121 protein-coding genes, 1 tRNA gene and 3 pseudogenes (2 of these 125 cut by a window edge) are annotated in these 108,148 nt (G+C 61.9%); 59 read left to right on the top strand and 66 right to left on the bottom strand.

Annotated features, from left to right (window positions below; genetic code table 11):
* A protein-coding gene (locus ACZYHG_RS24865; RefSeq protein WP_464610790.1) for an aminotransferase-like domain-containing protein crosses the window boundary here: on the bottom strand, positions 1-622 show its 5' end (the start). 788 nt of this gene lie to the left of the window's left edge; 622 of the gene's 1,410 nt are visible here — the first part of the coding sequence; its start codon is at positions 620-622; the stop codon falls past the left edge of the window.
* Between the two features lie 93 nt (positions 623-715).
* Between ACZYHG_RS24865 and ACZYHG_RS24860 the strand changes: the two genes are divergently transcribed.
* A complete protein-coding gene (locus ACZYHG_RS24860; RefSeq protein WP_464610789.1) occupies positions 716-967 on the top strand; it encodes a DUF1127 domain-containing protein in 252 nt (83 codons plus the stop codon).
* A gap of 30 nt (positions 968-997) precedes the next feature.
* Here the strand turns inward: ACZYHG_RS24860 and ACZYHG_RS24855 are convergent, their stop codons facing one another.
* The 5 genes from ACZYHG_RS24855 to ACZYHG_RS24835 all read right to left on the bottom strand — a co-directional run bounded on the left by ACZYHG_RS24855 (position 998) and on the right by ACZYHG_RS24835 (position 3,997).
* Positions 998-1,639 carry a Pr6Pr family membrane protein gene (locus ACZYHG_RS24855; protein WP_464610788.1) on the bottom strand — a complete coding sequence of 214 codons (642 nt, stop codon included), beginning with the start codon at positions 1,637-1,639 and terminating at the stop codon, positions 998-1,000.
* A 2-nt stretch (positions 1,640-1,641) separates the two neighbouring features.
* Positions 1,642-2,049: a hypothetical protein gene (locus tag ACZYHG_RS24850; RefSeq protein WP_464610787.1), complete on the bottom strand. Its 408-nt coding sequence runs from the start codon at positions 2,047-2,049 to the stop codon at positions 1,642-1,644.
* A complete protein-coding gene (locus ACZYHG_RS24845; RefSeq protein ID WP_464610786.1) occupies positions 2,046-2,711 on the bottom strand; it encodes a glutathione S-transferase family protein in 666 nt (221 codons plus the stop codon). The genes ACZYHG_RS24850 and ACZYHG_RS24845 overlap by 4 nt, the downstream gene beginning before the upstream one ends.
* Positions 2,712-2,780: 69 nt before the next feature.
* Complete coding sequence (purQ, locus tag ACZYHG_RS24840; protein ID WP_464610785.1) at positions 2,781-3,449, bottom strand: phosphoribosylformylglycinamidine synthase subunit PurQ; 669 nt, start codon at positions 3,447-3,449, stop codon at positions 2,781-2,783.
* The gene (locus ACZYHG_RS24835; protein ID WP_464610784.1) at positions 3,446-3,997 is read right to left on the bottom strand and encodes an RNA 2'-phosphotransferase; all 552 of its coding nucleotides are present in this window, start codon (positions 3,995-3,997) and stop codon (positions 3,446-3,448) included. The genes purQ and ACZYHG_RS24835 overlap by 4 nt, the downstream gene beginning before the upstream one ends.
* Positions 3,998-4,264: 267 nt before the next feature.
* Here ACZYHG_RS24835 and ACZYHG_RS24830 point away from each other — a divergent pair, with 267 nt between their 5' ends.
* Positions 4,265-5,437 carry a hypothetical protein gene (locus tag ACZYHG_RS24830; protein WP_464610783.1) on the top strand — a complete coding sequence of 391 codons (1,173 nt, stop codon included), beginning with the start codon at positions 4,265-4,267 and terminating at the stop codon, positions 5,435-5,437.
* Here ACZYHG_RS24830 and purS read toward each other — a convergent pair whose 3' ends face one another.
* Together purS and purC are read right to left on the bottom strand one after the other, a co-directional pair.
* Complete coding sequence (gene purS, locus ACZYHG_RS24825) at positions 5,438-5,680, bottom strand: phosphoribosylformylglycinamidine synthase subunit PurS (protein ID WP_464610782.1); 243 nt, start codon at positions 5,678-5,680, stop codon at positions 5,438-5,440.
* 43 nt (positions 5,681-5,723) lie between these two features.
* Positions 5,724-6,518, bottom strand: coding sequence for a phosphoribosylaminoimidazolesuccinocarboxamide synthase (gene purC, locus ACZYHG_RS24820; RefSeq protein WP_027028673.1), 795 nt, complete (start codon positions 6,516-6,518; stop codon positions 5,724-5,726).
* A gap of 277 nt (positions 6,519-6,795) precedes the next feature.
* On the opposite strand from purC, the gene ACZYHG_RS24815 reads away from it, so the two are divergent.
* The gene (locus ACZYHG_RS24815) at positions 6,796-7,116 is read left to right on the top strand and encodes a DUF1476 domain-containing protein (RefSeq protein WP_027028674.1); all 321 of its coding nucleotides are present in this window, start codon (positions 6,796-6,798) and stop codon (positions 7,114-7,116) included.
* 229 nt (positions 7,117-7,345) lie between these two features.
* Complete coding sequence (locus ACZYHG_RS24810; RefSeq protein WP_464610781.1) at positions 7,346-8,119, top strand: HpcH/HpaI aldolase family protein; 774 nt, start codon at positions 7,346-7,348, stop codon at positions 8,117-8,119.
* 17 nt (positions 8,120-8,136) lie between these two features.
* Here ACZYHG_RS24810 and ACZYHG_RS24805 read toward each other — a convergent pair whose 3' ends face one another.
* Positions 8,137-8,691, bottom strand: coding sequence for an RBBP9/YdeN family alpha/beta hydrolase (locus ACZYHG_RS24805; protein ID WP_464610780.1), 555 nt, complete (start codon positions 8,689-8,691; stop codon positions 8,137-8,139).
* 245 nt (positions 8,692-8,936) lie between these two features.
* Between ACZYHG_RS24805 and ACZYHG_RS24800 the strand changes: the two genes are divergently transcribed.
* The gene (locus tag ACZYHG_RS24800; protein ID WP_464610779.1) at positions 8,937-9,749 is read left to right on the top strand and encodes a VOC family protein; all 813 of its coding nucleotides are present in this window, start codon (positions 8,937-8,939) and stop codon (positions 9,747-9,749) included.
* A 50-nt stretch (positions 9,750-9,799) separates the two neighbouring features.
* Here ACZYHG_RS24800 and purB read toward each other — a convergent pair whose 3' ends face one another.
* From purB to ACZYHG_RS24785, 3 genes are all read right to left on the bottom strand, one after another.
* The gene (gene purB / locus ACZYHG_RS24795; RefSeq protein ID WP_464610778.1) at positions 9,800-11,107 is read right to left on the bottom strand and encodes an adenylosuccinate lyase; all 1,308 of its coding nucleotides are present in this window, start codon (positions 11,105-11,107) and stop codon (positions 9,800-9,802) included.
* Positions 11,108-11,264: 157 nt separating this feature from the next.
* Positions 11,265-11,729: a hypothetical protein gene (locus tag ACZYHG_RS24790; protein ID WP_464614779.1), complete on the bottom strand. Its 465-nt coding sequence runs from the start codon at positions 11,727-11,729 to the stop codon at positions 11,265-11,267.
* Between the two features lie 56 nt (positions 11,730-11,785).
* Positions 11,786-12,511, bottom strand: a complete 726-nt coding sequence (locus ACZYHG_RS24785; protein ID WP_464610777.1) for a DUF2259 domain-containing protein — start codon at positions 12,509-12,511, stop codon at positions 11,786-11,788.
* A 133-nt stretch (positions 12,512-12,644) separates the two neighbouring features.
* Here ACZYHG_RS24785 and ACZYHG_RS24780 point away from each other — a divergent pair, with 133 nt between their 5' ends.
* Entirely contained in the window at positions 12,645-12,899 is a 255-nt protein-coding gene (locus ACZYHG_RS24780) for a DUF2171 domain-containing protein (protein ID WP_027028682.1), read from the top strand.
* A gap of 12 nt (positions 12,900-12,911) precedes the next feature.
* On the opposite strand, the gene ACZYHG_RS24775 is transcribed toward ACZYHG_RS24780, so the two are convergent.
* Together ACZYHG_RS24775 and ACZYHG_RS24770 are read right to left on the bottom strand one after the other, a co-directional pair.
* Positions 12,912-13,934: a P1 family peptidase gene (locus tag ACZYHG_RS24775; RefSeq protein ID WP_464610776.1), complete on the bottom strand. Its 1,023-nt coding sequence runs from the start codon at positions 13,932-13,934 to the stop codon at positions 12,912-12,914.
* Entirely contained in the window at positions 13,934-15,004 is a 1,071-nt protein-coding gene (locus ACZYHG_RS24770) for a branched-chain amino acid ABC transporter substrate-binding protein (protein ID WP_464610775.1), read from the bottom strand. Before ACZYHG_RS24770 ends, ACZYHG_RS24775 begins: the two co-directional genes overlap by 1 nt.
* Positions 15,005-15,183: 179 nt before the next feature.
* Here ACZYHG_RS24770 and ACZYHG_RS24765 point away from each other — a divergent pair, with 179 nt between their 5' ends.
* The 7 genes from ACZYHG_RS24765 to ACZYHG_RS24735 all read left to right on the top strand — a co-directional run bounded on the left by ACZYHG_RS24765 (position 15,184) and on the right by ACZYHG_RS24735 (position 21,713).
* Positions 15,184-15,711: a flavin reductase gene (locus ACZYHG_RS24765; protein ID WP_464610774.1), complete on the top strand. Its 528-nt coding sequence runs from the start codon at positions 15,184-15,186 to the stop codon at positions 15,709-15,711.
* Positions 15,708-16,637, top strand: a complete 930-nt coding sequence (locus tag ACZYHG_RS24760) for an AAA family ATPase (RefSeq protein ID WP_464610773.1) — start codon at positions 15,708-15,710, stop codon at positions 16,635-16,637. Before ACZYHG_RS24765 ends, ACZYHG_RS24760 begins: the two co-directional genes overlap by 4 nt.
* Before the next feature lie 5 nt (positions 16,638-16,642).
* Positions 16,643-17,908, top strand: coding sequence for a vWA domain-containing protein (locus ACZYHG_RS24755; protein WP_464610772.1), 1,266 nt, complete (start codon positions 16,643-16,645; stop codon positions 17,906-17,908).
* Positions 17,909-17,957: 49 nt separating this feature from the next.
* Positions 17,958-18,296 (top strand): XdhC family protein, encoded by a 339-nt coding sequence (locus ACZYHG_RS24750; protein ID WP_027028688.1) that lies wholly within the window; start codon positions 17,958-17,960, stop codon positions 18,294-18,296.
* Between the two features lie 4 nt (positions 18,297-18,300).
* Positions 18,301-19,005, top strand: coding sequence for an XdhC family protein (locus ACZYHG_RS24745; protein WP_464610771.1), 705 nt, complete (start codon positions 18,301-18,303; stop codon positions 19,003-19,005).
* Positions 19,002-20,612, top strand: coding sequence for an NTP transferase domain-containing protein (locus ACZYHG_RS24740; protein WP_464610770.1), 1,611 nt, complete (start codon positions 19,002-19,004; stop codon positions 20,610-20,612). Before ACZYHG_RS24745 ends, ACZYHG_RS24740 begins: the two co-directional genes overlap by 4 nt.
* Before the next feature lie 249 nt (positions 20,613-20,861).
* The gene (locus ACZYHG_RS24735; protein ID WP_464610769.1) at positions 20,862-21,713 is read left to right on the top strand and encodes an alpha/beta hydrolase family protein; all 852 of its coding nucleotides are present in this window, start codon (positions 20,862-20,864) and stop codon (positions 21,711-21,713) included.
* Positions 21,714-21,747: 34 nt separating this feature from the next.
* On the opposite strand, the gene ACZYHG_RS24730 is transcribed toward ACZYHG_RS24735, so the two are convergent.
* Positions 21,748-22,800 (bottom strand): DUF1176 domain-containing protein, encoded by a 1,053-nt coding sequence (locus tag ACZYHG_RS24730; RefSeq protein ID WP_464610768.1) that lies wholly within the window; start codon positions 22,798-22,800, stop codon positions 21,748-21,750.
* Between the two features lie 140 nt (positions 22,801-22,940).
* On the opposite strand from ACZYHG_RS24730, the gene ACZYHG_RS24725 reads away from it, so the two are divergent.
* Positions 22,941-23,447 (top strand): DUF1993 domain-containing protein, encoded by a 507-nt coding sequence (locus ACZYHG_RS24725; protein WP_464610767.1) that lies wholly within the window; start codon positions 22,941-22,943, stop codon positions 23,445-23,447.
* A gap of 51 nt (positions 23,448-23,498) precedes the next feature.
* On the opposite strand, the gene ACZYHG_RS24720 is transcribed toward ACZYHG_RS24725, so the two are convergent.
* Positions 23,499-23,663, bottom strand: coding sequence for a hypothetical protein (locus ACZYHG_RS24720; protein ID WP_464610766.1), 165 nt, complete (start codon positions 23,661-23,663; stop codon positions 23,499-23,501).
* A 395-nt stretch (positions 23,664-24,058) separates the two neighbouring features.
* Here ACZYHG_RS24720 and ACZYHG_RS24715 point away from each other — a divergent pair.
* From ACZYHG_RS24715 to ACZYHG_RS24705, 3 genes and pseudogenes are all read left to right on the top strand, one after another.
* A pseudogene (locus ACZYHG_RS24715) lies at positions 24,059-24,521 on the top strand (hypothetical protein).
* 121 nt (positions 24,522-24,642) lie between these two features.
* The gene (locus tag ACZYHG_RS24710) at positions 24,643-25,710 is read left to right on the top strand and encodes an aldo/keto reductase (RefSeq protein WP_464610765.1); all 1,068 of its coding nucleotides are present in this window, start codon (positions 24,643-24,645) and stop codon (positions 25,708-25,710) included.
* A gap of 47 nt (positions 25,711-25,757) precedes the next feature.
* Positions 25,758-27,026 carry a cysteine desulfurase-like protein gene (locus tag ACZYHG_RS24705; RefSeq protein ID WP_464610764.1) on the top strand — a complete coding sequence of 423 codons (1,269 nt, stop codon included), beginning with the start codon at positions 25,758-25,760 and terminating at the stop codon, positions 27,024-27,026.
* 15 nt (positions 27,027-27,041) lie between these two features.
* On the opposite strand, the gene ACZYHG_RS24700 is transcribed toward ACZYHG_RS24705, so the two are convergent.
* Genes ACZYHG_RS24700 through ACZYHG_RS24680 form a run of 5 tightly spaced genes read right to left on the bottom strand, consistent with a single transcriptional unit; the run spans position 27,042 to position 32,559 of the window.
* Entirely contained in the window at positions 27,042-28,070 is a 1,029-nt protein-coding gene (locus tag ACZYHG_RS24700; protein WP_464610763.1) for a histone deacetylase family protein, read from the bottom strand.
* Entirely contained in the window at positions 28,067-28,585 is a 519-nt protein-coding gene (locus ACZYHG_RS24695; protein ID WP_464610762.1) for an N-acetyltransferase family protein, read from the bottom strand. Before ACZYHG_RS24695 ends, ACZYHG_RS24700 begins: the two co-directional genes overlap by 4 nt.
* 9 nt (positions 28,586-28,594) lie before the next feature.
* Complete coding sequence (gene kce, locus ACZYHG_RS24690; RefSeq protein ID WP_464610761.1) at positions 28,595-29,524, bottom strand: 3,5-dioxohexanoate:acetyl-CoA acetone transferase; 930 nt, start codon at positions 29,522-29,524, stop codon at positions 28,595-28,597.
* Between the two features lie 4 nt (positions 29,525-29,528).
* On the bottom strand, positions 29,529-30,914 hold the full coding sequence (locus tag ACZYHG_RS24685) for an aminotransferase family protein (protein ID WP_464610760.1): 1,386 nt from the start codon (positions 30,912-30,914) through the stop codon (positions 29,529-29,531).
* 1 nt (position 30,915) lies between these two features.
* Positions 30,916-32,559 (bottom strand): N,N-dimethylformamidase beta subunit family domain-containing protein, encoded by a 1,644-nt coding sequence (locus ACZYHG_RS24680; RefSeq protein ID WP_464610759.1) that lies wholly within the window; start codon positions 32,557-32,559, stop codon positions 30,916-30,918.
* Positions 32,560-32,714: 155 nt separating this feature from the next.
* On the opposite strand from ACZYHG_RS24680, the gene ACZYHG_RS24675 reads away from it, so the two are divergent.
* Both ACZYHG_RS24675 and ACZYHG_RS24670 read left to right on the top strand, forming a co-directional pair.
* Positions 32,715-32,963: a ParB N-terminal domain-containing protein gene (locus tag ACZYHG_RS24675; protein WP_027028703.1), complete on the top strand. Its 249-nt coding sequence runs from the start codon at positions 32,715-32,717 to the stop codon at positions 32,961-32,963.
* 117 nt (positions 32,964-33,080) lie between these two features.
* On the top strand, positions 33,081-33,566 hold the full coding sequence (locus ACZYHG_RS24670) for an SRPBCC family protein (RefSeq protein ID WP_464610758.1): 486 nt from the start codon (positions 33,081-33,083) through the stop codon (positions 33,564-33,566).
* Between the two features lie 33 nt (positions 33,567-33,599).
* Here the strand turns inward: ACZYHG_RS24670 and ACZYHG_RS24665 are convergent, their stop codons facing one another.
* The gene (locus ACZYHG_RS24665) at positions 33,600-34,628 is read right to left on the bottom strand and encodes an isopenicillin N synthase family dioxygenase (RefSeq protein ID WP_464610757.1); all 1,029 of its coding nucleotides are present in this window, start codon (positions 34,626-34,628) and stop codon (positions 33,600-33,602) included.
* Positions 34,629-34,744: 116 nt separating this feature from the next.
* Here ACZYHG_RS24665 and ACZYHG_RS24660 point away from each other — a divergent pair, with 116 nt between their 5' ends.
* From ACZYHG_RS24660 to ACZYHG_RS24640, 5 genes are all read left to right on the top strand, one after another.
* The gene (locus ACZYHG_RS24660) at positions 34,745-35,143 is read left to right on the top strand and encodes a GFA family protein (RefSeq protein ID WP_464610756.1); all 399 of its coding nucleotides are present in this window, start codon (positions 34,745-34,747) and stop codon (positions 35,141-35,143) included.
* Between the two features lie 149 nt (positions 35,144-35,292).
* A complete protein-coding gene (locus ACZYHG_RS24655) occupies positions 35,293-35,490 on the top strand; it encodes a hypothetical protein (protein WP_027028707.1) in 198 nt (65 codons plus the stop codon).
* Between the two features lie 218 nt (positions 35,491-35,708).
* Positions 35,709-36,581 (top strand): undecaprenyl-diphosphate phosphatase, encoded by an 873-nt coding sequence (locus ACZYHG_RS24650; protein WP_464610755.1) that lies wholly within the window; start codon positions 35,709-35,711, stop codon positions 36,579-36,581.
* 135 nt (positions 36,582-36,716) lie between these two features.
* Positions 36,717-37,343 carry a transglutaminase-like cysteine peptidase gene (locus ACZYHG_RS24645; protein ID WP_464610754.1) on the top strand — a complete coding sequence of 209 codons (627 nt, stop codon included), beginning with the start codon at positions 36,717-36,719 and terminating at the stop codon, positions 37,341-37,343.
* Positions 37,344-37,460: 117 nt separating this feature from the next.
* A complete protein-coding gene (locus tag ACZYHG_RS24640) occupies positions 37,461-38,252 on the top strand; it encodes a phosphodiester glycosidase family protein (RefSeq protein ID WP_464610753.1) in 792 nt (263 codons plus the stop codon).
* A 98-nt stretch (positions 38,253-38,350) separates the two neighbouring features.
* Here the strand turns inward: ACZYHG_RS24640 and ACZYHG_RS24635 are convergent, their stop codons facing one another.
* On the bottom strand, positions 38,351-38,980 hold the full coding sequence (locus ACZYHG_RS24635) for a DedA family protein (protein ID WP_464610752.1): 630 nt from the start codon (positions 38,978-38,980) through the stop codon (positions 38,351-38,353).
* 25 nt (positions 38,981-39,005) lie between these two features.
* Positions 39,006-39,977 carry a DUF1402 family protein gene (locus ACZYHG_RS24630; RefSeq protein ID WP_464610751.1) on the bottom strand — a complete coding sequence of 324 codons (972 nt, stop codon included), beginning with the start codon at positions 39,975-39,977 and terminating at the stop codon, positions 39,006-39,008.
* 230 nt (positions 39,978-40,207) lie between these two features.
* Between ACZYHG_RS24630 and ACZYHG_RS24625 the strand changes: the two genes are divergently transcribed.
* Positions 40,208-41,278 (top strand): glycoside hydrolase family 25 protein, encoded by a 1,071-nt coding sequence (locus tag ACZYHG_RS24625; RefSeq protein WP_464610750.1) that lies wholly within the window; start codon positions 40,208-40,210, stop codon positions 41,276-41,278.
* 66 nt (positions 41,279-41,344) lie between these two features.
* On the opposite strand, the gene ACZYHG_RS24620 is transcribed toward ACZYHG_RS24625, so the two are convergent.
* From ACZYHG_RS24620 to ACZYHG_RS24610, 3 genes are all read right to left on the bottom strand, one after another.
* Positions 41,345-41,533, bottom strand: coding sequence for a hypothetical protein (locus tag ACZYHG_RS24620; RefSeq protein WP_464610749.1), 189 nt, complete (start codon positions 41,531-41,533; stop codon positions 41,345-41,347).
* A 414-nt stretch (positions 41,534-41,947) separates the two neighbouring features.
* The gene (locus tag ACZYHG_RS24615) at positions 41,948-42,325 is read right to left on the bottom strand and encodes a VOC family protein (protein WP_464610748.1); all 378 of its coding nucleotides are present in this window, start codon (positions 42,323-42,325) and stop codon (positions 41,948-41,950) included.
* Positions 42,322-43,269, bottom strand: a complete 948-nt coding sequence (locus ACZYHG_RS24610; protein WP_464610747.1) for a LysR substrate-binding domain-containing protein — start codon at positions 43,267-43,269, stop codon at positions 42,322-42,324. The genes ACZYHG_RS24615 and ACZYHG_RS24610 overlap by 4 nt, the downstream gene beginning before the upstream one ends.
* A gap of 104 nt (positions 43,270-43,373) precedes the next feature.
* On the opposite strand from ACZYHG_RS24610, the gene ACZYHG_RS24605 reads away from it, so the two are divergent.
* The 6 genes from ACZYHG_RS24605 to ACZYHG_RS24580 all read left to right on the top strand — a co-directional run bounded on the left by ACZYHG_RS24605 (position 43,374) and on the right by ACZYHG_RS24580 (position 46,992).
* A complete protein-coding gene (locus ACZYHG_RS24605; RefSeq protein ID WP_464610746.1) occupies positions 43,374-43,535 on the top strand; it encodes a hypothetical protein in 162 nt (53 codons plus the stop codon).
* Positions 43,536-43,566: 31 nt separating this feature from the next.
* Entirely contained in the window at positions 43,567-44,175 is a 609-nt protein-coding gene (locus ACZYHG_RS24600; RefSeq protein ID WP_464610745.1) for a class I SAM-dependent DNA methyltransferase, read from the top strand.
* A 104-nt stretch (positions 44,176-44,279) separates the two neighbouring features.
* Positions 44,280-44,723 (top strand): lysozyme inhibitor LprI family protein, encoded by a 444-nt coding sequence (locus ACZYHG_RS24595; RefSeq protein ID WP_464610744.1) that lies wholly within the window; start codon positions 44,280-44,282, stop codon positions 44,721-44,723.
* A gap of 127 nt (positions 44,724-44,850) precedes the next feature.
* Entirely contained in the window at positions 44,851-45,816 is a 966-nt protein-coding gene (locus ACZYHG_RS24590) for a DUF3592 domain-containing protein (RefSeq protein WP_464610743.1), read from the top strand.
* Positions 45,817-45,851: 35 nt separating this feature from the next.
* Positions 45,852-46,373 (top strand): hypothetical protein, encoded by a 522-nt coding sequence (locus tag ACZYHG_RS24585; RefSeq protein WP_464610742.1) that lies wholly within the window; start codon positions 45,852-45,854, stop codon positions 46,371-46,373.
* Positions 46,366-46,992, top strand: a complete 627-nt coding sequence (locus ACZYHG_RS24580) for a hypothetical protein (RefSeq protein WP_464610741.1) — start codon at positions 46,366-46,368, stop codon at positions 46,990-46,992. The genes ACZYHG_RS24585 and ACZYHG_RS24580 overlap by 8 nt, the downstream gene beginning before the upstream one ends.
* A gap of 152 nt (positions 46,993-47,144) precedes the next feature.
* On the opposite strand, the gene ACZYHG_RS24575 is transcribed toward ACZYHG_RS24580, so the two are convergent.
* The 8 genes from ACZYHG_RS24575 to ACZYHG_RS24540 all read right to left on the bottom strand — a co-directional run bounded on the left by ACZYHG_RS24575 (position 47,145) and on the right by ACZYHG_RS24540 (position 56,546).
* Entirely contained in the window at positions 47,145-48,203 is a 1,059-nt protein-coding gene (locus ACZYHG_RS24575) for a protein kinase domain-containing protein (RefSeq protein WP_464610740.1), read from the bottom strand.
* A 7-nt stretch (positions 48,204-48,210) separates the two neighbouring features.
* The gene (locus ACZYHG_RS24570; RefSeq protein WP_464610739.1) at positions 48,211-48,603 is read right to left on the bottom strand and encodes a DUF3010 family protein; all 393 of its coding nucleotides are present in this window, start codon (positions 48,601-48,603) and stop codon (positions 48,211-48,213) included.
* A gap of 105 nt (positions 48,604-48,708) precedes the next feature.
* A complete protein-coding gene (locus ACZYHG_RS24565) occupies positions 48,709-52,488 on the bottom strand; it encodes a vitamin B12-dependent ribonucleotide reductase (RefSeq protein ID WP_464610738.1) in 3,780 nt (1,259 codons plus the stop codon).
* Positions 52,489-53,146: 658 nt separating this feature from the next.
* Positions 53,147-53,458, bottom strand: a complete 312-nt coding sequence (locus ACZYHG_RS24560; protein WP_464610737.1) for a PilZ domain-containing protein — start codon at positions 53,456-53,458, stop codon at positions 53,147-53,149.
* A gap of 108 nt (positions 53,459-53,566) precedes the next feature.
* Positions 53,567-54,055, bottom strand: coding sequence for an NUDIX hydrolase (locus ACZYHG_RS24555; RefSeq protein ID WP_464610736.1), 489 nt, complete (start codon positions 54,053-54,055; stop codon positions 53,567-53,569).
* A 210-nt stretch (positions 54,056-54,265) separates the two neighbouring features.
* Positions 54,266-54,766 carry a xanthine phosphoribosyltransferase gene (gene gpt / locus ACZYHG_RS24550; protein ID WP_464610735.1) on the bottom strand — a complete coding sequence of 167 codons (501 nt, stop codon included), beginning with the start codon at positions 54,764-54,766 and terminating at the stop codon, positions 54,266-54,268.
* A gap of 116 nt (positions 54,767-54,882) precedes the next feature.
* Positions 54,883-55,716, bottom strand: a complete 834-nt coding sequence (locus ACZYHG_RS24545; RefSeq protein WP_464610734.1) for a universal stress protein — start codon at positions 55,714-55,716, stop codon at positions 54,883-54,885.
* 86 nt (positions 55,717-55,802) lie between these two features.
* Positions 55,803-56,546 carry a competence/damage-inducible protein A gene (locus ACZYHG_RS24540; RefSeq protein ID WP_464610733.1) on the bottom strand — a complete coding sequence of 248 codons (744 nt, stop codon included), beginning with the start codon at positions 56,544-56,546 and terminating at the stop codon, positions 55,803-55,805.
* Positions 56,547-56,722: 176 nt separating this feature from the next.
* Between ACZYHG_RS24540 and wrbA the strand changes: the two genes are divergently transcribed.
* The 3 genes from wrbA (at position 56,723) to ACZYHG_RS24525 (ending at position 58,816) form a co-directional block, all read left to right on the top strand.
* Positions 56,723-57,322, top strand: coding sequence for an NAD(P)H:quinone oxidoreductase type IV (wrbA, locus tag ACZYHG_RS24535; protein ID WP_464610732.1), 600 nt, complete (start codon positions 56,723-56,725; stop codon positions 57,320-57,322).
* A gap of 141 nt (positions 57,323-57,463) precedes the next feature.
* Positions 57,464-58,477, top strand: a complete 1,014-nt coding sequence (locus tag ACZYHG_RS24530) for an alpha/beta fold hydrolase (RefSeq protein ID WP_464610731.1) — start codon at positions 57,464-57,466, stop codon at positions 58,475-58,477.
* A gap of 54 nt (positions 58,478-58,531) precedes the next feature.
* Entirely contained in the window at positions 58,532-58,816 is a 285-nt protein-coding gene (locus ACZYHG_RS24525; protein WP_464610730.1) for a hypothetical protein, read from the top strand.
* A gap of 80 nt (positions 58,817-58,896) precedes the next feature.
* On the opposite strand, the gene ACZYHG_RS24520 is transcribed toward ACZYHG_RS24525, so the two are convergent.
* The 4 genes from ACZYHG_RS24520 to ACZYHG_RS24505 form a co-directional block, all read right to left on the bottom strand.
* Positions 58,897-59,136, bottom strand: a complete 240-nt coding sequence (locus ACZYHG_RS24520) for a DUF2188 domain-containing protein (protein ID WP_464610729.1) — start codon at positions 59,134-59,136, stop codon at positions 58,897-58,899.
* A gap of 28 nt (positions 59,137-59,164) precedes the next feature.
* Positions 59,165-59,443, bottom strand: a complete 279-nt coding sequence (locus ACZYHG_RS24515; RefSeq protein ID WP_033838251.1) for a DUF982 domain-containing protein — start codon at positions 59,441-59,443, stop codon at positions 59,165-59,167.
* A 146-nt stretch (positions 59,444-59,589) separates the two neighbouring features.
* Positions 59,590-59,907: an SH3 domain-containing protein gene (locus tag ACZYHG_RS24510; RefSeq protein WP_464610728.1), complete on the bottom strand. Its 318-nt coding sequence runs from the start codon at positions 59,905-59,907 to the stop codon at positions 59,590-59,592.
* 144 nt (positions 59,908-60,051) lie between these two features.
* The gene (locus ACZYHG_RS24505; protein ID WP_464610727.1) at positions 60,052-61,155 is read right to left on the bottom strand and encodes an NADH:flavin oxidoreductase/NADH oxidase; all 1,104 of its coding nucleotides are present in this window, start codon (positions 61,153-61,155) and stop codon (positions 60,052-60,054) included.
* 153 nt (positions 61,156-61,308) lie between these two features.
* On the opposite strand from ACZYHG_RS24505, the gene ACZYHG_RS24500 reads away from it, so the two are divergent.
* Positions 61,309-61,887, top strand: coding sequence for an NUDIX domain-containing protein (locus tag ACZYHG_RS24500; RefSeq protein WP_464610726.1), 579 nt, complete (start codon positions 61,309-61,311; stop codon positions 61,885-61,887).
* 159 nt (positions 61,888-62,046) lie between these two features.
* On the opposite strand, the gene ACZYHG_RS24495 is transcribed toward ACZYHG_RS24500, so the two are convergent.
* Positions 62,047-62,132: transfer RNA gene (locus ACZYHG_RS24495), tRNA-Leu, on the bottom strand.
* A gap of 330 nt (positions 62,133-62,462) precedes the next feature.
* Between ACZYHG_RS24495 and ACZYHG_RS24490 the strand changes: the two genes are divergently transcribed.
* Both ACZYHG_RS24490 and ade read left to right on the top strand, forming a co-directional pair.
* Positions 62,463-62,846 carry a SecDF P1 head subdomain-containing protein gene (locus ACZYHG_RS24490; protein ID WP_464610725.1) on the top strand — a complete coding sequence of 128 codons (384 nt, stop codon included), beginning with the start codon at positions 62,463-62,465 and terminating at the stop codon, positions 62,844-62,846.
* An 81-nt stretch (positions 62,847-62,927) separates the two neighbouring features.
* Positions 62,928-64,745, top strand: coding sequence for an adenine deaminase (gene ade / locus ACZYHG_RS24485; protein ID WP_464610724.1), 1,818 nt, complete (start codon positions 62,928-62,930; stop codon positions 64,743-64,745).
* 71 nt (positions 64,746-64,816) lie between these two features.
* Here the strand turns inward: ade and ACZYHG_RS24480 are convergent, their stop codons facing one another.
* From ACZYHG_RS24480 to ACZYHG_RS24470, 3 genes are all read right to left on the bottom strand, one after another.
* Positions 64,817-65,983 (bottom strand): alpha/beta hydrolase, encoded by a 1,167-nt coding sequence (locus tag ACZYHG_RS24480; RefSeq protein WP_464610723.1) that lies wholly within the window; start codon positions 65,981-65,983, stop codon positions 64,817-64,819.
* A 143-nt stretch (positions 65,984-66,126) separates the two neighbouring features.
* The gene (locus tag ACZYHG_RS24475) at positions 66,127-67,233 is read right to left on the bottom strand and encodes an alpha/beta hydrolase (RefSeq protein WP_464610722.1); all 1,107 of its coding nucleotides are present in this window, start codon (positions 67,231-67,233) and stop codon (positions 66,127-66,129) included.
* 68 nt (positions 67,234-67,301) lie between these two features.
* Positions 67,302-68,705 (bottom strand): aminopeptidase P family N-terminal domain-containing protein, encoded by a 1,404-nt coding sequence (locus ACZYHG_RS24470; RefSeq protein ID WP_464610721.1) that lies wholly within the window; start codon positions 68,703-68,705, stop codon positions 67,302-67,304.
* Between the two features lie 200 nt (positions 68,706-68,905).
* Between ACZYHG_RS24470 and ilvA the strand changes: the two genes are divergently transcribed.
* Positions 68,906-70,162 (top strand): threonine ammonia-lyase IlvA, encoded by a 1,257-nt coding sequence (gene ilvA, locus ACZYHG_RS24465; protein WP_464610720.1) that lies wholly within the window; start codon positions 68,906-68,908, stop codon positions 70,160-70,162.
* Positions 70,159-70,713: a DUF1697 domain-containing protein gene (locus tag ACZYHG_RS24460; RefSeq protein ID WP_464610719.1), complete on the top strand. Its 555-nt coding sequence runs from the start codon at positions 70,159-70,161 to the stop codon at positions 70,711-70,713. The genes ilvA and ACZYHG_RS24460 overlap by 4 nt, the downstream gene beginning before the upstream one ends.
* Positions 70,714-70,718: 5 nt before the next feature.
* On the opposite strand, the gene ACZYHG_RS24455 is transcribed toward ACZYHG_RS24460, so the two are convergent.
* Both ACZYHG_RS24455 and ACZYHG_RS24450 read right to left on the bottom strand, forming a co-directional pair.
* Positions 70,719-71,006, bottom strand: coding sequence for a DUF2218 domain-containing protein (locus ACZYHG_RS24455; RefSeq protein ID WP_464610718.1), 288 nt, complete (start codon positions 71,004-71,006; stop codon positions 70,719-70,721).
* Between the two features lie 132 nt (positions 71,007-71,138).
* Positions 71,139-71,579, bottom strand: a complete 441-nt coding sequence (locus ACZYHG_RS24450) for a VOC family protein (RefSeq protein WP_027057106.1) — start codon at positions 71,577-71,579, stop codon at positions 71,139-71,141.
* Between the two features lie 217 nt (positions 71,580-71,796).
* Between ACZYHG_RS24450 and ACZYHG_RS24445 the strand changes: the two genes are divergently transcribed.
* The 4 genes and pseudogenes from ACZYHG_RS24445 (at position 71,797) to ACZYHG_RS24430 (ending at position 74,187) form a co-directional block, all read left to right on the top strand.
* On the top strand, positions 71,797-72,390 hold the full coding sequence (locus ACZYHG_RS24445) for a cold-shock protein (protein WP_464614778.1): 594 nt from the start codon (positions 71,797-71,799) through the stop codon (positions 72,388-72,390).
* Between the two features lie 24 nt (positions 72,391-72,414).
* Positions 72,415-72,977: pseudogene (locus ACZYHG_RS24440) on the top strand (DUF192 domain-containing protein).
* Positions 72,978-72,996: 19 nt separating this feature from the next.
* Positions 72,997-73,770, top strand: a complete 774-nt coding sequence (locus tag ACZYHG_RS24435; RefSeq protein WP_464610717.1) for an alpha/beta fold hydrolase — start codon at positions 72,997-72,999, stop codon at positions 73,768-73,770.
* Positions 73,771-73,818: 48 nt separating this feature from the next.
* A complete protein-coding gene (locus ACZYHG_RS24430) occupies positions 73,819-74,187 on the top strand; it encodes a hypothetical protein (protein ID WP_464610716.1) in 369 nt (122 codons plus the stop codon).
* Here ACZYHG_RS24430 and speB read toward each other — a convergent pair.
* Positions 74,180-75,151 (bottom strand): agmatinase, encoded by a 972-nt coding sequence (gene speB / locus ACZYHG_RS24425; protein ID WP_464610715.1) that lies wholly within the window; start codon positions 75,149-75,151, stop codon positions 74,180-74,182. The genes ACZYHG_RS24430 and speB overlap by 8 nt on opposite strands.
* Positions 75,152-75,275: 124 nt before the next feature.
* On the bottom strand, positions 75,276-75,881 hold the full coding sequence (locus tag ACZYHG_RS24420) for an HD domain-containing protein (RefSeq protein ID WP_464610714.1): 606 nt from the start codon (positions 75,879-75,881) through the stop codon (positions 75,276-75,278).
* A gap of 133 nt (positions 75,882-76,014) precedes the next feature.
* Between ACZYHG_RS24420 and cysE the strand changes: the two genes are divergently transcribed.
* Both cysE and ACZYHG_RS24410 read left to right on the top strand, forming a co-directional pair.
* Positions 76,015-76,863 (top strand): serine O-acetyltransferase, encoded by an 849-nt coding sequence (cysE, locus tag ACZYHG_RS24415; RefSeq protein ID WP_027057099.1) that lies wholly within the window; start codon positions 76,015-76,017, stop codon positions 76,861-76,863.
* A gap of 153 nt (positions 76,864-77,016) precedes the next feature.
* On the top strand, positions 77,017-77,220 hold the full coding sequence (locus ACZYHG_RS24410) for a DUF3126 family protein (protein WP_006200852.1): 204 nt from the start codon (positions 77,017-77,019) through the stop codon (positions 77,218-77,220).
* Between the two features lie 159 nt (positions 77,221-77,379).
* Here the strand turns inward: ACZYHG_RS24410 and ACZYHG_RS24405 are convergent, their stop codons facing one another.
* Entirely contained in the window at positions 77,380-78,111 is a 732-nt protein-coding gene (locus ACZYHG_RS24405) for a hypothetical protein (RefSeq protein WP_464610713.1), read from the bottom strand.
* Between the two features lie 117 nt (positions 78,112-78,228).
* On the opposite strand from ACZYHG_RS24405, the gene ACZYHG_RS24400 reads away from it, so the two are divergent.
* Entirely contained in the window at positions 78,229-78,564 is a 336-nt protein-coding gene (locus ACZYHG_RS24400) for a DUF6949 family protein (RefSeq protein WP_464610712.1), read from the top strand.
* 20 nt (positions 78,565-78,584) lie between these two features.
* Entirely contained in the window at positions 78,585-79,112 is a 528-nt protein-coding gene (locus ACZYHG_RS24395; protein ID WP_464610711.1) for a gamma carbonic anhydrase family protein, read from the top strand.
* A 46-nt stretch (positions 79,113-79,158) separates the two neighbouring features.
* On the opposite strand, the gene ACZYHG_RS24390 is transcribed toward ACZYHG_RS24395, so the two are convergent.
* The 4 genes from ACZYHG_RS24390 to ACZYHG_RS24375 all read right to left on the bottom strand — a co-directional run bounded on the left by ACZYHG_RS24390 (position 79,159) and on the right by ACZYHG_RS24375 (position 82,378).
* Positions 79,159-79,911, bottom strand: coding sequence for an NYN domain-containing protein (locus ACZYHG_RS24390; RefSeq protein ID WP_464610710.1), 753 nt, complete (start codon positions 79,909-79,911; stop codon positions 79,159-79,161).
* A 188-nt stretch (positions 79,912-80,099) separates the two neighbouring features.
* Positions 80,100-80,708: a transglutaminase-like cysteine peptidase gene (locus ACZYHG_RS24385; RefSeq protein ID WP_464610709.1), complete on the bottom strand. Its 609-nt coding sequence runs from the start codon at positions 80,706-80,708 to the stop codon at positions 80,100-80,102.
* Positions 80,709-81,009: 301 nt separating this feature from the next.
* Positions 81,010-81,627 (bottom strand): PilZ domain-containing protein, encoded by a 618-nt coding sequence (locus ACZYHG_RS24380; RefSeq protein ID WP_027028754.1) that lies wholly within the window; start codon positions 81,625-81,627, stop codon positions 81,010-81,012.
* Positions 81,628-81,745: 118 nt separating this feature from the next.
* The gene (locus ACZYHG_RS24375) at positions 81,746-82,378 is read right to left on the bottom strand and encodes a PAS domain-containing protein (protein WP_464610708.1); all 633 of its coding nucleotides are present in this window, start codon (positions 82,376-82,378) and stop codon (positions 81,746-81,748) included.
* A gap of 583 nt (positions 82,379-82,961) precedes the next feature.
* Here ACZYHG_RS24375 and ACZYHG_RS24370 point away from each other — a divergent pair.
* Positions 82,962-84,005 (top strand): substrate-binding domain-containing protein, encoded by a 1,044-nt coding sequence (locus ACZYHG_RS24370; RefSeq protein ID WP_464610707.1) that lies wholly within the window; start codon positions 82,962-82,964, stop codon positions 84,003-84,005.
* 59 nt (positions 84,006-84,064) lie between these two features.
* Here ACZYHG_RS24370 and ACZYHG_RS24365 read toward each other — a convergent pair whose 3' ends face one another.
* Together ACZYHG_RS24365 and ACZYHG_RS24360 are read right to left on the bottom strand one after the other, a co-directional pair.
* Positions 84,065-85,081 carry an ABC transporter permease gene (locus ACZYHG_RS24365; RefSeq protein ID WP_464610706.1) on the bottom strand — a complete coding sequence of 339 codons (1,017 nt, stop codon included), beginning with the start codon at positions 85,079-85,081 and terminating at the stop codon, positions 84,065-84,067.
* The gene (locus ACZYHG_RS24360; protein WP_464610705.1) at positions 85,078-86,607 is read right to left on the bottom strand and encodes a sugar ABC transporter ATP-binding protein; all 1,530 of its coding nucleotides are present in this window, start codon (positions 86,605-86,607) and stop codon (positions 85,078-85,080) included. The genes ACZYHG_RS24365 and ACZYHG_RS24360 overlap by 4 nt, the downstream gene beginning before the upstream one ends.
* 281 nt (positions 86,608-86,888) lie before the next feature.
* Between ACZYHG_RS24360 and ACZYHG_RS24355 the strand changes: the two genes are divergently transcribed.
* The gene (locus ACZYHG_RS24355; protein WP_464610704.1) at positions 86,889-87,647 is read left to right on the top strand and encodes a rhomboid family intramembrane serine protease; all 759 of its coding nucleotides are present in this window, start codon (positions 86,889-86,891) and stop codon (positions 87,645-87,647) included.
* A gap of 86 nt (positions 87,648-87,733) precedes the next feature.
* Positions 87,734-88,165 carry a CBS domain-containing protein gene (locus ACZYHG_RS24350; RefSeq protein ID WP_027028760.1) on the top strand — a complete coding sequence of 144 codons (432 nt, stop codon included), beginning with the start codon at positions 87,734-87,736 and terminating at the stop codon, positions 88,163-88,165.
* A 48-nt stretch (positions 88,166-88,213) separates the two neighbouring features.
* Here ACZYHG_RS24350 and ACZYHG_RS24345 read toward each other — a convergent pair whose 3' ends face one another.
* Entirely contained in the window at positions 88,214-88,471 is a 258-nt protein-coding gene (locus ACZYHG_RS24345) for a YjhX family toxin (protein ID WP_464610703.1), read from the bottom strand.
* Between the two features lie 281 nt (positions 88,472-88,752).
* Between ACZYHG_RS24345 and gatB the strand changes: the two genes are divergently transcribed.
* From gatB to ACZYHG_RS24330, 3 genes are all read left to right on the top strand, one after another.
* Positions 88,753-90,252 carry an Asp-tRNA(Asn)/Glu-tRNA(Gln) amidotransferase subunit GatB gene (gatB, locus tag ACZYHG_RS24340; RefSeq protein WP_464610702.1) on the top strand — a complete coding sequence of 500 codons (1,500 nt, stop codon included), beginning with the start codon at positions 88,753-88,755 and terminating at the stop codon, positions 90,250-90,252.
* Positions 90,253-90,256: 4 nt separating this feature from the next.
* On the top strand, positions 90,257-90,748 hold the full coding sequence (locus tag ACZYHG_RS24335; protein ID WP_464610701.1) for a GNAT family N-acetyltransferase: 492 nt from the start codon (positions 90,257-90,259) through the stop codon (positions 90,746-90,748).
* Positions 90,749-90,813: 65 nt separating this feature from the next.
* Positions 90,814-91,602 carry an AIM24 family protein gene (locus ACZYHG_RS24330; RefSeq protein ID WP_464610700.1) on the top strand — a complete coding sequence of 263 codons (789 nt, stop codon included), beginning with the start codon at positions 90,814-90,816 and terminating at the stop codon, positions 91,600-91,602.
* A gap of 17 nt (positions 91,603-91,619) precedes the next feature.
* Here ACZYHG_RS24330 and ACZYHG_RS24325 read toward each other — a convergent pair whose 3' ends face one another.
* The 3 genes from ACZYHG_RS24325 to panB form a co-directional block, all read right to left on the bottom strand.
* The gene (locus tag ACZYHG_RS24325; protein ID WP_464610699.1) at positions 91,620-92,780 is read right to left on the bottom strand and encodes a PAS domain-containing protein; all 1,161 of its coding nucleotides are present in this window, start codon (positions 92,778-92,780) and stop codon (positions 91,620-91,622) included.
* Positions 92,781-93,014: 234 nt separating this feature from the next.
* Positions 93,015-93,866 (bottom strand): pantoate--beta-alanine ligase, encoded by an 852-nt coding sequence (panC, locus tag ACZYHG_RS24320; protein ID WP_464610698.1) that lies wholly within the window; start codon positions 93,864-93,866, stop codon positions 93,015-93,017.
* Complete coding sequence (panB, locus tag ACZYHG_RS24315) at positions 93,863-94,741, bottom strand: 3-methyl-2-oxobutanoate hydroxymethyltransferase (protein WP_464610697.1); 879 nt, start codon at positions 94,739-94,741, stop codon at positions 93,863-93,865. Before panB ends, panC begins: the two co-directional genes overlap by 4 nt.
* A 227-nt stretch (positions 94,742-94,968) precedes the next feature.
* Between panB and ACZYHG_RS24310 the strand changes: the two genes are divergently transcribed.
* From ACZYHG_RS24310 to ACZYHG_RS24300, 3 genes are all read left to right on the top strand, one after another.
* Positions 94,969-95,367, top strand: a complete 399-nt coding sequence (locus ACZYHG_RS24310) for an NADH:ubiquinone oxidoreductase subunit NDUFA12 (RefSeq protein WP_464610696.1) — start codon at positions 94,969-94,971, stop codon at positions 95,365-95,367.
* A gap of 140 nt (positions 95,368-95,507) precedes the next feature.
* Positions 95,508-96,113: a DUF2155 domain-containing protein gene (locus ACZYHG_RS24305; RefSeq protein ID WP_464610695.1), complete on the top strand. Its 606-nt coding sequence runs from the start codon at positions 95,508-95,510 to the stop codon at positions 96,111-96,113.
* 75 nt (positions 96,114-96,188) lie between these two features.
* On the top strand, positions 96,189-96,572 hold the full coding sequence (locus tag ACZYHG_RS24300; RefSeq protein ID WP_464610694.1) for a hypothetical protein: 384 nt from the start codon (positions 96,189-96,191) through the stop codon (positions 96,570-96,572).
* 11 nt (positions 96,573-96,583) lie between these two features.
* Here ACZYHG_RS24300 and aat read toward each other — a convergent pair whose 3' ends face one another.
* The 6 genes and pseudogenes from aat to ACZYHG_RS24270 form a co-directional block, all read right to left on the bottom strand.
* Positions 96,584-97,201: a leucyl/phenylalanyl-tRNA--protein transferase gene (gene aat, locus ACZYHG_RS24295; protein ID WP_464610693.1), complete on the bottom strand. Its 618-nt coding sequence runs from the start codon at positions 97,199-97,201 to the stop codon at positions 96,584-96,586.
* 12 nt (positions 97,202-97,213) lie between these two features.
* Positions 97,214-98,557, bottom strand: coding sequence for an acetyl-CoA carboxylase biotin carboxylase subunit (gene accC, locus ACZYHG_RS24290; RefSeq protein ID WP_464610692.1), 1,344 nt, complete (start codon positions 98,555-98,557; stop codon positions 97,214-97,216).
* Positions 98,558-98,567: 10 nt separating this feature from the next.
* On the bottom strand, positions 98,568-99,029 hold the full coding sequence (gene accB, locus ACZYHG_RS24285; RefSeq protein ID WP_464610691.1) for an acetyl-CoA carboxylase biotin carboxyl carrier protein: 462 nt from the start codon (positions 99,027-99,029) through the stop codon (positions 98,568-98,570).
* A gap of 26 nt (positions 99,030-99,055) precedes the next feature.
* Entirely contained in the window at positions 99,056-99,490 is a 435-nt protein-coding gene (gene aroQ / locus ACZYHG_RS24280; protein WP_019857903.1) for a type II 3-dehydroquinate dehydratase, read from the bottom strand.
* Positions 99,491-99,635: 145 nt separating this feature from the next.
* Positions 99,636-100,454 carry a DsbA family protein gene (locus ACZYHG_RS24275; RefSeq protein ID WP_464610690.1) on the bottom strand — a complete coding sequence of 273 codons (819 nt, stop codon included), beginning with the start codon at positions 100,452-100,454 and terminating at the stop codon, positions 99,636-99,638.
* Positions 100,455-100,527: 73 nt separating this feature from the next.
* Positions 100,528-101,920 (bottom strand): annotated as a pseudogene (locus ACZYHG_RS24270) (M48 family metalloprotease).
* A gap of 147 nt (positions 101,921-102,067) precedes the next feature.
* Between ACZYHG_RS24270 and ACZYHG_RS24265 the strand changes: the two are divergent.
* The gene (locus ACZYHG_RS24265) at positions 102,068-103,216 is read left to right on the top strand and encodes a pyridoxal phosphate-dependent aminotransferase (protein ID WP_464610689.1); all 1,149 of its coding nucleotides are present in this window, start codon (positions 102,068-102,070) and stop codon (positions 103,214-103,216) included.
* 4 nt (positions 103,217-103,220) lie between these two features.
* Positions 103,221-104,186: a glutaminase gene (locus tag ACZYHG_RS24260; protein ID WP_464610688.1), complete on the top strand. Its 966-nt coding sequence runs from the start codon at positions 103,221-103,223 to the stop codon at positions 104,184-104,186.
* Positions 104,187-104,282: 96 nt separating this feature from the next.
* On the opposite strand, the gene ACZYHG_RS24255 is transcribed toward ACZYHG_RS24260, so the two are convergent.
* Both ACZYHG_RS24255 and ACZYHG_RS24250 read right to left on the bottom strand, forming a co-directional pair.
* Complete coding sequence (locus ACZYHG_RS24255) at positions 104,283-104,819, bottom strand: hypothetical protein (protein ID WP_464610687.1); 537 nt, start codon at positions 104,817-104,819, stop codon at positions 104,283-104,285.
* A 7-nt stretch (positions 104,820-104,826) separates the two neighbouring features.
* Complete coding sequence (locus ACZYHG_RS24250) at positions 104,827-107,226, bottom strand: Rne/Rng family ribonuclease (protein ID WP_464610686.1); 2,400 nt, start codon at positions 107,224-107,226, stop codon at positions 104,827-104,829.
* Between the two features lie 651 nt (positions 107,227-107,877).
* Here ACZYHG_RS24250 and ACZYHG_RS24245 point away from each other — a divergent pair.
* Positions 107,878-108,148: the 5' portion of an N-acetylmuramoyl-L-alanine amidase gene (locus ACZYHG_RS24245; RefSeq protein ID WP_464610685.1), read on the top strand. It continues 992 nt past the right edge of the window; the window shows 271 of its 1,263 coding nt (coding positions 1-271); its start codon is at positions 107,878-107,880; its stop codon lies beyond the right edge, outside the window.

Genomic DNA, 108,148 nt, shown 5'->3' with positions numbered 1-108,148 from the left:
CGGCACTGCGCGAGATCTGTGAATAGGTGAGGTGCTCGAAGGCAACATAATCGCCGGGCGTGGTCAGTGCTGCGACCGCCGCCATCACCGCTGCATGAGTGCCGAGAGTAGGGACGATTGTATCGGCAGCAGGACGGAAGGAATTGCGCGACAGCCAGCGGGCGCCAGCCTCATACCAGCGGTCGGGGAAATCGCGCGTATAGCTTGAAATCTCGTGCGGATGGTCTTGTGCCACGCGCGACAGCGCATCCGCGACAATGGCGCCCTGGCCGATATCGGGTGCCGCAGTGCTGTCGAAACGCAATATGTCCTTGGGCGCATCGATATACCGCGTGCCTTCCACGCTGACGTCGGGAGCTTCCGTTTTCGTAACGCCGCCGCGCTGTCCCAGGACATAGGTTCCACGCCCGACTTCGCCGCTCACCAGCCCGCGCTCGCGCAGCAATTGATAGGCCCGGCCAACCGTGCCGACCGTGGCGCCGATATCGTAGGCGAGGTCCCGCTGCGGCGGCAGCTTTGCGCCGGCATCGATCACACCCCGATCGATATCCGTCTCAATGGAGTCAGCAAGGCGCTGATACAGCGGGCCGGAGCCGGTGAGGTCTGGAAGCCAATTTGTCATGGTGACAATTTTCTATATTGCACCGGATTGTGAGTCAATCCATATCAGTCGCGCACCAAAAAGGGTGCAATTGAGAGTTTTGGCAGAAAGAAAATGGATACAATCGCGACAATCAGTCATCCAAGAGCCGCGCTTCCCAGTCAAACACCCCGCCCGTCAGGTCGTCGCGGCTTTGTCAGCCGTCTGGTGTGGGTGGTGATCTCGCTGGCGAAATGGATCGACCATTTGCTTGATCGCCGGCGCAGTCGGCTGGCATTGCTTGAGATGACCGACGATCAACTGAAGGACATCGGCCTTTCCCGCTGCGACGCCCATCGCGAGGGCGTCAGGCCTTTCTGGGAATAGCGGCCAACCTAAGGCGGGTCGCGATATGCATTAGCGGACCCGTTTTGCCCCGCGATGGCCTATGCCGCGATCGATAAAAACGGCGACGACGCAGATCACCAGGAACAGCGCCGTGATGGACAATGCTGCCACGGCGACATTGGCTACACCGTTCTTGGCGACGTCGAGGAAGGGGTAGGGCACTTCGCCGGCAAACGGCGCCCGCGCCAGCGCATAGGCCAGATAGGCAATGGGGTAGAGCACCCACCAGGACACGTCCCGCAGACGTGTCCTGCCGTCGGCACCCGCGACCAGCCACCACAGCACGAACAGAACCGGCGTCACATAGTGCAGCAGCACATCGCAGAGCAGGAACAGGCCCCGCGGCTGCCAGAGCCGCGCCAGAACCGTGGCGTAGACGATGAATACCAGCGTGATCGAAACAGCGACCCCCGCGCGCATTCGCGGCCCGGCGAAGGCCGGCAGCCACGCATAGCCGCTGGATGATAGCAGCGAGGTGTAGACCAGCACGGCGCCGATGTTGGTCAGGATAGTGAAGAAACTGAAATAGAAGACAATCGAGCCGAGCAGGCTGCGGCCGGCTTCCATCGACGCTGGAATGCTGATGCAGAACTGCAGGACGAGCCCGGCCAGACCGATGACCAGACCCGCGACCTGCAGAAAGCGGCCCATGGCTATGCGGTTGCGGCGCAGGCCGGATTGCCGGCCTGCCAGCGGGCAATGTCGGAGCTGATGCGCGCGCCGATCGGATCGTTCATCAGAGGCCCGAACGCGTAGACGCGGTTCGAATTGCCTTGCGCCTGCACCACCAGCAACGGCTTGCCGCCATAATGCTTGGCCGGCACCAGCAGGAAGCGTGGCGTGCCGCTGAACGAGTTCAGTTCGTTGGCCATCTGATATTGCTTGAAGGCCGGGTCCTTGCTGGCGATCCAGCATTTGTGGGCGGATATCGCCACCTGTTCCATGGCCAGCAGCGACGCACTCTTGCCCGACGGGACAGGCGTGCTTTTCGGAGTCGATTGGCACGATGCCAGGGCAAAGCCTGCCGCGGCAACGAAGGCGATTGTCTTCACCTTGGTCAAGCGGCACCCATCTCAAGTTCGGACAGGAAGATCTTTTGGCCGTCGGTCATCTCGCCCCACACCCGCGACAGTGCCGGATGCTGCGAAGCGATCTGCTCATAGGCGTCGAATTTGGGATAGGCAGCGAGCAGGTCGTGATGTCCCGTCATGGCCCGGAAATTGTTGAAGATGAAGCGCGTCGGCGTCAGCCAGGCATCCGCGAAGCTGATGTCGTCGCCGAGCGCAAAGGGGCCTTGCGCCATGCGTGCCTCGATCGCCGCCAGCCCGTGATGCAAGCGGGCGAACTGGGCTTCGATCTCGGCATTGTTTCGCTTCTGGACGAAATGCAGCTCGAAAAGCTTCATTGTCGGCGTCAGCACGTCGAGGTCGGTGATGCGGGCGAACATGCGCACCAGCGCGCGGTCCTTGGAGTCAGGCGGCAGCAATGCCGGTTCCGGAAACCGCTCCTCGAGATATTCGGCGATGACTACCGATTCGACGATGGTTTCGCCAGAGCCGGTGATCAGCACCGGAATCCGGTTCATCGGCGAAATGGCGCGAAATTCTTCCGGGATCGGAAAACCCGGCGGCGGCGCAATGATCTTGAGCGGCACGTCCTTGATGTAGGCCAGCGCCCGCACGATCGATGAGTAGGGCGACAACGGCCGCGAATAGAGTTTCATGACCGTCTCTCTCCCATGTGACGCGGACTTGATGTCCAGCTGTTTTTCAAGGCATGCGCCTTGGTGATATCATGCGGCAATGCCGAGCGCACTTTCGAACAGTCCACGACCGTCGCTGCCGCCATGGGCGGCTTCGATCAGGTTTTCGGGATGAGGCATCAGGCCGAGCACATTGCCTTGTTCATTGATGATTCCGGCAATGTCGTTGATCGAGCCGTTGGGATTGGTACCCTCGGCATAACGGAACACCACCTGGCCTTCGCCTTCGAGGCGGGCAAGCGTGTCGGCGTCGGCAAAATAATTGCCGTCATGGTGCGCGACCGGCGTTCGGATGATCTGGCCGGGCTGATAGCGGCGGGTGAACATCGTGTTGGCATTGGTGATCTCAAGCTTCACCTGCCGGCAGACGAACTTTAGCGAAGTGTTGCGCATCAAGGCGCCGGGCAACAGGCCGGCCTCGACCAGGATCTGAAAACCGTTGCAGACGCCGATGACCGTGACGCCCTTGGCCGCCTTTTCGGCGACCGCCCGCATCACCGGCATGCGCGCGGCAATCGCGCCGCAGCGTAGGTAGTCGCCGAAGGAGAATCCGCCCGGAATGGCGATCAGGTCGACATCGGGGATTTCGGTGTCGGTCTGCCAGACCGTGATCGGCGGTTTTCCCGAAATCTTGGTCAGCGCCGCGATCATGTCGCGGTCGCGGTTGAGGCCAGGCAGGAGGACGACGGCGGATTTCATGGCAATTCCCGTTCGAGCATCTGAGTGAGATACCGGGGTGAAACGTGGTTGGTCAACCAGACACCGTTATCGGAGAGAAAGAATGACACCCCGTCTTTTGTCATGGATGCCGAGTTGATTTGCAGGATAGCACTTTTCCCGGCACGGCGCCGCGCCACGATCAGAGCCGTTTCCACATCCTTTGACAAGTGAACATGCTGGCGTGACTGGCTGGTCAGGCCTTCGCGCAGAATGCTGGGGAGAAATTCTTCCTTGGTGCCGTGATAGAGCAAATCAGGAGGCACCGACGGCGGCAGGCCGAGATCGACATCGACGCTGTGGCCCTGCACGGCACGGATGCGATTGCCATCGACGGCGAAGCGCTTTTTCGGATTCTCTTCGACGATGCGCAAAACGTCGGCGGCCGATGCGCCGAACTTCGTCCGGATGACCGCACAAAGCGCGCCAAAATCGGCCCAGCCGTTTTCGTCAAGCGACAATCCTGCCTCCTGCGGCGCGTGTCGCAGGACAAGGCTCATGAATTTGGAAATTTGCGTGTCGTTCGGCATTGCAAAGGTAGTTTCCAATGTCGGCTGTTGCGTAAAGTCCGGCCGATGCAGAGCGCAGGCCGTGTTTAGCGAGGTCGCACACATCGGTCAAACAGGCATGGGAGCCGGCGAACCCGCCGCACAGGTATGTCAATTCAGCTGCTTAGCAAACGGTTAGCCATACACTTGCTTCGGCCTTTTTCGTTGCCGGATATCCGCAATAGAAATCCACGTTGTTAACGACATTGCTGCACAAGAGAATACATCTTGTGGTAATATGAGGATTTCGTGGATTACGGCAAGAATAAAGAGCTGGAATACAGAACGCGGGCGATGTGGACGGCGACGACCATCGTGGCGGCGCTTGCCGCCTTCGCGGGAATATCGTTCTGGGACGCTCCCGCGTCCATGCGATCATCGTTTTCCACTTGGCTTTCGTTTAAGGTGGATCTGGCTGGCTGCGCCGCCTCTTTTGCAAACCTGCTATTGGCGGACACGGCTCTGTCGATCTGCCTGGGCATTGTTTCCGTAGGCTTGGTGGCGTCGAATGCGCTGGATATCTTCAGCTACAAGAGAAGCCTCCGGGTCTACCGGAAGCAACTGCTGATCGGAATGTTCCTTGCCGCGCTGCTGCTGTTCCCGCTCATCTCAGGAGATGGGGCCTGGTACACAGGTGGGCGCCGCGGTGTTTCGCGAATTGATCTCGCAAACGCCTGCGCGACCAGCTTTCACACTGTCTTCTATCGATTGCACTTACAGCTTCTGATTGCGCTCCTGCTGGGTTGGATGAACATCCTTGTTCTGCTGAATGTTCGATGGATGGTTGCCGAAAACCGCGACCCGAACCAGCTTTCTGACGATCCGCAGATGAGGGCAGTCCAACTGGCGGCAATGGAACGGTCGAAAAGGGGCCTGGGAGCCGGCCGTCTTGTGATCAAGATTGGCGTGACCGGGCTGGCGGCGTTTTTCTTTGTCCTCGGTGCATGGTCGATCGGCCCCGCAGTTACGCGGTTCGTCCATACCTTCACCTGGGAGCGACAAAAGGCAAATGTGGTCGACACCGGCCTGCAATGCGCGTTGGAGGTGAAAGTCAGGCGCAATTGGGTGGAGCGTTCCCGTGTCGACTGCTCTGCCGACTCAACCGAAATTCCGTCAGCTCCAGCGCCCGGCGGCGGTGCCTGGCGCATTACGAAAATTCCGACGGCGAAATTTGCCTACCGGGCTCCGGATGGCAACGAGTTCATGTTCGACGTGGATGACGATTTTTATGTGAGCATGCCGACATCGATCGGCACCGAGATCGAAGTGCTTCGCGACCCGACCAGATACGGATCGATCGACAAGATTTTCGATGCCGGTGACGTCGAGCGACTGACCTACAAGCTGCTTGTGACTCTGGCGGGTGCAGCGGTCATAGGTTTTCTCTGGCTGCGCAAGCCGCGGATCGCGCGCCCGACCTAGTCAGGCGATGGATACGCTGTAGTTCTCGATCACCGTGTTCGCTAGCAGCTTGTCGCACATGGCCTTGAGATCGGCCTCGGCCTTGGCCTTGTCGCTTTCCGCCAGTTCGACGTCGAACACCTTGCCCTGCCGCACCGCGCCGACACCATCAAAGCCCAGGCCTGACAATGCATGTTCGATCGCCTTGCCTTGGGGGTCGAGAACACCGTTCTTGAGGGTGACGGTAATGCGGGCCTTGATCACGCTGGACATGCTCCTGTTCTAAGTATCGGGTTGCAAGCCGCGATCAGTGCGGCTTGCCTTTGACGCCGTCAGTCGAGGCGACAAGCACCGGGCCGGTCGGGCGCGGCGGCTCGTTCTCGTTCATGATGCCGAGGCGACGGGCAACTTCCTGGTAGGCCTCGACGAGGCCGCCCATGTCGCGGCGGAAACGATCCTTGTCGAGCTTGTCCTGCGTTGCCACGTCCCACAGGCGGCAGGAATCCGGCGAAATCTCGTCGGCGACGACGATGCGCATCATGTCGCCCTCGAACAGGCGGCCGCACTCGATCTTGAAGTCGACGAGCTGGATGCCGACGCCCATGAACAGGCCGGAGAGGAAGTCGTTGACGCGAATGGCCAGCGCCATGACATCGTCGATTTCCTGCGGGCTCGCCCACCCGAACGCCGTGATGTGCTCTTCCGACACCATCGGATCGTCGAGCGCGTCGGCCTTGTAATAGAATTCGATGATCGAGCGCGGCAAAACGGTGCCTTCCTCGATGCCGAGGCGCTTGGACAGCGAGCCGGCGGCGACGTTGCGCACCACCACTTCAAGCGGGATGATCTCGACTTCCTTGATCAACTGCTCACGCATGTTGAGCCGGCGGATGAAGTGGGTCGGGATGCCCATGCGGTTCAAGTGGTTGAAGATGTACTCGGAAATGCGGTTGTTGAGCACACCCTTGCCGTCGATGACCTCGTGTTTCTTCTTGTTGAACGCGGTGGCGTCGTCCTTGAAGAACTGGATCAGCGTGCCGGGTTCCGGTCCCTCATAGAGGATCTTGGCCTTGCCTTCATAAATGCGGCGGCGATTTTTCATCTGAATTTTTCTCTGGATTTGCGGGCAGGCGGCAAGCGACCAGTTCCTGTCCGTCTGCCTATATTAGTGTGGCGACGGTTGGGTTCAATGCCGGGTCTATCCCAATCACATCGTTTGCTCAATCGGCAAATCCTTTCAACCAACCGCTTTCGGGACTGAAATGCCGCAGCGCAGCATGCGATGAAGCATATTGACCGGCCCGCGACCTTTTGGTTTGTGCTTTGGCAACACACATATCCTTTTTGCAAACGAATTGAATTTGACCCGGAGGGACGCCATGAGCAGCATGAAAGACCGCGAAGAAGGCTTCGAGCGCAAATTTGCTTTCGACGAGGAGCTTCGGTTCAAGGCCTCGGCGCGCCGCAACAAGGCGCTTGGCCTGTGGGCCGCCGAAAAGCTCGGAAAGTCGGGGGCGGATGCTGATGCCTATGCCAAGGAAGTTGTTGTTTCCGACATCGAGGAAGCTGGCGACCATGACGTGTTCCGCAAGATCCGCCGGGATTTCGATGCCGCTGGCGTCGAACAGTCGGACCACCAGATCCGCCGCACCATGGACGAACTGATGGCGCAGGCGATCGAGCAGATCAAGAACACCTGATCCGGGCCGGAGCAGGTTCCGCAAAAGTGTCCCACGGTTTTGCGACAGAACCAGCGACAGTTGGAAGGAAGCAGGTTCCGCAAAAGTGTCCCACGGTTTTGCGACAGAACCTGCGACAGACAAGAAATGACTGGACCAATCGACCGCTCGGCCAAGCCGGGCGGTTTTTCTTTGCCTTTGCCGCCGTTTCCGGCTGAAACTCCCGACAGTTAACGAGGAAAGAGATTTGATGTCCCTGAAGTCCCGCCTTGCCGCCGATGAAACGCTGATCACCGCCTGGTCGGGCGTGCCGGACGCCCTGACCGTCGAAATCCTCGCCAAGCAGGGCTTCGATGCGGTCACGCTCGACATGCAGCATGGCGGCCATCACGAAGACAGTGTGCTGCGCGGTCTCGTGCCGGTACTTGCGGCAAACAAGCCAGCGCTGGTGCGCATTCCCGTCGGCCGTTTCGACATGGCAAGCCGGGCACTCGATTTCGGCGCCGAAGCGGTCATCGCGCCGATGGTGAACTCGGTCGCCGATGCAAAGCTGTTTGCCGCGGCGATGAAATATCCGCCGCTCGGCGAGCGCTCCTGGGGCCCCACCTACGCCTTTCCACGCCATGGCAAGGGCGACTACGCCGAATGGCTGCGCGACACCAACCAGCGCACCATGGCCTTCGCCATGGTCGAGACGCGGGCCGCGCTTGACGCGCTCGACGGCATTCTCGACACGCCGGGCATTGACGGCATTTTCCTGGGACCGTCGGATTTCTCGATCGCCTGGAGCAACGGCACGACCGTCAATTCGACGCTGGAAAGCATGATGGAGACGATAGCATCGGTCGCCGAGCGCACCCGCAAGGCCGGAAAACATGCCGCCATCTATGTCGTCGAACCGGCAATTGCCGGCCGTGTCGTGTCGATGGGTTACCGCCTGCTGGCCACCGGGTCCGAGCATGCGGTGATTTCGCTGGGCGCAAAGACCCTGCTGAAGGGCATCAAGGATTCGATCGGCGGCTGACGAGGCGTCCGAAAAAACTACGCCTTCAGATCTGTGAGGAACTTGGCGAAGGTCATGGATCCTTCGGGCCACGGGCCGAAGCCTGAATCCGCATTGAGATGGCCGGTCTCGCCAGCGTCGATGAACAGTGAGCCCCAGGCTCCGGCAATGTCCTCGGCGACATCGAAAGTGCAGAACGGATCGTTACGGCTGGCGATCACGATCGACGGAAAAGGCAGCGGCTCGCGCGGATAGGGGCCAAAGGTCATCAGGTGCTTCGGCTTGATCGTGGGATTGGCGACATCCGGCGGTGCCACGAAGAAGGCTCCGGCAACCGGCTTCACGAATCGCGGAATGGCCTGCACCGCGGCGGCGACCCCCAGCGAATGCGCGACGATGACGACCGGTCTCTCGGCTTCGTTGACTGCCTTGGCCACGCTCGCCGTCCAGTCCTCGCGCACCGGTTTCGACCATTCCGCCTGTTCGACACGGCGCGCCGTCGACAGTTTCGACTGCCAGCGGCTCTGCCAATGCTCGGGTCCGGAATTGGTGTAGCCCGGAACGATCAGGATATCTGCGTCTTTGACTTTCATGGCGCTGAAATAGCGAGCCCCATTGCCTCATGCAACCGTTGAAGGGCGAGCTCCTGCTCGCAATGGTGAACACCATGTTCGCTTTTCGCTGTCTTGTGTGAACGATTGCGATAGACGATCTGTCGTCAGGAAAGAAACAGCCGTGGAGGACCGGGATTTTGGCGCTGACACGACGTACAATGATCGGCGGCGCAGGGCTCCTGGCTTTGGGAGCTTCATCACACGTTGCCGCAACGGAGACAATGATGAGCGAACTGCCATTTGCCGCCACCACGCCGGTGAGCGTTGCCCGCGTCGGGCTCAAGGCACGCGATGCGGAGAGCCTCGCCGCCTACTACCGCAAAGTCGTTGGGCTGCAGGAATTGAGCCGTGCCGATGGCGCCATCACGCTCGGCGCCGGCAGCCGCCCACTGCTGGTCATCGAGGCTGATCCTTCGGCCAAGCCGGACGATCCGCGCAGTGCTGGCCTTTTCCACACGGCCTTCCTGCTCCCCAGTCGCGCCGATCTCGGCCGCTGGATCAATCATGCCATATCAGACAAGATCGCCATCGAGGGTGCTTCGGACCATCTGGTCAGCGAAGCGCTGTACCTGACCGACCCCGAGGGCAATGGCATCGAAATCTATGCCGACCGCCGTCCGCAGGACTGGAAGTGGAACGGCGACAAGGTGGCGATGGCAACGGAACGCATGAACATTCCTGCGGTCGTTGGCAGCGTGCCTGCCGGCGATGCCGTTTGGCAAGGTGCGCCCGAAAACAGCATTGTCGGTCATGTCCATTTGCGCGTCGGCAGGCCGGAAGAGGCAGAGGCGTGGTGGAACAAGGAGTTCGGCTTCGACACGGTGGCCAAATATGGCAGCCAGGCGGTGTTCCTGTCGTCAGGCGGTTATCATCACCACATCGGCGCGAACGCCTGGCAGAGTCCCGGCGCCGGCCGCCGTGATCCGAGCCGGTCGGGGCTTGCCTGGGTCGAGATGCGTTCCGACAATGTGGCCAGCGAGAGCAGCCGTGAGGACCCGTGGGGCACGGTGATCAGGACGGTGCCTGGAAAGGCGTGATTGGACATCGGCGCAGCTTCTTTCTCCCGTAAACGGGGAGAAGGAAAAGCTCAGGCCTCTCCAAACACCCGCCTGAAAATCGTATCGACATGCTTGGTGTGGTAGCCCAGGTCGAATTTCTCGCGGATCTCCGCCTCAGGGAGCGCCGCAGTCACTTCCTTGTCAGCCAGAAGTTCCTCAAGAAAATCAGCACCTTGTTCCCACACCCTCATGGCGTTGCGCTGCACCAGCCGGTAGGAGTCCTCGCGCGACAGGCCGGCCTGCGTCAGCGCCAGCATCACGCGCTGTGAATGCACCAGGCCGCGGAACTTATTCATGTTCTTCAGCATGTTCTCGGGATAAACGACCAGCTTGTCGATGACGCCGGTCAGCCGCGACAGTGCGAAATCGAGCGTCACCGTGGCGTCCGGACCGATCATGCGCTCGACCGAGGAATGCGAGATATCGCGCTCGTGCCAGAGTGCGACATCCTCCATCGCGGGCAACGCCATGGAGCGCACCATGCGGGCAAGGCCGGTGAGGTTTTCCGTCAGCACCGGGTTGCGCTTGTGCGGCATTGCCGACGAGCCTTTCTGGCCCGGCGAAAAATACTCTTCCGCTTCCAGCACCTCGGTGCGCTGCAGATGGCGGATCTCGGTCGCCAGCCGCTCCATCGATGAGGCGATGACGCCGAGCGTGGCAAAGAACATGGCATGGCGATCGCGCGGGATGACCTGCGTCGACACCGGCTCCGGCTTCAGCCCTAGCTTTGCCGCGACGTGCTCTTCGACATAGGGCTCGATGTTGGCGAACGTGCCGACGGCGCCTGAAATCGCGCAGGTTGCGATGTCCTCGCGCGCGTGCACCAGCCGCTCGCGGCAGCGCGAGAACTCGGCATAGGCCTGTGCCAGCTTGATGCCGAAGGTTGTCGGCTCGGCATGGATGCCGTGGCTGCGGCCGATGGTGACGGTGTCCTTGTGTTCGAAGGCGCGGCGCTTGAGTGCGGCAAGCAGACCGTCGATATCAGCCAGCAGAATGTCGCTGGCGCGGGTGAGCTGGACGGCAAAACAGGTGTCCAGAACATCCGAAGACGTCATGCCCTGATGGATGAAGCGCGCGTCGGGTCCGACGAATTCGGCGAGATGCGTCAGGAAGGCGATGACGTCATGCTTCGTGACGCGCTCGATCTCGTCGATCTTCTCGACGTCGAATTTAGCCGCGCTGCCCTTTTCCCAGATGGTTTTCGCGGCCGCTTTAGGGATAACGCCGAGCTCGGCCAGCGCATCACAGGCATAGGCCTCGATTTCGAACCAGATGCGAAACCGGGTTTCGGGCGACCAGATGGCGACCATTTCCGGCCGGGAATAGCGAGGGATCATCGGTCAGTCCTGATGTGTCTAGAGCAATTCCAGGAAAAGTGTGCAGCGGTTTTCCGACGGGAATTGCCAGAATGAGGAAATAGAGCGGGTCGGCGGTTCTGCCGAACGCTGAACCACTCTGGGTTAGACCGCGTCCTAACAGAGGCGGACAAAATGCTCAACGATGCTGGTGCGCAAACCAGAGGCTCGCGGCAAACAAGGCGACGAAACCCAGTGGAAAATAAAGCCGGATACCCAGCACCACGAACTGGTAGAGCGCCACCGCCATCGTGAAGACGAGTTGGAACCCCCATTCGAGGGTGAGGGCGGGTGCATGCCATTCGGCGTAGTAGGACCGGTATTGCAGCGCATACAGACCTGAGGTCAGGCCGATCGTTGCGGCGGCGAGGCCCACCAATGTCGCCGCGAAGGCAACCTCCCAGCCCCTTCCGAGCGAAACCAGCCGTGCCGCGAACAGGCCAATCGGAAAGGCCAGGGCGCCGCCGCCCGCAAACAGCAGCGATACGATGCGGATTTTGTCCGGCGTCACCCAGTTGTCCAGCAACAGGTTGACGAACGCGCTGGCACCCATGGTGGCGGCCCACAGCACGGCACCGAGAAGCGCTTCGCGCAGCGTTGGCATCGCATGGCGCAGGCGGCGCAGGGCCCGATTGCGGCTGGCGGGTTGAACGAGCGATGTCACAGGCGGCCGGTCACGGCGATCCAACGATAGTCCGGCCCCTCGAAACCATATTGGCGCACCGTGATCAGCACCGCATAGGCGCTGAGGCTGTCCATGGAGAATATCTGGACCGCACCGATGCGATAGCCGTTCGGGCACCCCCGGCTCTTGGGGATCGACTTGTCCTCGTGCAGCAATTTGGTGGCACCGCCATCCTGCGCCTCGATGCGCAGCAACCGGAAGCCGTTGATCTCGCCCTGGCTCTCGCAGCCTTCGGTATTGTTCATGCCGATTTCGTCCAGCCGGAACTCGAGAGGCTGGTCGACAGGAGAAAAGATCGGCCGCGGATTGACCACCATGCGATGTGGATCGGCAGAAAGCTCGGTCACCGGGTTGAAGCCGGCGGTGATGCCACGGTTGGCGGTTAACGCGGCCTGGCTGACGATGGCCTCGCCTTTTTGTCGGGCCTGAAGGCGGGCAGCGTCCAGTTTGGCATTCTCGTCGTCGAGCCGGACCCTGATCGGCGTGCCCTTGAGAAAGCTGTCATTGCTCGTGTCAATGTAATAGCGGTTGGCATAGGGAAAACCCGACCCGTCCTGGACGCCATACTCCTCAAAGGCGAAGATGCCTCCGTCCTTGGTGAAGCCGAGGATTTCAAGCTCGGCGACATCGCCGGCCCGGGCGCCGATCGACGCCGCAAACTGTGCGGCCAGGGAAACGGCAAACAGGAAAAGCATTCGCATCGTTTTTCACTCCGGCAGCCGCAATCGTTCAATCCCTAGCACGGCCGAATCAAAACGTCGTGCGGGTCAAAAGCCGATGCATCCAATCGGCTCGTCATTTGTTATTGTCGGCAGTCCCCAATGGAGAACCACCATGACCGACACCAGCAAAATTCGTGAACATATGGAAGTCGTTGGCGCCGATGGCGTGCATGTCGGCACTGTCGACAAGGTTGACGGTGAGCGCATCAAGCTGACCAAGGCCGACAGCGGCGAGGGCGCCCACAAGGGTCATCACCACTACATTCCTCTGGCCCTGGTTGCCGAGGTCGATGGCAAGAAGGTGTGGCTGTCGGCGAATTCCGATGTCGCGGTGACGTTCGAAGAAGAAAAATCCGATCCGGTCTGATCGGCGGTTTGGCTAGCGACGCGACGACCAGACCGGAAACAGATCGTTGTCGGCTGGCGTCGCGGCAAACACGCCTCGACTGATAGCGCGCGCCATCGTGGCGCCAGCCGCGGCATAGAGGTCGATTGCCGCGTCGGCGGTGAGTTCGACACCACTCGTGCCAGTCGCCAGCGCAAACACCAAGTCGCCATCGGCCGGCGTGTGCGTTGGCCAGATGGCGCGCACGAAGCCGTCATGCGCCGATATCGCCAGGCGTTTGGCCGCAGCTTTGGTAAGAACCGCGTCCGTGGCGATGACGGCGATGGTTGTGTTGCCACCGGTCTCCGTCTTCGGGGTGACGCGCTTGTCGCGGTATTTCAACAGAATCCGCTTCGCGTCATCAGGCATTGGCGAGGGATAGCCGAGCCCGCCGAATTCGTCGCCGATTTCAAACGGCGCCGCCCAGAAATGGCGGGTTCGCCCCACGGTCACCGAGCCGGTCGGATTGACAGCTGCCAGCGCGCCGATGGTGACGCCACTGTCGAGCAGCGTCGAGGCCGAGCCGAGACCCCCTTTGAGCCCTGAGGTCAGTGCACCGGTGCCGGCGCCGATCGTGCCGAGCTGGAAATCGAGCCCGGCATCTTGCACTGCCTCATAGCCGAGGTCGCGGTAGGGCGGGTAGCGGCCCCATTCCTTGTCGCCACCATTGCGCAGGTCAAAGAGGATTGCTGTCGGCACGATCGGCACGCGAAAACCGCCCACCTCCAGCCCGATGCCGCGCTCGCGCAGCGCCGCCTGCACGCCGGATGCAGCATCGAGGCCGAAGGCCGAACCTCCCGAAAGCACTATGGCGTGCACCGCCTCGACGGAATTGTGCGGTTCGAGCAGGTCGGTCTCGCGGGTGCCGGGCGCGCCGCCCAGGATCTGGACCCCGGCTACAGCCGGCTCGTCGCACAGCACTGATGTCACGCCGGACTTCAGCCTGGCGTCGGAAGCATTGCCAACGCGCAGGCCGGCAACGTCAGTGATCAGGTTGCGCGGGCCGGTGCGGAACATCAATTGTTTTCTGCGGGCACGAAGCGCGTGCCGTCGAAGCGGAAGACGCGGTACGGGCTCTGGCTGAGGTCACCCTTGGCGTCGAAGCGGACCGGCCCGATCGCGGTGCTGAAATCCTGCCCGGTCAACGCCTCGGTCAACGGCTTGCCGGAACTCTCGGACAGCGCCGCCGCCTTGGCAATCTCGATCGCCGCATAGGCCGGCAGCGTGTAACCGTCCGGTGCGATCTTCTGCGCGGAGAAGCTTTCCAGCACTTTTGGATCGGCGATATCAGCCCATTCAGGCGGCGCGATCATCAGCGTGCCCAAGGCATAAGGTACGTCGCCGGGCGGCGTGCGCAGGTTCTCGCCGCCGGCAAAGACGATGCCGGCCTGGAGCTGCGCGGCATCACGGCCCATAATGGCGATGTCGTCGCCGTCGCCCCCGGCAAAGACATGTGTGGCGCCGGCCTTTTTCAGCCGACCGACCAGGCCGATCTGGTTGTCGAGCTGCGGCCTGAACGTGTCGACGAAAACGGGTTTCAGCGCTGCCTGCTCGGCCGCCGCGCGAAATGTCTCGGCCATCTCGCGGCCGTAGATGGTGCCGTCGTCGATGATGGCGAACAGTTCGTTCTGCCACAGGTGGGTGAGGCTGGCCGCCACTGCGTTGCGCTCGTCGTCGCCACGTGGCCCGAGCCGATAGATCGGCCAGCCTGTCTTGGCGCGGCGGTCGGTCAGGCTTTCGGTTCGCACGCCGACGGTGATGACCGGGATATTGGCGTCCTTGAGGATCGGCATCGCCGCCTCGATGGCGTCGGTGCAGAGGAAGCCGACCACGACATTGACCTTGGCTGCGGCAAAGTCCCTGGCTGCTGCCGCGCCGCCATCGGCGGTGCAGGCGTCGTCCACGGTCTTCAATTCGATGCCGTTGGCTTGCGCCGCCAGGCCGGTGCCAAGCTCGATCTGTTTGCCAAGGATGGCTGAAGGTCCAGACAAGGGCGCGGCGACGCCGACCAGCAGCGTCGCGGCATGCGCACCGCCGGCCGCAAACAGCCAGAACAGCGCCGTTATTGTTCTTGTCCCGGGTCGCATTCGAGCGATGGCGTCCTTTGTGCCGGTCTTATGCTCTTGGCACGATTTGCCGCCAAGACCTAAAGGCTGCCCGGCTTTGGCGCAACACGCGAATTTCGGGATACGCTTCAGCCACTTCGCTTGTGGCGTGTCATGTCTGGCCATATATGTCAGGAGATGCTGGCCATGGAATATTCCCGGTGCTGAAGAAGAACGATATTGGACCGCAGGCCTATCGCGACGCGATGAGCCATTTTGCCGGTCATGTACATGTGGTTACAACGGATGGGCCCGCCGGCAAGCGCGGCACGACGGTGATCGCCGCCTGTTCGGTGTCGGACACACCGCCGACCATTCTGGTCTGCCTCAACCGCGAAAATGCCAAGAACGAGCTGTTCGTGAAAAACGGCCGCTTTGCCCTCAACACGCTGGCTTCGCATCAACAGCCGCTGTCGGTTGGCTTTTCCGGCATCACCGGCCTGTCGGCGGATGAGCGTTTCGCGCTCGGCGAATGGGATGTGATTTCCACTGGCGCGCCGACGCTGAAGGGCGCGCTCGCTGTGTTCGACAGCGAATTGATCGACACCAAGGACCTGGCCACCCATCGTGTGCTTTTTGGCAAGGTGACAGGCCTGCGCATGGGCGATAATTTGCGGCCGCTGATCTACCACGCCCGCGACTACCATGTGCTGGAAAGCGGAGCGGCGGCGTCAACGGAGAAAGAATGACCGAGCTGAAACCGCGCCCCGTGCCGCGGACGATCGACGAGACGCTCGATCTCCTGACCGGCGCGGACTATGTGGCGGACCGGTCGCTGGCGACCGTGCTTTTCTTGTCGCTGCGCATGAACCGGCCATTGTTCCTTGAGGGCGAGGCCGGCGTCGGCAAGACCGAGATCGCCAAGGTGTTGGCGCAGGCGCTCGGCCGCCGGCTGATCCGCCTGCAATGCTATGAGGGGCTCGATGTCTCCTCGGCCGTCTATGAGTGGAATTACGCCGCGCAGATGATCGAAATCCGCATGGAGGAGGCCGCCGGCAAGGTCGACCGCTCCGCCATGGAGCGCAACGTCTTCTCCGAAAAATACCTGATCCGCCGCCCGGTGCTCGACGCGCTGACCGGAAAGGCGGGTGCGGCGCCTGTCTTCCTGATCGACGAGCTTGATCGCACGGACGAAGCCTTTGAGGCCTTCCTGCTTGAAATCCTGTCCGACTTTCAGGTGACGGTGCCCGAGCTCGGCACGATCAAGGCGGAAGAGCCGCCGATCGTCATCATCACCACCAACCGCACCCGCGAGATCCACGACGCGCTGAAGCGGCGCTGCCTCTATCACTGGGTCGACTATCCCAATGCCGAGCGCGAACTGGAGATCGTGCGCCGCAAGGTGCCGCGGGCCAACCAGCGGCTTTCGGCCGAAGTGGTCTCCTTCATCCAGAAGCTGCGCCAGATCGAGCTGTTCAAGGTGCCGGGCGTCGCCGAAACCATAGATTGGGCCGGTGCGTTGACCGAACTCGACAAGGTGGCGCTTGATCCGGAGACCGTGTCCGACACGATCGGCGTGCTGTTGAAATACCAGGACGACATTGCCCGCATCGGCGCGGGCGAGGGCCGGCGTATCCTCGACGAGGTCAAGGCCGAGCTCGCGGCGGCGGAGTAGCGGCCATGAACGCGCCGGGTGCTTACCCCAGAGAGGCCGACCCCAGAGAGGCGACGGCGGACGGGCGCATCGCCGACAACATCGTCTATTTTGCCCGCACCTTGCGCAAGGCCGGCATGCGGGTCGGGCCGGCCTCGGTCAAGGATGCGATCGAGGCGGTACTGGCCGCCGGCATCGGCTCGCGCGACGATTTCTACTGGACGCTGCACGCCGTGCTGGTGTCCAGGCACGAGGATCACCCGATCTTCGACGAAGCCTTCCGGCTGTTCTGGAAGTCGCACGAACTGATCGAGAAGATGCTGGCGATGTTTTCGCCGATGGCGCCTGACGTTAGGGAGAAGCAGAAGCCGCGCGCGGCCGAGAACCGCGTTAGCCAGGCGATGTTCGAAGGCCACCAGAAGAACCAGCCAGCGCAGGAAATCCCCGAGATCGAGGTCGATGCCCGTTTCACTTTTTCCGGCAATGAGGTGTTGAGGGCCAAGGATTTTGCCCAGATGAACGCCGCCGAGATCACTGACGCCAGGAAGGCGATCGCAGCGTTGCGGTTGCCTGTCGACATGGTGCGGACCCGGCGCTTCAAGGCCGATGCGCATGGCCGCCGCATCGACCCGCGCGCCATGATGCGCTCTGCCGCGCGCACCGGCGGTGAATTGATCCTGCCGAAATTCCGCTCGGCCCGCGAAGTCCACCCGCCGCTGGTGGTGCTGGCCGACATTTCAGGCTCGATGAGCCAGTACACGCGCATCTTCCTGCATTTCCTGCATGCGCTGACGGAAAAGCGCCGCCGCGTGCACACCTTCGTCTTCGGCACCCGGCTGACCAACCTGACCCGGCAGATGCGCCATCGTGATCCCGATGCCGCCCTTGCCGACTGTTCGGCGGCGGTCAAGGACTGGTCGGGCGGCACGCGCATCGGCGATACGCTGGCCGAGTTCAACAAGCTGTGGTCGCGGCGCGTGCTGGGGCAGGGCGCTGTCGTGCTTCTGATCACCGACGGGTTGGAGCGTGACGATGTCGCCGGCCTCTCGGAGGAAATGGAACGGCTGCACAAATCCTGCCGGCGGCTGATCTGGCTCAACCCGTTGCTACGCTTCGACGGTTTTCAGGCGCGCGCCCGCGGCGTCAAGGCGATGTTGCCGCATGTCGATGAATTCCGATCGGTGCACAATCTCGATGCGCTCGCCGACCTCTGCGCCTCGCTGGACAAGAAGTCGGCGCTTTCAGTCGATCCGCGGCGATGGATGGACGCTGGCGCGAGGCACGCCGCATAGCCATATGTTTCCCGGCTCCCTGGAAAAACAGACCCTGAGAGAAGCAACAATGAGCGACAACATTTATCTCGATGAAGCCCGTGATCCGCTGATCATCGCGGAAGGCTGGATGAAGGACGGCAAGGATGTCGCCATCGCGACCGTGGTCGAGACCTGGGGTTCGGCGCCACGCCCGGTGGGCAGCCACCTTGTCATCGACGCCGACGGCAATTTTCACGGTTCCGTTTCGGGCGGCTGCGTCGAAGGGGCTGTCGTGACCGAGGCGATCGACGTCATCGATACGGGCAAGGCGAAAATGTTGGAGTTCGGTGTCGCCGACGAGGCCGCCTGGCAGGTTGGCCTGTCCTGCGGCGGCCGCATCAAGGTTTATGTCGAGAGATTAGGCTGATCCAATGGATCCTTATGCGCTGAAAACGCTCAACGCCGAGCGCCGCGCCCGCCGCGCGGCGATCCTGGTCACCGACCTCGGTGACGGCCGTAATCGCATCGTGCGTGAGGGCGACCAGGTCGCCGGCGATCTCGGAGCCGCGATCGCCAGGGCGTTTCGATCAGGCAGTTCCGGCTCGGTCGAAGCCGAGGGGCGGACCTTCTTTCTCAACGCGCATCTGCCGCAGCCACGCCTCGTGGTGATCGGTGCCGTCCATATCAGCCAGGCGCTGGCGCCGATGGCGAAAATCGCCGGCTACCCCCTCGAAATCATCGATCCGCGCACTGCCTTTGCGACACCGGATCGCTTTCCCGATGTCGCGCTGCATGCCGAATGGCCGGAAGATGTGCTGAAGCGCCAGCCGCTCGACAGCTATACGGCGCTCGCCGCCGTCACCCATGACCCGAAGATCGACGATTTCGCGCTGAGGGCGGCGCTTGACGCCAATTGCTTCTATGTCGGGGCGCTTGGCAGCCGCAAGACGCACGCCAAGCGCGTCGAACGCCTGCTGGCGCTGGGCGCGAGTGCGGACCAGATCGCCCGTATTCACGCGCCGATCGGGCTCGACATCGGTGCCGCGAGCCCCGCCGAGATCGCTGTGGCGGTGCTGGCGCAAGTCATCCACGCCTTCCGCTCGCGCGGCCTCGATGCCAAGGGCGTAGCCGCGTGAAATTCGGCCCCATTCCGGTTGAAACGGCCGAAGGCGCGGTGCTGGCGCATGCTACGACCGCTGGCGAAAAGCGCTTTCGCAAGGCGCACCGACTGAGCGCCGAGGACGTCTCCATACTCAAGAGTGCCGGAATTTCGCAGGTCGTTGCAGCCGTGCTGGCCTCGGATGATCTCAGCGAGGATGCCGCGGCGCAAAAGATCGCGCAGAGCATGGTGTTTCGCGGCATCGAGGCCAGGCCGGCTGCGACCGGACGGGTCAATCTTCATGCTGGCGCGGCGGGCATCTTCACCGTCAACGCCGGGATGATCGACGCCATTAACGCCATCGATCCGGCCATCACCATCGCCACGCTGGCGCAACATGCGCCGGTCGAGAGAGGCCAAATGGTGGCGACGGTGAAGATCATTCCTTTCGCGGTCAGTTCCGAGCTGGTCGATGCCGCCATGAAAATCTGCGTCGGCGGCGAGATCTTTGCCGTCAACGCCTATCAACCGGTGCGCGTAGGCGTCATCCAGACGGTTCTGCCGGGCATCAAGCCCGGCGTGCTCGACAAGACCTTGCGCGTCACTGAAGCGCGGCTGGCGCGCTCGGGCGGCAGGCTGACGGCCGAGCGCCGCACGGCGCATGAGATCGCGCCGGTGGCGGAGGCTGCCGCCTCGCTGGCGCGCGACAACGACATGGTGGTGATTTTTGGCGCCTCGGCGATGAGCGATTTCGCCGATGTCGTTCCGGCGGCGATCGAAATGGCGGGGGGTACTGTCATCCGCGCGGGGATGCCGGTCGATCCCGGCAATCTGCTGGTGCTCGGCACACTTGCCGGCAAACGCATCATCGGTGCGCCCGGCTGTGCCCGTAGCCCCAAGGAAAACGGCTTTGACTGGGTGCTGGACCGGCTGGTCGCCGGGCTCGATGTCACCGCGAGCGACATCGCCGGCATGGGGGTCGGCGGGCTGTTGATGGAAATCCCGACGCGGCCGCAGCCGCGCGAACCGCTGCCGACCAAGAGCCAGTTGAAGGTCGGGATCGTGCTTCTGGCGGCTGGCCGGTCGAGCCGCATGGGCGGGCCGAACAAGCTGCTGGCGCTGTTTAACGGTCAATCGCTGGTGCGCCGCACGGCCGAGCGTGCACTCGCCTCGAAGGCTTCGGGTACGATCGTCGTCACCGGCCATCAGCGCGAGCGCGTGCGCGCGGCTTTGTCGGGCCTCGACGTCACCTTCGCCGACAATCCCGATTTTGCCGACGGCCTGTCGACCTCGCTGAAGGCCGGTATCGCCTATCTGCCTGAGGACATCGCCGGCGTGATGATCGTTCTGGGAGACATGCCGGGCGTCGCGTCCGCCGATCTCGACCGGCTGATCGATGCGTTCCGCAAAGCCGGAGGCAATTCGGTGGTCCGCGCTTCGCATGAGGGCAAGCGCGGCAACCCGGTGCTCCTGCCGCGCTCGCTGTTCCCGGCCATCGCCCATCTCGAAGGCGACACCGGCGCGCGCCATCTGGTCGAGACCGAGGGGCTCGATGTCGTCGATGTCGAGATTGGCGAGGGCGCGTCTGTCGATGTTGACACCCGCGAGGCGCTCGAAGGCGCCGGCGGCGTGCTGCAGGATTGACAAACCCAGGCTGAATTACGCAAAGCCTTGGCTATGGCTCTTCGTTTCCTTCCGTCAACCTTTGCGCTTCTACCCCCCTCTGGCCTGCCGGCCATCTCCCCCTCAAGGGGGGAGATCGGATATCACATCGACTTTCGCCAATCTCGAAGGCTGCAAGATGGGCGCCGCCACCGAAGCTGCCAATCTCCCCCCTTGAGGGGGAGATGGCCGGCAGGCCAGAGAGGGGCGTGCCGCGCTTTCCTCACCGCAGTGCTTTTTTTGTTTTCTGCGGCCGCAAACGCCAACACATTGTCCCTAAAACCCTTCAAAGACGATCTCTTCGCCTATCCGGCCACGCTGTCATCCGACGCCAACGGTGCCTACACGGTCCTCGATTACCGCGAGATGCGCGACATCAATCAGCGCGACGAGGTGCCGGAAAAGCGCGTGCATCCGCAATATACCGACACCAGCGTTCGCAAGGTTCAGCAGGACCTGCTGCTGAAGACCGATGCCGGCGATGTCAGGCACGTCGCCGTCGGCAAGACGCAAGGCGCCGGCATTATCGTGCTTTACCTGCATGGGCAGGGAGGCAGCCGCAAGCAGGGTGTTGACGACTTTACCTTCGGCGGCAATTTCAACCGCATCAAGAATTTGATGGCCGGCAATGGCGGCCTCTATCTCACCCCGGACTTTACCGATTTCGGCGACAAAGGTGCGGCTCAGGTCGCCGCCCTGGTCGATCACTACGCCGAACAGTCGCCGGGCGCTAAAATCTTCGTCGCCTGTGGCTCGATGGGCGGCGCGTTGTGCTGGAAGCTTGCCGGACGCAAGGACACCGGTGGCCGCATCAATGGGTTGCTGTTGCTCGGCTCACTTTGGGACGAGAGCTTTTTGGCCAGCCCTGCCTTCAAACGCCGCGTACCGGTTTTCTTCGGTCAGGGAAGCCACGATGTCGTCTTTCCCATAGCGAACCAGGAAGCCTTCTTCCGTTCGATCCTCGCCAGATCAAAGACGTATCCGACCCGTTTCGTCCGCTTCGAGACCGGCACACATGGCACGCCCATCCGCATGATCGACTGGCGCGGCACGCTCAACTGGATGCTGTCGAAGGCGCCTTGATACGGAAGGACAAAACCCTGAAGCGCATCGCGCTTCAGGGTGCGGTGTTGTAGTCGACAATCGTCTGCGGATTTTCTTCACCATCATAGGACGCGTCGACGTCATACTGAACCAGCGAAAAATCACCGTTACGGAACAAATATGTGCCGGAGTTGGAGGCATCGCCGATGCCTCGCCATTTGTTGAAAGTGGTGATCGTATGGGCGTCCGGGTCATAGTCGGAGTTGGTGGCCCATCCCGTGGTCTGGAAGCCGATCACCGTCACGCTCAACAGCTTGCCGTCACTGTCGTTGTTTTGGTAGCGGATATCGGTCTCCGGTTCGGCAAACTGCAATTGCCGCACGCCGTCGACCTCATCCGTCATGTAGTAGACCGAGCTTTCATTGTAGGCCGCAGCCGCACAGGAGAAATGGAACAGCCGCGTTTCCTTGTCCGGATCACCGGGCTGGCCATTCTTGTCCTTGTACTTGATCGAAAAGACATCCGGCTCAGTGGCCAGAAGGTCCTTGTCGCATTGGCCGCCATAGGTCGCCAGAAAGGCCTTCTTGGCCTGCTCAAGTGCCGTATCCTTCTTCGGCGGCGGTGGTCCGTCGCCACAGCTTGGCGGCACAGACTTCTCGAGATCGGCGGTCGAAGGTTTTAGTGCGCCTTTTTCGATGTGGATCGGATCGAAGGGCGGCGCCGCCTGGATTTGGGCGTTCACCTGGCGCAGTGTGTAGCAGCCTGCAAAGACTTTTGCGTCGCCGCTCTTGTCCGTGGCGCGGATGGCGACTGGGACGTTATAGAAGATGCTGCCGGCGGCACCCTCGTCTGAAACAGCGCCGGTTACGACTTCCACCTTGTCGGTACCGTCATAGCCTTTGACAAAGCTGTCGAAATCCTTAGCCGGCTTCGCATCGCCATAATACCCCCAGGCACGGGTGAATTCGTGGCGGTTGATGGCGCTGTAGAGCGAGCGGATGACCGCCTCGGCGCTCGACCGGTCGTCGACATAGGGTGCTTCGGGCGCGTCGTCGGCGGCACGTGCCGCATGGCCCATTGCGGCAAGGGAGAGAAAGGCAGTCGCTGCGAGAAGGGCGCGTCTCATCGGGAATCTCCGCTCGATGACGAAGATTCTACCACGGTGATTGCGGCGACGTGGTGACGCAGCGGTAGTGGTGCTTGAAGAATTGTGTGCGAAGGCGCACCTCCTGTGTGCCGGCGTTCAGGCCGGACAGGAGATTTGACGTGACGATATCGATGTATGAGGCATCCGTACCTGTGTTTTCAGCCAGGCTGAAAGCACTTTCCAGTGTGCTGGCGGCAGCCGAACAGAATGCGCTTGACCGCAAGATCGACCTGCAGGTGTTTCTGACCTCGAGACTGGCTCCCGACATGTACGCCCTGACCCGGCAGGTGCAGATCGCGACCGATCATGCCAAGGGGGCGCCATCGCGGCTGGCCGGCCGCGACGTGCCGAAATATGAAGACAACGAGGCTAGCTTTGCCGATCTGGAGGCGCGGACCGCCAAGACGCTCGCGCTTCTGGCGACTTTTTCGGCTGCCGATATCGACGGATCCGACGACAAGATGATCGAGTTGAAACTTGGCGGACGCGAAATCTCGATGGGCGGCATGCAGTATCTGCTGCATCTGGCCATGCCCAATTTCTACTTCCACCTCACCACAGCCTACGACATCCTTCGCCATAATGGCGTGCCGCTGGGCAAGGCGACATTCCTCGGAGCGCGCTGAGAAATCAGGCTTTGAGATGTCCCGGATCGATCCGGGACATCTCGCAACGACTTAGCCAATGGACATTTCGCGGGCGATGCGCGGAAAATCGGCGGGCTTGATACCGATGTCGGCACTGTCGGCATTGCTCATCGAATGAAGCAGTGCGAGCGCCGCGCGGTATCTCAGATGTTCTTTGGGGCGTGGCCGGGCGAACATTTCAGTGAAGAAACCCATGATTTAGGCTCCTGGTTGGTCCTCCACGCCAGCCAATATAGATGAATCGTGACAATTGTGCAGTGCAGCATTTGCATGCCTGCCATGTCCGGATGATTTTCATAAAATTTTTTTGCGGTCCGGTGAAACTTCTGCGCTGCACGGACCGTAGGCTTCGAAGCTAGCACATGGCTAGTTTTCCTCGCCACTCCTGGCGAATTTCCGGACTGCATGAAAGTGCGGTCCGGCTTTTTGTTCGAGGGCATTGATACCCGGGCGGCAATCCTCGCAACGGCTAAATTCGTTAAGATCGGTGGCATGTATTTTTAACGAGCCGGTTCTATGCTCTGTAGCCTGGACAGTCGAGCAAGGGGGAGGCTGACATCGCTACCAGCGCCAAGCGCGATTTCGCGTCGTTGCTCGACGACCTTTTCGTTGCCTCCGACAAGGTCGACGGCATCGAGGGCGACGAGGCGGGTGCGCGTCCGTCCATTCCGTTCGACTATCTCTCGGTCGCCGACGAGCTTCATTCCGGGCGCATCAAGGTATCCGCAGCCGAGTATCGCGAGGCAGGTACCGATCTGGCGAGCGAATTCGCTGCCTTGCTCGACCATGCCAAGCTGGCTCTGGCGGGCGAAGTGCCGAAGCCCGAGGAAAAACTGCCACCGATCGATCCTGACTTCGATCGCAGCCGAACTCGGCCTCGATCAGCCCAAGCTGATTGCCGATTTCAGTCGCATGCGCCGCAGCTTTGCCTTCGCAAATCATCCCGACCGCGTCGCTCCGCATCTGCGCCAGCGCGCCATGATCCGCATGCAGATCGCCAACATGCTGATCGACGAGGCCAAGCGCCGCGCTGTAGCCGGCGCTCGCCGCTAAACGCGCAGTAATTCACGCAAAAGTCGGTTCTCTGAGGCTTGGAGAGCGGCTCTGCTTTGCCTATAGATGCCACTTCCTCCCCGCGTTGCCGCGCACGCTTTCCCTCCGGAGCAGAATTCCCATGCACAAACGCCGTCTTGGTCGGACCGATCTTTTTGTTACCCAGATCTGCCTGGGTTCGATGACCTGGGGTCAGCAGAACACCGAGGACGAGGGTCACGCCCAGATGGACCTGGCCTTTTCACGCGGTGTCAATTTCATCGACACCGCCGAACTCTACCCGATCCCGCCCAAGGCAGAGACGCAAGGGCGGACCGAAAAGATCATTGGCAGCTGGATGAAGGCCAAGGGCAACCGCGACAAGGTGATCCTTGCCTCCAAGGTCGTCGGCCGCACCGCCAACACCTGGTTTCGCGGCGACAGGCCTTCGCAACTGGTGCGCGCCGATATCTTTGACGCCATCGACAAGTCGCTGGCCAAGCTCGGCACCGACTATCTCGACCTCTATCAGATCCACTGGCCGGAACGGGACATCCCCTGGGGCGCCAATCCGACGCGCGTCGGCGCCGTGGTGCCCCGTGCTGATGCAGTAGGCGCTCCGACGGACGAAACGCCGATCGCGGAGACACTTGCCGTGTTCGATGAGCTGGTGAAGGCAGGAAAGATCCGCCACTTCGGCCTGTCGAACGAAAGCTCCTGGGGCGTCATGCGGTTCGTTGCCGAGGCCGACAAAGGGATCGGCCCGCGCGTCGCTTCGATCCAGAACGCCTACAACCTCGTCAACCGCACCTTCGAGGTGAACCTCGCCGAGGTCTGCGAGCGCGAGCAGGTGTCGTTGCTGCCCTATTCGCCGCTGGCGCAGGGCTATTTGACCGGCAAATACGACCATGGCGCGCGCCCGCAGGGGTCACGCTCGCAGCTGTTCAATCGAGGCCAGCGTTATGAGACGCTCAATGCAGCTGAAGCGCAGCTCGAATACAATGAGCTGGCACGCTCCTTCGGCTTGTATCCGGCCCTGTTTGCCAATGCCTATGTATCGAGCCGGCCCTTCGTCACCTCGAATATCATCGGCGCGACAACCATTCCGCAGCTCGAAATGGCGCTGTCGTCGGTGGATGTCGTCTGGACCGAAGAGATGCAGAAGGCGGTGGATGCAATCCATCAGCGGGTCGGCAATCCCTGTCCTTGATCGACGCGGGGTACGGAATTATCGGAAATAGCAGAGGGGTGGAGACAATGGTGGGCTTTCCAATCGAGGCCGTGCGTGGAAAATTTCCGGCGCTTTCCCTGACCGACAAGGGGCGCCGCCGCATCTATCTCGACAATCCCGCCGGCACGCAGGTGCCGCAGGCTGTCGCCGATGCGGTGTCGCGCTGCCTGCTGACCACCAATGCCAATCTCGGCGGCTATTTCGAAACGACGATCGCTGCTCAATCCGTCGTCGACGAAGCGCATCAGGCGATGGCCGATTTTCTTGGGGCAGCGAGCCCCGGGGAAATCATCATCGGCGCCAACATGACGACGCTGACCTATCATATGTCGCGTACGCTCGGCCGCGGCTTCAAGCCCGGCGACGAGATCATCCTCACCCGCATGGACCATGAGGGCAATGTGTCGCCCTGGCTGCAACTGGCCGAGGATCTTGGTCTCGTCGTGCGCTGGCTGCCATTCGATGAAAAGAGCTGGCAGGTCGAAGAGGCGACGCTGGCCGCCTTGTTGTCAGACAGGACGCGGCTGGTCGCCTTGAACTATGCGAGCAACCTGACCGGTTCGATCAACCGGGTTAAGTCGCTGACCGCCATCGCAAAACAGGCCGGTGCGCTGGTTTTTGTCGACGCCGTCCAGTTTGCGCCGCATGGCCTGATCGACGTCAGCGATCTCGGCTGCGATTTCCTGATCTGCTCGGCCTACAAGTTCTTCGGCCCGCATATGGGCATTTTGTGGGGGCGGCGTGACGTTGTCGAAGGCCTGAAGCCCTACAAATGCCGATGCTCGTCCAATGGCCTGCCCGAGCGGTTCGAACTCGGCACGCCGCAGATCGAACTGATGGCCGGCCTGACGGCCGCGGTCGACTATTTTGCTGACCTTGGCGCTGCGGCAGGCGAGGGCGCTTCGCGCAGGCGGAAGATTGCCAAGGCGTTCGAAGTGTCCATCGCCTATGAAAACCCGTTGGCGCAAAGGCTGATCTACGGCCTGTCCGACATTTCGGGCCTGACCATCCATGGCATCACCGATCCGAACCGGCTCGTCGATCGTGTGCCGACTGTTTCCTTCACCGTCGATGGCATCGTACCGGAAACGATCGTCCGGCAGATGAATGCCGAAAACATCTTCCTGTGGTCGGGCCACAACTACGCTTGGGAGATCGTCCGCCAGCTCGGTATTCCGGCCGAACAAGGCGTCGTGCGCATCGGCATCGCGCATTACAACACGGCGGCTGAGATCGACGAGACACTTGAGAGTGTGCATCGGGTGATCGCTATGCTCAGGCAGCAGCGATCCTGACGTCAGGTTGAGCCTTCACCGCGCCTTGCCGCCGAATCCGGTGAGGAAGGCGCTAAGGTTGTCGCCGAGCGCGTCGCAGAGATAGCCGCCTTCCTGGACGATGACCGTCGGCAGGCCAAGCCTGGCGATCGCCTCGCCGATGCGCGAAAAGCCCGGCGTCGTCACCGAAAGCCCGCCGAACGGATCGCCCTCGAACGCGTCGAGACCGAGCGCAACGACCAACGCATCGGGCGAGAAGGACCGGATACGCTGGAATGCAACCTCCAGTGCTTCCAGAAACGCAGCGTCGGCGGATTTGCGCGGCAGTGGCAGGTTGAAATTATAACCGAGACCGGGGCCTTCGCCGCGTTCGTCGGCATAGCCCCAGAAGAACGGATAGAACCGCACCGGATCGGCGTGCAGAGAGACGGTGAGTACGTCAGGCCGCGCGTAAAAGATGCCTTGTGTGCCGTTGCCATGATGCAGGTCGACATCGAGGATCGCCACGCGCGCCGACTGCTTGCGCAGCACCTGCGCGGCGACAGCCGAATTGTTGATGAAGCAGAAGCCGCCGGCGACGTCGGCAAAAGCATGGTGGCCGGGCGGGCGGCACAGCGCATAGGCGCCTGGCGCGCCGGTCATCACCGTTTCGGCGGCCTCGACGGCGCTCCAGGCGCTCCACAGCGCGCTGTGCCAGGTTTCGCCCGAGATCGGGCACGCCGTATCGGCCATATGATAGCCGGCCTGGCCGACCGCCGATGCCGGATAAGAGCCGTTGCGGGCGATCGGGTGGATGTTGGGGATCACCTCTGCCGACGCGCCTTCGATGCGCTGCCAGCGTTCGAAGATGTGTTCGAGGAAGTCGAGATACTCCGGCGTATGGACCGCCGCTACCGGACCAAGTCCGTGGTTGCGTGGCCGTTCGATCGTGCAGCCGGCAGATTTTGCGCCGGCTAATAATCTGTCGACGCGTTCTGGTTTTTCCGGATTTGGCTGTGCGGCACCGCTCGAAAGAAAGGCCTTGGGATCGTGGCGCTTCTGCTCCTCGGCATAAAAGGCTTTCATCCCTGCTCCCCATTCTCTGGCGCGTCAGCGAAGGCAAAAAAGGCCTCGCCGAGGATCTTTTGCGTCTGTTCGTAACTCGACCAGGCAATGCCCAGCCTTTCATAAAAGGCCTTGGCGCCTTCATTGTCGGTGTCGACCGACAATCGGAGATAGACGCCGCCTTCTTTCCGGCATTCCGCAGCCACACGCCGCAGCAGCCGCTCGCCGATCTTGCGGCCACGGAAACGGTCCTCGACATAGAGGTCCTGCACATAGACGCCGGGCCGGCCCATCCAGGTCGAGAAGATCGGAAAATGCAGGCAAAGGCCGGCGAATTCGCCGCCGACTTCGGCGATCAGGGTGGAGAAGGCAGGCTTTTCGCCAAAGCCGTATGTTCTGAGATCATCTGCTGTCGAGATGATCTCCTCTGGGGCGCCGATGTGGCTGCCGAGCTTCAGGATCGCCGCATGGATCGTGTCGACGTCGTCGACCCGGCCAAGGCGGATTACAACGTCATTTGGTGCTGGATTGGTCACGGTCTTTTCTCAAAACGCCACCCGGTCGCCGCCCTTGAGCGCCAGCATCTCGCGCGCCTCCGACGGCGTGGCAACCTCCAGCGACAGTCCGTCGAGAATGCCACGGATGCGGCGCACCTGATCGGCGTTGGATTTTGCCAGCTGGCGGCCGTCGTAGAGACTGTCTTCCAGGCCGACGCGGACATTGCCGCCCATCGCGGCGGCGATTGAGATCAGCGGCATCTGCTGGCGGCCGGCGGCCAGCACCGAGAACTGGTAGCTGTCGCCGAACAGCTTGTCGGCGATCCTCTTCATATGGATGAGATTGTCCGGATCGGCGCCGATGCCGCCCAGAATGCCCAGCACGAACTGGATGAACAGCGGCCCCGACACCAGCCTGCGGTCGCGAAAATGCGCCAGCGAATAGAGATGGCCGACATCGTAGCACTCGAATTCGAAGCGCGTGCCGCAACCCTTGCCCAGTCTTTCGAGAACGCTCTCCATGTCGGCAAAAGTGTTCTTGAAGATGGTGTCGCGGGTGGCTTCGAGCAGCTTCGGCTCCCACTCGCGGTGCCATTCCCGTGGCTTGTCCAGCATCGGGAACAGCGCGAAATTCATCGAACCCATGTTGAGCGAGCACATTTCGGGCTCGGCCCGCAATGGTGCTGCCAGCCGCTGGTCCAGCGTCATCAGCGACGAGCCGCCCGTGGTGATGTTGATCACCGCATCGGTCGCCTGCTTGATGCGCGGCAGGAACTGCATGAACACGTCCGGATCGGCGGTCGGTCGGCCGTCCTTGGGATCGCGGGCGTGCAGATGCAGGATCGAGGCGCCGGCTTCCGCCGCCGCGATCGCATCGGCCGCGATCTGGTCCGGCGTCACCGGCAGATAGGGCGACATTGACGGCGTATGCACCGAGCCGGTGACGGCGCAGGTGATGATGACTTTTCTCGGCGCCATTCTTCTAACCCCGGCCTTCGACTGGCAGGTCGAGCTCGGTGGCCAGCACTTCCAGCGAGTCACCGATGATGGAGACGATCTCGCCGACCTGTTCGCTGGTGACGATCATCGGCGGCGCGACCATGAAATTGTCGCCGTCGACGCCGCCCTTGACCCGGCGGCCATAGATGATCAGCCCACGCTCATAGGCTAGATCGAGCAGCCGCTGCGTGGCTTTCTTGTTTTGGTCGATCGGACGCAGCGTCTCGGGATCGGCAACCATCTCGGCACCGGTGAGCAGGCCCTTGCCGCGCACATCGGCGATGAAGGGAAAGCGCCTCGCCAACCCCTTCAGCCCGTCCATCAGCACGTCGCCCATGGCGGCTGCATTGGCGATCAGGTCGAGCCGGTCCATTTCGCCGAGCACCGCAAGGCCGGCGGCGCAGGCCAGCGGATTGCCGGCATAGGTGTGGCCGTGCTGGAAACCGCCGGAAGCGAGCAGCGGCTGGACAAGCCGCATCGGGGCCGCCAGCGCGCCAAGCGGCGCGTAGCCGGAGCCCAGCCCCTTCGACAGCGCGACAATGTCGGGTTTGCAGTTCCAGTGGTCGCCGCCGAGGAATTTGCCGGTGCGACCGGCGCCGCTCATCACTTCGTCGTGGATCAGCAGGATGCCGTAGCGGTCGCAGATCTCGCGGATGCGCGCATAGTAGCTGTCTGGCGCCACCAGAGCCGCTGTCGCCGCACCGCCGATCGGCTCCATGATGAAGGCAACGACGCTTTCCGGACCTTCGGCGAGGATCTTGTCTTCCAGCATGTCGGCGTAGCGGACGCCGCGCTGCTCCAGCGAAAGATTGTCGCGGTCGCGCCAGGCGGTTGGTGCCGGCACGGTCGGCATCACCCGCATCATCGGCTCAAAGGTTTCGGCCAGAGCGTCGTCGCCGGTGATCGACAGCGAACCCAGCGTACCGCCATGATAGGAGGGGAAACGCGTGATCACCTTCCAGCGGCTGGCCTGGCCGGTGGCGACAGCCCATTGCCGCGCCAGCTTGATGCAGGATTCCGTCGCTTCCGAGCCGCCAGAGACGAAGAAGATGCGATCCATGCCCTCCGGTAGCTTGCCGGCCAGCTCACGCGCCAGTTCTTCCGCCGGCTCGTTCTCGAAATGCAGACGGTAGGCGAAGGTAGCGCGGTCCATCTGCCGCTTCATGGCATCGAGCACATTGCGGTTGGAATGGCCGATATTGGCGACCATCGGCCCGCTCGAGCCATCGATGAAACGCCGGCCATCCTGGGTCCACATGTAAATGCCTTCGGCACGGTCGATCAGCGGCCGGCGCAGGCTGGACAGATAGAACAGATGCGATTCTCGCCGGGCTTCGGTGTCTTGAGTGGCGGTCTGGGTCTTCGACATGTCAGGACTTTCCAAGGTAGCGATCAAGGACATTGCGGGTAACGCGTTCGACCATTGCGTCTTGTCTCAGCAGGCCCGCCACCCATTCGCAGCTTCCGGCGTGGAACACCTCGCCCTTGCCGCGCGGGAAATTGACGATCATGCCATTGCCGCGTTTGACTTTTTCCAGATTGGCGTCGCTCGCCTCGCCAAACAAGGTCTCGGCGGTGAAGCGGCCATCCTCGTCGGTGAGGAACTGGTCCTCGATCGGGATGTCGGCGCTTTCTTCCACCTGGCTGGCCATGCCGACAGCGAGAACCTGCAATCCATCCGGCGCACCGCTGTCTGGTGTGGGGTAGGGCAGGCCGCCGCGGATCTCGAAGTCGAGCCCATCGACCTCATAGCCATAGACATGGCTGTCAGCGCCGAGCAGGTCACCATAATAGATGCCGGTGCCGGCAAAGGCCCAGTGTTCGGGCCGGTAGACCGGGAAACCGCGCACGCCGCGCGGTGCGCAGCCGCCCCAACCGGCATAGACCCCGCGTGTCGCGTTGAGCCCGAAGGTCGCCGAACCGGGTCGGCCGATTTCCGGCGCTTCCCAGGAATTTGTGGCACGGGTAACGTCGCCGCCACCGAGATAGGCTGGGTCCTCGGCGCGCGCGCGGTATTTATAGCAGACCTGCCGGCGGCCTTCGTCTTCCAGCCGTGTCTGCCACATGAAATTGCCGGCAAATCGCGCCGCATGGCCGCCGCGCTCGACATAGGTGTCGACCGCGTCGCGCATTTCCCAGGTCCAATACTCGTCGTGCCCGACGAAGACGGCGCAATCGTAGCCGTCGAGAATGTCGGGCGAAAAATGCAGATCGTGCTGGCTGGCGAGGTCGACGCTGTAGCCGGCCCGTTCGGCAAAGCGGAAGAAGTGGCTGTCATAGCTCGCCCAGCCCGATGAGGCGTATTTCTTCGAATGGCCGGTGGCCAGCGCCCATTCCATGTGGGGATAGCGCGGTATTGTCTTCGGCGGTACGGCGACTTCCAGCGGCACGCGCGGCGCATCCTTGGGCAGCGTGACGAAGCCACGGCACCAGGGGCGCTGCGTCGACACAATGGGCGAGTACTGGTTGCGGTCCGGCCCGGTGATGCCCTGGTAGTGGTTGGAGCCGCCCCAAGTGTTGTAGGCAAGCCAGGTGCCCGTCGCCGCCACTTGCAGCACGCGGCCGGGCTTCTTGCCGGGCGGGGGGCTGACGATGAAGAGATGATGGGATTGGATCGGTTTGCCGTCATGGCCAGCGGCAGTCAGCGTTATCCGATAAGCACCGGACGGCCAGTCGTTGCCGACACGGAATTCGAAGGCGACTTCCCAGCCGCAACCCTCGGCGGAACATTGGTCTGAAGTGTCCTGCCAGACCGCCGCAATGCCGGACTTCTCGAACACTTTCGTTTCGGTGCTGCCGTCGCGAACGATGGCCATGTTGAATGCTGGGGCTGTCGAACTGACATGCAGCATCACCGTCTCACCGGCGCGATAGGAAAAGCGGTCGCTGTAGCACCAGATCTCGCCGCGCTCGCCGTCCATGCCTGGCCATTCGTAATAGTGGCCGCGCACCGCGTAGTGGCGCTGCTCGGGCGTCAACCCGAAATCGGGGAATTCGGTAGGCAGATGGGTCATGAACACCGGAAAGGATCGAAGGCCGCCATTTCGGCCATCTGCCCGCCAAGCGTCAAATGGAAACGATCGGGCCAGCATTTGCTTAGCCGCTCTTGGCCGCACCCGGCAAAGCGACTATCTCAGGCGAGGCGGTATTTTCCGCCTCGGGAGCCAGTATGCTCAGAGTGCAAAAGGTCAAGCTCGACGATATCTACGTGCCGACGGCGCGCAAGAAGACGCTGCACCCAGAGACCGTGCGCAGTCTCGCCGAGGACATTCTCGAGAATGGCATGAAGACGCCGATCCAGGTCCGCCACGACGGCAAGCGTCATGTCCTCGTCGAAGGCCTGCATCGGCTGGAGGCGGCAAGGTGGCTCGGCGAGACCGAAATCGACGCTTATCTGGTGCAAGCCAAGCGCCACTGACTCTGCCCGCCTCGTCGCAATACGAGCGGCTCCAGAATTTTTCACTGAAAGTGTCGGCTTGCGTTTGATCTGCTCGTCCTCGGGACGGAAGCCAAGATCAAACCTGAGGAGACCTCCGTGACCACAAAGCTCGACATCGCCCCCGCCAATGACCGTGAACTGGTTGTCGCCCGTATCATCGATGCGCCGCGCGAGAACGTCTTTCGTTGCTGGAGCGACCCGAAACTGGTCACGCAATGGTTCGCACCAAAGCCGTGGACGACACCACGCGCCGAAATGGATGTGCGCACCGGCGGTTCAAGCCTGGTCATCATGGCTGGCCCTGACGGCAATGAGTTTCCCAACCCGGGCGTCTTCCTGGAAGTCATTCCCGGCAAGAAGATCGTCTTCACCGATGCCTATACAAAGGCTTGGGAGCCATCGGAAAAGCCGTTCATGACCGGCGTGCTGACCTTCGAGGACGAAAGCGAGGGCAAGACCCGCTACATCGCACGCGTCCAGCACTGGAGTGTTGCCGACTGCGAACAGCACGAGGCGATGGGTTTTCACGTCGGCTGGGGCCAGTGCACCGATCAACTCGAGGAACTCGCCAGGACGCTCTGATACAGGGCTGCCTCGGCGACAACCGCGCCAGGCTCAGGAAGCCCTGGCGCGGCGTGGCTCACGCAAATGCTTGATGCCGCTCATCTCGACGAAGTTCGTCGCCGACTCCCAGAGATAGTCGCCATAGAGAAATGGCAGGAAAGGTTCGGTGCCGCTCAACGGCAAGGGCGCGATCTCGGCGTCGACACGCGGTTCATAGAAAAACGGGATCGAGAACCGCGCCGTCTTCGGCGCAATCACCCGGTGCCGCGTTGCCCGGACACGCCCGCCGGTCCAGCGTTCCAGCAACTGGCCGAAATTGACCGCCAGCGTGCCGTTGGCCGGCGGCACGTCGATCCATTCGCCGGCAAGGTTTTTTGCCTGCAAGCCCTCGACGCCGTCCTGCGCCAGCAAGGTGACGAAACCGGAATCGGCATGCTCGCGGCCGATAACGGTACGTTTCTCGCCTTTGTGGACCACCGAGAACTCAGGCCCGCTGGTGTCGACGCCGGCATTCGCGTCGCGAAAGGGATAGCGGATCAGGCGCAGCGTCGAGATGCCATTCTCGAAATAGGGATCGAAGATCGTTTCCGGCAAGCCAAGCCCGCGCGCGATCGACCGCATCAGCGCGTTGCCGACCGTCCCCATGGCTCGGTAGTAATCCGCCGCAGCCGTGCGCCAGCCGGGCAAGGTATCTTCGGCTGGCAGCGGCGTCGGTTCGCACAGCGGATCGTCGGAGGCCGAAACGCCTGCTGTGTCAGCGAGGTCCGGCCCCATGTCGATGCCTTCCTTGTAGGAAACGGCTGTCGGCTGCAGCGGGAACCAGCCGCGATAAACGTTTTTCTTTGTCGGGTCGAAATTCCAACGCAGCAATTTCTGCTTCTCGGTGTCTGGAAGAGCGAAGATGCGCAGCAATTGCGCTCGATTATTCGGCGTCAGCCAGGCGTCGCCGGGAAAATCGCGGACCGCCATGAAGCCTATTCCGGAGGCTGCGGCCATGATCCTGGCGTCAGCGCGGTCGCGGGCGGCCGAGGGCGGCCCGAACAGATCCGCGATGCCGATGGTTTCGATGTCTTGCGTCATGATGAGCCTCACCCGCATCACGGTTATCGATGGCTTTGTATCTAAGCTTTTCAATTGACCCTGTCGGTCGCGCGACTAACCTTGACGCCTATTCTCTCGATTTCTGGATCAAGGCCATGGCAAGATATCAGGGCGGATGTTTGTGTGGGGCGGTTCGCTATCGCGCTGACGTCGATCCCATCAACGAGCGCATCTGCCACTGCAGGCTTTGCCAGAAGGCGATCGGCGCCGCCTTTAACGCGCGCGTCCTGTTTCGCATCGACGAGGTGACGATCGAAGGGCCGTTGGCGACGGTGAACACATCGCCCGATCTTAAGCGCGGCTTTTGCCCCAGCTGCGGTACGACGATGTTTTCGCGTCGTGATTCCGCTGGCATCATCGGCGTCACAACCGGGTCGCTCGACGACCCCACACTCTTCAGGCCGCAGATGCACATTTTCACGGCGTCGAAGCAGCCCTGGGTGATGCTCGATGATGGGCTGCCGCAGTATGAGGGCGGCCCGCCGCCGGGCTAGGTCTGTCCTTCTGCTCGAGGAGAAGGACATGCGTGACCATGACCAAAATTTAATCCAAATCACCACGCGATAGCCGGCAAATCGTCATTGGCGGGCCATCATTGTCTTCCTATCTATGCAGCGCGGGCCGGCATTCGAGGAGACGACGGATGGACCACAGCATCAGCACCCTGGACGAGCTTTTGAGCGATCCGATGGTTCTGCTTGTCATGGAGCGCGATCGCGTGCGCCCCGAACAGGTACGCATGCTGCTCGAACGGGCGCGCCGCCCTTCGGCCGAAGAGCCTGTCGTTCCGCCGGCGCATGTGATTGCCAGGACTTGCCAGAAACTCTGGCTGTGCCCGTAATCGCTTTGCCATTTTCCACCATGAGGACACAGGCCGGCCGCTTGGGCCGGTTTTGAACCGTGCGCATTCGGCACGGCAGTGCCAGCTTACAAATCCGTAAAGTGCCAGCTTACAAATCCGTAAATTGATTATCCGCCCCATGACGGTATGGCTTGCCCGGGACTGACCGACACCGGTCCCATCAGCGCAAGTTCGATCTCTCACACACGGAACCCGACATGGCTGACATCTGCACCCAGGGCGTGGATACCGGCTTTGTCGGTCTGGGATATGCCAAGGTCGCCTTTCTCGGCCTGGTGCAAGGCATCACCGAATTGCTGCCGATTTCCTCGACCGCCCATATGCGCATCGTGCCGGCGGTGCTTGGCTGGCAGGATCCGGGTTCCGCCTTCTCCGCCGCCATGCAGCTTGCCGCCCTTGCCGCCGTGGTCAGCTATTTCTGGAGCGATGTCAGGGATCTCCTGTTCGGCTCGCTCGACGCTCTCGCGCGACGCGATTTTGCCGACCGGCATTTCCAGCTGGCTTCCTGGATCGTGCTGGCGACGATCCCGATCGTCATTGCCGGCGTCGCTCTGTCGGGCGTTCTCAACGCCTGCAATTCGCCGCTGCGCAGCCTGAGCGTGATCGGTTGGGCCTGCATTGCCATGGCGATCCTCCTGGCTCTCGCCGAGATTTTCGCCCGTCACAAGCGCACGATCGGCGAAGCCTCGCTGGCCGACGCGCTGCTCGTCGGCGTCGCCCAGATCGGTGCGCTGATTCCTGGCGTCTCGCGCTCCGGCTCGACCTTGACGGCAGCCCTTGGGCTCGGCTTCAAGCGGGCCGAGGCGGCGCGCTTCTCGTTCCTGCTCGGACTGCCCGCGATCGCGCTTGCCGGCCTCAAGGAGTTGTGGGAACTGCACAAGGTTCATCTCGACGCCCATGGCTGGTCGGTTCTGGCCACCGGGCTGGTCGTTGCGTCGATTTCCGCCTTCTTCGCCATCTGGGGACTGATGCGCGTGCTGGAACGCTTTTCCGCCTGGCCTTTCGTCATCTATCGTGGACTGCTCGGCATCGTCCTCCTGCTGGCCGTGGCGATGGGATGGCTGGCTTAAACCAGGCTAGTGTTGCGCGCGCGCAACCCCTTCGACTGATGAGTCGGCACTCGCAGATGTGATCAAACGCATTCATTGACTTCGGAATGTAACAGCCCTTAACGTTCTGTTAACAAAACAGATGGGTGGGGCCGGATGGCATCCTCGATGGGTTGGCGCCGCAAGGCGAAGGGGCTGGGGCTGGCGGTTGCACTGACCGCTTTCTGTGTGGTCGCGGGTTCCGCCTATGCCGCGCCTGTTTCCATGATTGTCGGCGGCTCGACCTCCCAGCCGATCGGCCACTATGATTTTTGCAAGGTCCATGCCGCCGAATGCTCGATCCGCTCGCCCAACAGCGTGCCTGAACATATGAGCAGCAAGCTGCTGCACGATATCTCGGCGGTAAATCTCTCGGTCAACAAGCGCGTCAAGCCGATGAGCGACATGGACAATTACGGCAAGGACGAGTGGTGGGCCTATCCCGACAACGGTTTTGGTGACTGCGAGGACTACGCGCTGGAAAAGCGGCGCGAACTCAACAGCCTGGGCATTGCCGTAGCCAATCTCTTGATGACGGTGGTTCGCAAGCCTGATGGCGAAGGCCATGCCGTGCTGACGGTACGCACCGACAAGGGCGACTTCATCCTCGACAATCTGACCGACAAGGTCCGCCTCTGGAACCAGACGAGCTATCGCTACCTGAAACGGCAGGCGAGCGACAACACCGGGCACTGGGTCTCCATCCTTGGTGGCGACGAACAGTTGGTCAGTTCGGTCAAATAGTCTCGTCGGCCTCCTGCCGGCCGCACATACTGATCCATCTTCCCCGAACGGCCTTCATAGTGCCGGTCGACGGTGCTATCCACGGCCGCTCGTTGGAGCTGACAATCGGATAGATGCATGGACTTTCTGACACTTCTCAACGCGGCGCCCGTGTTGCTGACCTTGGTCAAGGCCGCGCTGCCGCAGGCGGTCGCAGCGACGGTGGTATTCGGCCAATGGTTCGCCTCGGTGCCGCCGTGCCGCGACTTTGCCTTCGAAGCGACCAGCTATCTGGTCTGCGAGGTCGACCCGAAACTCTATTCGATCGAACTGTTCTGGAAGGATCCGGCCGGCAAGCCATACCAGTCTCTGCACAATCTCGATGATGCCCAGCGCGGGGCCGGCCGCACCATGCTGTTTGCCATCAACGCCGGCATGTATCATCCCGATCTCAGGCCGGTTGGGCTGTATGTCGAACGTGGCCAGGAAATGGCTGATGTGAAGACAGGATCGGGAACCGGCAATTTCTCGCTGCAGCCGAATGGCATATTCTACATGAGCGGTGGCAAGGCCGTCGTCCGGGCGACCAGGGATTTCGTCAGAAAGCGGCCGCACATCGACTATGCGACGCAATCCGGGCCGATGCTGGTGGTCGACGGCAAGCTGCATCCGAAATTCCAGGCCGATGGCACATCACGCAAGACCCGCGACGGGGTCGGGGTGCGCAAGGATGGGGTCGCTGTTTTCGCCATTTCAAATGGCACGGTGAATTTCCATGCATTCGCCCGGCTCTTCCGCGATGCGCTCGACTGCGACAATGCGCTGTTTCTCGATGGCTCGATTTCGAGCCTGCTCGCGCCCGCCATCGGCCGCAACGAGGATTACTGGAATCTGGGGCCGATGATCGGGGTGTTCAGGAGGCGCGGCTAGTGCATGTCGCCCAAAAGTGACCTCGGTTTTGGGAAGACGACATGCATAAGAACAAGGCCTAGAGCGCGTCGGATGAAACCGTTTCGACGCGACGCGCTTTAGGCTCGGGCGGTTCGCTTGCCGCGCAGCTTGAAAGCGATCACCGCTATGATGATCACGGCGATGGCGGCGATCGCCGCTATTCCGAACAGGCTGGTCACATCAAGCTCCGGGAAGCTGCCGGCGCCCTTGGCCAACAACCACCCAGGCGACAGCACGACCGGGGCCCAGATGATCGCCGACAGGATGTTGGCGATCTGGAAGCGGCGCCGGTGCATGCCCATCATGCCCGCGACCAGCGGCACGGTGGCACGGACCGGGCCGAAGAAGCGGCCGATGAAAACGGCCCAAAAACCGTAACGGTGGAAGAACAGCCGCGCACGGGCGACCTCGCGGCGGTAGCGGTTGAGCGGCCATTTGTGGACGACACCGCGGCCCAGCCATCTGCCGAGAAAATAGGAGACGGTATCGCCGAGCGCCGCCCCGATCATTGCCGCCAGAAGGACTGGCAAAGGCTGCACGATGCCGGCCCCCACCAGGCCGCCGACGATAATGAGCACCGTGGTGCCGGGCAACAGGATGCCGACCAGCACGAGCGACTCACCAAAAGCCAGCAGCCCGACCACCAGGCCGGCCCAGGCCTGATGGTTCTCGATGAAACAAACGCTCTGGTCGATGAACGACTGCACGCAGGCTCCTGATAAAAGGCGTTTCTCAGCTGCCGCTGTCGAGCAGGCTTCTGAGGTCGTCGAGCTTGTCGTTGACGAGCCAGCCGTAATAATTCTCGACCGGCAGCTTGCGGCCCTTGCCGTTGGCGAGGGCCGCCGCCCGCTGCCGGGGCTGGCCGACATTGTAGAGCGTGGCCGTGATCCCCGGATTGCCTGAAATGTCGAAGCCCTGTTCCTTGTAGGCGTCGATGGCGTCGCGCACGATGGCGGCGATGTAGACAATGCTGCGGTCCGGATCCATGACGTCGCGATAGATCGCCTGCGGGTGATCCGGCGTGAGCTTGTCGTAGCCGCTCACCCTGTTGACGAGGTCGGTCACTTCGAGCGCGGTCAGCGGGCTGATCTGGCCGAGGCCGAAGGTCTGGCCGGCGAAGAAGGGCTGGAAGAACGCCTGCTGGAAGGTCTGGGCTTGATAGGTGACGCCATCGACCGTCTTGCCACGAAAGTGCTCGACCCAGACCCTGTCGCGGCAGCTCCACAGGGCAGAACTGTCCCCGGCCTGCGCGCAGGCGGCGAATTCAGGTCGCTGGACAAAGGTCTGCACCGGCACGCCCTTGTAGCGGAAAGCAAAGTCGAGGCCGGAATAGGACAGCGCCTTCACATAGTAGGTCTGCACCGAGCCGACGGCTGTCACATTATAGGTATGTTCGCCGACCAGCGCGCCGACGATGTGGATGGGATCGATATCGTAAGCCGCGGCGACCTGCTTGATATGCGCCACCAGTTTCTTCTCGCGCTTCAAAAGCGCAATGATCTTCTCGTATTTTTCCGCATAGGTGGTCTTGAAGGCGCGGGTTCGCGTCGCGGACGCGTCCGGGATCGTCGGCTGTGTCTGCGAGCGATTGCCGGGGGGAACGACGATCAGCCCGCTGGCTTGCGCGGTCCCGGCCACCAGCGCGCCGCTCCAGGAGAGGGCGGCGAGCAGGGGGATGAGGAGAAGCCGCTGCAACGCAGTCATCGGGCGCCTTTTTGGAAATCGCGGAAATGTCGGTGGCCGTAGATTGTCTCAACAGCCACATCATGGCGCTGTCAAGGCTTGGCCGGACGTTGGCGGCCGATGTCTTAAACGAGCCACAGCTATGGTAAAAAACTTGATTCAAACTTTATTGGTAATTTCTCGTTCATAACTGGGCTGGTTGTCCGTCGGCCCGTCGCCTTCGGTCTGTTGTGTTATGAGTACAGGTCCAGATGCGGTTACCAGGCGTCGTCAGTTTCGTGATCGCATCGTTATGCCTTGCCGGCTGTTCGTCGACATCGGGCATGGACGCGCTTGATGTGCAAAAACCGTCGAACGAGACCACCAGCTCGGTGGTGCGGCCAAGCGCGCCGATCGCATCGGTCCCGGTAGCCAAGGCCAAGGCACGCAAGCGGGCCGAGGCAGCGCCCGTGGACGAGCCGGCCCGGCCTTTTGGCCTCGCGGAAGAAGAAACGGTGATGCTCGCGACACCTGAACCGTCCGACAGTGCCGAGCCGCCGGTCGGGGCGGCCGCGCTGGTCTCGACGTCGAAGCTGTTGAGCCGCAATTCGCCGCCCATGTTTGCCGGGTCGATCATGCGTTACGGCTTTCGCGACGCCAAGCCGATCAATTTCGGCAAAGCCTCACCCAGGCATCTCGCCGTCCACGGTGTCGACGTGTCGCGCTGGCAAGGCGACGTCAACTGGGGGAAGCTGCGCGCCCAAGGCGCCAACTTCGCTTACATAAAGGCAACCGATGGCGGCGACCATCTCGACCCGATGTTCATGAAAAACTGGCGTAATGCTGACGCCGCCGGGTTGAAGCGCGGCGCTTACCATTTCTTCTATTGGTGCCGAGTCGCCAGCGAGCAGGCCGACTGGTTCATCCGCAACGTGCCGAAGGTCGATGGCGCGCTGCCGCCGGTGATCGATGTCGAGTGGAACGGCAACTCCTCCTGCACGCGGCGCCCATCACGCGAAAAGGTGCTGGAGAAGATGCAGGTGTTCATGGACAGGCTGGAGCGTCACTACGGCCAGCGGCCCATTATCTATACATCGCCTGATTTCTACCGCGACAATCTCCAGGGCGCCTTCATGGATTACCCCTTCTGGGTGCGCGCGGTGGCGCGGCATCCGTCAAAGGTCTATCCCGACCGCAAATGGCTGTTCTGGCAATATTCCGGCTCCGGCCTGTCACATGGCGTCACCGGCCGCATCGACCTCAACGTCTTCCATGGCGATGAGCAGCAATGGCGCGTCTGGGCCGGCGGCGGTGGCCGGCAGATGATGGCTGACGTGGATTAGGCCAAGAGCAATTCCAGGAAAGTGTGAAACGGCTTTCCTAGGAAAAGTGTCGCCGACCGCTGATCCTCATTGGAGCTGGCGGCTGCCGCCATTGCGTTCCTCGCTCAGCCGCAACCTCGCCCTCAAGCCCATGATCTCGGCAAGTGCCGCATCGATCATGGTCAGAAGCGTCAGCGTGTCGTGCTGGGTTGGATCAGCCCTGACATAGGCTAGCTGGTTCACGATGTCGTTGTCGTCGTCGGCTTCGTCGCTCATGGCCAGTTTCCGGTTGCTATCTTCCAGATGTTCTCATTCGATCTGTTCAATCGTCAAATTGCACCTGTATCACTTCGTCGTATGGATGGTCGCCGGACCGTCCATCCATACCGTCGCAACGCCAAACTCTATCTTGGGTGACGACGACGCGATTCGTCGAAGGTGGCAAACGCCAATGCCCCGGAAAATGATGCGAAACTAAGCAGGACCGCGGTGATAACCATGAGGTCGTAAGTCGACATGTTCGCTCTCCTTGGAATGATAGCCGAGGAGACAGCACTGGCGACGCGTCTGCATTGATCTCGATCAACTGACTGGCCGATGCGGGCGCCGGCGCCCGATAGCGCGATTCGGTTGGAAGGCTTTATGTCCGCCTCATGCCGGTGAATAGCGCCCGCTGGTAAAAAGGTGAGATCAGGCCGAAGGCTCGTTGATCATCGCCTCGATGTTGTAGCCATCGGGGTCAAGCACGAAGCAGGCGTAGTAATTCTCCGTATAATCAGGACGCGGCCCAGGTGCGCCATTGTCCTTGGCGCCGGCCGCCAGCGCTGACTGATGGAATGCATCGACCTCTGCCTTGCTGCCGACGCGGAAAGCAACGTGCAGATGGGTGAGGGGCGGCGTCTCGCCGGATCGCTGGATCTCGAACAGGCAGCCATTGCCGACAACGAAGGCCCAGAACACGCCTTCCTTGCCGAAGGACAGGCGATATCCGAGCGGCGCGAAAGCGCGTTCATAGAAGAGCTTGCTCTTCTCCAGGTCACCCACTTCGATGGTTATGTGATCGATCATTCTGTCCTCGGTTGCGCGTGCGCCCTGGAAGCCTGCGTCTGGCGCGCTTCCTGTTCTCGAATATCGGCCGTCTGGGCAAGCACCCAATCCCGGAACACCTTGATTTTGGGTGTGTTGCGGCGGCTTTCCAGGTGCACCAGCCAGTAGCCGTCGCCGTCGGACCCGACAATGTCAAAAGGCTGTATCAGCTGTCCCTTCGCCAACAGCACGCTGTAGAGGTTTTGCGTGAGGATTGCGGCGCCCTGATCGGTCAGTGCCGCCATGGCGTCATAGGCCTGCCCGCCAAGCGCTGGACGCGCGATGACGCGAGCGGGATCGAAGGGCACGCCGGCTGCTTCGAACCAGACTTTCCACCAGGGGTCGTCAGGGCCGCAGAGCGGCACCTTGTAGAGGTCCTCGGGGTGGCGGATGCCGCCGACGCTCTCGGCCAATCTTGGGCTGAGCATCGGCGTGTAGTCCGCCTTGAACAGATAGTGGGCGGTCAGGCCAGGCCATTTGCCGGTGCCGGTCCGGATGCCGATATCCATGCCCTCGCGCCCGAAATCGACGAGCCGGGACGATGTATCCACCTTCACGGCGAGGTCGGGATGCATCAGCTGGAATGTTCCAAGCCACACGGCCAGCCAGTTCGATGCAAATGTTGCCATGGTCGTGACGGAAAGCACGCCGCTCGCTCCACCCTTGGTGGCGACCCAGGCATCCGCAAGCGCCGAGAACGCGCTTGTGGCGTGTGGCGCCAATTGCTGCCCGGCCTCGGTCAAGGCGATCTGTCTTGTTTTTCTTATGAAAAGCGGCGTCCCGGCGCGTTCCTCCAGAACCTTGATCTGATAGCTGGCCGCCGACTGGGTCATGCCGAGCTCTTCGGCCGCCTTGGTGAAACTGCCAAGCCGCGCTGCGGCTTCAAACACCCTGATAGCGCCCAGTGGCGGTAGGTCCCAGCTCATGATGCATCAATCCTCCTGATGCATGCTACGCGACGTTCGATTGGAAACCAAGGCCGCAAACAGGCATTCTCTGGTCATCAACTCGAACCTGGAAGGACACGGCAATGACCCTCTACAACACGCTTCGTCGTCCGATGCTCGACCTCTTCACCGCGCCGTTCAGACCCCGCAGGCGCGGCCTGCTTGATCACCGTTCGTTGTCGGATCATTTTCTGCGTGACATCGGTGTGCTCGACGGACACGTGCCTCCTGGCACCAGCCGCTGAAGAAGCTTTGATGGATGCAAGGGAGGGAACGATGGACGCGTCATCGGAGGCATTGGCGAAGAGCCGTCAAACGATCAGTGCATACGAGGACTACGCGGAACGCTACGATGCGATCGTGCGGCATGTCCCCAACGAGAGAGAGCAGGCATCGCTCAAGCGCCTTGTGGCGATCGCCGGAACGAGCGGCCAGATTCTGGAAGTCGGATCCGGAGCGGGCTACGATGCGGACTTTCTGGAGGGGTTGGGCGTCAAAGTTCGCCGCACCGACGCGACAAAACGGTTTCTCGAGCTGCAGGCTGCGCGCGGCAAGCATGGTGAGCTTCTCGACCTCCTCACTGATGATCTCGGCGGCCCTTATGACGCCGTCCTGGCGCTCGCCGTCCTGATCCATGTGCCGCGCGACCAGACCGACCACGTGCTTGCCAAGATAGCCAGGTCACTGCGGCCAGGCGGCGCTTTCCTCGTATCAATGCGCAATGGCGATGGCGAGACATCAGGCGAATATCATACGGTCTATTGGCGCAGGGACGACTTCGCGGCCCGTCTCGAAGCCGCCGGGCTGGTCCTTCTCAGGGACGACTTCAACCTGGGCCGCAACAACGAAGAATGGAACACCTTCCTGGCTGTGAGACCGGCGTGATGGCCCGACGCCGGCTTGCGTTCGGGCATATTGCCTCCACAATGCCGGAAGACGATCTTGGCGCGCGAACGTCACCCGTGCGTCGGGTCATCTTTGGGGGAGCAATGCACAACGTTGGCGGAAAGCTCATCAGCGGAGCGCTGGCCTGCTTGTTGATGGCGCTGTCGCCGGTGCCCCTGTTGGCCTCGGGTCTGAAAGACCCCACGGCGGAGACACTCGACCGCTGCCTGAATGACCCAGATCATGGCTCGACCGCAGGCCAAACCGAGTTCGAGGCGACGGCGACTGACGATTACGATCACCGCATGAATACCGCCTATGCGACGCTGATGCACAAATTGCCGCGCGAGGCCGCGCAACAGCTGCGCCTGTCGCAGCGCGCCTGGCTGGCTTTTCGCGATGCCGAAGCGAAGGCGCGCGACGCGCTCTATGAAACGAGGCAAGGCACGATGTATGTGCCCATGCAGGCCGCCGACGCGACCAATGTTGTCCGGGATCGCGCGCTTCTGCTGGAAGGCTATGTCCGTGTCATGGAGATCGACGAGTAAAGCGCCGCTCGCAGCGTTGAGCCATCTGGATTTGCTGGGCCGCTCACTCCGGTGGCTTTGCGAATAAGCGAGACATTGCCACCGCGGTGCTGTCTAGTGCCGGTTCCTGCACTCCGGGGGGATCAGGGTGGAACTCAAGACTCTGCTTGTCGGCTTTGTCTGCGCGGTCGCGGGCATGTTATCGCTTATCACCATCGTGAAATGGCGAGAGGTCCGGGCACTCAGCCACTGGTTGCCGACGCCGGGAAAGATCATCTCGTCGCGTGTCGAGGCGCGTGAGGTCAGAAGCTCGGGCGTCGGCTCCGACAGCAGCGATACCACCGAGATGCGCAATTTTCCGGCCATCACCTTCGAGTACAAGGTGGGGGCCAAGAAATTTCAAAGTTCGCGCTACAGCGTGAAGGAGAATCTGGGGAATTTCGAAATCGCTGAGACCCTGGCGCAGTTTCCGCGTGGGGCGGAGGTGACTGTCTTCTACAATCCGGCCGATCCCAGCAAAGCCGTGATCGAGCGCACCATGCCCGATGGCGCCTTCAAGTTCATGTTCCAGCTTTCGGCCGGGTTGGTGATCGGCGCGCTGGTGCTGGTGTTTTCCGTCGGCGGCTTGCTTGAGGCGATCAGGCCGCATCTGCCCAAGCCACAGAACCTAGGTGCCGCGGCGCTGCTGTTGTTCATGGGCCTGATGATCCTGCGCATGGGTTTCGCCCAGAAGTCGCTCGCCGAGCAGGCGGCGAAATGGCCTGTTACCGCCGGCCGCATCGATAACTCCGGCCTGCAGGCGCTGCGAAACTATAGCGGCTCTCGACGCTGGCGCACCGTTTTCAAATCCCGCATCGTCTACAGCTATGGCGTCGCCGGTCAGCGCTACAGTGCCGACCGCGTCAGCTTCGGCGCCACGGTCACGGCTTCGCTGCCTGGCCTCGTCAGCGGTCAGGCGCGAAGCTATGCCGAGGGCAGCAAGGTCGATGTGCACTATGACCCCGCCAACCCCGGCTCAGCCGTGCTTGAATGCCGGGTGAGGGGTCTCTGGCTGCTGTGGGTCTGCTCGGCGGGCTTTCTCGGCGGCGCGGCTTTGCTCGTCGGGCTGGTCTGAGCGTGGGCGTTCATGGCGCTTTCCGGAGATTTCAGATGATCATCCGCACACGGGCCTTTGTTGTCCTGGCACTGCTCGGCTCGTTGCAGGTGGCAAGCGCCAGGGAATGCATGCTGAGCCACGCCACCTACCGTGAGCCGCGCTCGGGTGCGGTGATGCAATTCCGGCCGATCGACAATGAGCCGGCGGCGCTGACGGCGCAGGTGTTTTCGCTGAGCGTGCCCAACACCGGCACAAACCTGCCGGCCGACATCACCTGGACCAATGGCCGGAATTCGTTCCCGCTCGGCACCATCCGCCACACCTGCACCGACGATGACCGCGAGGCGGGCCTGCAGGATGGCAGCGGGCTGTGCAGTATATGGGATGGTCAGGTCTACGCCTTGACCGGAGGCGGCGCCGAGCAGTTGAACTCGCGCGAAGCGACACCGGCGCCGAAAGGGCTGCTACTGCCCGGTTTCGGCGTGGCTTTCACCGAGTGGGCCGATTTCGCCAACGCCAATCCGGATCGCTCGGCCTGGGACGCCTTCACCTTGACGGGATGCAGCGATGACTAGCGCCGTGAGATCAATCGCCTGGGCCTGCGCCTTGCTTGCGTCCGTAACGGTATCCGCCGTGACGCGCGCGGATGAGCCAGCGCCATCGCGCCCGCCGATCGACAAATGCGTCTGGGAAAGGCTGGCCGACAAGACGGTCGGTCTTGCCGCCTGGGTACAGCGCTGCGATTTCGGCTTCCGCCAGATCCATTTCGAATTCGCTGGCAATGCGCTCGTCATCAAATACAGTGATGGCGGCGCAGCCGACCCTGTGGTCGAGGTGTTCGACATCAAGCCGGGCGAAACCGCCGAGGCCGCATTGCAGCGGCTGTTCCTGGAAAAGACCGACAAGGCCGTCAGCGCCCGCTGCGAGCTGGCGCCCTACACGGAGGGAAGCGTACCCGCCGGCGTCAAACGCTATACATTCAGCCCCGACGCCGCCTACGCGAAAGAGCTGAAAGCGCTCGCCAATCCCAATGAGGTTCCCGAACCGCCCTGCGGCGATTGGGGCGAAATGCCTGACGGCATCCAGTATTTCGAGGTGCCGGCGGGTGACGGGCGGAAAGTGCTGTTTGTTCGTGTCGGCCAGGAAGAGCCGCTGTTTGACGAGCAGACGCTGCGGGTGTTGCCGGCAGGATAATTTAGATTGGCTGCGCGAGGTTGATTCCCGGGTAAGTTCGGGCCGCTACGAGCAAACCGCAAATGTGCAAGCGTGCATCTCGGTTTCTACACCAGGCATAGTTGCACTGGTCGCGAGGCAGCCGGTTATGTCTGGCACAAAAGCACCGAATTTTAAGCTACACGAGGAACCAAGATTCCGAGCGGTGCATCTGGCATCGATGGGATACGGCGGAACTGCCCACCCTTGGCTTGCAGCGGTTCATAAAGCGCGTTCTCAAGTGGTCGGAGCTCGATTATTCGGTCGGCAAGCTCAAGCCTCGCTACGTCTTCGACCCATTTCCAATCCGGCGTATCGGCTCGTACACGGGTGAGAGCGGCCGCTATATCTGCGGCATTCTTAAATCGCATGCCTAGGTCCGGATTGGTCATCGAACGAAGGGCATTTTTTGCGACACCGCGTATCCAAGGCGGTAAGCTTCTGAAGTCCATCAGTTGACCGGATGCCGCCAAACGATAGATCACACCGTCTTGGAATTGGGATTTTTGAAAATCGTCCGACAGCCCGACGTAATCCTTCAGGTCCTTTTTGCTGAAATATGCCAGTGGATCGTAAGGAAGGTGCCCGCCGAGAAGCTGATACGTAACCAGCCCAATCTGATAAACGTCTCCCATCAAGCTATATCGACTGGTCTCAAAAGATTCGGGCGGGCGGTAGAGGGCGCTATGTCCGGATGCTGGCAGGTCCGCTTCACCTTCTGCCAGGCGCCTGACGCTTCCAAAGTCAGCTATTAGTGGAACCCCTCCATCCCATACGATATTCGCGGGTTTGAAATCTCGATGGATCAATCCGTTGGCATGGATCGCACTTGCACCGTTGCAGACGCCACAGGCGATATCGATCGCACGGTGCGCCGAAGGTTGAGATTGAATCACAGTGTCGAGTGTGCCGCCTGCATGGCGCGGTGTTACGAAAAATGCCCAATCGTCAGATATGTTTTGTGCATTGTGTATCGGAATGACATTCGGTGATTTGATCTGAGCTAATAGGTTCGGTTCGTCGTGTCGTCGTTCTCCTGGCGCACCGAAATAGAATTTTATCGCAACTGGGACCGCGGTTAGTTTGTTAACCGCAAAGAACACATATCCGTTAGCTCCCTCCGGGTGCTCTTCGATATCTCGGTAGTGAGCCTGCAGCTGCTCAAGTGTTTCTGCAACCTCTTTTGGATGCATGTGACGCCTAATTCGTTTTGAATGAAGCTGCTGCCTTGTAGGCCGGTTCTAAGTATTTCTTAACTGACCCAGGAGGAATTTCAGCTTTGGCGATTTTATGTGGAGAGATGAATTCCACATCGCACGGGGCATTTGCCAAAGCTATTCCCTCCATCTTTAGAGAGGCTGCTCCTGCGCTCATGGCGCCTTTCTCCGGCTTCATTTTAATGGCTGCTCGATCAGGCATGGTCGAATTATACATTGACTGTACTGCTGCTTGAAAGGACCTAAGTGCGTCTTTTGATCTTGTCGCAGTGAGTGTTAGTCGATTCACGGTTACAATCGTCGTCTTCTCATCTGCGATGTCCAAAAGAACATAATTTAAAAAGCTGGCACTAAACTCAATCCCCAGCACACGCATTTCAAATCTCCAGCCTCACAGGTTTTAGCCTATTTCAAATTTCTATAAGAAAAAGCCGGGCACACTTGCACCCGGCTCTTACAGAAAAAGTGAAGAAATAGAGGCTCAGCTGCACCCGCTCGTCGAGCCGCACGTATCGCACTTCTCACAAGTCCCGTTGCGCACCATCGTGAAATTCTGGCACTCGGAGCAGGAATTGCCGGTGTAGCCTTGCAGCAATGACTTGGCGCGGCGGTCGTTGGCGAGTTTCTTCGCCTCGGCTGCTTCATTCGCTGCCGCGTCGGTGAACAATCCCGCCGTGGTGTCGGAAGCAGAGCCCGCCGCTTCCTCGAAGGCGATGTCTTCCGCCAATTCCTTGGCCCGCTCCTCATAATCACGCTTGTAGGCGACCGCTTCGTCACTGGCCGGCTTCAGTGCCAGCACGTTGGAGCCGGAGAAGGCAGTCGGCACTGAGCGGGCAGGGACACCCGGGGAGGCCGCAAAGCCTTTCGGCTCGTTGCCGATCGCGCGCGACACCAGCTTCACCGGCGAGGCGCCACGGGTCAGGCCCTTGGAGACGGCGTCGGTCTTGCCTTCGCTGATGTTGCGGCCAAGTGCGGTGTTGGAAAAGTCCGACTGGTCGACATGGGCGAGGTCGTTGCGGCCGAGATAGGAAATCGCAAGCTCACGGAACACGTAGTCGAGGATCGACGTCGCGCTCTTGATGGCGTCGTTGCCCTGCACCATGCCGGCCGGCTCGAACTTGGTGAAGGTGAAGGCGTGCACATATTCGTCGAGCGGCACGCCATATTGCAGGCCGAGCGAAATGGCGATGGCGAAGTTGTTGAGAAGGCCACGCAGCGTGGCACCTTCCTTGTTCATGTCGATGAAAATCTCGCCGAGGCGGCCATCATCATATTCGCCGGTGCGCAGGAAGATGGTGTTGCCACCGATCTTGGCCTTCTGCGTATAACCCTTGCGGCGGCCGGGCAGCTTTTCCTGCTCGCGCGACACGCGCTCGATGATGCGCTCGACGATGCGTTCGGTGATCTGCGCCGCGCGCGCCGCCGCCGGAGCCTGGATCAGCTGTTCGAGGGCTTCGTCCTCATCGTCCTCGCCATCGGCGAGCAGCGAGGAGTTCAGCGGCTGCGACAGCTTCGAGCCGTCGCGGTAGAGCGCGTTGGCCTTCAGCGCCAGCTTCCACGACAGCATGTAGGCGCCCTTGGCGTCTTCCACCGTCGCATCGTTGGGCATGTTGATGGTCTTGGAGATAGCGCCCGAGATGAAGGGCTGGGCCGCCGCCATCATCTGGATGTGGCTGTTGATCGAAAGCGAGCGCTTGCCGATCTTGCCGCACGGGCTGGCGCAGTCGAACACCGCGAGGTGTTCGGCCTTGAGGAAGGGCGCGCCTTCAAGCGTCATCGCACCGCAGACATGGATGTTGGCGGCTTCGATGTCCTTCCGGGAGAAGCCCAGCGCCGGCAGGATCTCGAACGAGAAGTCGTTGAGCTGTTCGTCGGTGAAGCCGAATGTCTCCTTCACCCAGTCGGCGCCGAGCGTCCACTGGTTGAAGACGAACTTGATGTCGAAGGCCGACTTCAGCGCCGCGTTGAGCGCCGTGATCTTCTCATCGGTGAAGCCTTTTGCCTTCAGCGAACCGGGGTTGATCGCCGGAGCCTGGTTGAGATTGCCGTGGCCGACCGCATAGGCCTCCATCTCGCCGATCTGGGCTTCGGAGTAGCCGAGCGTGCGCAGCGCTTCCGGCACGGCGCGGTTGATGATCTTGAAGTAGCCGCCACCGGCGAGCTTCTTGAACTTCACCAGCGCGAAGTCGGGCTCGATGCCCGTGGTGTCGCAATCCATGACAAGGCCGATCGTGCCGGTCGGCGCGATCACGGTCGCCTGCGCATTGCGGTAGCCATGCTCCTCGCCGAGCTCGATGGCGCGGTCCCATGCGGCTTTCGCATGCTCGGCAAGCGCCTGCTGCTTGAGGTCGGAAGCAACCAGCGGCACCGGATTGACGGCCAGCTTCTCATAGCCCTGCTTCTCGCCATAGGCGGCGCGGCGATGGTTGCGCATGACGCGCAGCATGTTCTGGGCGCTGCGGTCGTAATCGGCGAAGGCGCCGAGTTCACCGGCCATTTCGGCCGAAGTGGCATAGGCCATGCCGGTCATGATCGAGGTGAGCGCGGCGCAAATCGCGCGGCCTTCGTCGGAGTCATAGGGAATGCCCGACGTCATCAGCAGGCCGCCAATGTTGGCGTAGCCGAGGCCGAGCGTGCGGTATTCGTAGGACTGCTTGGCGATCTCCTTCGACGGGAACTGCGCCATCATGACCGAGATTTCGAGAACGATGGTCCACAGCCGCACCGTATGCTCGTAGGCAGCGATATCGATCGTGCCATCGGTGTTGCGGTAGGGCAGCAGGTTGATCGAAGCGAGGTTGCAGGCCGTGTCGTCGAGGAACATGTATTCCGAGCACGGGTTGGAGGCCCGGATCGCACCGGCGGAGGCGCAGGTGTGCCAGTCGTTCATCGTCGTGTTGAAATGCAGGCCGGGATCAGCCGACGCCCAGGCGGCGTAGCCGATCTTTTCCCAGAGGTCGCGCGCCTTCAGCGTCTTCAGTACTTTGCCGTCCTTGCGGGCGGTCAGGTGCCAGTCGGCATCGTCCTCGACGGCGCGCAGGAAATTGTCCTTCAGCGACACCGAATTGTTGGAGTTCTGGCCCGAAACGGTCAGATAGGCATCCGAATCCCAGTCGGTGTCGTAGGTCTTGAACGACATCGAGGTGTAGCCCTGCTTGGCGAACTGGATGACGCGGTAGATGTAGTTCTCCGGCACCGCGTCCTTCTTGGCCGCCTTGATCTCGCGCTTCAGCGCCGTGTTGATCGACGGGTCGAAACAGTCGTCGCCATTGCCTTCGCAATTGACGCAGGCCTTCATGATAGCTTCGAGATGCTTCTTGACGATCTTCGAGCCGGTCACCAGCGAGGCGACCTTCTGCTCTTCATTGACCTTCCAGTCGATGAATTCCTCGATATCGGGGTGGTCGGCGTCGACGATGACCATTTTCGCGGCGCGGCGCGTCGTGCCGCCCGACTTGATGGCGCCCGCGGCGCGGTCACCGATCTTCAGGAAGCTCATCAGGCCGGACGAGCGGCCGCCACCCGACAGCTTTTCGCCTTCGCCGCGCAGCAGCGAGAAGTTCGACCCGGTGCCGGAGCCATACTTGAACAGGCGCGCTTCACGCACCCACAGATCCATGATGCCGCCCTCGTTGACTAGGTCGTCCTGCACGCCCTGAATGAAGCAGGCATGCGGCTGCGGATGCTCGTAGGAAGATTTTGACTTGGTCAGCTTGCCGGTGAAGGGGTCGACATAGAAGTGACCCTGGCTCGGACCGTCGATGCCATAGGCCCAGTGCAACCCTGTGTTGAACCATTGCGGCGAGTTCGGCGCGACGCGCTGGGTGGCCAGCATATAGGCGAGCTCGTCGCGGAAGGCGCGCGCGTCTTCCTCCGACTTGAAGTAGCCGCCCTTGTAGCCCCAATAAGTCCAGGTGCCGGCCAGCCGGTCGAAGACCTGGCGGGCGTCGATTTCGGAACCATAGCGCTCGGCTTCCGGCAACTTGGCAAGTTCCGCCTCATCGGCAACGGAGCGCCACAGGAAGGAGGGGACGTCGTTCTCCTCGACCTTCTTCAGGCGCGCGGGAACGCCGGCCTTGCGGAAATACTTCTGTGCCAGGATGTCGGCAGCGACCTGGGAGAACTGCGCCGGCACATCGATATTGTCCAAGCGGAACACCACCGAGCCATCCGGATTCTTGATCTCGGAAAGTGCCTTGCGGAATTCGATCTCCGCATAAGCTGATTGCCCTGGCTTGGTGAAACGACGCTCGATGCGCATTGGTCCGGTCCCTTTTGTCTATATATAGCGCTTTCGTCGGGGGATTTCTGCCCCCTAAAGCGAAACGCGCATGTCCGCCGCTTGCCGGCGTTCGAAAACGGCCGGCTCTCCATTTCGCGGTATTTCCCGGCCCTTGCTGATGATGCTTCCCGAGAAGCCTCTGCCCAACACGCCGACGAAACCCGCGGGTCCCTCAAATCTGATTTTTTCGATTCCCTCGCTGGAGGGAAATTCACACTATCTAGCGTCGAACCTACCTGCAAACACTAAATATAGTATTAACAGACTATTTATTCCAGTCCGACAATTCTCCCTTTCGTCGCCCCACCACCCACAATCCCAACGCTTCCGCCGGCCTCGTAAACAGGCGGAAATGCGAGCAAAAACGCACATAATCCGGGAAAAAGACCGGGCTCAGAACTTTCCGGTCGCACTCTCAACAGGAGCGCATGACGTATAAAAGGCGACTCGGTTTGCGCCGTCAAGGATTCGTTTGCGTAGCTTTTGTGACCCCAACATCTTGTGTGTCACATATGTGGATAACGGGGATAGATCGCGCTGCTACGATTGCCGTTTGCGGCAGTGGGGTTGCGCGCTGCCGATGGTCAAGAGGCAATCCCGTCGGCGGCAAAAGCCTCTCAGACCGATACGCCCGATATCAGCCGTAATGCAACTTGGGCTTCGGCTCCGTGCCGGTGAACTGGACGCCGATCCGATCGTTGCGGCGCCAGCGGACCTCGCAGCGATAGGCGACCCCGTCGAGCGGCACATAGAGAAGGAAACGATCGGGAACCCTCGACTCGAGCGGAACCTTCAATTCGGCGCCACCCGCATGCTGGTTGCGCAGCGTGACGCCGACTTCCGAGTTTTGAATGCCGGTGATGACGGAACCGCCCTTGAGCACGCGTGGACGGTGCTCGCGCTTGGAGGTGTCGGAATCCTGCTTAAGTGGGTCTACAGAGTTTGCCATCGATCTATCGCCAGATTGGCCGATTCTTAGCGAAGAAAAATTAGCAAACCATTCATGCGGCACATCACATGGTTGTGAATCCGCCGTAAAACACGCAAAAGATGTCGCTTAGGCGAATTTATGCGGGTCGGCGCAGAAATAGGCGATGATCTGGCAAAGGTCCGGTTCATTGACCATGCGCACCGCTTCGCTGGAACTGACCCATTTGCGGGTGCGGGCGCGCTTTTCCTTCCAGCGGTCGGCGATCTTGTCGACATGCAGCGGAAACACCAGCACCTCGCAAGGCACTTCTTCGCCCGATGCCAGCACCTTGGCATAGAAGTAGCGGCCGGCCTCCAGATGGGAGATGCTTCCGCGCAATCCGGCTTCCTCGCCGGCCTCGCGCGCGGCTGCCTCGCACAGTGGCTCCCTGGCTTCCGGCCAGCCCTTTGGCAGCACCCAGCGGCCGGTATCACGGCTGGTGATCAGCATGATCTCGACGCTGTTCCCGGCATCGCGCCAGGGCAGGGCGGCAACCTGCAGACGGCACGGCGCGGTGCCGAAGAGTCGCCGGACCCTTTCAGCCAGATGGTTATGCGTCGTTGGCCTCGTCAACATCGGAGAAAGCTAGCCCCAGCCTCCAGAATCGTTTGCCGCCTCACGAATCTTACGGCTAATCGTGACCAATAAAAGTAAAAACTTTGATCAGGCTGGCCGAATCCCGTCACCAAAGGTCTGTTTTACAGGATATCTTGCCCCCGGACCGGTCCGCGGAAGCAGAATATTGCCGTCTGTGGCGACTTGTCTGGAAAAGCGGCCTGTTTCGAATCAGCCGGCGTGGTCGTCGGCGATCGGCTTCTGATAGGTGAAGCCCATGTCCCAGGGGAAATAGATCCAGGTGTCCTGGCTCACTTCGGTGACGAAAGTATCGACCAGCGGCCGGCCTTTGGGCTTGGCGTAGACGGTGGCGAAATGCGCCTTGGGCATCATCGCGCGCACGATCGCCGCAGTCTTGCCGGTGTCGGTCAGGTCATCGATGATCAGCACGCCGACGCCTTCGTCGACCAGCAATGCCGGCGTAATCTCCTTCAGCACCTGCATCTGCCCCTGGCTGGTGTAGTCGTGATAGGAGGCGACACACACCGTCTCGATGACACGGATGCCAAGCTCGCGTGAGATAATGGCAGCGGGAACCAGCCCGCCACGCGTGATGCAGACGATCGCTTTCCATTGCCCCTTGTTGGCGCCCGCAAGCCGCCAGGCGAGCGCGCGCGCATCGCGATGAAACTGGTCCCAGGAGACCGGGAAGGCTTTTTCGGGAAGGGACATTTTTCGCGCACTCCGCAGCACGCGAAGGCCGCGTGCACAAAAACAGGGGAATGCGCGCGGAATTAACTGGAAAACCTTGGACTTGGCAAGGGCGACCGGCTGCGATGGCTGTGGACTTATCGCGACAGGAAGGCCGCCACCTGGGTTGTGCGCAGCACCGTGCGTGTCACCCCGCCAAACAGCAGCTGGCGCAGCCAGGAGTGGCTGTAGGCGCCAAGCACCAGAAGGTCTGCGCCGGTCTCGGCGACCCGGTTCTGGATCATGTCGTCAACCGAGGTGCCGCCAGACTTCTGCACCGAGACACTGACGTTGGCGCCGTGGCGCGACAGGGCCGATGCGATTTCGGCGCCGGCGGCTTCCGGGCTTTCGTCGAGCGTATCAGGCGGATCGATGACCAGTATGTCGGTTTTCTCGGCCTCGATGATGAAGGGCAGGGCGTCGAAGGCGGCGCGCGCGGCTTCCTTGCTGCCGTTCCAGGCGAGCAGCACATGTTTGAAGGTGGTGACCAGCGGGCCCTCGCTCGGCACCACCAGCACCGGCCGGCCGGCATCATAGACCAGCGTGTCGACATCGGCGCTCGGATCGCCGCCGGTATCGCGCTGGGCGGCGACAATCAGATCGGCGGCGCGCACGCTTGAAATGCCGGTCAGCGCGCTGTCGCCGGAAAAACTTTCCAGGCTGCGCCACTCGAAGGAGAGGCCGGAATCCTCGATGCGCCGGAGGAAGACGGCCTGCAGCTTGTCGGCCCGCTCCCGGTTCATGTCGGCCGAAACCTGCAGGAATTCGGTATCGGGAAAGCCGGTCGCCGATGTGTAGGGCACCGGAAGCGCCTCGGCATGGATGCCGACCAGATGGCTCTCGAAGCGGCTGGCGAGCGGAATGGCGCAGTCGAGCACGCGCTCGGCGTCCTGCTCGTTCTGCAGAATGGCAACGATGGTCTTGAAGCGCATGATGATCCCTCAATCTTGCGAGCCTTCGAAGAACTCGCGTGCAGGGAAACGCCGGCGCGGCGTGCTTGGTTCCGGCTTTAAGCCGATCAACTCGCCGTGGCGGCGAAACCAGCCACCATCGCCTCGACATCGGCGCGCGCGGAGTCCAACGCCTCCTGGCTGCGGGCGCGCACGACCAGTTCGGTCCAGAACTTGCCGTCGCCATATTTCGGATAGGAGCCGATGATCGTGTCCGGGTGCGCCTTCTGGATGTCGCCCAATGGCCCGCCGATAAGGCCCTCCCCGAACGGACAGTGCACTGACGCCGACAGCATTTTCGTGCCGGTCTTCAGCGTCGGCACGACATTGTCGAGCATGGCCTGGAAGATCGACGGCACGCCGGCCATGACGTGGACGTTGCCGATGCGGAATCCGGGCGCAACCGATACCGGGTTGTCGATATGGTCAGCACCACGCGGCATCCGCGACATGCGCTTGCGCGCCTCGGTGTATTCGATGCCGCGCGCGGCGTAGCTCTCGCCCAGCATGGCATAGGCCTTGGCATCGTATTCGCAGGGAACGCCGAACGCCTTGGCAATCGAATCGGCGGTGATGTCGTCATGCGTCGGGCCGATGCCGCCGGTGGTGAACACATAGGTGAACCGTGCGCGCACCGCATTCACGGCAGCTATGATCTCGTCCTCCTCATCGGGAACGATGCGCACTTCCTTCAGGTCGATGCCTACAGCCGTCATGATGTCGGCGAGGTGGCCGATGTTCTTGTCCTTGGTGCGGCCGGACAGAATCTCATCGCCGATGACGAGCATGGCGGCGGTAACGATTTCAGGCATGGAAGGCTCCGGCAGGACGGGTCGCCTGAAATAGCGCGGCGCGAGGCCAGCGGCAATGCCACCTGATCGGTGAACAATCTGTACCCATATGAGAGATATCCAGTGAACACCCGGACCCGTAACACCTTCCGCGACGAGGCAGTGTCAGCCTCCGTTGCGCAATCAAGGAGATGGAAATGGCGAAGGTACTTGTTCTCTACTATTCGAGCTGGGGTCACATGGAGCAGATGGCCAAGGCAGCCGCCGAGGGTGCCCGCGAGGCCGGCGCCGAGGTGACCATCAAGCGTGTTGCCGAACTGGTGCCTGAGGCGGTCGCCAAGGCTGCCTACTACAAGCTCGACCAGGAAGCGGCGATCGCCGATCCGCTCGAGCTTGGCGACTATGACGCGATCATTGTCGGCGCCTCGACGCGCTTCGGCATGATGTGCTCGCAGCTGAAGAATTTCTTCGACCAGACCGGCCCACTCTGGGCCAAGGGCGCACTGGTCAACAAGATCGGCTCGGTCATGTCCTCGACCGCGACCCAGCATGGTGGCGCCGAACTCGCCCTGATCACCACACAGGCACTGCTGCAGCATCACGGGATGATCATCGTGCCGCTGTCCTATGCCTACCAGGCGCAGATGGGCAACGATGTCGTGCGCGGCGGCGCGCCCTACGGCATGACCACGACCAGCGACGGCGACGGTTCGCGCCAGCCTTCGGCCCAGGAACTCGAAGGCGCGAAATTCCAGGGCAAGCGCGTCGCCGAGATCGCCACCAAACTGCACGGCTGATTTTTCGCCATCGGCACGTTGTTTGGCGTCATCCACGCTAGGAAGCAAAAGCTCAGCGGGCGGTCCATTGGGTCGCCCGTTTCGATGGTTGCACCGCGATCGGATGCGGCTAAGCTGGCCCGGTTCTGATCCGGGTGAACAATGTTCCTGTCAATTCTGTTGTGGCTGCTGGCCGCGCTGTTTCTGCTGGCGGTCCTGGGGATCGGCTGTCTCGTGCTCGCAACACTGTGGATTGCGGCGAAGGCGCAAAGACTGGTGCCGCCGGTCGGAAAATTGGTCCAGATCGACGGCAACCGCATCCACTATGTCGATGTGGGTGAGGGCAGGCCGATCGTCTTCGTGCACGGGCTCGGTGCTCAACTCCATCACTTCCGGCACACACTGTTTGCGCATTTCGGCCAAGGCTACCGGCTGATCGCGCTCGATCGTCCGGGATCGGGCTATTCGGTGCGCGCCAACGGTGCCACGGGCCGGTTACTCGAACAGGCAGCCTTGGTGCGCCGCTTTATCGAAACGCTAGGTCTGGAAAGGCCGCTGGTGGTGGGCCATTCGCTGGGTGGCGCCATCACGTTGACGCTCGCCGTGGAGCATCCCGAGGCGATTTCGGGCATCGCCTTGCTGGCGCCGTTGACGCATCTGGAAGCCGGCATGCGCGAAAAGACCGGCTTGCTCAATATCCGGTCGCGTCTTTGGCGTTGGATCATGGCTTACACGCTGGCGATACCGACAAGCCTTCGATATGCGCGACCGACGATGGAATTCATATTCGCGCCGCAGGCGTTTCCGTCCGACTATATGGTCGAGGGCGGAGGATGGCTTGGACTGCGGCCTGCTCATTTCCACGCCACGTCGACCGATATCGATGCGGTCGAAGAGGATCTCGGCCGCATCGAGCAGCGCTACGGCGAGATCACCATGCCCGCCGGCATCCTCTTTGGAACCGCCGATCACGTCATCGACATCTGCATCCATGGCGAACCAATGCAAGGCAAGATCGCAGGACTCGATTTCGAAATTGCCGATGGCCTCGGCCACATGCCGCAATTCGTCGAGCCGGAACGCATCGTTGCTTTTATCGAGCGTATCGCTGCTCGCGCGTTTTCCGGTCGGCTATCACCTCAGCCTCACGACAATTTCAATGAACCATCCGGCTGACTGCCGGGTTTACCCCGTGTCGCACCCAAGGCGACCAAGACACGGAGTAATTCAATGTACAGGAAAATTCTCGCAGCATCCGTCCTGACGATCGGTCTCGCCACATCGGCGATGGCGCAATCGTCCGACGGCGCATACTCAAACCATCACAACTGGTGGCCGTTCGGCAACGAAAAGTCATCAAGCGTGGATCAGAACACGACTGGAAGCATCAACGGCGACCGGTCCGGGCTGGACACTCTTGGCAGTTCGGGCGCCGTCGGCCCTTGTGCCTACAGCACGGCTGGTCCTGACGCGAATGCTCAGGGAAACGTGAACGACCAGTATTGCGGTAAATAATCGGCCGCGAGGGCTCGCAACTGGCCACGAGACGTCCCTCTCTCCGGGCGTCCGTGGCCTGCGGCCTTTGGCGATAAAATTCAGTCGGAAACCTCGGTCTGCGGCCGGTCGCGGCCATCGGCCAGTTCCTCGTGCCATTTGCCGTCGGCATCCTCATACTGGATGCCGTCCGTCGCGCCCGCCACCTGTTGTTCGGCCGAAGCAATTTCGGCGGCGCGCAGCGCATCCTGATGGCTGGGAAATGTCTCTGAAAATGTCGAGCCGACCTTGTAGGCCCAGCCGCCGTCATGTTCGACGATCTTGTAAGTCAGCTTCGCCATGAAATCCTCCGGTTGAAAGGTCCGCCTGCTAATGCAAGCGGTCGTCGGGCAGCCTGTCGTCGGGCACCAGCACTTCCGATTCCCTGGCGGCCTCGATCAGTGCCCGGCGTGCATCCGCCGTCGAACGATAACCTTCCAGCACTTTGAGGCAAGTGTCGAGGGCATCACGATGACGCGGACCGCGATTGAGCGGCCACACCGTCATCAGACACTCCGCCGCCTCCTGGGTGCTGCGAATATGGCGATACTTGCCGACATGGCCGAGTTCGACCACGACGGGCGTTTCAAAGGGTTTGTTGTCCATCATCATGGCCGCAACGCAAAACAGCCAATTTGGTTGCAAAAGTGGCTGTCAGCCTGCGCCCAAAAGTCGCGTCGCGTTTACGACGCGCTCTCAGGTCTTTGTTTGATGTCCCAAAACCGGATCCATTTTGGGCGACATGCACGGGCGTCTCAGTAGCCGCAATCGTTGCGCAGCCACCGCGCGTTTGCCCAGCCGGTCGTGCCGCCGATCTCGACCTGGTACCAATTGCCGCGCCGGTCGAAGATTTCGGTGTGGTCGCCGTTGAACAACTGGCCGATCATCCGCGACGACGAGTTCGGCCGCGTCCGCACGGCGAGAAAGCCGCTGCCGGTTGCCAGATTGTAGCGCCCGGACAGGCCGTGCACCGTACCTTCGCAATATTGCGCGACGCTCGGCGTCGATGCACCGAGCCAGAACCCGGCCACAGCCACAAGCGCTGCTGCCGGCAAGAATGCCCTGAACGACATGATTTCCTCCCAAGCCCGGCCGCGCCCGCCGCAGCCTCACCCAACGTAACAGGTTGCGGCCAGAATTGAAGCGGGCTGTTGGGCAACGGGCTGGGCCGGATCGCGTCGGATCAGGAGGTCTCGGGTATTTAGAATATGGCCCGATCAGCCGGCGGCCTTCATCCAGTGTTCCATGGTCGTGACCGAGCGGGCGAGTTGTGGCGCCGGATGGATCTTTTCACTGAATGTCGCGGCCGCACGCCACCCCCAGCGCGGGTCGGCGAGGAAGGCGCGCGCCAGCGCCACCATGTCGGCGCGGCCTTCCGCGATAACAGCCTCGGCCTGCCGGGGATCGTCGATCAGGCCGACCGCGCGGGTCGGGATGCCGGCGCCCTTGCGCACGGCTTCCGCCAGGTGCACCTGATAGCCGGGGCCGGTGGGCAATTTCTGCAAGGGCGAGTTGCCGCCGCTGGAGCAGCAGAGATAGGCGACGCCTTCGGCCTTCAGTGCTTTCGCCACCTCGATCGCGTCCTCGACGTCGAAGCCGCCATCGACCCAATCCTTTACGGATAGCCGCGCACCAAGCATCAGCTTTGGTGCTGCCTTCTTCACCGCCCTGGCGATCTCGACGACAAGACGCATCCGGTATTCCAGCGAGCCGCCCCAGCGGTCGGTGCGCTGGTTGGACAGCGGCGAGAGGAACTGGAAGATCAGATAGCCGTGTGCTGCGTGCAGCTCGATGAAGTCGAAGCCGGCGCGTTCGGCCCGCCTTGCGGCCTCGGCGAACCGCTCGATGAGCTGCAGGATCTCCTCGTCCTCCAGCGCGTGTGGCACGTTCCAGCCGGTGTCATAGGCGATGGCCGAGGCCGAGACGGTTTGCCAGGGGTCCTCGCCTGGCCGCAGCGGCCCGCCGCCTTCCCACGGCTTGCGGTTCGAGGCCTTGCGGCCGGCATGCGCCAGCTGCGTACCGAATTTCGTACCCGGCGCGGCGACGCGCCGTGCGGCATCCAGGGTGCGGCGCGCCGCGGCTTCGTTGTCGTCGGAGTAAAGCCCCAGGCAGCCATGCGTGATGCGCCCGCGCCGCTCGACATCGGTCATCTCCACCGTGACCATGCCGGCGCCGGACATCGCCAGGTTCATCCAGTGGTACAGGTGCCAGTCGCTGGCCGAGCCGTCCTCGGCGGAATACTGGCACATCGGTGCCACGGCGATCCGATTGGTAAAGGTGAGCCCGTCGAGCGTGATCGGCTGGAAAAGCGATGCTGTCATGAAAAGGGGCTCCGGAAGGGGTAGACCGCTGTCTATGCAATGGATCGAGAGCGCGCCAGACACGAGACGGTGAAACGCGTTTTTGAACCATTCGCCTGCATTGCGCAAATACCTGTTGGCGGCTACGCCTCGACCAATAGCATGGAGACCATGATGGAAGATCGCATTCGCATCCGTTCGGAAGAGGTTCTGTCCGACGACTGGGCTGTTCTGAAGAAGACCGTCCTCGACTATCGCCGGCGTGACGGCCAGTGGGAGACGCAGATCCGCCAGACCTATGATCGCGGCGACGGCGCGGTGATTCTGCCCTATGATCCCCAGCGTTCGACCGTGCTCCTGGTCCGCCAGTTCCGCTATCCCGCCTATGTCACCGGCCACCGCGAGCCGCTGATCGAGGCCTGTGCCGGGCTGTTGGACGAGAATGATCCCGAGACCGCCATCCGCAAGGAAGCCGAGGAAGAACTCGGCTACCGGTTGGACAAGATCGAGCGGCTGTTTTCGCCTTACATGAGCCCGGGCAGCGTCACCGAGCGGCTCTGGTTCTTCGTTGCCCGCTACTCGCCGGCCGACCGCATCTCAGCCGGCGGCGGCGCGCCGGAGGAGGGCGAGGACATCGAGGTCCTGGAAATGCCGCTCGACGAAGCGCTGGCCGGCATCGCCGACGGCCGCATCATAGACGCCAAGACGATTATCCTGATCCAGCATTTGAAATTGTACCCGATGAAGGATTGAGCCAAGCCATTGGAGACGGTTGGCCGGGTGCGGAAGCGGAATCTCCGGTCCGTGCGAACAGATGAGTTCGCCGGTCCTCCTTCGCCAAGGCTTCGGAGGACACTCCTTCGTCTAACGAGCTCCAGGTGGCCTGCCACCCGAAGCTCGAAGAGCGAAGGGTGGTGCGGACGACGGGAATCGAACCCGTACGATCAGAGATCGAGGGATTTTAAGTCCCTTGCGTCTACCAATTCCGCCACGTCCGCAGGCCAGCCCTTTTCAGATGCCAGACACAAGCCGTCAAGTCGTGTTCTTGGGCCCGCCTGAACGCCCAGCCCAGAGGAGGGGGCTTGGGGATACTGGTGCGATCACGGAATTATCCACAGCGCTGGCACGGGTAAATATCGGCGCGGCGGATTTGATCCGCCAGGCCGGCGCCATCAGGCCCAACCCATTCCCCCGCCCCCTGCGGGCGTCGGCCGCCCCTCAATTTCCCGCCACGGCTGTCGCACGCCCAACCGGAGTCGGCAAGCCGAGGGTGGCTGGCATTGCCGGCGTGACCGTGCAAGATGGTCGTCTCCGCAGGGAAAATCCTGATGAACAGCCTAGCTCGTCTCATCGCTGGAGTGGCCATCGTGCTCGCCTGCGGCTTCGCCATGGCCGAACCACTGAAGCTCGCCATTGCCAAGGCCGCGGTCGTATCCGATGCAACGTCGGGACAACTGGTGCTTAACCTCAAGATGACACCGGACAGCGCAAAGGCTTTCGCCGACTTCACCAAGGCGAATGTCGGGAAGGTGATCGATCTCAGCGTCGACGGTGCCGTGGTGGCGTCGCCGCGCCTGGTCGAACCCATCCTCGGCGGCGAGGTGATGCTCAACGGCACCTTCGCCGTAGGCGAGCTCCAGCGCCTCGCGGAACGGATTTCGGCCGGGGGTGCGAAGGTCACCGTCGAGGTCAAGGCGGAACAGCCTTCGTGAGGCTTGGGTAGGCCTACCCTACGTTTGGCGCTGGCCAAAACCAGGCAGGCTTGGCACAGTCGCGCAAACAGGAGTCTCTTGATGGCAAAGAAGCCGGCGGCGCATGCGACGAAACCCAAGCCCTGGACCGAGATGGCGACGCATCTGGTCGACGTCGCCATGGGCCGCAAGCCCGCCGATCTTGTCATCCGCAACGGCCGCTGGGTGAACGTTCACTCAGGCGAGATCATCGCCGGCACCGATGTCGCCATATCAGGCGGCCGCTTTGCCTATTGCGGACCGAATGCCAGCCACGCGATCGGCCAGGGCACCAAGGTGGTCGATGCCGGCGGGCGTTATCTGGTGCCCGGCCTCTGCGATGCGCATATGCATGTCGAGAGCGGCATGGTGACGGTGACCGAATTCTGCCGCGCGGTCATCCCGCATGGCACCACGTCGATGTTCATCGATCCGCATGAGATCGCCAACGTGCTCGGACTGCCGGGCGTTCGCCTGATGCATGACGAGGCGGTGGCCATGCCCATCAACGTGCATGTGCAGATGCCATCTTGCGTGCCTTCGGCACCTGGGCTTGAACATGCCGGCGCCGAGCTGACGGTCGCCGACGTTGCCGAGGCGATGACCTGGGAAAACATCATCGGGCTCGGCGAAGTGATGAATTTCCCCGGTGTCATCGCCAACGATCCCGTCATGTCGGGCGAGATCGCCGCGACGGTGAAGGCAGGCAAGACCGTTGGCGGGCACTATGCCTCGCGCGATCTCGGCCTGCCGTTCCACGGCTATGTCGCCGGCGGACCCGAGGACGACCATGAAGGCACGCGCGCCGAGGATGCGATTGCCCGCGTGCGCCAGGGCATGAAGGCAATGCTGCGGCTGGGCTCCGCCTGGTATGACGTCGCCTCGCAGATCAAGGCTGTGACCGAAGGCGGCATCGATCCGCGCAACTTCATCCTGTGCACGGACGACAGCCATTCCGGCACGCTTGTCCATGAAGGCCACATGGACCGGGTGGTGCGTCACGCCATCAGCCAGGGGCTGAAGCCGGTGACGGCGATCCAGATGGCGACGATCAACACCGCCCAGCATTTCAGGCTGGAACGCGAGATCGGTTCGATCGCACCGGGACGATTGGGCGACCTGCTGATCGTCTCCGATCTCGCCGCAATGACCATCGATGAGGTCTATGCGCGCGGCGTCAGGCTGGCCAAGGGCGGCAAGCTCGACATCGACATTCCGGCCTATGACTATCCGGACACAGCGAAGAACACTGTCAAGTTGGGCAAGAAGCTAAAGGCCGGCGATTTCGACATCACGGCCCCCAAGGGCGCCAACGAAGTGCGGGTGCGGGTGATCGGCGTCATCGAGAACCAGGCACCGACGCGGGCGCTGGAGGCGGATCTTGCCGTCGAGGACGGGCTGGTCGCCATGGACCGCCGCAACGATGTCTGCCAGATCGCGCTGGTCGAGCGCCACAGGGGCACCGGTGGCGTCACCAACGCCTTCGTCTCCGGCTTCGGCTATATGGGCGATTGCGCCATGGCCTCGAGCGTGGCGCATGACGCCCACCACATCATCTGCGTTGGCACCAACAAGCAGGACATGGCGCTGGCGGTCAACCGGCTGGGCGAAGTCGGCGGCGGCGTCGTGCTGTTTTCCAAGGGCAAGGAATTGGCGCTGGTCGAAATGCCTATCGCCGGCCTGATGTCGGACGAGCGCGCCGAGATCGTCGCCGCCAAGGCCGAAAAGCTGACCGAGGCGATGCGCAAGATGGGCTGCTCCCTCAACAACGCCTACATGCAGCACTCGCTGCTGGCACTGGTGGTTATTCCTGAGCTCAGGATTTCCGATGTCGGCCTGATCGACGTGACGACCTTCCAGAAGGTCGACCTGTTCGTTTAGGGTGTGTCGATATCCTGACGAGGCCGGCCTGACCCGTATCTCGGCATATCCGGGCTGGTCATTGGTTGACGCTACTGCCCGCCGGTGACGATGGTCAGCACCTTGAACGGCGTGGTGATGACGACTTCGGCCACTGAGCCGACGGCCTTGCCGAGGCCCTGGCCGAGATTGTTGAGCTGTGCCGGATCGGGTTCGTCCGAGGCCAGGCCAGCCGGCGTGCGCAGACGGTTGCCGAGCAACTGCACCAGGATCGGATTGTCGGCGAATTTCGCGTGGTTGAGGCCACCGTCGCCGCCCTTGATCTTGGACAGGTCGACCACGGAGACGCCATAGCTGGCGAGATCGGCGGCATTGCCGTAGTCGCCGACACGGGGTTTGTCACCCGAGATGATGGATGACAGCTTGAGCGCCCGGTCATCGTTTGAAAGCAGCACGGCAAACGGCTTGTTAGGCTTGCCGTAACGCATCATCTGCTTCTTGAACACGTCGACATCGATGTCGGGCGAAGCCAGGACGACATAGCCGAGCTTGCCGCCGAGATCGCGATCGCCGGTGATGGCGAGTTGGCGCAGCGCCTCCATCGTCAGCCAGGTTCCCATCGAATGAGCGATGATGTCGATGCTCTTGACCCGGGTCTTGGCGAGCATCCTGAGCGTCGCCTCGAGATCGTCACGCGCGGCGTTGGCACTGTCCTTGTCGTAGATGTAGCCTGTCGTCTTGGCGCTCGACGCCCAGGAAAACAGCACCGGCGTGCCCGGATATTTCGTGTCGTGGGCAATCTGCGTCAGCCGGTAGATGCCGTCGTCGAAGCCATTGTTGAAGCCATGCACAAAAACCAGCGCGCGGTCGCCGCGCATGGCGATGTCGGCGCCGACCGCCTTGGCGAATTGCGGCGCGCCTTCGTAGTAGGTGACGTCCTTGGCGGTGAAATCCTTGGCCGGATTGCTGTTGGCGGATCCCTTGGCGCGCTCGATGGCGCCGACCTGATGGCTCTTTGGAACCGTGACATCGACCCGCGCAAAGCTGGTGGTCAGCGAACGATCGCCGTCGAACACTTGGCGTGGGTCCTTGGTCGCTTTCTGCCGGGTCGTGGCGACGAAAATCTCATGCGTGGCCGCGATGTCGGATGCGGGCACCGTGATTGTCGTCTTGTTGAGCAGATCGTGCGTATTTCCGGCGCAGCCAGCGACCAGCACAGCGAAGCTTATGGCGACGACACTCTTGAAACGCACGCTCACGCGCCGGCTCCCGCAAAGGGCAACGTCAAAAACAGGACGTCGCTTGGTATTCCGATAGAGCCAGAGCCGGGCGCGGTCCAGTTCAAAGTGGACCGGGGCGTCCGCAAGGGTGAATGGGCAACGCGACTGTCACCAAACCGCATCTACTGCCCGAGTTGGCTGATGCGGTCGGTCACATCTCGGTCGCTGGCAAAGCCGTCATCCTCGCGCAGCCGCTGGCCGATCATCTTCACCAGGGCCGGATTGTCGGCGAATTTCGTATGGTTGAAGCTGTCGCTGCCTTTGACCTTGGAGAGATCGACGACCGTCACGCCGTAGGAAGCAAGATCGGCGGCATCCTTGTAGTCGCCAACGCGTGGCCGCGAACCGGCGATCAGGCCGGAGAGCCTGAGCGCGCGGTCGTCGTCAGACAACAGCAGAATGAACGGCTTGTCGGGCTTGCCATAGCGGCGCATCTGGCTCTTGAACACGTCGACATCGATGTCGGGCGAGGCCAGAACCACGTCGCCGAGCTTGCCGCCGAGGTCGCGGTCGCCGCTGATGGCCATTTGGCGCAGCGTTTCCATCGTCACCCAGGTTCCCATCGAATGGGCGACAATGTCGATGCGTCGCGCGCCGGACTGCTCCAGCATCCGCAGCGTCACTTCGAGCTGGTCGCGCGCGGCACTGGCACTTTCCTTGTCATAGACATAGTCGGTGGTCCTGGCGCCCGAGGCCCAGGAGAACAGCACCGGCGTGCCCGGGTAGCCGGAATCATGGACGAGCTGGGTCAGGCGGTAGACGGCATCGTCGAAGCCGGTGTTGTAGCCATGCACGAAGACCATGACGCGGCCACCGCGCGCCGCGATGTCGGCGTTAAGCGCGCTGGAGAATTTCGGCTGCGTGTCGTAGCCGACGACCTCGGAAGCCATGAAATATTTGGCCGGATCATTCGACTTGCCCCGCGAGCGCCGCTCGATCTGGCCGGCCTGATGGACACCGGGAACGGTGACGTTGACGCGGGCATAGTTCAGCGTGGCCGAGCGCTCGCCGTCGAAAACCTTGTTGGGATCGTCGGATTTCTTGCGCGTCGTGGCGATGAAGATCGAATGGTTGCCGGCGATTTCCGTCACCGGCGCGGACATGACAGCGCTGCCAAGCAGTTCCTGGGTTTGCGTACCGGCGCAGCCGGCAACGAGCAAGGCAAGGACAAGAGCAAAAATCTTCTTCAAAGGCACTTCAGAAATTCCAACTCCGGCCAAAAGGCCCATCCACTCCCGCGATACCTCCCGGACAGGGAGAGTGCGGCGGAACTAAGTCGTGTCCAGCCGAAATGTGGTCAGCGGCTGGTTACAGCCATCGCACTGTTGCGCGAAAGCCAAAATGGCGGGAGAAACGCCGGAATGTTGGAGAAGGGCAGCACCTCCGGCTTGAGGCGGATGCCGAGCACATCCGCCATGAAGGCACGGCGCGCTTCAATGCGGCTCCAGGCCTCCGGATAGCGTTCCGCGATCTCCTCGCGCAGCACCTCGTCGGCGAGTGCGATGCCATCCTCGATGTTGGTGGTGAAATAGTCGCTGCCGGTCGCCGGGATGATGTCGACCTGCAACGCCATGCCGGATCTCAGTCTGATATCGGAGCCGGAAAACACCGGCGAATGCATCCACTCGTCGATATGGACGAGATGGCCGGGATTGAGGGAAACGCCAAAGAACGGGTCGCCGATGCGATCATGCACCGCCTTCCACAAAGCGCCGCCGGTCGTGCCGATGCCGATCGCCTCATACCAGTCGACGACGGCCGCGAAATAGGGTGCGACCAGCTTTTCGACGTAATTGCCGATGGCAGGAGGCAGTTCGGAGGCGTCTTCGGTCAGGAAGCCCGCGCGGGCGTTGAGCGCGCCCTGGATGCCGTAGGCCATGGTGATCGGGTCGCCACGCTTGATAACATCGAGGCGCGGGCTTGGCAGACCATAGACGGCACGCTTTCCCGCCGACAGCATCGGGTGACAACCATGCGGCAGGCCATTCATGCCCATCAGCCGCGCCGCCTGCAGTTCGGTCATCCCGGGCTCGATGCCTCCGAGGACATTGCGCAGCCCTTGCGAGGTGAAGGTCGCGGCGAACTCGAAGGCAGCCAGTTGGTCCGCCTCGTTGATCGCGCGCAGGCCGTCGGTAGGGTTCATCAGCAGATTGGCGGCATTCACGACCGCGCCCTTGTCGCCAACAAGCGTGCGCAGCGTATCGGCAATGAAGGAAGGCAGGTCGAGCGTCGTCTCATCGAAGCCGGCGTCGCCGGCGCCAAAAGGCTTCCAGCCGATGGCGCCGATCCTGTGGCCGTGCTTCAGGCCGCAGGCTGCAAGAATGTCGGGCAGCGCGTCCGAGCGGTCGCGCGGCTGCGCCGGCAATGAGAAGGTCTGGTAGAGCACGCGCTCGTAGGGCCCATCGCAGAGTTCGGCATAGCCCCAGCCCTCATTGCCGACGAGAAGTCTTGGCTGCCGGCCCGGAACGATGACCAGCAATGTCTCCTCGAAGCGCGGATCGTAGCCTGAGAGATAGGCGACATTGGCCGTGTGCTCGCGGTCGCCATAGATGGCGAAACCATCGAAGCCGGCCTTGGCGCCACGCGCGATCAGCGCCTCGATGCGCGCCTCATGGGTATTTCGGGCAACCAGCGGCATCACCGTCGGCTCGCCGAATTCCGGCAGCGCCATGGATTTCAGGCCGACCGATGCGACAGGCATGAACAAACGCCCCCAAGTGCTTGCAAGGATTCTGCGAATGCCCTTTGCGGGAGGGCATGGACGGCCGGACAATGGCGTTGCGGGGCCGGATATGCAATAGGCAGGATCGGCTGCGCGAGGTCAGGATGCAACAACAGCCTCTCCGTGCGTCAGGTTGATGACAGGGGTCCGCACATACATGCGGCACAAGGTGACTTCCGATGACCAATTTTTCCTCTCGCGTCGCTACCGCTGCCGCCGCGATCCGCCAGATCTTTCCGGAAACGCCGCTGCAGGAAAACGACTATCTGTCGAAGAAGACCGGCGCGCGGGTGCTTTTGAAACGCGAGGACCTGTCGCCGGTGCGGTCCTACAAGATCCGCGGCGCCTTCAATTTCTTCCGCAAGGCGCTTGCGGCCGGCAACCAGGCTGAACTGTTCGTCTGCGCCTCGGCCGGCAACCATGCGCAGGGTTTTGCCTTCGTCTGCCGCCATTTCGGCAAGAGGGGCGTGGTGTTCATGCCGGTGACGACGCCGCAGCAGAAGATCGACAAGACCAGGCTGTTTGGCGGCGAGTTCGTCGAGATCAGGCTGGTCGGCGACTTTTTCGACGACTGTTATCGCGCCGCCTTCGAATTCACCGAAAGCTCCGGTGCCCACATGGTGCCGCCCTTCGACCACAAGGACATTATCGAGGGGCAGGCGACAGTCGCCTATGAGATCGCGGACCAGATGCCTGGCGCGCGCATGCCCGACATCGTCATGCTGCCGGTTGGTGGCGGCGGGCTCGCCGCCGGCGTCACCCATTATTTCGCCGATCAGGGCCGGGATGCGCGTTTCGTCTTCTGCGAGCCGGCCGGGGCGCCCAGCCTGCATGACAGCCTTGCGGCGGGAAAACGGCTGAAGCTCGCCAAGGTCGACAACTTCGTCGATGGCGCGGCGGTCGCCGAGATCGGCCGCGAGCCCTTGCGATACCTCAAGGAATTCGCCGCCGACACGGTGCGGCTGATCCCGGAAAACCGGCTCTGCGCGACGATGATCGAGATGCTCAACGTAGAAGGCGTCGTGCTCGAGCCGGCCGGCGCGTTGGCCATCGACGCGCTGAAGGATTTTTCCAGGAAGGAGATCCGCGGCAAGACCATTGTCGCCGTGGTTTCAGGCGGCAATTTCGATTTCGAGCGGCTGCCGGATGTCAAGGAACGGGCGCTGCGCTTCGAGGGCCTGAAGAAATACTTCATCATCCGCTTTCCGCAGCGGCCCGGCGCCCTGCGCGATTTCCTCGAAATGCTCGGACCGGACGACGACATCGCCCGCTTCGAATATCTGAAGAAGTCGGCGCGCAATTTCGGCTCGGTGCTGATCGGCATCGAAACCAAGGACCGCCGCAATTTCGATTTGCTCAGGGCGAATTTCGAGGCCGAGGGTGTGCAGTATCAGGATATCACCGACAATGAGACATTGGCCGGGTTCATCATATGAGCGGGAAAGTGTTCATCGCCCTGTTCTCCGGCATCAATGTCGGCGGCAACCGCATCGTCAAGATGGCGGAGCTGCGCTCGTTCTTCGAGGATCTCGGCCTTTCCGATGTCGCCACCTATGTGCAGAGCGGCAATGTCGTGTTCAGGGTCGGCAAGGGCGATGCTGCCGCGCTGACCAAACAGATCGAAGCGGCCTTCGAGAAGAAATGGGGTTTTCATTCGCGCATCATGGTGCGCGACCTCTCTCGGTTCGAACGGCTGGTGCGCGAAAATCCCTATCCGGAAGCGGCCGCTGACCACACCAAGCTCCATGCCTATGCGCTGGAGCGCGAGCCGACCACCGATGAGGTGGCGCGGCTGACTGAGAAGTGCACCGGCCCCGAGCGCTTCGAGGTCAAGGGTGACGTGCTCTATCTCAGCGCGCCGGACGGGCTCGGCAAATCCGTGTTCGCCAACCTCATTCCGCGCGTCCTCAAGGTGCCAGGCACCGCGCGCAACTGGCGCTCGGTGCTGGCGTTGCTGGAGATGGCCAGTCAGTCCGATCAGAAATAGGCCGATTACGCCGCTGGCTTCCAGTCGAAGGTCAGTTCCTCGCGGAAAGCAAAGCGTTTGATGTGGTCGGCGACAACGCTTTCCAGCCGCTCGATCGAGCCGGCTTCGTCGGTCGAAACCGTGATATGCAGTGTGCTCGCATCGGCATCCATGACCGTGCGGCCAAGCGAGAGATCGATCGTGCCATGGGTGGGATCGAATTCGACCGGAAATTTGTGCGCCCAATGCTTGCACAGCTGCTGCAGGTAGCGGCTGGCATGTTCAGTGGCGACATCGGCACGGCTGGTCGGCATGAATGAATTCTCCTGGACGGGGCGCTGGCTTTGCCTGGCTGGCGCGTCAGGCAGGTAGATAGGTGCGGTCGCCCAAAACGGCAAAGGCGGCCGGCCTGTCCCGCGGCCGCCTTGCTCAAGATGGCGTGATCGCTACCAGGTGCCGGTGTTGGGCATCGACGCCCAGGGCTCGGCCTTGGGCTTGGCCGGCCCCTTCTGCAGCAGCTCGAACGAGATGCCGTCCGGCGACTTGACGAAGGCCATATTGCCGTCGCGCGGCGGCCGGTTGATGACGACGCCCTTGTCCATCAGATGCTGGCAGGTGGCGTAGATGTCGTCGACCTCATAGGCGAGGTGGCCGAAATTGCGGCCGCCCTTGTAGTCTTCCGGGTCCCAATTGTAGGTCAGTTCGATCAGCGGTGCCTTGTCGGCAATGCCGCTTTGCTCGTCTTCAGAAGCCGCGAGGAAGATCAGCGTGAAGCGGCCCTGTTCGTTTTCATAGCGGCGGACCTCCTTCAGCCCGAGCTTGTTGCAGTAGAAATCAAGCGAGGCATCGACATCGGCGACGCGGACCATGGTGTGCAGATAGCGCATGTGATTTTCCTGAGGTCGTTGGGCTGCGGCGCAACATAGGGTCGGCCCGCTCAAAGGGCAATCTCCGGCGGCAGGCGACGCCGGCAAAGAACAAATCCGGTATTCCCGTAATGAACCGTGAAAAAAGGCAGGGAAGGTCTTGCACACACCGGAAGCCGCAGTGTTAATCTGGTGTCAAGAATCAGTTGCGGTGTTCTTGAAAAAAGGGGGCATTCTTATGGGGGAAAAGGCCTCTTTGACGGGGCGGGCCGGAACCCTCGGCGACGCCTTGACGCGCGACGAAGGCGACGATGCCGACCTTGCAGAAATTGCCGGCGCCATCAAGTGGTTCGATGTAGCCAAGGGCTACGGGTTCATCCTTCCCGATGATGGTATCTCGGGCGATATCCTCCTCCATGTGACATGTCTTCGGCGGGACGGCTTCCAGACAGCCCTGGAAGGCGCGCGCGTGGTCTGTCTTGTCAAGCAGGGCGATCGCGGGCTGCAGGCCTTCCGTGTGCTTTCGATGGACATCACCACCGCCGTCCACCCCGCGGAAATGCAGGAACAACGCACCCACGTCGCGGTGACGCCGGAAAGCGGGCTCGAACGCGCTTTGGTCAAGTGGTTCAACCGCACCAAGGGCTTCGGCTTCCTGACGCGCGGCGAGGGCACCGAGGACATTTTCGTCCATATGGAGACCTTGCGCCGCTACGGCATCACCGAGCTTCGACCGGGGCAGGTTGTGCTTGTTCGGTTCGGGCGCGGTGACAAAGGCCTTATGGCCGCCGAAATTCACCCCGATATGGGCACCTTGCCGGTCTCGCATTAGGGCGACTCCGACCGAGGATTTTGCATGGCTCACAGGAACTGGCTGACGGCGGGCGCGATGTGCGCCGTTGCTGCCGTCATTATCGCCACAGGCGCTTTTTTCTATTTCCAGGTACCCAGCGCGGCCGATGACCGGGCGATGATTCTGCCGTCGACCCCGCACCGCTGGTCGCGGTGACGAAAAACGGTGAACGCTCCTTCTCGATCGAAGTCGCGGATACCGAAAACGAGCGTGAGGCCGGCCTGATGTATCGCGAGGACATGGCGGCCAATCATGGCATGCTGTTCGTCTTCGAGGAGACACGCGACGTCAATTTCTGGATGAAGAACACGCCGATGCCGCTGGATTTGATCTTCGTCGGCCAGGACGGCAGGATCCGGGCGATCAAGAAAGGCGAGCCGCAATCCGAGGCAATCATCTCACCCGGGGAGCCGGTTCGCTTCGTGCTCGAGCTGAAGGCCGGCACGGCTGCCAAAGATGGTATCGCCGACGGCGATCTGTTGCGCCATCCGGCAATCGGCACGGCGTCGGGCCCCGGCATGCCGCCGGCAGACAAGGGTGATTCCCCCAACGTCAAATCGAACTGATCGCAAGGATCGCCTTCTGATGCAGTTCTTTTCCCATGATGGCTTCGATCTCGCCTTCCTCGACCGCCAGCCGGCATCGGGCGTAGGCGATCCTGTGCTCATGATCCACGGCTTCGCCTCGAGCCACTACGTCAACTGGGTATCGCCCGGCTGGTTCAAGACGCTCAACGATGCCGGCTATCGCGCCATCGCCTTCGACAATCGCGGCCATGGCTCGTCGTCGAAGAGCTACGACGAGGCCGATTACACACCCGCGAAAATGGCTTCGGACGCCGCCGCCTTGCTCGACCATCTCGGCATCGAGCGCGCGCATGTCATGGGCTATTCCATGGGCGCGCGCATCGCGGCGTTCCTGGCATTGTCCGATCCCGACAAGGTGGCGACGTTGGTCTTTGGCGGCCTCGGCATCGGCATGATCGACGGTGTCGGCGATTGGGATCCGATCGCGGCGGCCCTCCTTGCCGACGATCCGACCACGACGACCCATCCGCGCGGGCGCTCTTTTCGCGCCTTTGCCGATCAGACCCGCAGTGATCGCCTGGCACTTGCCGCCTGCATTGCAAAATCGCGGGAGTTGCTTGATGAGGACGACATCGCTCGCATCGCTCAACCGACGCTCGTCGCCGTCGGCACGACGGACGATATCGGCGGCTCGCCCGACGAGCTTGCCGCCTTGATGCCCAACGCCAGGGCTTTTCACATCGAGGGCAGGGACCATATGCTGGCGGTCGGCGACAAGACCTTCAAGCAGCGCGTGCTGGAGTTTTATGCTGAATATCCGCTTGAGCGGTGATTTTATGGTGAATATCCGCTTTGAGCGGTGAGCCGGGGGGCAACAGTGGTGCAATGGGGAAGAGGCACGGCCGCCATGCCGGGCGCGCTGGCGCAAGGCAAGTTCGGTAAACGTTCGGTCATCCTGGCGTTGTCGGCGTTCGCGGCGGGGGCGCTTGCGATAACCATCATGGTGGCGATGCCGCGCGACACATCGCAGCTCATCCAGAACATCGCCACGGGCTTCTTCATGGTGGTGTTCCTGCTCGCCGCTCCGCTGGCGCATATCACCGGCGTGGTCTTCGGCATCATGGCGCTGGTGCGTTCGAACGAAAGTCGTTCGCTTGGCCTTCTCGGGATAATCCTCAATGGCCTGTCGGTGATGGCAGGGCTTGGTATTCTCGCGGCAATGGCGTCGACGATAGGCGCCTTTACCTGATCTTGCGCGCCCTCGCTGCTTGAACCGACTTCGCCAGCACGCACAGCAATTCGAACATCATCGTCGCGCCCGCCAACGACGTGATGCCGGCGAGATCGAACGGCGGCGCCACTTCCACGACATCGGCGCCGACAATGTTCAATCCGTCGAGCAGGCGGACCATTTCCTGCACCTCGCGTGTGGTGAAGCCGCCGAGCTCGGGCGTGCCGGTTCCCGGCGCCATCGACGGGTCGATGCAGTCGATGTCGAAGGTCACATAGGTCGGACCGGTTCCGGCAATAGTGCGCGCTTCCTCCATGACGCTGGCGGCACCACGCCTGACGAACTCCTCCATGTAGATGATGCGAATGCCCTGGCTGACCGCCCAGTCATGCTCACCGGGCTCGTAGATCGAGCCGCGAATGCCGATCTGCACGACCCGCCTGGGGTCGAGCAGGCCCTCTTCGATGGCGCGGCGGAAGGGTGTGCCGTGGGTGTAGGGATTGTCGCCGAAATAGCGGTCGTTGGTGTCGGAATGCGCATCGAAGTGGATCATGCCGACTGGTCTGTGCTTGGCGACAGCGCGCAGCACCGGCAGCGTCGTCAGATGATCGCCGCCGGCGGCCAGCGGAATGGCGCCTGCCGCCACGATTGCAGCAATGCCGTCCTCGATGCGTTTCAATCCGTCCATGAGGTTGATCGGATTGACCGAGAGATCGCCGACATCGGCGACATTGGCGATGCTGAACGGCTCGATGCCCGAGACGTGGTGGACACGCCGCATCAGGCTCGACTGGTTGCGGATCTCACGCGGGCCGTGGCGCGCGCCGGCACGGTTGGTGGTGCCGCCGTCCCAGGGTATGCCGACCAGCGCGATATCCAGCCCCTCGGCGCTCGCCACCGCCGGCAGCCGCATGAAGGTCGAGAGCCCAGCAAAGCGGGGAACGACCGAAGCGTCGACAGGTTGGAAGAAATTGCTGCTCATGATGTCGGCACCTCGGGAGAATACACGTTGTACGATTTCAGCGATCCGCGTCTCGCAGTCATCGGCCAGCCAATGGCCTTTTAGGGCCACATGCAAGTGCGCGGAGGAAATCTCCGGCGGAAAATCATGAGGGCTTTTGCAGGGCCGCCAGCGACCGCGCCAGGTTCAGCCTGGCCTGCGGCTCGAAACGTTGGCGAAATTCCTGCGTGTGGAAGATATGTGGGCGGGCGAGAAAACCCGTCAACACAGCACCCCGTCCGGCACGCCACATCGGTTCCTCCACCCAGCCATATTCGCGGCGGACGGCGCGCTCATAGGCGTCGAACGCATCCGGCGCGGCACCCAGGATCGACAGATCCATGTCGAGGAACAGGCTGGCGTCGCGCGTGGCTCTCGCCTCGTCAAACCGGGGCAACTCGTGCGTGGCGGTGGCGAGGATCATCGCGCTGATGCGGCCCAGGCGCCCGGCATCGGCGCTGCCCGCAAGCCTGGTCTCGGCAAGGGCGGCACTTCTGGCCTCATTGTCCTTGGCCTGGCTGTCGTAGATGGTGTCGTGGAACCAGATCGCCGCTTCGACGGCTTCGGGATCGCCGAGCGACGCTCGATACTCGCCGGCCAGCGCCAGCATTGCTTCGACATGGGCAAGGTTGTGGTAGTGGCGATCCTCGGCTTTGTAGAGAGCCGAAAGTTCGGTTTTCAGAGCCGTGTCGATCAAGGGTTCGTTTTCCATGGCTGCTTGAATTCCTGCGAACCAAATCCATTTGACGAAGCACTAAGGAAAATTGAGTTCAATCGTGCTATGATTTGGCCTATATAAGCGGCCGGATGACAGGCAAGCCAGCAGGATCCAGGACGAGACGTCGATGAACAGCATCAGCATTTCCCGCCACAGCGTGTTGCAGCCGGTCGATCCGATCTGGCGTTCGATCCGCGACGAGGCGATGGACGCGGTCAACCGCGATCCGCTTCTTGCCGCGTTCCTCTATTCAACGATCCTGAACCAGGAGAGCCTGGAAGAGGCCGTCATCCACCGGATCGCCGAGCGGCTTGCCCATCAGGACATTGGCTCCGATCTCATCCGCCAGACCTTCAAATCTATGCTGGCCGACGACAAGGACTGGCCGACGACCGTGCGCGTCGACATCCAGGCCTATTACGACCGCGACCCGGCCTGCGACCGCTTCATCATGCCGGTGCTTTATTTCAAGGGTTTTCATGCCATCCAGACCCACAGGCTGGCGCACTGGCTGTGGAACCAGGGCCGCAAGGATTTCGCCCTCTATCTGCAGAGCCGCTCCTCCTCGGTCTTCCAGACCGACATCAACCCCGCCGCGCGCATCGGCAAGGGCATTTTCATCGACCATGCCACCGGCCTCGTCGTCGGCGAGACCGCGGTCATCGAGGACGATGTGTCGATCCTGCACGGCGTGACGCTGGGCGGTACCGGCAAGGCCGGTGGCGACCGCCACCCCAAGATCCGCCGTGGCGTGCTGATCGGCGCCGGCGCCAAGATTCTCGGCAACATCGAGATCGGCCATTGCTCCAAGATCGCCGCCGGTTCGGTAGTTCTGTCGCCGGTGCCGCACAACAAGACCGTTGCCGGCGTGCCGGCCCGTGTCGTTGGCGAGACCGGTTGCGACCAGCCTTCGCGCCAGATGGACCAGCTTCTGCCGTCGCAGACGATGGACCAAGTGGTCAGTTTCGACATCTGATTTTTGGCGCCGGCGCGTTGTCCGGCATGATTGCGATTTTGCCCGGCGGCGTATCGCTTCCGGTGCAATACGGCCGGCTTGCCTTTACATCGCCATTGTCGACGTGCCAGAAGCGCCCTTCAAACCAGCAAGCCCGATGATCGGAGAAGACTGTTGAAGCCGGACGAAATCAGAAAGCTGGACGCCTATTTCAAGCGCGTCTTCCAGAACCCCAAGCTCGAGGTCAAGGCACGGCCGCGTAAGGAAGATTCGGCCGAGGTCTATGTCGGTGACGAGTTCCTCGGCATCGTCTTCAAGGACGAGGACGACGGCGACTACAATTTCTCGATGGCGATCCTCGACATCGATCTGGCTTGAGCCCACGATCCAACGGCAGGCCGCGTCGAGCGCGGCCGGCCTAAGCAATTCCAGGAAAAGTGTGAAACGGTTTTCCGTCCGGAATTGCGTCAAAACAAAGAGAAAGAGTAAGAGCGGGTTGCCGTTTCCGTGAAACGGCGAACTGCTCTGGGCGCCCTGTCAATGTCCGGTCTTCAGAATACGCCCGGCCTCGGCGGCCATCGCCGCATCGAGCGCTTGCCAGTCGCCAAGGAATTCCTTGGGAAAACGATAGATGAGGCTGAGATCATTGCCGACATGGATGTCCCGCTCGCAGGGCGCCAGCGATTCTCCAGCACTCGGCCCGCTCAGGCAGCGGGCCACGAAGGGGTCCTTGCCCTCGCGCTTGCCGACCACCAGCACCTCGTTCAGATAGCCTGATTTCTCGTTGAAAGCGTAGACCGTCGTGCCGCCAGGTCCGGGAATGCCGGGCTGGACGATCAGCGCACTGTAGATCGGCACGAACCGGCCGCTCATGTCGCGCGACATCATCTGCTGTTCCAAAGACAGGAAGATGATGTTCCTGTTGGCTTCCGAGTGATTGAAATCGTCGCGAGCCGCCTCGTTGTAGCCGTCCATCTGCGGATAGCGCAGATAGAGGTCGAGACGCGAGGCAATGCCGTCACGCCTGGCCTGGGCGAAGCGAATGGTGTTGGCCGGCACGGCGATGACATTGTTGCCGATCACGATTTGGCGGATGGTTGGATCGTCCGTGTATCCGGCCATGGCGATGGTATGGCCGAACCATTTGCCGCCAAGGCTGATCGCCATCGACAGCAGGGCAAGTGCGGCGAAGGCATAAAACACCCGCCTCATCAGCGTGGAATCGACCACGGTGAATTCAGGGCGGTCGGCGATTGCTGCCTGCTTCATCTCGGTCCTTATCCCAACCGCTAGTCCCGGTGTCCCTCGACGGCACACATCGCGCGGCACGGCTTTTGCAGCCTTCCTGAAACGACTGTGCGATTTCATGGTAAATGGAAGGTTAAGATGGCCCAGATGGAACTCTTCCTGTTTGCTTTTGTCGTCGGGCTGACGGTTGGCGGGCTGACGGGCTCGACGATGGAGCTGTTGTCAGGCCGCAAGGTCGCCTTCGCCGAACCCTATGTGTCGCCCTCGCATGTACTGCGCTCGCTGGCGGCCACGGCTGGTGCCGGGCCGTTCATGCTGGTCAACGCTGCTCTCGATGCCCGGCGCGAGAACCGCATTTCCACAATGGCGCTGATGTCGTGCGGCTGCACCGCGATTGCCTGGTCCGTGGCGCTGGGCATCGTCGTGCTTGCCATTGCCTCATGGGCGATCCGTCTCCTAGGGTCCGCCATCTGAGACGATTCGGGAGGCCGACAATGCCGCTTTATGCGATCGACGGAACAGAGCCCAGCTTCGCGGATTCTGATACAAACTGGATCGCGCCCGATGCGACGCTGATCGGCGACGTCAGGGTCGGCCGCAATGCCGGCTTCTGGTTCGGCGTCGTCATTCGCGGCGACAACGAGCCTATTGTCATCGGTGCCGACACCAATGTGCAGGAACATACGGTCATGCACACCGATCCCGGCTTTCCGCTGACCATTGGCGAAGGCTGCACGATTGGCCATCGAGCCATGCTGCATGGCTGCACGATCGGCGACAACAGCCTGATCGGCATGGGCGCCATCGTGCTGAACGGTGCGAAGATCGGCAAGAATTCGCTGGTCGGCGCCGGCGCGCTGGTCACCGAGGGCAAGGAATTTCCGGACAATTCGCTGATCGTCGGCTCGCCGGCCAAGGCGATGAGGGTGCTGGACGACGCGGCCATCTCCAAGCTGCGCGGGTCTGCGGCGCACTACGTCGCCAACGGCAAACGCTTCAAGGCGGGGCTGAAGAGGGTCTAAGCCACGATCCAACCGGCAAGTTACGGGGACGGCATCCCCGCGTGGATCAGGTGGATTTGCTTTTTCCCCTTCTCGCTGCCGGGGGCTTGATGCGTATACGCATGGCTCCCCCTTTGGGAGCCTCGATTTCGAATTCGGCTGTGCCCCTCACCAGGTCACTCAGTTTGCCGAAACCATAGGTGCGAGGGTCAAAATCGGAGAAGAGGTTCGAGAGTTGCTTGCCGAATGTGCCGAGCAGCACCCAACCATCTTCACTGTCCATCTGGCCAATGACTTTCTTGAGCATGGGCAGCGCGGCACTGGACGATCGAAGCGGCTTCGATGCGGGCGCGGTGTCCGGGATGTTCGCCGGGCCACGCAGAAGGTTCTCGGTGTAGATGAACCGGCGGCAAGCCTGCCGAAAACTCTCCGGGGTCTTCTGCTCTCCAAACCCGAACACATCGACACCCTGTTCACGTATGCGTGCAGCAAGCCGGGTGAAATCACTATCGGAAGAAACTAGACAGAAACCGTCGAAACGACCGCTATGGAGCAGATCCATCGCGTCTATCACCAGCGTGATATCTGAAGCATTCTTCCCGGTGGTATAGGCGAACTGCTGCTGCGGAATGATTGCGTGCTTCGCCAGGATGTCTGCCCAGCCCTTGGATCGAGGGCTGGAGAAGTCGCCATAAATCCGGCGCACACTGGCTTCGCCGATCTTTGCGATTTCCTCGAACAAGCCGTCGGCAATCTTGGCGGAGGTGTTGTCAGCATCGATAAGAACCGCAAGACGTGGCGATCGAGCTTCGGTCGGCATAGTACCTCCTGCGGCTGATATCTTCTGGAGATATGGTGACGCGAATAGGCACTATGCCATCGAAATTGGATCAATTTCAGCAGCCTTCGCCAGAAATGGCGGAGCCGGCCCGGGGACAGGGCCGGCTCCTTTGACCCGGTCGTTGGGGACGGGGAGGGTGGGGACTCGACCGGGTTTCTCGTTACGTCCTAGCGGACGCTGGCGACCGCGTCGGAGCGGCCGTCGTTGATCGTCACCCAAACGCCGGAATTCTCCGTCGACTGACGCTTGAGATAGGTGTAGTCGGTGTCCGTCCAGGACAGCACCTTGGTTTCCAGATTGTCGAGAATGAACTCGCCGAGGCTCGTGCGCACGGTCAGCACGGCGTGGCCGTCGCCATTCGGCTGGCGCGCAACCGTCATCAGGAGATCACCTTCCGGCACGCCCGCGCTCATCAGCTCGCGTCGCTTCTCCAGCGCGTAGTCCTCGCAATCGCCATAGCCATTGTCGGGATAGGACCAGTATTCTTCGACACCGTAGTTTTCCATGTCGGTGCGCGGCTTGATGCGGGTGTTGACCGAATTGTTGACGTTGACGATCGTCGCCCAGAGCTTGCGGGTCAGGTCGACCGGTTCGCCCTTCGGAGTCTTCTCGTTGCATTCGATCGGTATACGCTGGCAGAATTCATAGTGGCCAACAGGTTGCGTGGTACGTCCGCCGGTGTGCATATAGGCCGGTCCCGCGGCATATGCTGATCCCCAAGCGGAAAGCTGCATCGCCATTGCCAACAGCAACAGCTTGCCCCTCGTTTTTTTCATTTTTAGTCTCCCCGTTCGAAGGAGACATTGCCACAGCTGGATTTATTTGACGCAAAAGCGCGAAGCATACTTTAAGTAAAACGCCAGTAGAATAAACATAAAATTTGAATCATTTGAGTATTGAATTGTTTGGATTGCCGGATCTGGCCTGCTGGGACGCGTGGCTTTGCGGCCCCCGCCCGCAGATAGTCGCCTCGGATCGCCGGAAGCGACGTCGATCGCTTCCAGGGGATGTCAGTCGCTGTTGCCGGAAATAAAAAACCGGCCGCGAAGGGCCGGTTTGATTGCCTGTCCTATCCGGTCAGGCGCGCGGCGTGTTGAATTCGGAATCGAGCGTTTCGGGGCGCTGGATGACCGCGAATTCGATGGCGACGCCATCCTCGAAATGGCGAACGATCTGCCCGCGCATGGTGCCAAGCATGACCTGGATGCCGATCGCCGGCTTGACGTCGATCTCGACCGCGGCGCCCGACAGCGACAGATCGATGATCCGGCACTGGTACTGACGGCCGTCGGTAAGTTGCAGCACGCTCGTCGGGTTGCGCGGCGCGACGCGCTCGTGGCGGCGGTCTTCCGGCAGGTCGAGCTCGTGCTTGTTGGCAAGCCAGGTCAATTGCGCCGCAAGCTTGTCCTTCTTGCGGTCGGACGCAATCACCGTCATGGCGAAGCCGTCCTGCAAGGTGCGTGTGACGACGCCTTCGATGCGGCCGATATGGTCGATATAGGCGATGACCTTTTCGCCGGGCATGCCGACCCGGTCGGTGCGGAACGCGACGTTGCCGGGCGACATGTCGACAACCTGGCAAGGATGCTCGGTGCGATCTTCCAGCATGAAGCGTCCGTATATCTTGACGCGGACGCGCTGAAAGTTACGCCTTTCAGCTTGGGACGGCGCGTAGTCGACCGCCGCTGACCTCATGACTGCCCACACCCCGTTGGCATTCCCGCGCGTCAATGCGAGGGACTTCATCAAAGAGGTACAACAAAGCGGGTTAACAAAGGGAAAAAACCGGCCTGCAAGACCGTGGGATCATCAACTATTCCTCGCGCCCGCCGTCGAAAACGACGAGATGGCGGATGCGGCGCGCCCGGCCGAGCGCCGAGATCGTTTCGGGCGCCTCGAGCTCGGCTGGAACAAGCGAGGGAACGTTGATCGCCGGACGGTTGTTGAGGAGTTCCTTCTCCGGATCGATGACACGGATCGAATCGATCATTGCGTCCGTGATCGGGTCGGCACCCAGCCAGAACGGCTTCTCTGCCGCGCTGATCACGCCGAGGCAGCGCGGATTTTCGATGCCGCCATCAAGCGGCAAGGCAAGCAGTTCGAACTTATTGGAGCGGCCGTTGCGGCTGAAGCCCTCGAAATTGATCAGCACGACGGATTTCTGGTCGAAGACACCATGAATCAGCCGGGAAACCAGGCGCTGATCCTTCTCGCGCCACAGCGACGGGAAGGAGAACCCCTTGAGTTCGCGGCCATAGCAGGCGCAGAGCCTGGTGCCGGCCAGACGGAACACGGGTTGCCCGCGCGTGTCCTTTTCCAGGATGAATGTATCAGCCAGCAGCGACTTGATGTCGGCCGGCTCGACTTCCGAACGCTTCGGAGCAGGGCGTCCGTCACGCAGGCGGTTCCAATAGTGGAACAGCGTGATCGATCCGTTTTGGTTCATAATATGCTGCTCCGCGCATTCTGTCGTCTGATGTCCCATCGGTGAACAGAAGGGCGCCCTCCGATGACTTACATGCGTTGCAGAGCAGGAAGCGTGCCAGCGTCGTTAACACTTGTTCACGGGTCGGGGCCGTTAAGGTTAACAACTGGTTTACGTTGCGCCGAAGCAGGCCCTGTGGCACACCAAAACCACTCCAGAAGCGGTCGTTTAGCGACGATCGGCAGCACTTCAGTCAAGAGTTTTAGGGGAGCAGGGGGCTCGACCGGCCGTTCAAGGGAAACCTTGAACGGCTTCTTTTTTGATTCGCGCCGCATGATTCGCGGTTAACGGTGGGCATGATTTTCGCCCTTCGCGGCATCGGCGGCGGTCCGATGATCAATGGTGCCGGCATAGCCTGATCCCCGCGCTGTGCGACAGGCGGCAGCAACATTTGCCAATCACGCACCGCGAAAGAGAAAAATCTGCGTTCCGAGCGGTTCTGTTGCCGCTGTACCCTTCGTGAATTCGCTTCTTGAGGCGCGACGGCGGCGATCCTGCGGTCCGGAGACGTGCCTCGTCAGCGTAATTCCCTGGGGAAACCTTCATGAAGACTTCTATCCTTGGACTGATCACCGCCGGTCTGCTCGCCGGTGCAATTCCAATCGGCGCCGCTCATGCTGCCGGAATCGCAGGCGCGCCCGCTCCTTTCGACAAGGGCGGCGTGAAAGTGGCGCTCGTCACCTTCATCTCGGCCGGCGACTTCTTTCAGGCCTATCAGGCCGGCGCGACGAAACAGGCCAAAGCGCTCGACATCGACCTGCAGATCTTTTCCGGCCGGCAGGATGCTGCCGCGCAGCGCGACCAGATCGAGCAGGCGATCAATCTCGGTGTCCAGGCCATCATCATCGACCATGGCCAACCCGAGGCGCTGAAGGACGTCGCGCAGAAGGCGCTCGATGCCGGCATCAAGGTCGTCGCCTTCGACGTCAATCTCGACAATCCGAAGATCCCGCAGGTCGAACAGTCCGATCACGACCTTGCCAAGGCGTCGCTCGGCCAGGCGCTCAAGGACAATGGCACCTCGTTCCAGGCAGGTTATGTCTATGTCGCCGGCTTTGCGCCGCTCGACCGCCGCAACGAAATCTGGGACGAGACCAGGATGGCCAATCCCGGCATCGTCGAGAAAGCGCGCTGGGGAACGGTCAACGACACGACCGCCGTATCGACCGCCGACCAGACCAAGGCGGCATTCCAGGCCAACCCCGACATCTCGGTCGTCTTTGCCCCCTATGACGAGTTCGCGCGCGGCGTGAAACTTGCCACTGACGAACTCGGCATCTCGAACAAGGTGAAGATCTATTCGGCCGACGTGTCGACCGCCGACATCACCGAGATCACCGCGGAAGGAAGCCCGTGGGTCGCCACCGCGGCCACCAATCCGGCCGTCGTCGGCGCGGTTTCGGTGCGTGCCGCGGCCAAGCTGATCGCCGGCGAGGATCCCGGTCACAACATCATCGTCAAGCCGGTGCTGCTGACGCAGGAAGAACTGCGCAAGAATGGCATCAAGACAGTCGAGGATCTCGACGCCAAGCTTCCAGCCTTCGGCCAGAGCGATGCGGCGGCGGCCAGCTGGATCCCGTCCAACTGACTTTCTTTTCCTCTCCCTCGTTTGCCGCGAGGGAGAGGAGATATCGGTTGAAGGTTGGGTTACCGCTTCTTTCCCAGGCCGAAGGTCAGCGCCAGCGCTCCAACCAGCACGACGCCCTTGACGAAATCCTGCGTGTAATAGGGCGCGTTGAGCATGGTGAGGCCGTTGAGGAGCACGCCGACGAAGATGGCGCCGACCACCGTGCCGATCACATGCGGGCGGCGCTTGTCGAGCACGGCATAGCCAATCAGCGAGGCTGCCACGGCATCGAGCAGCAGCGAATTGCCCGCCGAAACGTCGCCACGGCCGACACGCGAGGCCACGATCAGCCCTCCCAGCGACGCAAGCGTGCCTGACAGGATGTAGGCCCAGAGCCGGTATCTCTTGGTCGGCGCACCTGCAAGATGCGCGGCCGTTTCGTTGCCGCCGATCGCGTAGAAGACGCGGCCCCAGCGCGTGCGCTCCATTAGGAACCATGCCAGCAGGGCGACGATAGCCATGACCACGACAGATAGGGGAATTGTGTCGAAAAGCCGCGACCGGCCAAGGATCAGGAACGACGGATCGTAGGCGCCAGGGGCCGATGTGCCGTCGGGAAGCACCATGCCGGCGGTGATCGAGCGTCCACCCGTCGGGATCAGTTGCAGGCCGGCGAGCAGGAACATGGTCGCCAGCGTGGCGAGAAGATCGGGTACGCCGACGCGGACAATCAGCAGCCCGTTGACGAGGCCGATGAAGGCACCCATCGCCAAGACCAGCACCATGGTCTCAGCCGCGTCCAGCTGCCACACGACCATGGCGTAGCTCGCCGCCATCACAGACGACGCGGCGATGCTGCCGACCGACAGATCGAAGCCGTCCGCCGCCATGGTGATCGACACGCCGACGCCGAGGATCGCCACCACCGAAACCGCCTGCAGGATCGAGAACAGGTTGGCTGAGCGGATGAAGGCAGGCTGCGCGTGCCAGAACCCGACCACCATCAGTGCCAGCAGTACGAAGAGGGCATAGCGGCGGGTCTCGCGGAAAAGCGATGTGCGCGAGGCGGTCGGCTGTGTCGTTGTCGGATAGGTCATCGGTGGTCTCCAGCCTCGTCGCTCTCGACCTTGCCGATCTGGTCGGTCAGCGAGCCATGGCCGTCTCCGGCCTCATGAAATGAGTGGTTGCGCATGACGAGGATGCGGTCTGCTACCTCCAGTGCCTCTTCTGTGTCGCTGGTCGCGATCAGCGTGGCGGAGCCGCTTTGGCTGTTGCGGATGGCGGCGATCAGATCGGCACGCGCGCCGACATCGACGCCCTGGAACGGCTCGTCCAGCAGCAGCAGCCGGCAAGGCGCGGCCTGCCATCGGGCGAGCACGACCTTTTGCTGGTTGCCGCCGGAAAGCTCGTCGAGCGTGTCGTCGGGTCCGCGTGCCTTGATGCCGAGCCGCGAGATCGCCTCCGTGGCCACGTTGCGCTCGCGCCGGGTTCTGAGCAGACCGCCCGGAAACCAGCGTCTGAGATGCGGCAAGGCGATCGTGCCGGCGATCGAGGCGCCGGGAACTTCCGGTGGCAGCAATGACGATTGCCAGCGATCCTCGGCAACCATGAAGACGCCGCTTTCGATCGACTGTGCCGGCCCGCTCGAAAGCCACGGCTTTCCATTGAGAACGAAACCGCCTTGCGCCAGCGTTTCGAGTCCGAAAAGCGCGCGCAGCAACCGGCTCTTGCCCGATCCGAGCGTGCCGGTGATGGCGACAACCTCGCCGGAGCGCAGGTCGAGATCGAAAGGTTCCGCTCCGGGAACCAGCCGCGCGCCCCTGATGGAGGCGATGATCGGGGCGGCTGATGTCTTGCCGTCATGCGTGGCGGCTTCCAGTGTCCGGCCGATCATGGCCGCCACGGCCGCCGGGAAATCGATCGGCCTGGCAAAGGCACCGACGATGCGGCCGCCGCGCATGACGACGGCACGATCGGCGATTGCCGCAAGGTCGCCAAGCCTGTGCGAGATATAGAGGATTGCCATGCCGCTTGCGCGCAGCCGGCGGATGATGGCGAACAGCCGCTCGGCTTCCGTGGTCGACAGGCTCGACGTCGGCTCGTCTAGGATGAGCACCGAGGCCTTGGCCGCGACGGCGCGGGCGATGGCGATCAACTGGCGTTCCGCCGGGCGCAGATCGACGAAGTCGCGATCGAGCGGCAGATCGAGGTCGATCAGCGCCGCGATCGCGCGCGCCCGCCGGCGGATCGATGCCGCCGAGACGAGGAAACGTCCGCCCTGGCCACAAAGCTCGTCAAGCAGGAGGTTTTCGGCAACGCTCAATCCGGCAGCGCCGGCCTGGTCGGTCGCCTGATGCACCGTCGCGATGCCGGCGGCCTTGGCGGCGCTGGGCGAGGCGAAGGTGACCGCGTTGCCGCCCAGCGTGATGGTGCCCGCGTCGGGCGTATACGAGCCCGAAAGGATCTTCACCAAGGTCGACTTGCCGGCGCCATTGGCGCCCATCAGCGCCACGACCTCACCGGCTGCCACGGCAAGATCGGCGCCGGCGAGCGCGCGTGTTGGTCCGAAGGATTTCTCGATGCCGTTAACGGAGACGGCGATGGCTAAATTTGCTGAGGGCAAGATGCGTGAGCTTCGGGTTATGGCATTGCGCTTGGGGCGGCGAGTTTTGGCCGTCTTTCTCACCCGTTATGGCGCGGCATTCTAGGGAGGCGGCTCGTCGCTTCCGAGAACGCGCGTTGCGAGTTTTTCAAATCCCGGAGCAATTCCGCTTCGTTTCCTTTCTTTTCATAGCAAATGCGGGCGACGCCGTACGGCGCGGTTGCCGTTTGAGAAACAGAATTGTTCCAACCGGAGCATCCTTGCTCTAAAGCTCGCGCATCGAATCCCTGGACCAGATGCGCATGAGTGAACCGGTAAGCCCTTCGGAAACCGAACCCACCGAACCGACGCCGGAGCCCCGGCGCGAGCCGGTGTTCAATCTGCCGCCGGTCGTGCTGGCGGTGATCGGCATTTGCGCGGCCGTCTTTCTGCTGCAGCAATATGTGCTCAACGACGCCCAGCAGATAACGCTGCTCTACGACGGAGCCTTCATCCCTGTCCTCTACACCGGACAATACGGCTTCGACTGGTTCCTGTTCACGCGCCCCTTCACTTATGCCTTCATGCATGGCGGTTTTGCCCACATCGCCATCAATATGGTCTGGCTGGCCGCCTTTGGGTCACCACTGGCCAATCGCCTTGGCGCGCTCTGGTTCGCGCTGTTCTTCGCGGCCACCGGACTGGCCTCAGTGGTGCTCTTCTGGGCCATGCACCCATACGGTGAAGCGCCGCTGGTCGGCGCTTCCGGCGCAATATCGGGCATGATGGGTGCCGCGGCGCGTTTCGGTTTCCGCACCGACCGTTCGGCCGGCAAGGCGGCCTTCGCCGGCCCGGTGCTGCCGATCGCCATCGTCTTACGCTTGCGCGGTGTCGTGATCTTCCTCGCTGTGTGGATGATCATCAACCTTGCCACCGGCCTCCTCGGCTTTGCCCCAGGAGTGGACGGCCAGATCGCTTGGGAGGCCCACATTGGCGGCTTTGTCGCCGGCTTCTTCGGCCTGCGGTGGTTCGACCGGCAATGGCAGTCGCCGGAATGGGAGACCAGCGACCACCGCACTTGAAATGCAACCGATCACGGCGCACGATGTTCACTCTTATGTGAAGCCGGTCTGGGCAGGGGACCGGAAAGCAAGCGGAGGAGGAAGCCATGACTGTTAAGGCAATTCTCGAGAGAAAAGGCCACGACGTGATGACGCTCGGGCCGAACGAAAAGCTCAGCGAAGCCATCCGCATCCTGGCCGAACACAAGATCGGTGCGCTGGTCATCACCAATGGCGATCGCAAGATCGTCGGCATCCTGTCCGAGCGCGACATCGTGCGGGTTGTCGCCAAGGAAGGTGGCGCGGCACTCGATATCGCGGTGCGTTCGGCAATGACGCCGAAGGTGAAGATCTGCAATGAGAACCACACCGTCAACGAGGTCATGGAGATCATGACCAGGGGCCGGTTCCGCCATCTGCCGGTGGAAAAAGACGGCCTGCTCGACGGCATCGTCTCCATCGGCGACGTGGTCAAGCGCCGCATCGAGGATGTCGAGCGTGAGGCCGACGAGATCAGGGCCTACATCGCCACTGCCTGAGCGGCGAACGGAACCGCCGGCCGGAGTGCCGACCGGCGGACGCACAGTCTATCTGTTGTCGAGTTCGGAGCGCACGAGTTCGAGCCCGCGCCTTGTGATGCGGTAGGGACCGCCATCCGACGACGAAACCGCCTTCTTGCGTTTCAACTTGCGAAACAGGTCGAGATCGACGCCCGGATAGTGCCAGCCGTCGCGGGTCAGGCATTTGACGGAGGCGATCCGTTTTTTCTGGTTCTTTTCGATTTCAATGCGTCCGCCCTGCGCGAGCAAGTGCAGGATGCGCTGTTCAGTGCGCGAAATATCCATGTGAGAGTTTTTCCGGGAAAACAAAAAATGCCGCCGCCGCGAAGCTTCGCGGCACGGGGTTTCAGGTTTTCTGCCCTGCCTCGCTACGAGGTCAGGGCCCTACCGGGACTGAGCGTAAGTGGACATCCACTCTCCATTGGGATGGGCGTCCTATAGGCGAAAGCGGCCGAAAAGGCCAGCCCGCGGCTTTGCGCTTGTCTCTTTTGGCGGTTTGCACTAGCGAAGTTGCAAATCAGAATTTGCATTAATGCAACTTCCATCATTCCACTCTGCAGGCCGCCATGACACTCATCGATACCCGCACGCCCGACGCAAAACGCCTGATCCCTGGCGCCACCGGCGATTGGGAAATCATCATCGGTCTCGAGGTGCACGCGCAGGTCATCTCGGAAGCAAAACTGTTTTCCGGCGCTTCGACCGCTTTCGGTGCGGCCCCCAATGCCAATGTCAGCCTGGTCGATGCGGCCATGCCGGGCATGCTGCCTGTCATCAACGAGGAATGCGTCAAGCAGGCGATCCGCACCGGCCTCGGCCTGAAGGCGCAGATCAACCACAAGTCGGTCTTCGATCGGAAGAACTATTTCTATCCCGACCTGCCGCAGGGCTACCAGATCTCCCAGTTCAAGCAGCCGATCGTCGGCGAGGGCACTGTAATCGTCTCGGTCGGACCGGATCGGCAGGGCGAGTTCGAGGACATCGAGGTTGGCATCGAGCGGCTGCATCTGGAGCAGGATGCCGGCAAGTCGATGCACGACCAACATCCGACCATGTCCTATGTCGACCTTAACCGTTCTGGCGTGGCGCTGATGGAGATCGTCTCCAAGCCTGACATGCGCTCGGGCGATGAGGCCAAAGCCTATGTCACCAAGCTGCGCACCATCATGCGCTATCTCGGCACCTGCGACGGCAACATGGATGAAGGCTCGCTGCGCGCCGACGTCAACGTCTCGGTACGCCGGCCCGGTCGCGAGTTCGGCACACGCTGCGAGATCAAGAACATGAACTCGATCCGCTTCATCGGCCAGGCCATCGACTATGAGGCGCGCCGCCAGATCGCCATCCTGGAGGACGGCGGCAAGATCGATCAGGAAACGCGGCTGTACGATGCCGTCAAGGGCGAAACGCGCTCGATGCGCTCGAAGGAAGAAGCACACGACTACCGCTATTTCCCCGATCCCGATCTTCTGCCGCTGGAATTCGACCAGGCCTATGTTGATGCTTTGGCCATAGGACTGCCGGAACTGCCCGACGACAAGAAGGCACGGCTGATCTCCTCGCTGGGTCTCTCCACCTACGACGCTTCGATCCTGGTATCGGAAAAGTCGATCGCCGACTATTTCGAGAAGGTGGCCGCGGGTCGAGACGGCAAGCTTGCCGCCAACTGGGTCATCAACGATCTGCTCGGACAGCTGAACAAGGCGGGCAAGGACATTGAAAATGCTCCCGTTTCTCCCGATCAGCTCGGTGCGGTCATCGACCTGATCAAGGATGGCACCATCTCCGGCAAGATCGCCAAGGACCTGTTCGAGATCGTCTGGAACGAAGGCGGCGATCCGCGCCAGCTGGTCGAAAGCCGTGGCTTGAAGCAGGTCACCGACACCGGCGCCATCGAGAAGGCGGTCGACGAGGTGATCGCGGCCAATCCAGACAAGGTCGAACAGGCGCGCGCCAAGCCGACCATGGCTGGCTGGTTCGTCGGCCAGGTGATGAAGGCGACCGGCGGCAAGGCCAATCCGCAGGCCGTCAACGACCTCGTCAAGGCCAAGCTCGGCATCGAGTAAGGCCATGTTCGTCCGCACCGCAGGCGAACGCGACCTTGATGCCATTCGGGCAGTGCTGGTCGAAACCTGGCATGCGAAGTATGACGCCATATACGGCGCGGCCAAGGTCACCGAGATCACCGACGAATGGCATTCGATCGCTTCGCTGAAGGCCCGGCTGATCAAACCCAACAGCGACTTCCTCGTTGCCGATGACGGCAAGCGCATTGGCGGCGTGGCTTTTGCCGAAAGCATCGACGGCGGCAAGACGGTTGTCCTGAGACAGCTCTACGTGCTGCCCGGCCTGCAAGGGCGTGGAATCGGCGGCATGCTTCTCGATGAGATCATCGAAAGTTTTCCCGAGGCCAATGCCATCCGTCTGGAAGTGGAGGCGCAAAACACACGCGCCATCGCCTTCTACGAGGCCAACGGCTTCGTGCGATCCGGCGCGGCCGGTGATCGCACCGGTGCCTCTGGCGAGCCGACGCTGGTCTATCGCCGGCCTCTTGCCGGCTGATCGCTTCGACGCGCACCTGTCTGGATCACCTTCGCGCGAGCGGTGCGGTGGAGGGATGTTTTCGTTTGACGATCAGAGGGGCCGGCACCAAGCTTGTGCGGCTGACCGTGCGTAAGCCGGAATGGGCTGGCGCGCAAGGCGGCGAGGGGGGAACCATGCCAAGCTTGCCGGAACTGATGCCGACACAGGTGTCGGATGAGACTTTTGGTGGCGTCACCTATCACATAGCGGGTGAACTGGTGCCGGTGCTTTCGGTCGATGTGACGCGAATGCCGGTCTATTTCGAGCACCACATCCTTTTGTGGAAGAACTCCACCATTACCATCGGGCTGAAATCGCTGAAGGGAGCGTTGAAGCGCATGATGGCGGGCATGCAGATCTTCGTCACCGAGGCGTCGGGGGCGGGCATCATCGCCTTCAGCCGCGACGGGCCTGGCCACATCGTGCCGATCCATCTCAGACGCGGCGAGGAGATCCAGGTGCGCGAACACCAGTTTCTCGCTGCCACCGGCAACATTGATTATACATTCGAGCGGGTTCGCGGCCTGGCGACGATGCTGTTTGGCCAGAGCGGCTTCTTCATCGATCGGTTTCGCGGCGACACCGGTGACGGCATCGTCTGGCTGCACGGCTACGGCAATGTCTTCGAGAAAACGCTGGCTGCCGGCGAGACCATCGACATCGAGCCGGGCGGCTGGCTGTTCAAGGATGCGACGGTGCGGATGGAAACGAAGATCGACCGCCTGTCGAGCGGCTTCTTCGGCGCCAACATGAACTTCATCGTCAACCGCTTCACCGGCCCGGGCCGGGTCGGCATCCAGTCAATGTATCTGCATATGCCGACGGAGGAGTAGGCACTAGGAAGGCCAGGTCAGCGTGAGCGCAGCGGTGGCGACAGTTCGCGTATCAGCAATTCGAGTTCCCGCTGGTCGCCGGTTCCGGTCTTGTCGAAGATCGTCGCCAACTGCGATTTGATGGTGCCGTCGGAAACACCGCTGGCGCATGCGATCTCCTTGCGCGTCTTGCCGCTGGCGACATGGCCGGTGACGCGTTTTTCCGCTGCTGTCAGGCCAAACAGCGCGGCGATCGCGTCCAGTGCCGGGGTCGGCGTGGCGCCGGCGGCGGCAATGAAGATCGCGGCGGCGGCGCGCTGCGACATCCGCGCCGAAATCTCGCGCCGGGCCAGCGGCATCACATGCGCCACGGCCGGAACGCCGACCTTGGCGAGCGGAATGTTGATGCCGGAAGGTCCAAGTGCGAACTCATCGCGGGTGCCGAGTTCGACCGCGCGGCTGATCGCGGCATTGGCCTGCGGATAGGCAAACGCCAACTGGCCACGCACCGATGAGACGGCCGAGCTTTCCATCAGCAGGGCTTCGGCGGAGGAATTGGCAAAGATGATCTGCATGTCGTTGGAAACGATCATCACCGGGTGCGTGAGGTTTTCGATGATGGAGCGGAAAATCTCGGCCTTGCGCCGTTCAGCCTCGAACAGGTCGCCGATCGTGACCGCGCGCCGTACATGCGGTGCAAGCGACGAAACCAGGGCCACATCCTCCGTCGAGATTTGCCGCCTGTCCTTGTCCGTCACAACCATCAGCGTGCCGATGCGCGTTGGTCGCTTCATCAGCGCTACCCAGAAGAAGTCGTCCAGGCGGTTTGGCTCCACCCATTCGCGCACGATGCGGCTGTCGATCCAATTCTGCCGGGCGTCTGGTCCTTGCAGCGCATAGAAGGAATCGACCGTGAAGGGCATGTCGATATCCATCTTCGGCACGGCCGTGAAGAAGGGGACCTCCGACCGATAATCGCGTTGCAACGGCTCCAGGATCGCGGGATCGCCGCAGGACACGGAAAACCGAGCGGAATTGGTCGCTGTGTCGACAACCGCCAGCATGGCAAGCTGGCCAACCGCCAGCCGGCGAATGGCTTCGAGCGTCGACTGCCAGCGGTCAACGTCGGCAACCGAATCGTATATGGCCTCGACGACCTGCGGCAGTGCGCGGTCGATCGTATTCGCCGACAGTGACATGGGCCCTCTCGTGCCGCCCCGAGGTAAGCGCAGTGCCAGGTTCCACAATAACACTGCGCTAGGTTGCACACTAACGCCGCTGTGTAACTTGATCATGCCGCAGTAGTCAGGAATTGTTACGTCGGCGCGCAATGCCGTGCATGGCAGAATTGCTGCCTATGTTCGATATTTTAGTCATATCTAACATAATTCAAACAGCTCTGTGCATGCTGGGGCAAGCATCGCTAATCCAACTTAGGTGGTGGGAACTTCCACATTGTCTATGAGACGTGTCTTGCCGAGCCAGGCAGCGGCGAGCACGCGCCCCGCGCGGTTGCGGCGCCATGGCGCAAGCCTCAGGCTTTCGCGGGCCTCGACATAATCGACCTTCTGGAAGCCGGCGGCGATCAGGGCGCGGCTGGCTCCGCCGGTCGCGTCATCTCGATGTGCGCCGGACGCCAGCGCCTCTGCGGTCTGGCGCAGAATCAGGTTGAGCTGGCGCGCGGTTTGGAGTTCGGCTTCGCTGAGATAGGCGTTGCGCGACGACATGGCGAAACCTTGCGCGTCGCGTATGGTCGGCGCGCCGATGATCTCGACGGGCAGGTCGAGGTCATGGCAGAGCTGCCTGACGACGCAAAGCTGCTGGTAGTCCTTCTCGCCAAAGACCGCGTAGTCGGGTGTCGCCTGGAGAAGAAGCTTGGCCACCACCGTGGCGACGCCCTCGAAGAAGGTCGGGCGAAAGTCCGATTCGAGCCCCGCGGACGGGCCGCCGACCGAGATTTTGGTTGCAAAGCCGGCGGGATACATGGCGCCAACCGTCGGCGTGAAGGCAAGATCGGCCCTGACCGTCGCCAGCATATCCAGGTCGCGGGCGAGCTGGCGCGGGTACTTGTCGAGATCCTCGCTCGGCGCGAATTGCGTCGGGTTGACGAAGATCGACACCACGCAGCGCTCGGCTTTTTCGCGTGCGATCCTGATCAGCGAGAGATGTCCCTCATGCAACGCGCCCATGGTTGGCACCATGGCGACGCGCAGGCCATCACGCCGCCAGTCACGGACCCGCGCGCGAAGTGCTGCGACGCTGTCGACGACGTCGGGCTGGCTCATGCATCATCTCCGCCATGCGTGCCCGAAAAGACTTTTGAGTCGGCGAAGACTTTTGAGTTGGCAAAGACGTGGTCAGGGCCGGGAAATGTCCGGCTTCGCACTTCCGATGCGTAGCGCTCCGCGGCGTGCGCGATCACGCCGCGCAGATCGGCGTATTCCTTGACGAATTTCGGCACACGGTCGACGGTCAGCCCGACCATGTCGTCGATGACCAGGATCTGGCCATCGCACTCGCCGCTGGCGCCGATGCCGATGGTTGGAATGGCGATGCGGCGTGTGATGTCGGCGGCGACCGCCTCGATGGTACCTTCGATGACCACGGACAACGCGCCGGCTTTTTCGACGGCGAGCGCGTCGGCTAGCAGCGACGCGATAGTCTCGTCCGTGCGGCCCTTGATCTTGTAGCCGCCATCCTTTTCGACCGACTGCGGCAGCAGGCCGATATGGCCCATAACCGGAATGCCGGCGGCGACGATTGCCGCGATTTGCAAGGCCATGTCGACGCCACCTTCGAGTTTCACCGCCTGGCAGCCGGTCTCGTCAACGATGCGCCGCGCCGAGGCAACGGCCTGCGCCGCCGAACCCTCATAGCTGCCGGCCGGCATGTCGACGACCACACAGGCCCTGGCCGAGCCGCGCATCACGGCCTGCCCATGCGCGATCATCATCTCGAGCGTGGCACCCAGCGTCGTCTCATGGCCATGCAGCACCATGGCGACACTGTCGCCGACCAGAAGCAGGTCGACATGGGGATCGAGCAGGCGGGCGACGGGATAGGTGTAGGCCGTCAGGCAGACCAGGGGCGTGCCGCCCTTGCGGCGGCGAATCAGCTCGGTGCCGATGCGAATGTCGGTGGTCGGCAATTTTGTGGCCAATCGTCACCCCCTTCGGCCCATGGCCGGTTGATACCCGCATGGGCGCGCTGAGCTTTAGAAAGAGCCGAAAGGCTTGGCAAGCGTGCATCCTGCCGCCTCGCGCGATCACAGGCTCGTGTCGGATCCCAAGCGCGCCATTTGCGCGCTGCCTGCGGCAAAACCCTTGCCTTCCCGAAGGCCTGACGCCATAAGCAGGAAACAGGCGCCGCCAGCGCGAGGGTTTTGCGATGAAGACTTTCCTGACGCAGTTTTTCACCTGGTGGAACAGCCAGACGATAGGGACGCGCCTGCACACCTGGCGGTACGGCAAGCGGGTCGGCCAGGACGAGGTCGGCAATGTCTATTACGAGGGTGGCATCGATTCGGAAGGCCGCACGCGCCGCTGGGTGATCTATAGCAACTATTCGGAAGCTTCGGCCATTCCGCCCGGTTGGCACGGCTGGATGCATCATCGCGTCGATGTCGCGCCGCCGAGCGAAGACTACAAGCCGCGCGACTGGCAGAAGCCACACCAGCCCAACCTGACCGGCAGCCCGGCGGCCTATCGCCCGAAGGGCTCGGTGCTGACCAATCAGCATCGCCCGCAGGTCACGGGTGACTACGACGCCTGGACGCCCGGATCGTAACAGCCCCGACTGTAACGGCGCAAACTGCAGGCCGGTCCTTTATCGCCACAATTGGTGTTTAGCTGCTTGCTGATCAGAAAACGGCGACTAGCCTTGGCGATCGACGGAATCACCCGGGCACGAACCACCGGTACCCTTATATGAGCTTTTTCAACCTGATATCGACGGGCGGTCTGACGCTAGCCGCCGGCCTCGCCGTCAGCACCGCGGGTTTTGCGGCGTCGCCCGCACCCGCTGTACAGCCGGCAGCGCCTGCAGCGTCCGCCGGTTCGGACCGCATCACCAACCCGGTTGCCGAGTTCGCCGGCATCGACAAGATCACCGGCCGCATCATCACCTTCGATGTCTATATCGACGAGACGGTGCAGTTCGGCGCTTTGCAGGTGACGCCGCGCGTCTGCTATTCGCGGCCGCAGACCGAGGAGCCGAAGACCGATTCCTTCGTCGAGGTCGACGAGATCACGCTCGACCGCAAGATCCGCCGCATCTTCACCGGCTGGATGTTTGCAGAAAGCCCCGGCCTCAACGCCGTCGAACATGCCGTCTATGACGTCTGGCTGAAGGAATGCAAGCAGAAGTCGGATGTGCCCGCGCCTGGCGCCACCAAGGCCGACGCCACCAAGGCGGATGCTTCGAAGCCCGCGACGGCCAAGCCCAAGCCCGCTTCAGCCAAGCCAAAGCCCGCGACCACCCCGGATGTGGAACAGTCCGATCCCACGGAACCGGATACGTCAGACACCAACTGATCTCTGGGAACCGTCGTGGCCATCACACGTTGGGCCACGGACGACCGCGCATTGATGCGCCCGGAGGATATTCCGATGTCAGACAGCAAGCGGATCACGGCGAGCAAGAAAGAGCTTCTCGAACTCGAAAAGGGCTTCTGGACGGGCGACGAGGCCTACTATGCGGCTAATGTCGATACCGAATGCCTGGTAGCTTTCCCCGGAATGGCACAAGCGATGGACAATGCCGACCTGGCCAAGACCGCAACGAAGCCCAATCGCTGGCGCGACCTCGACATCGAGCTCAAGGGAATAATCGAACCGGGCAGTGACATTGTCATGCTGACCTACGAGGCGCATGCGACGCGGGACAATGGTGAACCCTACGCCGCGCTGGTCAGCACCGGCTATGTCCATCGCGTCAACGGCTGGAAGATGATGTTCCATTCGCAGACGCCGATCAAGGCTGCGGCCAAGTAGGGGCTCGACCCCTACGGAAAAAAGATCGCTTCGCCTTTCAGGGCTTCGGCCAGCATCTTTTCGTATTTGCCTCGGGGCACGTCGACCGCGCCGAAGCGCTTCAGATGCTCGGTGGTGAACTGCGTATCCAGCAGGGCGAAGCTTCGCGCCTTCAAGCGCTCGACCAGATGCACGAGGCAGATTTTCGATGCATCCGTCTCCTTGGAAAACATGCTTTCGCCGAAGAACACCCGTCCGAGCGACACGCCGTAGAGGCCGCCGACCAGCCGGTCCTCGCGCCAGGCCTCGACCGAATGGCAATGGCCCATGCGGTGCAACTGCACATAGGCCTCGCGAATTGGCCCATTGATCCAGGTCGAGCGCCGCTCCTCGCGTTTTTCCGCACAGCCCTCGATCGTGGCCTCGAAATCGAAGTCGAAGCGGATGTCGAACGGGCTTTTGCGGATCATCTTCTTCAGGCTTTTAGGCGTGTGAAAACCGTCAAGCGGGATGATGCCGCGCGTCTCCGGCCGCACCCAGAACACCTCCGGGTCGGCCGCACTTTCGGCCATCGGGAACACGCCCGAGGCATAGGCCTTGAGCAGAAGGTCGGTGGGGATGCGATAGCCAGGCGCGTAGGGGCGGGTCATCGCGTCCCCGGACTACTCTTCCTTGGCCAGGTATTTTTCCAGCCAGTGGATGTCATAGTCGCCATTGGCGATGTCGGCGTTGCCGACCAGATCGCGAAACAGCGGCAGTGTCGTCTTGATGCCGTCGACGACAAATTCATCGAGCGCCCGGCGCAGCCGCATCATGCATTCGACGCGGTTGCGCCCATGCACGATCAGCTTGCCGATCAGGCTGTCGTAATAGGGCGGGATCTTGTAGCCGGAATAGACGCCGGAATCGACGCGGATGCCGAGGCCGCCTGGCGTATGAAAATGCGTGATCGTGCCAGGCGAGGGGGTGAAGGTGCGCGGATCCTCGGCATTGATGCGGCATTCGATGGCGTGGCCATTGAACTTGATGTCTTCCTGCTTGACCGAAAGTCCGCCGCCGGAAGCGACGCGGATCTGCTCGTGGACGAGGTCGATGCCGGTGATTGCTTCCGTGACCGGATGCTCGACCTGCAAACGCGTGTTCATCTCGATGAAATAGAACTCGCCATTCTCGTACAGGAACTCGATCGTGCCGGCGCCGGAATAGCCGAGATCGGCAATGGCCTTGGCGCAAATGCCACCGATGCGGGCCCGCTCCTCGGCGTTGAGGGCCGGCGAGGGCGCCTCTTCCCAGACTTTTTGATGGCGGCGTTGCAGCGAACAGTCGCGTTCGCCGAAATGCACGCCGCGGCCGAAGCCGTCGCCGAACACCTGCACCTCGATGTGGCGCGGCTTTTGCAGGTATTTCTCGATGTAGACGGCATCGTCGCCGAAGGCAGCGCCGGCTTCCGTGCTCGCTGTCTGCAAGGCAATCTCGAGGTCGTCCTCGGTGAGCGCGACCTTCATACCGCGCCCGCCGCCGCCGGCCGATGCCTTGATGATCACGGGATAGCCTATCTCGGCGGCAATGCGCCTGGCTTCCTTTTGATCGGTGACAGCGCCGTCCGAACCGGGCACAACCGGGATACCAAGACGCTTGGCGGTGCGCTTGGCCTCGATCTTGTCGCCCATGATGCGGATGTGGTCGCCGGACGGGCCGATGAAGGTGATGTTGTGCGCGGCCAAGATGTCGGCGAACTTGGCGTTCTCCGACAGGAAGCCGTAGCCCGGATGCACGGCGTCGGCGCCGGTGATCTCGCAGGCCGCGACGATCTGATGGATGTTGAGATAGCTGTCGCGCGATGGCGGCGGGCCAATGCATACGCTCTCGTCGGCCAGCCGCACATGCATGGCGTCGGCGTCGGCGGTTGAATGCACCACCACCGTCTGGATGCCGAGTTCCTTGCAGGCGCGCAGCACCCGAAGGGCGATTTCGCCGCGATTGGCGATGAGGATTTTCTGGAACATCCGGCCCGCTCTACTCGACCACGACGAGCGGCATGCCGTATTCGACCGGTGAAGCATCCTCGAACAGGATCGCCGTCACCGTGCCGGCGCGCGGCGAGGGGATTTGATTCATCGTCTTCATCGCTTCGATGATCAGCAGCGTCTGGCCTTCCTTGACCTTTTGGCCCACCTCGATGAACGCCTTGGCATCGGGCGACGGCGCCAGATAGGCGGTGCCGACCATGGGCGAGGTGACCGCGTTCTTCGACACGTCCACCACCGCCGGGGCGGCCACCGCTGCGGGCTGAGCGCCTGCGGCAGGCGCATAGCTGGGCTGGGGTGCCGCGATTGCGTGGACGGCAGGTGCCTGCCGCGACACGCGCACCTTCAGGTCGCCCAGTTCAACCTCGATCTCGGTCAGGTTGGTGTCGTTCAGTATGCCCGCCAGATCGCGGATCAGCTGCTGGTCAACACCGGTCTTCTTTATCGACATTTTAGAGCCTTCTGTTTGTTGGCCGGTCATAGGCGTGCGGCCAGCGCCTGTAGCGCCAGCGTGTAGCCGAGCGGCCCAAAGCCACAGATCATGCCGACGGCGACCGGCGCGACCATGGAGACGTGGCGGAATGATTCCCGCGCGTGGATGTTGGAGAGGTGAACTTCGGCGACCGGCAGCGGCGCAACCGAACGAATGGCGTCGTGGATCGCGATCGAGGTATGGCTGTAGGCGCCCGGATTGATGACGATGCCGGCTGCCTTGTCGCCGGCCTCCTGGATCCAGTCGACGAGGTCACCCTCGTGGTTCGACTGGCGGAAATCGATCTCGAGCCCAAGCGATGCGCCTGCCTGCTTGCAGTCGTCGGCGATCGCGGCCAGCGTCTTGCCGCCATAGATGCCCGGCTCGCGCTTGCCGAGCGCGTTGAGGTTGGGACCGTTCAGGACGAAAACCGTTTTCAAAAAGCCAGACCTTTTCCTACGCCGGCATCAAGCCGGCGCGCTGGGCCTCTATACCGGGCATAGTCGTCCGCGAAAAGAGCGCAAGTGCGTTCTTTCACTGTCCACAACAGGCCGAAATGCGCCCGTGAAGAAAACCGGTAGCTGATCAAAGCGCGGCTTTCGCCGCCTCGATCTTTTCCGCCAGCACGTCCTGCCCGAGAGCCCCGAACACGACCTCGTTGCCGACGACGTAGGACGGCGTCCCGGTGATCGCCAACTTGTTGGCAAGATCGTAGGTCTTGGAGAAGGCCTCGGGGATCGACGGATCCTTCATCTTCTCGCGCAGCGTCGCCTCGTCGGCGCCCAGCGAAAGCGCGATCTTGATCGCGGTCGCCTCGGTGGCGCGCCCCTGGCCGCCGAGCAGCGCATTGTGGAACTCGCCGTATTTCTGCGGCATCATCAAGTGGAACGCCTTCGAGACGACGCTGGCTTTCTGAGAATCAGGGCCGAGGATCGGGAATTCCTTGAGCACGAAGCGCAGATCGGGGTCGGACTTGGTCAGCGCCTGCATGTCTTCGATGGCGCGTTTGCAGAAGCCGCAATTGTAGTCGTAGAACTCGACGATCGTCACCTTGCCGTTCGGGTTGCCGACGACGCCGTCGAAGGCGGAGTTGAAGATCTGGTCCTTGGCGTCCTTGATTACGCCGAGATGGGCGATGCGCTGCTCTTCCTTCTGCTTGGCCTCAAGTGCGTCCTGCACTTCGAGCAGCACTTCCGGGTTCTTCAACAGATAGTCGCGGATGATGCCTTCGACCTCGGTGCGATCGATCTTGGTATCAGCCACCGTCTGGACAGGCTGAGCCACCTGGGCAGGCTGCGTCGTACCGGCCTTGGCGATTTGCGGGCTGCCGGCCACGAAACCGAATGCCAGCATGGCAAGGGCTACAGCGATCCCAGTGGTGCCCAGCAGCAGTGCCTTTTTCATCGTTCTCGTTCCTTTTGCCTGTCTTCCGGTCTGGCTGTGTCGCAGCGCGGGGCCGGAGGGTTCATGAGAATTATCAGATCTTGCTCGACGATTTGTAGTTTATGATGTCCTGGGCGCGTATCCAGCGCGGCTCGCCGCGCTTCATCTGTTGCTGCGCGCGCATGGCGAAGATCTTCGCATCCTTGTAATTACCAGAATAGAAATGACCTTCGGCCGTGGCAAGCTCGGCGCCTGGTATGTCTCCCAACTCGCCATAAGCCTGCGCCAGGTAACGATACCCGACGGAATTTTCCTTGTCGCGCCCCAGGCCACTGTTGATCTGCACCACGGCCTTCTTCAGCGAGTTCGGGCGTGCCGACCGCCATCAGCGCCTGACCAAGCGAGACCGGCAGCAATCCGGACCGCGCCGGATCGAGGCTGACCGCCCTGGCGTAGGCTTCGGCCGCATCTCCAGGCTTGTTCGCCTTCATCAGGATGTCGCCACGCAACTCCTGGAAGTAGGCATTCCTGGGTTGCGCTTTGATAAGGGCGTTGGTCTTGGCGAGCGCAGCAGCGATATCTCCATAAAGGTAGGTCGATTGGGCATCTCCATATTGCCCTGCGAGGGTCCCTTGCATCTTCCGCATCAGCCGCGACGCGGTGGCCTGCCCTTCCATGTAGACGGCGATCTTCACACGCATCATGTCATGGCGCTGCTGCAGCGCAGGCGGGTCGACCCTGTCGACATCGGGGCTTTGCTTGACCAGCACTTCGAGATTGGAGATTCGATCCTGCGGCATCGGATGGCTGATCCGGTAGGGATCGATTTGCGTGCCCGACAGCGATAGCGCGGTCTGGAAGCGATGGAACGTCTTCAGCATGCCCATGCCGGACTGGCCGGTGGCGTTGAGATAGTTGATCGCCGAACGGTCGGCGGTTATTTCCTCGGTGCGCTGATAGGCGAGGATGCTGCGCTGCGCCATCTCGCCGCCACCGGCCGCCACGCCCATGCCGGCGCCGGCAAGGCCGCGGCTGTTGGTGGTCGCACCGGCAACGATGGCGCCGGCGCCAAGCAAGGTGGCGATGATGGCCATGGTCTTGGCGCGCTCGAGCTGGTCGCGCAGTTTCTGCTGGTGGCCGCCGGCGATATGACCGGCCTCATGCGCGATGACGCCGATGATCTCGTTGGGCGTTTCGGCCGTCATCAGGGCGCCTGTGTTGATGAACAGCCGGCGCCCGGTGACGAAGGCATTGAAGCTGGAATCGTTGACCAGCACGATGTCGATGCCGTCATTCGCCAGCCCGGCCGCCTTGAAAATCGGCCGTGCGTAGTCGCGCACCAGGGCCTCGATCTCGGCATCGCGTACCACCGGCACGTTTTGGGCGAAGGCAGTGACCGAGCTCGCCACGGCAACGGCTACGCCAAGCGAAAGCGTCGCGAAAACACGCGCAATCCGGGCAATCGTCGATCTGGGTCGGCTCAACATGACGTGTCCACTGGTAGACGAGCGGGCGAAAGATGAAAAGTCGGCACCGGGAAAACTTCCTCAACTTGTGATCCTCACACCAATCGGGCATTTGTGCGGCGCATGCATCAAGGGCATGGCGTGCTCAACTGTCGGGATAGGCATAAAATGGTCGTTTCGCTCTCACGTCGTGGCAATGTCGAGCCATTCCACGCCATGGATGTGCTGGCCGAAGCGAACCGGCTGAAAGCCCACGGCGTGCCGGTGATCTCCATGGCGGTCGGCCAGCCGTCTGATCCGGCACCCGCACGGGTTCGCGGCGCGGCGGCCAAGGCCTTGCAGGATGGTCGCATAGGCTACACCGACACGCTGGGGCTGGCGGGGCTGCGCAAGGCGATCGCCGAGCACTATGCGGATCACTACCGGCTTGAAATCGAGCCCGACCGGATCGCAGTGACCACCGGTTCGTCGGCGGCCTTCAATCTTGCTTTCCTGGCGATGTTTGATGTCGGTGACCGCGTCGCCATCGCAGCACCCGGCTACCCTGCCTATCGCAACATCATGGCGGCGCTCGGCATCGAGGTGGTCGAGATCGAGCTCGGCGACGCGGCCTATCTGCATGCCGGTCATCTGGAGGCCGCGCATCGCGACAAGCCGCTGAAAGGCGTCCTGTTTGCAAGTCCGGCCAATCCGACCGGCGCGATCATACCGGCCGGCGAACTGTCGGCGTTGGTCAATATGGCGGAAACACTGGGAGTGGCCGTCATCTCCGACGAGATCTACCACCGGTTGGCCTATAGCGGTCCAGACACCACGGCACTCGCCTTTGGCAACAGCGTGACGGTGATCAATTCGTTCTCGAAATACTATTGCATGACCGGTTGGCGCATCGGCTGGATGGTGTTGCCGGAAGAGCTGGTGAGGCCGGTCGAGCGCATCGCCCAGAGCCTCTACATCTCACCGCCGGAGCTGTCGCAGATCGCCGCGATCGAGGCCTTCGCCGCCACGGAGGAACTGGAGGCGGTCAAGGGCCGCTACGCCTGGAATCGCGAGCTTCTGATGAAGCGGCTGCCGGAACTCGGCTTTCCGCTGGCCGCACCCATGGACGGTGCCTTCTATGCCTATTGCGATGTCACCCGCCACACCAATGACAGCATGGCTTTTGCGCGCAAGATGCTGGCCGAGGCGCATGTGGCGGCTACGCCCGGCCGCGACTTCGACACCCGCGCGGGGCATCGCACGATGCGGTTTTCCTATGCCGGCAGCCACGACGACATGGTCGAGGCGATGGCGCGCATCGAACGCTGGTTGAGGTAGCACCATGCCCGAACTCGAACAGGCCCCCAAACTTGATCAAGCCCTCAAACTTGATCAAGCATTGGCCGAAGTCGCCGCCGAAATGGCCGAGCGTACCGATCGCGGCGATGTCGCCACCTACATTCCGCAACTGGGCAAGGTCGATCCGAGGAAATTCGGTATCGCCGCCGTCACCAATGACGGCCGTGTGCTGATGGCGGGCGATGCCGACCAGCCTTTCTCCATCCAGAGCATCTCGAAAGTGTTCACCTTGACGCTGGCGCTTGGCAATGTCGGCGACGCGTTGTGGAAGCGGGTCGGGCGCGAGCCATCAGGCAATCCGTTCAATTCTATCGTCCAACTCGAGCACGAGAACGGCATTCCGCGCAACCCATTCATCAATGCCGGCGCCATCGTTGTTTCCGACATCCTGCTTGCCGGCCACCAGCCGCGCGAGGCGATCGGCGAAATCCTGCGCTTCATCCAGTTCCTCGCCGACGACGAGAGCGTTATCATCGACCGTGAGGTCGCCGCGTCCGAGCGGGCCACCGGCTATCGTAATTTCGCGCTCGCCAACTACATGAAATCCTTCGGCAATCTCCATCATGCGCCGGAACTTGCGCTGGGCGTCTATTTCCACCACTGCGCCATTGCCATGAGCTGCCGGCAGCTGGCGATGGCGGGCCGCTTCCTCGCCAATGGCGGCAAGAACCCGGCGACCGGGCATTCCGTGGTGTCGGCCGAGCGGGCGCGACGCATTGGCGCCATGATGCTGACCTGTGGCCACTATGACGGCTCCGGCGATTTCGCTTTCCGTGTCGGCATTCCGGGAAAAAGCGGCGTCGGCGGTGGCATACTGGGCATCGTGCCGGGCGTCGCCTCGCTCGCCGTCTGGTCACCGGGTCTCAACGCCAACGGCAATTCCAAGCTGGGTTCGATCGCGCTGGAGAAGCTGGCCAGGATGATGAACTGGTCGATCTTCGCGCCATAGCGCAGCGCAACCTGTCAGACATGAAAAATCCCGCGCCGTCTTTCGACCGGCGCGGGATTCTTTTTGTCAGAATATCAACTCAACCAGTTGAAAAGCTTAGAAAAAGCCCTTCCGCTGCCACCAGCCGGCGCGCTTCGGTTTTTCTTCGGCCTTGGCTTCCGGTTCATCGGCGACGGTCGAGGAAACCACCGGCACGACAGGCGCATCGATGGCTGCCGGCTTGCGTCGTGACGGCCGGGCCTTGGCAGGCTCTTCCGCAACGGCCGCAGCCACTGTTTCCTCGGCGACGGCCACCGGAGCTTCGACCGGCGTTTCTGCAGCCGCTTCGACAACAGCCGTTTCGGCGACGGCCTCGGCGGCCGCCTTCTTCGGCTTGGCAGGGCGGCGCGCCCGCTTGGGCTTCTCGGTGCTCGGCACCTCTTCGCTCACCGCAACGACCGGCTCTTCCACGGCAGCAGCAACCAGCGGCTCGATCGACGCAGGTTCGCTTTCCGAAGCATCTGCCTGGGAAGGCTCGGTCGTTTCCTCGGCACCTGCCTCGGTCTCGCCTTCACCGTCCTCGCGACGATTGCGCTTGCCGCCGCGCTTGCCGCGACGGCGCTTCTTGCCCTGGCCATCATCCGAAGCCTGCACTGCTTCATCAGAACTCGCTGGCCGTGACCGGAGCGGCATCGTCCGTTTCGGTCTCGTCATTATCCGCGTCTTCCGCCGATTCGGCGAAATCGCCGGCCGGAGCGGAGATGGACGAGCCATCCGTCGGCGCGCCATGCTCGCGGTCACGGTCCTTGCCGCCGCGGCGTCTGCGACGCTTGCGGCGCTTGCGGTCACGGCCTTCGCCGTCCTCGCCACCGGCTGCGGGCCGCGGCTGTTGCTGCTGCGGCTGCTGGCGTGGCTGCTCGGCCTGTGCCGGCACCTCGTCATCTTCCTCGACGACGACAATCTCATCCTCGGGCTCTTCCGGCTCGACATAGGCCGGGAAGCTGCGCGCCTCGACAAAGCCTTCCGGCTTTTCAGCCAGCGCGCCGCGGAAGATGGCATAGTGCTGGGCACCAACCGTGTCGTCGGCCTCGATCGTGATGGTCAGGCCGAAGCGGCTTTCGAGTTCCACCAGCGTGCCGCGCTTGTGGTTGAGCACGTAGAGTGCGGTCGCTGCCGGGGTCCGCACCGTGATGTGGCTGCGCGAATCCTTGAGCAGAAATTCCTCGATCGCCCGCACCACCATCAGCGCGACCGACGAATCGGACCTGACATGGCCGGTGCCGCCGCAATGCGGGCACGGCTTCATGGTCGATTCCAGCACGCTGGCGCGGATGCGCTGGCGCGACATCTCCATCAGGCCGAAATGCGAGATGCGGCCGACCTGGATTCGCGCACGGTCGTTCTTGAGGTGATCCTTCAGCCGCTTCTCGACGGAGCGGTTGTTGCGGCTCTCCTCCATGTCGATGAAGTCGATGACGATCAGGCCGGCGAGATCGCGCAACCTGAGCTGACGCGCGACTTCTTCAGCTGCTTCCAGATTGGTGTGAAGCGCGGTGTCCTCGATCGAGTGCTCCTTGGTGGAGCGGCCCGAATTGACGTCGATGGCAACCAGTGCCTCGGTCTGGTTGATGATGATGTAGCCGCCGCTCTTGAGCGTCACTTGCGGCTGCAGCATGCGGTCGAGCTGTGCTTCGATGCCGTTGCGCACGAAGATCGGCGTCGTGTCGCGGAACGGCTGAACCACCTTGGCGTGGCTCGGCATCAGCATGCGCATGAAGTCCTTGGCCTCGCGGTAGCCTTCCTCGCCCGAGACAAGAATCTCGTCGATATCCTTGTTGTAGAGGTCGCGCACCGAACGCTTGATCAGGCTGCCTTCTTCATAGACGAGGGCAGGGGCCGTGGATTGAAGCGTGAGGTTGCGGACATTTTCCCACAACCGCATCAGATATTCGTAGTCGCGCTTGATCTCGGCCTTGGTGCGGCTCTCGCCGGCGGTGCGCAGAATGACGCCCATGCCTTGCGGCACTTCGAGATCGGCAACCACCTCCTTGAGGCGCTTGCGGTCGACCGCGCTGGTGATCTTGCGCGAAATACCGCCGCCGCGCGCCGTGTTGGGCATCAGCACCGAATAGCGGCCGGCAAGCGACAGATAGGTGGTCAGCGCGGCGCCCTTGTTGCCGCGCTCTTCCTTGACGACCTGCACCAGCAGGATTTGCCGGCGCTTGATCACTTCCTGGATCTTGTACTGGCGGCGCACCGGCTTGCGGCGATTGCGCACTTCTTCCAGCGCATCCTCGGCGCCGACCGATTCGACCTCGTGGTCATCGGGATGCGAGGACTGTACTTCCTCCAGCATCCCGCGATCATTGTCGCCGGACGTTGCTTCAGTGCCCTGTTCCGTCTGCGAGACGGGTTCGGAAATCACATCGCCTTCGACCGCGGCGGCGATCGATGTCGGGCCACCCTCGCGGGTTTCGGTTTCGTCCTGCTCGGCGGAACCTTCATCATGGCCGGATGTATCGGCATGTCCGGAGGTATCGGGATGTTCCGATGTATCGGCTGCGTGTTCGATGATCTCGGAGGTGTGGGAAATTTCCTCGACAACGATGTCGCCATTGTCGCTGCCTTCGCCTGGCTCGCCGGAGCCTTCGCCTGCATCGCGCTTGTGCTCGGCCCGGTCGCGGCTCTTGCCGCCGCGCCGGCGCCCGCGCCGTCCGCGATCGCGGCTCTGGCGGTCATCGCCGTCACCGTCCTCATCCTCTTCGTCCTCGGCTTCCTGCGCTTCCGCGCGCAGCAGCGCCTGACGGTCGGCGACCGGAATCTGGTAGTAGTCGGGGTGTATTTCACTGAAGGCGAGGAAACCGTGACGGTTGCCGCCATATTCGACAAAGGCTGCCTGAAGGGAAGGTTCGACGCGCGTTACGCGAGCGAGGTAGATGTTTCCTTTGAGCTGCTTCTTGTCCTGGGATTCAAAGTCGAATTCTTCGATACGATTACCGCGTACGACGACAACGCGTGTTTCCTCCGGGTGGGAGGCGTCTATCAGCATTTTGTTGGGCATTATTTCGTTTCCTCCCGGCAGCCGTCAGCCGCAGCTTGCAAGGCAATGAAGCCCGCCGCTGCGTGTCTGGAGTGTGGGTGCCGGATGTCTGAATGTCCGCCGGACGGTGCCTGCGCGCCATGGCGGTGCCGCCCGCAGCCATATTGGCGCGGTTTGATGCGGACCTTTCCATGATTGCGCTTGAAGCCATCGTCACCAGCAGAACCTTTTGAACCAAAGCCCGGAAACCGGACCAGCTTGTTTGCTCATACAGAGCCGGCGCGGGAACAAACCCGGCCGTTTTCCTCACGCAGGCGATTCCCCCGCCACGGGAGCACGCCTGCGAAATTCGTCGCAATCACCTGAACCCTTTTCGCGTGAAGCGAAAGGAGCCGCCTTTCATCTGACCCTGTAGCAGGAAGCTGCGGAGGAGGGCGGTTCCAGGATTGCAGTGATCCACTATCGCTTTTATGATTTGGCGGGTTGGAAGGCAACCCCGATTTCCGATGCCGGCAAAAAGCAGTTCCGCAGCGTAAGTCTGGGTTCCGATCCCTGTGAAAAGGCTTGGTTAACCTTCTCTGGATACCAATCGTTAATCGAGTTCGCGGCGTAACCGGCACTTCGACGAAACGAGCGGGCGCCTGGCGCCAAACCGGAGCGACTGGAAGAGAAATGGGACTGGCAGACTTCACAGACAAGGGATGTCGTGTTGGCGGCCGGATTCTTGGCGCTTTCTGCCTGCTGCTGCTGGTGGCGATTTCCCAGGCCTTTTCCCCTGTTGCCAACGCCGCCGACGCGCCGCTGGTGGCAAAAGACTACAAGATGGCGGGCGATGCCACCAAGATGCGCATCGTCCTGGATTTCGATCGCGAGCCTGACATCAAATGGTTCCTGCTGCGCGGGCCCAATCGTCTGGTTATCGACCTGGCGAATACGAGGCTGG

Source organism: Mesorhizobium subarcticum, assembly GCF_055456085.1.
This window is presented reverse-complemented; position numbering and strand designations above follow the sequence as displayed.

What these genes read in the sequence shown, in the direction of transcription:
- ACZYHG_RS24515 (WP_033838251.1), bottom strand. Translation starts at nt 59,443, where the DNA reads ATGATGGACAACAAACCCTTTGAAACGCCCGTCGTGGTCGAACTCGGC.
- accC (WP_464610692.1), bottom strand. Translation starts at nt 98,557, where the DNA reads ATGTTCCAGAAAATCCTCATCGCCAATCGCGGCGAAATCGCCCTTCGG.
- ACZYHG_RS24685 (WP_464610760.1), bottom strand. Translation starts at nt 30,914, where the DNA reads ATGTCGAAGACCCAGACCGCCACTCAAGACACCGAAGCCCGGCGAGAA.
- ACZYHG_RS24780 (WP_027028682.1), top strand. Translation starts at nt 12,645, where the DNA reads ATGACCGACACCAGCAAAATTCGTGAACATATGGAAGTCGTTGGCGCC.
- ACZYHG_RS24730 (WP_464610768.1), bottom strand. Translation starts at nt 22,800, where the DNA reads ATGAGACGCGCCCTTCTCGCAGCGACTGCCTTTCTCTCCCTTGCCGCA.
- ACZYHG_RS24705 (WP_464610764.1), top strand. Translation starts at nt 25,758, where the DNA reads ATGGTGGGCTTTCCAATCGAGGCCGTGCGTGGAAAATTTCCGGCGCTT.
- ACZYHG_RS24385 (WP_464610709.1), bottom strand. Translation starts at nt 80,708, where the DNA reads ATGAAAAAAACGAGGGGCAAGCTGTTGCTGTTGGCAATGGCGATGCAG.
- purQ (WP_464610785.1), bottom strand. Translation starts at nt 3,449, where the DNA reads ATGAAATCCGCCGTCGTCCTCCTGCCTGGCCTCAACCGCGACCGCGAC.
- ACZYHG_RS24310 (WP_464610696.1), top strand. Translation starts at nt 94,969, where the DNA reads ATGAAGACTTTCCTGACGCAGTTTTTCACCTGGTGGAACAGCCAGACG.
- wrbA (WP_464610732.1), top strand. Translation starts at nt 56,723, where the DNA reads ATGGCGAAGGTACTTGTTCTCTACTATTCGAGCTGGGGTCACATGGAG.
- ACZYHG_RS24370 (WP_464610707.1), top strand. Translation starts at nt 82,962, where the DNA reads ATGAAGACTTCTATCCTTGGACTGATCACCGCCGGTCTGCTCGCCGGT.
- ACZYHG_RS24770 (WP_464610775.1), bottom strand. Translation starts at nt 15,004, where the DNA reads ATGCGACCCGGGACAAGAACAATAACGGCGCTGTTCTGGCTGTTTGCG.
- ACZYHG_RS24250 (WP_464610686.1), bottom strand. Translation starts at nt 107,226, where the DNA reads ATGCCCAACAAAATGCTGATAGACGCCTCCCACCCGGAGGAAACACGC.
- ACZYHG_RS24545 (WP_464610734.1), bottom strand. Translation starts at nt 55,716, where the DNA reads ATGCGCTTCAAGACCATCGTTGCCATTCTGCAGAACGAGCAGGACGCC.
- ade (WP_464610724.1), top strand. Translation starts at nt 62,928, where the DNA reads ATGGCAAAGAAGCCGGCGGCGCATGCGACGAAACCCAAGCCCTGGACC.
- ACZYHG_RS24625 (WP_464610750.1), top strand. Translation starts at nt 40,208, where the DNA reads ATGCGGTTACCAGGCGTCGTCAGTTTCGTGATCGCATCGTTATGCCTT.
- ACZYHG_RS24355 (WP_464610704.1), top strand. Translation starts at nt 86,889, where the DNA reads ATGAGTGAACCGGTAAGCCCTTCGGAAACCGAACCCACCGAACCGACG.
- ACZYHG_RS24720 (WP_464610766.1), bottom strand. Translation starts at nt 23,663, where the DNA reads ATGGGTTTCTTCACTGAAATGTTCGCCCGGCCACGCCCCAAAGAACAT.
- ACZYHG_RS24790 (WP_464614779.1), bottom strand. Translation starts at nt 11,729, where the DNA reads ATGCCAACGCTGCGCGAAGCGCTTCTCGGTGCCGTGCTGTGGGCCGCC.
- ACZYHG_RS24380 (WP_027028754.1), bottom strand. Translation starts at nt 81,627, where the DNA reads ATGAGGTCAGCGGCGGTCGACTACGCGCCGTCCCAAGCTGAAAGGCGT.
- ACZYHG_RS24815 (WP_027028674.1), top strand. Translation starts at nt 6,796, where the DNA reads ATGAGCAGCATGAAAGACCGCGAAGAAGGCTTCGAGCGCAAATTTGCT.
- ACZYHG_RS24655 (WP_027028707.1), top strand. Translation starts at nt 35,293, where the DNA reads ATGGACCACAGCATCAGCACCCTGGACGAGCTTTTGAGCGATCCGATG.
- ACZYHG_RS24505 (WP_464610727.1), bottom strand. Translation starts at nt 61,155, where the DNA reads ATGACAGCATCGCTTTTCCAGCCGATCACGCTCGACGGGCTCACCTTT.
- ACZYHG_RS24365 (WP_464610706.1), bottom strand. Translation starts at nt 85,081, where the DNA reads ATGACCTATCCGACAACGACACAGCCGACCGCCTCGCGCACATCGCTT.
- purC (WP_027028673.1), bottom strand. Translation starts at nt 6,518, where the DNA reads ATGAAAAATCGCCGCCGCATTTATGAAGGCAAGGCCAAGATCCTCTAT.
- ACZYHG_RS24595 (WP_464610744.1), top strand. Translation starts at nt 44,280, where the DNA reads ATGCACAACGTTGGCGGAAAGCTCATCAGCGGAGCGCTGGCCTGCTTG.
- ACZYHG_RS24395 (WP_464610711.1), top strand. Translation starts at nt 78,585, where the DNA reads ATGCCGCTTTATGCGATCGACGGAACAGAGCCCAGCTTCGCGGATTCT.
- ACZYHG_RS24400 (WP_464610712.1), top strand. Translation starts at nt 78,229, where the DNA reads ATGGCCCAGATGGAACTCTTCCTGTTTGCTTTTGTCGTCGGGCTGACG.
- ACZYHG_RS24700 (WP_464610763.1), bottom strand. Translation starts at nt 28,070, where the DNA reads ATGAAAGCCTTTTATGCCGAGGAGCAGAAGCGCCACGATCCCAAGGCC.
- ACZYHG_RS24620 (WP_464610749.1), bottom strand. Translation starts at nt 41,533, where the DNA reads ATGAGCGACGAAGCCGACGACGACAACGACATCGTGAACCAGCTAGCC.
- ACZYHG_RS24530 (WP_464610731.1), top strand. Translation starts at nt 57,464, where the DNA reads ATGTTCCTGTCAATTCTGTTGTGGCTGCTGGCCGCGCTGTTTCTGCTG.
- ACZYHG_RS24580 (WP_464610741.1), top strand. Translation starts at nt 46,366, where the DNA reads ATGACTAGCGCCGTGAGATCAATCGCCTGGGCCTGCGCCTTGCTTGCG.
- panC (WP_464610698.1), bottom strand. Translation starts at nt 93,866, where the DNA reads ATGAGCCAGCCCGACGTCGTCGACAGCGTCGCAGCACTTCGCGCGCGG.
- ACZYHG_RS24375 (WP_464610708.1), bottom strand. Translation starts at nt 82,378, where the DNA reads ATGAACCAAAACGGATCGATCACGCTGTTCCACTATTGGAACCGCCTG.
- ACZYHG_RS24460 (WP_464610719.1), top strand. Translation starts at nt 70,159, where the DNA reads ATGAGCGGGAAAGTGTTCATCGCCCTGTTCTCCGGCATCAATGTCGGC.
- ACZYHG_RS24470 (WP_464610721.1), bottom strand. Translation starts at nt 68,705, where the DNA reads ATGCCTGTCGCATCGGTCGGCCTGAAATCCATGGCGCTGCCGGAATTC.
- ACZYHG_RS24435 (WP_464610717.1), top strand. Translation starts at nt 72,997, where the DNA reads ATGCAGTTCTTTTCCCATGATGGCTTCGATCTCGCCTTCCTCGACCGC.
- ACZYHG_RS24390 (WP_464610710.1), bottom strand. Translation starts at nt 79,911, where the DNA reads ATGCCGACCGAAGCTCGATCGCCACGTCTTGCGGTTCTTATCGATGCT.
- speB (WP_464610715.1), bottom strand. Translation starts at nt 75,151, where the DNA reads ATGAGCAGCAATTTCTTCCAACCTGTCGACGCTTCGGTCGTTCCCCGC.
- accB (WP_464610691.1), bottom strand. Translation starts at nt 99,029, where the DNA reads ATGTCGATAAAGAAGACCGGTGTTGACCAGCAGCTGATCCGCGATCTG.
- ACZYHG_RS24835 (WP_464610784.1), bottom strand. Translation starts at nt 3,997, where the DNA reads ATGCCGAACGACACGCAAATTTCCAAATTCATGAGCCTTGTCCTGCGA.
- ACZYHG_RS24300 (WP_464610694.1), top strand. Translation starts at nt 96,189, where the DNA reads ATGTCAGACAGCAAGCGGATCACGGCGAGCAAGAAAGAGCTTCTCGAA.
- ACZYHG_RS24600 (WP_464610745.1), top strand. Translation starts at nt 43,567, where the DNA reads ATGGACGCGTCATCGGAGGCATTGGCGAAGAGCCGTCAAACGATCAGT.
- ACZYHG_RS24345 (WP_464610703.1), bottom strand. Translation starts at nt 88,471, where the DNA reads ATGGATATTTCGCGCACTGAACAGCGCATCCTGCACTTGCTCGCGCAG.
- ACZYHG_RS24265 (WP_464610689.1), top strand. Translation starts at nt 102,068, where the DNA reads ATGGTCGTTTCGCTCTCACGTCGTGGCAATGTCGAGCCATTCCACGCC.
- ACZYHG_RS24420 (WP_464610714.1), bottom strand. Translation starts at nt 75,881, where the DNA reads ATGGAAAACGAACCCTTGATCGACACGGCTCTGAAAACCGAACTTTCG.
- ACZYHG_RS24325 (WP_464610699.1), bottom strand. Translation starts at nt 92,780, where the DNA reads ATGTCACTGTCGGCGAATACGATCGACCGCGCACTGCCGCAGGTCGTC.
- ACZYHG_RS24560 (WP_464610737.1), bottom strand. Translation starts at nt 53,458, where the DNA reads ATGGCAAACTCTGTAGACCCACTTAAGCAGGATTCCGACACCTCCAAG.
- ACZYHG_RS24640 (WP_464610753.1), top strand. Translation starts at nt 37,461, where the DNA reads ATGGACTTTCTGACACTTCTCAACGCGGCGCCCGTGTTGCTGACCTTG.
- ACZYHG_RS24455 (WP_464610718.1), bottom strand. Translation starts at nt 71,006, where the DNA reads ATGCCGACCAGCCGTGCCGATGTCGCCACTGAACATGCCAGCCGCTAC.
- gatB (WP_464610702.1), top strand. Translation starts at nt 88,753, where the DNA reads ATGACACTCATCGATACCCGCACGCCCGACGCAAAACGCCTGATCCCT.
- purB (WP_464610778.1), bottom strand. Translation starts at nt 11,107, where the DNA reads ATGATCCCTCGCTATTCCCGGCCGGAAATGGTCGCCATCTGGTCGCCC.
- ACZYHG_RS24260 (WP_464610688.1), top strand. Translation starts at nt 103,221, where the DNA reads ATGCCCGAACTCGAACAGGCCCCCAAACTTGATCAAGCCCTCAAACTT.
- ACZYHG_RS24555 (WP_464610736.1), bottom strand. Translation starts at nt 54,055, where the DNA reads ATGTTGACGAGGCCAACGACGCATAACCATCTGGCTGAAAGGGTCCGG.
- ilvA (WP_464610720.1), top strand. Translation starts at nt 68,906, where the DNA reads ATGACCAATTTTTCCTCTCGCGTCGCTACCGCTGCCGCCGCGATCCGC.
- ACZYHG_RS24450 (WP_027057106.1), bottom strand. Translation starts at nt 71,579, where the DNA reads ATGCGCTATCTGCACACCATGGTCCGCGTCGCCGATGTCGATGCCTCG.
- ACZYHG_RS24605 (WP_464610746.1), top strand. Translation starts at nt 43,374, where the DNA reads ATGACCCTCTACAACACGCTTCGTCGTCCGATGCTCGACCTCTTCACC.
- ACZYHG_RS24665 (WP_464610757.1), bottom strand. Translation starts at nt 34,628, where the DNA reads ATGACGCAAGACATCGAAACCATCGGCATCGCGGATCTGTTCGGGCCG.
- ACZYHG_RS24750 (WP_027028688.1), top strand. Translation starts at nt 17,958, where the DNA reads ATGAGCGACAACATTTATCTCGATGAAGCCCGTGATCCGCTGATCATC.
- ACZYHG_RS24615 (WP_464610748.1), bottom strand. Translation starts at nt 42,325, where the DNA reads ATGATCGATCACATAACCATCGAAGTGGGTGACCTGGAGAAGAGCAAG.
- ACZYHG_RS24305 (WP_464610695.1), top strand. Translation starts at nt 95,508, where the DNA reads ATGAGCTTTTTCAACCTGATATCGACGGGCGGTCTGACGCTAGCCGCC.
- ACZYHG_RS24500 (WP_464610726.1), top strand. Translation starts at nt 61,309, where the DNA reads ATGGAAGATCGCATTCGCATCCGTTCGGAAGAGGTTCTGTCCGACGAC.
- kce (WP_464610761.1), bottom strand. Translation starts at nt 29,524, where the DNA reads ATGGCGCCGAGAAAAGTCATCATCACCTGCGCCGTCACCGGCTCGGTG.
- ACZYHG_RS24540 (WP_464610733.1), bottom strand. Translation starts at nt 56,546, where the DNA reads ATGCCTGAAATCGTTACCGCCGCCATGCTCGTCATCGGCGATGAGATT.
- ACZYHG_RS24650 (WP_464610755.1), top strand. Translation starts at nt 35,709, where the DNA reads ATGGCTGACATCTGCACCCAGGGCGTGGATACCGGCTTTGTCGGTCTG.
- ACZYHG_RS24630 (WP_464610751.1), bottom strand. Translation starts at nt 39,977, where the DNA reads ATGACTGCGTTGCAGCGGCTTCTCCTCATCCCCCTGCTCGCCGCCCTC.
- ACZYHG_RS24475 (WP_464610722.1), bottom strand. Translation starts at nt 67,233, where the DNA reads ATGGGCCTTTTGGCCGGAGTTGGAATTTCTGAAGTGCCTTTGAAGAAG.
- ACZYHG_RS24675 (WP_027028703.1), top strand. Translation starts at nt 32,715, where the DNA reads ATGCTCAGAGTGCAAAAGGTCAAGCTCGACGATATCTACGTGCCGACG.
- aat (WP_464610693.1), bottom strand. Translation starts at nt 97,201, where the DNA reads ATGACCCGCCCCTACGCGCCTGGCTATCGCATCCCCACCGACCTTCTG.
- ACZYHG_RS24785 (WP_464610777.1), bottom strand. Translation starts at nt 12,511, where the DNA reads ATGCGAATGCTTTTCCTGTTTGCCGTTTCCCTGGCCGCACAGTTTGCG.
- ACZYHG_RS24405 (WP_464610713.1), bottom strand. Translation starts at nt 78,111, where the DNA reads ATGAAGCAGGCAGCAATCGCCGACCGCCCTGAATTCACCGTGGTCGAT.
- ACZYHG_RS24585 (WP_464610742.1), top strand. Translation starts at nt 45,852, where the DNA reads ATGATCATCCGCACACGGGCCTTTGTTGTCCTGGCACTGCTCGGCTCG.
- ACZYHG_RS24645 (WP_464610754.1), top strand. Translation starts at nt 36,717, where the DNA reads ATGGCATCCTCGATGGGTTGGCGCCGCAAGGCGAAGGGGCTGGGGCTG.
- ACZYHG_RS24510 (WP_464610728.1), bottom strand. Translation starts at nt 59,907, where the DNA reads ATGTCGTTCAGGGCATTCTTGCCGGCAGCAGCGCTTGTGGCTGTGGCC.
- ACZYHG_RS24805 (WP_464610780.1), bottom strand. Translation starts at nt 8,691, where the DNA reads ATGAAAGTCAAAGACGCAGATATCCTGATCGTTCCGGGCTACACCAAT.
- gpt (WP_464610735.1), bottom strand. Translation starts at nt 54,766, where the DNA reads ATGTCCCTTCCCGAAAAAGCCTTCCCGGTCTCCTGGGACCAGTTTCAT.
- ACZYHG_RS24860 (WP_464610789.1), top strand. Translation starts at nt 716, where the DNA reads ATGGATACAATCGCGACAATCAGTCATCCAAGAGCCGCGCTTCCCAGT.
- ACZYHG_RS24335 (WP_464610701.1), top strand. Translation starts at nt 90,257, where the DNA reads ATGTTCGTCCGCACCGCAGGCGAACGCGACCTTGATGCCATTCGGGCA.
- ACZYHG_RS24810 (WP_464610781.1), top strand. Translation starts at nt 7,346, where the DNA reads ATGTCCCTGAAGTCCCGCCTTGCCGCCGATGAAACGCTGATCACCGCC.
- ACZYHG_RS24490 (WP_464610725.1), top strand. Translation starts at nt 62,463, where the DNA reads ATGAACAGCCTAGCTCGTCTCATCGCTGGAGTGGCCATCGTGCTCGCC.
- ACZYHG_RS24610 (WP_464610747.1), bottom strand. Translation starts at nt 43,269, where the DNA reads ATGAGCTGGGACCTACCGCCACTGGGCGCTATCAGGGTGTTTGAAGCC.
- ACZYHG_RS24745 (WP_464610771.1), top strand. Translation starts at nt 18,301, where the DNA reads ATGGATCCTTATGCGCTGAAAACGCTCAACGCCGAGCGCCGCGCCCGC.
- ACZYHG_RS24775 (WP_464610776.1), bottom strand. Translation starts at nt 13,934, where the DNA reads ATGTTCCGCACCGGCCCGCGCAACCTGATCACTGACGTTGCCGGCCTG.
- ACZYHG_RS24660 (WP_464610756.1), top strand. Translation starts at nt 34,745, where the DNA reads ATGGCAAGATATCAGGGCGGATGTTTGTGTGGGGCGGTTCGCTATCGC.
- ACZYHG_RS24800 (WP_464610779.1), top strand. Translation starts at nt 8,937, where the DNA reads ATGAGCGAACTGCCATTTGCCGCCACCACGCCGGTGAGCGTTGCCCGC.
- ACZYHG_RS24845 (WP_464610786.1), bottom strand. Translation starts at nt 2,711, where the DNA reads ATGAAACTCTATTCGCGGCCGTTGTCGCCCTACTCATCGATCGTGCGG.
- ACZYHG_RS24520 (WP_464610729.1), bottom strand. Translation starts at nt 59,136, where the DNA reads ATGGCGAAGCTGACTTACAAGATCGTCGAACATGACGGCGGCTGGGCC.
- ACZYHG_RS24710 (WP_464610765.1), top strand. Translation starts at nt 24,643, where the DNA reads ATGCACAAACGCCGTCTTGGTCGGACCGATCTTTTTGTTACCCAGATC.
- cysE (WP_027057099.1), top strand. Translation starts at nt 76,015, where the DNA reads ATGAACAGCATCAGCATTTCCCGCCACAGCGTGTTGCAGCCGGTCGAT.
- ACZYHG_RS24445 (WP_464614778.1), top strand. Translation starts at nt 71,797, where the DNA reads ATGGGGGAAAAGGCCTCTTTGACGGGGCGGGCCGGAACCCTCGGCGAC.
- ACZYHG_RS24855 (WP_464610788.1), bottom strand. Translation starts at nt 1,639, where the DNA reads ATGGGCCGCTTTCTGCAGGTCGCGGGTCTGGTCATCGGTCTGGCCGGG.
- ACZYHG_RS24350 (WP_027028760.1), top strand. Translation starts at nt 87,734, where the DNA reads ATGACTGTTAAGGCAATTCTCGAGAGAAAAGGCCACGACGTGATGACG.
- ACZYHG_RS24275 (WP_464610690.1), bottom strand. Translation starts at nt 100,454, where the DNA reads ATGAAAAAGGCACTGCTGCTGGGCACCACTGGGATCGCTGTAGCCCTT.
- ACZYHG_RS24565 (WP_464610738.1), bottom strand. Translation starts at nt 52,488, where the DNA reads ATGCGCATCGAGCGTCGTTTCACCAAGCCAGGGCAATCAGCTTATGCG.
- ACZYHG_RS24755 (WP_464610772.1), top strand. Translation starts at nt 16,643, where the DNA reads ATGAACGCGCCGGGTGCTTACCCCAGAGAGGCCGACCCCAGAGAGGCG.
- ACZYHG_RS24575 (WP_464610740.1), bottom strand. Translation starts at nt 48,203, where the DNA reads ATGCATCCAAAAGAGGTTGCAGAAACACTTGAGCAGCTGCAGGCTCAC.
- ACZYHG_RS24680 (WP_464610759.1), bottom strand. Translation starts at nt 32,559, where the DNA reads ATGACCCATCTGCCTACCGAATTCCCCGATTTCGGGTTGACGCCCGAG.
- ACZYHG_RS24525 (WP_464610730.1), top strand. Translation starts at nt 58,532, where the DNA reads ATGTACAGGAAAATTCTCGCAGCATCCGTCCTGACGATCGGTCTCGCC.
- ACZYHG_RS24570 (WP_464610739.1), bottom strand. Translation starts at nt 48,603, where the DNA reads ATGCGTGTGCTGGGGATTGAGTTTAGTGCCAGCTTTTTAAATTATGTT.
- ACZYHG_RS24760 (WP_464610773.1), top strand. Translation starts at nt 15,708, where the DNA reads ATGACCGAGCTGAAACCGCGCCCCGTGCCGCGGACGATCGACGAGACG.